The following is a 115,343-nucleotide window of genomic DNA, read 5'->3' as shown; positions in this document are numbered from 1 at the left end:
GCTCGCGGCGATCACATGGTCCCTCATCGGTCTCTGGCTGATGGCGCGGATGCTCGCTCGGGACCGCATCGCGGATCGCGTTGCGGCATTCACGGTGCTGGTCATGGGCCTCGGCAGCGGCCTGATCCATTACGCGGTGATCGCGCCCGCCCTGTCGCATGCCTATGGATTCGCCGCCGTGTGTTGGTGCCTGTTCGAGGCGCATCGTGCTTTTCGCGGGGACACGAATGCATGGCCCCGATTGGGACTGGCCTTCGCGCTGGTGGTGCTGGTGAGGCCAACGCTTGGGCTGGTGGCGCTCATGCTGCCGGTCATCGCCCTGGCATCCGACGGCCGCGTGCGGTCCAAGATCAAGCTCAAGTCCGTTGTGCTGGCCGCATTGGCAGGCTTCGGCCTCTTGCTCCTGCAACCCATGCTCTGGGAGCTGCAATGCGGCGCCTGGCTGGTTGATGGTTATGCCGGAGAAGGCTTCAATTGGAATAGCCCGCGTTTCTGGTCGGTGCTGTTCGGCGCGCGCAAGGGGCTCTTCTTCTATTGGCCCGCCTTGCTGCTGATGCTCCCCGCATGCGCATGGGCCTTGTACCGGAAACCGCTCATCGCTGCGCCCGTCGCCCTAGGCTTCACGGCCTTCGCTTTCGTGACCAGCGCCTGGTGGAATTGGTACTACGGACACAGCTTCGGCATGCGCGCATTGCTCGATGCGCTGCCCGTGGCGGGCGTGCTCATCGCCGTGTGGATGAATGCTCTCCCATCAGGAACGCGGAGCGCGATCATGCTGCTCGCCTCTCCGTTGACCGCGATGCAGCTCTTCCACGCTTGGCAATATGAGGCGGGCATCCTCCATCCGTTCAACATGGACAAGGAGAAGTACGCGCTGGTCTTCTTGCGAAGCGATGAGGGCTCACGCAACCGATTCGGCGATGCGAACGTGGCCGAGCTCTACGCGCCGCATGGCATGGATACGCTCGCCGTGACCTTGCTCTCGGCCGATTCCATCAACCATCTGAGCGGTGCTCGGCCTTACACCCCTGCGCTGCGGATCAGCGGCGATCGGCTCCCCGCTGGGCATGAGCTGTTCGCGAACGTTGAAGTGCACCGGAAGGCCGTCGACCACCTGGCCTCCGATTCCGTGCTCCTCGTGTTCACCTATGCCACGGAAGGTCAGCAACGCATGCATGTGACGTTCCCGATGAACGACATCCGCCGCATGGATGACAGGCATTGGCGCCATTGGCGCTACGCCTTCAACATGCCGAAGGCCGAACCCGGAGAAGAAGTCTCGATCTACCTCTGGCAACCGGGTCGTGGCCGCGTGCTCATCCGCGATATGCGCGTGATGGTGCGCGCCGTGCGAGCTCAGTAAGCCCGCACGTTCTTGCCCTCGCGGTAATTGATGAAGGCGCGATTCACCACGCGGTTGCCGCCGGGCGTAGGATAGTTGCCGGTGAAGTACCAATCGCCGTTGTGCTGCGGGCACGCGGCGTGCAGGCCCTCGATGCTCTGATACACCAAGCGCACTTCGGCGTTGATGCCCTCGGGCGTGAGCAGCTCCGAGATCTTGTCGCTGATCTGCTGCGCGGTGAACGGCTTGTAGATGTCCTGCACCACGTTCTGCTGCTCAGCCAGCGGGCGTCCTACCATCGCCAACGCACGGTCGTACACATCGTCGATGATGTTCTCCTGCTTGGTCTCCTGCAGCAGCGCGATGGCGGCGCGGAAGGCCACGAGGTCGCCGAGCTTGGCCATGTCGATGCCGTAGCAATCGGGGTAGCGGATCTGCGGGGCGCTGCTCACCACCACGATGCGCTTGGGGCCGAGGCGGTCGAGCATCTTGAGGATGCTCTGCTTGAGCGTGGTGCCGCGCACGATGCTGTCGTCGATCACCACGAGGCTGTCGATGCCCGGGCGCACGGTGCCGTAAGTGATGTCGTACACATGGGCCACCAGGTCGTCGCGGTCGTTGTCGTTGGTGATGAAGGTGCGGAGCTTGGCATCCTTGATCGCCACCTTCTCCAGCCGCGGGCGCAAAGCGAGGATCGCGTGCAGCGCATTGGCATCAGGCTGCGGGCCCAGTTCCAGGATGCGGCGCTCCTTCAGCGCATTGAGGCGGTCCTCCATCTCCTTCAGCATGCCGTAGCAGGCCACTTCGGCGGTGTTGGGGATGAAGCTGAACACCGTGTTCTCCAGGTCGTGGTCAACGGATTCGAGGATGGCCGGGCAAACGCTGCGGCCCAGGGCGATGCGCTCCTGATACACATCGCGATCGCTGCCCCGGCTGAAGTAGATGCGTTCGAAGCTGCACGCGCGCTTCTCCATCGGCTCGCGCACCAGCTGCTCGGCATAGCTGCCATCCTTCTTGATGATGAGGGCGTGGCCGGGCGTGAGCTCCTGGACCTCTTCGGTGCGCACGTTGAAGGCTGTCTGGATGGCGGGCCGTTCACTGGCCACCACCACCACTTCGTCATCGGCGTACCAGTAAGCTGGGCGGATGCCGCTGGGATCGCGCAGCACGAAGGCATCGCCGTGGCCCATCATGCCGGCCAGCGCATAGCCGCCGTCGAAGTCGATGGCGCTGTTCACCAGGATCTGCCGCACATCGAGCTTCTCGGCGATCACGTGCGTGATCTGTTTCTCGGAGTAGCCGAGCTGCCTGTGGATGGCCGCGATGCGCTCGTTCTCCGCATCGAGGTAGTGGCCGATCTTCTCCAGCACCGTCATGGTATCGGAGCGCTCCTTGGGGTGCTGCCCGATGGAGACGAGCAGGTCGAAGAGCTCATCGACATTGGTCATGTTGAAGTTGCCGGCCACGACCAGGTTGCGCGTCATCCAGTTGTTCAGGCGACGGCGCGGGTGGCAATTCTCCAGGCCCTGGTTCCCGAAGGTGGCATAGCGCAAATGCCCGAGCAGCACCTCACCGGCGAAGGGCATGGTCTGCTTCAGGCGCCCGGCATCGACTGCGGCGGAGGGGTCTTCGGCAAGGGCATCTGCATAGCCCTTGTCCACCTTGGCGAAGAGCCGTTGGATGGCCTGTTTGTCAGTGCTGCGCTCACGGTCGATGTAGTTGAGGCCGGGCGCGGGGTCGATCTTGATGCTGGCGATGCCGGCGCCATCCTGCCCGCGGTTGTGCTGCTTCTCCATGAGGAGATAGAGCCGCTTCAGCCCATAAAGCGCCGAACCGTGCTTGTCCTGGTAGAAACTGAGGGGCTTGCGGAGGCGGATGAGCGCGATCCCGCATTCGTGCTTGATGGCTTCACTCATGGGTGGCCCGCAGCGGGGCGGCCAAAGGTACCCAACCACCTCCTGGCCTGGTTCGTCAATGCAGCTTCCCGGCCAAGCAACTTCAGCGGGGCAAGGGCTGTCTTCCTCCCGTACTTTGGCGCTTAGCGTTCAGGACATTGCGCATTCCGCTCATCATATCGCTGCTGGCCCTTTCGGGCACCGTGCTGGGCGCCTCCCCCAAGGCAACCTTCACGGAGAACAAGGGCCAATGGCCGGAACAGGTGCTTTACCGCGCCTTGATCCCCGGTGGCGCCATGTTCGTGGAGCGCTCGGCGTTCACCTACGTGCTTTACGGTGAAAGTCCGCTGCGGCACCACGGCCATGCGCACGATGGCCACGATCACAGCAGCGAGGGCAAGGCGCACGCGTACCGGGTGCATTTCGAGGGAGGGGCGGCGCGAATGCACTACGGATCAGGAAGCCGATCCCACTATGAGAATTTCTTCATCGGTGCTGACGAGCGTGCATGGGGCACGGGCTGCGCGGTCTTCGAAGAGGTGTATCTGGATGATGTCTGGCCCGGCATCGCTCTCCGCATCAGCGGGAAGGATGGGGTCAAGTACGATTTCATCGTTGCACCAGGAGTTGATCCCAGCGCGATCAAGCTCCGCTACGAAGGACACAACGAGCTCATGATCGATCGAGGCCGGGTGCGCGTGAAGCTATCAACGGGCACGGTGACCGAGGGCGTTCCGGAGACATGGAAGGAGCAACTTTCGAGTGCCGATTGTGACGGGGGTAAATTGAAACTGACCTACGCTGCGCGTGAACCATACCCGTGCGCGTACCGCTTGGAAGGGGACCTGCTCACCTTCGAGGTGGAAGAGCCCAAAGGCGCGCGCCTCACGATCGACCCGCTGCTCACCTTCGGCAGCTATAGCGGCAGCACGGCGGACAATTTCGGTTTCACGGCCACCTACGACAATGATGGCCACCTCTACGGCGCGGGCATCGTGTTCAACACGGGCTATCCGCTCACGCTAGGCGTGCTGCAGGACTTCTTCGCGGGCGGCAACATCGATGTGGGCATCAGCAAGTGGAGCACCGATGGCAGTTCGCTGGAGTGGAGCACATACCTCGGCGGCAACGGCAGCGAGAGCCCGCACAGCCTGGTGGTGAACGATCAGGATGAACTCTATGTACTAGGTGCAACGGGATCAAGCGACTTCCCCACCACTGCCGGGGCATTCGATGCGAGCTTCAACCCAGGCGGCGGCTCGGTCACCTGGACGAACATCCTGGGTGGTTACGGCTTCACGCTGCCCAACGGATCGGATGCGTACATCGCTCACTTCAATGCCGCGGCGATCTCGCTCATCGGGAGCACCTACCTCGGTGGCAGCGGGCACGATGGGATCAACAACTCCACCGCGCTCACGCACAACTACGGCGACAACTTCCGGGGCGAGATCGCGCTGGACGCTGCGGGCAACCCCGTGGTGGCCACCAGCACCCGCAGCACCGATATGCCTACCAGTCCTGGCGCTCCGCAAGGAACCAATGGGGGCGGTCAGGACGCCTACCTCGCACGGCTCAACCCAACGCTCACCACGCTGACCATAGGCACCTACTTCGGCGGCTCGAGCGATGAGAACGGGCTGGGGGTGCAGTTCGACAGTGCCGGCCGCATCTTCTTGTCTGGCGGCACCACTAGCGACAACCTCCCCGTGGCCGGCACGCCCTTCGACAATACCCCCAACGGAGGCGCCGATGGATACGTGGCACGGTACGATCCCGGCGGCGCGATCCTCAGCAGCACCTACCTCGGCACCGCGGCATATGACCAATGCTACTTCGTGCAGCTGAACATCGCCGATGAAGTGTACGTGGTGGGCCAGACGCATGGCGCCTATCCGGTTACGCCGGGCAAGTACGCCAACGCGGGAAGCTCGCAATTCATCCATAAGCTCAACAACGCGCTGAGCGCCTCGCTGTGGAGCACGCGCGTGGGCAATGGCACGATCACGCAGGACCTCAGCCCCACAGCCTTCCTGGTGAGCGATTGCGGCCAGATCTACCTCAGCGGCTGGGCGGGCAGCACCAACGGCAACGCGGGGAATAGCGGCAGCACCACCACGGGATCACCGGTTACGGCCGATGCCTTCCAGAGCACCACCAGCGGAAGCGATGTGTACCTGATGGTGCTGCAGCCCGAAGCCACCGCTTTGGCCTACGCCACATTCTTCGGTGGTGGCAGCTCGGAGCATGTCGATGGCGGAACCTCTCGATTCGACAAGAACGGCACCGTGTACCAAGCCGTGTGCGCGGGCTGCGGCAGCAACGACGATTTCCCCACTACACCGGGCGCGTGGAGCCAGACCAACAACAGCTTCAACTGCAACCTGGGCGTCTTCAAGTTCGACCTCAGCCCAGCGCAGGCCATCATCGGCATCAACGGGCCGAACAGCATCTGCGCGGGCACGGCGGCGCAGTTCACCAACAACAGCATCGGCGGCACGGACTTCCTCTGGGACTTCGGCGATGGCAGCCCGACGAGCACCGCGCAGGCCCCATCGCACACCTATGGCACTGCAGGGGAATACACGGTGACCATGGTGCTCAGCGACAACAGCGGCTGCGCGCCTGGTGATACGGCGATGCTCACCATCACTATTCTCCCGTTGCCAGTGGCGGTGGCCGAACCCGTTGCACCCATTTGCCCAGGAGGCGATGCGCAACTCAATGCAAGCGGCGGCGATACGTACAGCTGGTCGCCGGCGACAGGGCTCAGCAGCACGTCGATCGCGAATCCGGTGGCGAGTCCGGGGATCACCACCAGCTACACCGTAACGGTGAGCAACGCGTGCGGGAGCGACACGGAACAGGTCACTGTAACGGTGATCGTACCCGCCTATACGCTCACGCCAGACACGAACATCTGCCTTGGCGCGAGCATCGTGCTGCAAGCCACGGGCGGTGGATCCTATGCGTGGCAGCCCGATCCCACGCTCAGCGCAACGGGCATCCCGAACCCCACGGCGCTGCCCGATACGGTCACCACGTATCACATCACCATCACCACGCCGCAGGGCTGCATCGTCACGGATTCGGTCACCGTCGGCGTGTATTTCGCGCCCCCTCAGCCGCAGCTGCAGGACACCACGATCTGCTTCGGCACCAGCGCCCAGCTGATCGCAACGCCCGCCGACAGCTACACGTGGGAGCCCGCCAACGGGATCAGCATCCTCGATCTGCAATCGCCGATCGTCTCGCCTACCGTTCCCACGCTCTACATCGTTCACTTGATGAACTCCTGCGGCTCGCTCACGGATAGCGCATTCGTGGACATCATCTATGTCACTGCTGATGCGTGGCCCGATACGCTGGTCTGCCCGGGCTACCCGGTGCCCTTGGGCGCAAGCGGTGGTGTGACCTATGCGTGGACGCCCGCGGCTGGACTGAGCAGCACGAGCATTGCCGATCCCATCGCCCTGCCCGATGCAAGCACGCTCTATCAGGTAGTGGCCTTCGATGCCGTAGGCTGCAGCGATACGGCCTTCGCCTTCGTGGAGCTGCGACCGTGGCCCGAGGTGCAGGCGGGGCCTGACATGCTGATCGAGTACGGCACCGTGGTGCAGCTCACCGCATCGGGCAATGGCGATTGGGTGTGGACCCCCACCACGGGCCTGAACGATCCAAGCAGCACGTCGCCATTCGTTCGGCCGGAAGAGAGCATCACCTATACCGTGACGCTCACCGATAGCGTGGGCTGCACCAAGACCGATCAGCTCACCATCATCGTCTCGGGAAGCCTTTACATCCCCAACACCTTCACGCCCGATGGCGATGGCTTCAACGATTTCTTCTTCGCGCTGGGCAAGGACATCGGGGAGATTGAACTGCTCGTCTTCGACCGCTGGGGCCTGCTCATCTGGAGCACGGACAAGCTCGGCGGCCGTTGGGACGGCACCTATCAGGGCACGCCGTCGCCCATCGACACCTATGTCTGGAAGGTGAAGGCCAAGGAACTCAGCGGCCGCAAGTACGATGCGGTCGGGCACGTGAACCTCCTGCGCTGATCACGTCGTGAACGCTGACCTGGGCAGCGCGAGCCAATCCAGCGCCGCGCCACTGAGCAGCATCTCCTTCGTGGCCCCATCATAGGGCATGCTCTTGATCAGTTCGCCTGGAACCAATTCGCCGAGCGGGAAAGGATAATCCGTGCCCATGGCCACCCGGTTCGCCCCGAAGAGATCGACCGCATGCCTCAGCACTGCGGGGTCATGCACCAGTGCGTCGATCCAGAAGCGGCCGAGATAGGCCCGTGGGTTCACGTTGTTGTCCACGGCGCAGAGGTCGGGGCGCATGAGGAAGCCGTGCTCGATGCGGCCGAGCGTGGCAGGGAAGGATCCGCCACCGTGCGCGAAGGCCACGCGCAGCTTCGGCAGTTTCTCGAAGAGCCCGCTGAAGATCATGCTCACGATGGCAGTAGTGGTCTCTACGGGCATGCCCACGAGCCAGGGCATCCAATACTTGTCCATGCGGTCGGCACCCATCATGTCCCATGGATGCACGAACACCGCCATGCCCAGTTCCTCGCACGCTTGGAACACCTGCAGCAGGCGCGGCTCACCTAGGTTCATGCCGTTGATATGCGTGCCAATCTGGATGCCCGCCAGGCCGATGCGCTTGCAGCGCTCGAGCTCCTGCACGGCTAGCTCGGGATCCTGCATGGGCACGGTGCCCAAGCCCACGAAGCGCATCGGCCATTGCTGCACGATGCCTGCGATGTGGTCGTTGAGGAACATCGACAGGTCGAGCGTGTCGTGCGGTTTGGCCCAGTAGCTGAACATCACCGGCACGGTGCTCAGCACCTGCACCTGCACTCGGCTCGCATCGCATTCGGTGATCCGCACGGAAGGGTCCCAGCAATTGGCCTGAACCTCGCGGAAGAACTTGTCATCCATCATCATGCGGGCGCAGCCCGGCTTGTGATGATCGAGGTGGATGAAGCCCCGATATCCGTAGCGCGCCCCGAAGTCCGGGATGTCCTCCGGAAGGATGTGCGTGTGGATGTCGATGGAGAAGAGCTCGGCCATGCGTGCGGGCCTACACGAAGCGTGGGTCGGCTTCCATCACGTGGCCGCATCTCTTGCAGGTGCGCAGGTCCGTGCTCGCGTAGAATTCCCGGAATCGTGGGAGGAAGTCCTTTTCGATGTTGTGCAGCACGAACCGGTACTCATGCAGGCGGTTGTTGCATTGCTCGCAGTACCACTGGAGGCCGTCGAGCATCTCGCGGTCGTCGCGCTTCACCTCGATCACCAGGCCCACGGTGTTCGGCCCGCGGCGCGGCTGGTGGGGAACATTGGCAGGCAGCAGGAACATCTCGCCTTGCTTGATCGGGATGGTCACCGCCTTGCCATCCTCTTGGATGCCCACTTCGATATCGCCTTCGAGCTGGTAGAAGAGCTCCTCCGTTTCGTTGTAGTGGTAGTCCTTGCGGGCATTGGGACCACCAACGATCATGACGATGTAATCACCTGCATCGGCATAGAGGTTCTTGTTTCCGACAGGCGGCTTCAGCAGGTCGCGGTTGTCGGCGATCCATTGCTGCAGATTGAATGGGCGGCGGATGGGCATGGCGTGCTCAATTGCCGCGAAAGGTAGTCCGGGCCCGCTTCAGTGGCGGCCCAGGCGAGGCCGGATGCCCAGGTCAGTGCTTCACCGACCGGCCCGCTTGGAGCAGCGCAGCGCCATTGGCGCGCATCATGTCAACGGTGTATTGCTGGTCCTGCACGAAAGCCAGCAATTGCCGGTTCCACTTCACCATGGCGAACGGGAAATCCAGCACATCGGTGTCTGCCCCTTCGTACTTGCCGGCCGGCAGCATGCTCATCTCCATCTCGATGGGCGCCAAGTGCTCGAGTTCCGTCGGCACCTTTCCGCGCGTGTCAACGAGCATGCGCTTAGGGAGGAAGCCCTCCTTCTGGAATACGATGGCGAACTCCTTCTGCAGTCCGAGGCCAAGGGCGAAGCGACCGCTCTTATCCGTCACCTGTGTTCCGACGATGTCATTGCCATCATAGACCACCACTTCGCAACCAGGCAGCTTCTTGTCGCCGTCCGAGATCCGGCCGGTGACCTCCAGAATGCGGGTATCGCTTTGCTGAGCCAGCGCCCATGTGCTCAGGAGCGTGGCCAGGAAGGTGAGTGCGTTGCGTTCCATGGGGGCCTTTTACCCCACTGGCAGCCGGGTGGTTACGGGCTCAACGCAGCGGGGCGGGCCCAATGGCCCGCCCCGTGCAGAATCGGATCAGATCGTTCAGCGCACCACCATGCGCAGCGTAACGGCCTGACCTGCGCCATTGACACGCACTGCGTAAGCCCCAGGCGCCAGTTGGCCTTTCAAATCGAATGGGATCGGCTGGCCTTGGGTCATGGTGACCTGATCGGCGTACACCACTCGGCCGCTGAGGTCCACTACACTTACCTGCGTGGCGCCATCGGCTGGGCCAACCAAGCTGAATTCGCCGGTGCCCGGGTTCGGGTAAAGGTTCCAAGCAGTTGCTGCCGCATCGGCCATGCCATCGCAGATGTCCACGTTCACAAGCACGTAGTTCGCGCTCAACGAGATGCAGGTCCCGGTTGAAGTGACATCCGTTGCGAGCAGGCCGGGCTCGGCGCCCACGAGGTCGCCGTTGTAGCTCACGCCCCACACGCGGTACAGGCCGAGCGGCGCGCTATTGAAATCGAGCGAGCCGCCCACGAGCACCGCCACGATCACGTCGTTGTCATCCGTGAGCACGAATGCATATTGCTCTCCGCTGGCGCTGCTAGTGATGAAGTCGACGACATCGGCCTCGGAGTCCTGGCAGACATCCAGGCTGAAGAAGCCGCCGCTGGTCTGCACCTGACCGCCATCGCAGACCACCGTTGGCGTTTCGCCGGTGAGGCAGATGAAGAACTGCCCGCCGTCACCGTCGGTGAAGTTGCTGTACACCTGCACCACATAATCGGTGAAGGGCGAGGTGGCAATGACAATGGGGTCGGTGGGATTCGTGTAGCATCCCAGCTCATTGCCGCCGCAGGCATCGAAGATGGCAATGGCCCAATCCTCCATGGTGCCGGGATCGAAGTTGAGGGTGACCTCCGTGTTCTGGTCCGCGTTGAACGTGTACCAGACATCGAAGAGGTAGCTGCCCCCTGCATCGCAGCTCGGCACGGCACCGTCCATGTCCGCGTAAGTATTGTCGCCGGCGGTGGCGTTGGCCGGGCAGTCGTCCACGGCATTGATCGCCAACGACGCGGAACTGACGCAATCGTCGTTCACTGGGCTGCAATCGTTCACGACCACTGGAGCGCCAGCCACATCGAGCGCTCCGCAGATGATGCCCCCGCCCTGCACCAGCAGCGCATTGACCTCAAAGCCGGTGGTGACGCCCAATTCAATCAGGCTCAGATCGATGGTGAGCGGGTCATAGACCACCGTGTGGATGGTATAGTTCCCGGGTTGCGCCACGCTGAAGACCGGGCTTCCATTGAGTCCAACGATCACCAAGCCAGCGCCCTCGGTGAGGACATAGCCCACCTCGTAGCCATCGGGCACGGTAGGCGCCACCGTGAACGTAGCGCTCACTTGGGCCTCGCCCATCATCAGGCAGACCGGGCTCGCGTCGATGGCCAGTTCACCTGCAGTGGCATCACACACGATGCAATTCTCCACCGTCATGGGAGCACCCGCAGCATCAAGGCTCGCGCAGATGCTGTTGTCCGTGATGTACTGGATCACATCGAAGCCGGTGGTGACGCCGAACTCAACGATGCCCAAATCCAAGGTGTTCGGATCGTACACCAAGGTGTGGATCGTGTAGTCGCCGACCTCCTCCACTTGGAAGAAGGGCGCAACATCCGCTTCCAGGATCACCAGGCCAGCACCTTGCGTGAGGACATACAAGGTCTCATAGCCGCTGGGCACCACTGCATCGCCGTTCGGCGTTGCCACGATGATCACGGATCCGCCGGCATCGAGGCAATAGGTGTCCTGATCAGCGGTGATGGTTCCTGCATTGGCAAGGCACGCGCAATCCTCCACAGTGATCGGCGCACCCGCAGCATCAAGGCTGGCGCAAATCGCATTGTCCAGGATGTATTGGAGCACATCGCCGCCGGTGGTGACGCCGAACTCAACGATGCCCAGGTCCAATGTGGCCGGGTCGTAGACCAAGGTGTGGATCGTGTAGTCGCCAGCTGTGTTCACCGTGAAGGTGGGGTCAGCACCGGCATCGAGGATCACGAGGTCACCACCTGTGGTGAGCACGTAAACCACGCTGTAGCCACTGGGCACAACCGCGTTGCCGTCAGGCGCAGCGGAAATGGTGGCTTCACCAGCTTCCAGGCAAACAGATTCATCATCGGCGGTGATGGTGCCTGCATCGGCTTCGCACTCAAGGCATTCGATCACGGCCACAGGAGCACCCGCTACATCGAGGCTGCCGCATACGGTTCCTCCGCCTTGAATGAGCTGGCTGAGGATCTCACCCGCTTGCGTGACACCTAGCACTACACCGCTCAGGTCGAGGGTATTCGGGTCGTAAACAAGCGTGTGGATGGTGTAATCGCCCAAGGCATCAACGAAGAAGGCCGGGGCAGCGCCGGTCTGCTCAATGACGAGGTCGGGCCCGGAGGTGAGCACATGCAGCACCTGATAGCCGACCGGCACGGCAGGCAGGGAATCGAAAGCAGCATCAATGAGCGTTGGGCCGTCCTCGAAGCAGACCTCGGGCCGGTTGGGAGAGAGGGTGCTGGCATCGGCATCGCAGGTCAGCGGTGCTGGGCCCTGCACGCAGATGGTGAAGGTGGAGGTCGTCGGCGCGGAGGCTTGGTAATGGAATACCCGAAGGAAGTAGGTGTTTCCGATGGTGAGCCCAGTGAAGTTCAAGCTCACGCCTACGCCAGTTGAGCCCTCGGCATAACAGATGATGGGCGCACCGTTGCAGCCCGTGGTGCCATCGCGGAGCTGCACCACCGGGTCGAATCCAGCGCTCACATCGACGTTCACCACATGCTCCGTGGCGGTGGCCACGAACGTGTACCAGACATCATCGTTCGGGTTTCCCAGGAAACCGGAGCAGGTCACCAGCCCAGCGATGCTCCCTGTGGCGTTCTCCGTGGTTCCCGCCACCGGGTTGCAGACGGGATTCGGGCTGAGCTCGATGGCATTGGCGCAATCGTCATTGGGCGGCGCCAAGCCATTGGTGATGCAGATGGTGAACGTGTGGGTGGCGGGTGCGATCGCTTCGAAATGGAACACGCGCAGGAAGTAGGTATTGCCGATCGTGAGGCCCGTGAGGCTCATCAATTCGGTCTGCCCCGCACCTGCCGCGTCCTGGCAGGTGATCGGCGATCCGTTGCAGCCGCCGCTTCCATCGCGCAGTTGCACCGCCGCATTGAACGAAGCGCTCGGCACCACGGTCACCGAGTGCTCCGTGGCGGTGGCCACGAAGGCGTACCACACATCGTCATTCGCATTGGCCAGATTGCCTGAGCAATCAACAAGTCCGGGTATGCTCTCCGTCGCGTTTTCCGTGGTGCCCGTCACGGGGTTGCAAACGGCTCCAGGGGTGAGCACGATGGCATCGGCGCAGGCATCATTGGGGAGGGCCAGGCCGGTGGTCACGCAGATGGTGAACGTGTGCGTGGCTGGTGCGATCGCTTCGAAATGGAAGACACGCAGGAAGTAGGTCACGCCCACCGTGAGGCCTGTGAGGCTCATGGCCTCATTGATCCCGGCGCCACCTGCATTCTGGCAGCTGATCGGCGCGCCATTGCAGCCCCCGCTTCCATCGCGCAGCTGGATCACTGGATTGAATGAGGCGCTCGGCGCCACGATCACCGTGTGGTCAATGCTGGTGGCCACGAAACTGTACCAGACATCGTCATTCGGGTTGGCCAGATTGCCCGTGCACGTCACCAGCCCGGTAATGCTTGCGGTGGCGTTCTCCGTTGTGCCAGCCACCGGATCGCACGAGGACGAAGGGAAGAGCTCGATGGCGCCGGCGCAGTTATCGTTGGGCGGCACGGTGCCCGTGGTGATGCAGATGGTGAAGGTGGTAGTGGCCGGAACCGTGGCCCCGTAGGAGAACACGCGCACCAGGTATTCAGTCCCCACCGTGAGGCCGGTGGCCTCCAGCACTTCGAGCCCGCCCGCGCTCACCACGTCCTGGCAATCGATGGGCGCACCGTTGCATGCGCCGCCCCGAAGCTGGATCACCGCATCGAAACTGGTACTGCCCTGCACCAGGATCAGATGGTCCGTAGCCGTTGCGGTGAAACGGTACCACACATCGTCATCCGGTGTGGCATTGAATCCATCGCAGAACGCGGGACCCGGTATGCTCTGGGTCGCATCGGTAACATCCCCTGCCACAGGGATGCAAGTGGCGTTGGGCGTGAGCTCAATCGCACCGGCGCAATCGTCGTTGGCAGGCTGCGCGAAGGCGGCCATTGGAGCAAGGCCCCAGACGGCGATGAGACTGAAGAGAAGATGTCTGATCATGGTAAACGATTTGGGTTCTGACAGTGGGCGTTGGCGGGGGCTGCCGCAGGTTCAGGACAAGGCATTTCCATGGTTCGTCGCCTGGTTCGACCGGCACGACCAGCGGAATCCCGCTGTTTGACCTGTAAGCCTCTGCATTGAGGGGCAAATATTCCAGTGCTCGCAGGCCGATTCGTCCGATCCATCGAATGATTTATCCACAACCGCGAGCCGCATTCACGAAAAAGAGCGGGGCGGCCGAATCGGCCGCCCCGCAAAACTCGATTCAGAAGGCTCAGCGGATCACGATGCGCTGCTCCTCACGGGCGTCGGTGGTCGACATCCGCACCAGATACGTGCCCTTGGCCAGAATACCGGCCAAGCTGATCGGCATGCTGGAGGACTTGGCCACCGTGCGCTGCTCCGCAAAGGCCACGCGGCCCAAGGCGTCCATCACCTCGATGAGCACGCTGCCGTGCAGGTTTCCGGTGCGCACGATCATGTTGCCATCGGTCGGGTTCGGGTACACGCCGAATTCCGCCTCGCTCAGGCCCGACGCCCCGGTGATGATGCCGATCATGTCCACCGTGTAATCCTCCACTTGGCCGTATGTGCTGGTGTCGCACGGTGTAGGGTTCGGGGTGTTCGGATAGTTGGCGCCCACATAGGTGTCGTGCAAGCGGACGCGCATGCGCGTTGGTCCAGCCGCAGCCGTGAGCGGCACGGTCACATTCCCATTGAAGGGGCCAATGCCCGGCGCGGAGCTGAAGATGATCTCACCGGCATCGAACACGGAGTTATGGTCCCAATCCACCCAAGCCAGCACCTGATCGGTGGCGAAACCGCCAGCGGTGGTGACGCTCAACGGGTAGGATTGGCCGGCCACCACGGAAGCGGCCGTGCCCAGCGTGAAATCCTCATAGCCTGCATTGCTCACGCTGTTGTTGTTGATCCCTGCGAAAGTCACGTTGCTGATCTTCTCGAACTGCAGCGAGTTCGCGCTGGCCTCGCAGTAATCGCTCGGCGGTGCGCAAGGTGCTGCTGCCACGTTGATGGTGTACGGCCCAACGGAACCGACATCGGTGAGCACGGGGTAGTAATAGGTGCCGGCAGGCACGTTCGTGTATTGGATGGTCACGTTATCGTTGCCGCAGCTCGTGGTCTCAAAGGAGGCTGCCTCCACGAAATCGGTGAATGGGCAGCCGATGAAGAGGTTGAGGAACGAGTTCTCGAAGGCCGGCGTGGTAGCGCAGTACGACAACGTGATATTGGCGCATTCCGTGGTCGTGAAGGAGTGCCATACGTTGCCGAAGCCGAGCTCTTCAGTATCGGTGGCCCCGGTGTTATCGCCGCTGAAATCAACGCTGCCCGGCACACTGAGGCCCACCGGGGTCACGGCCGTGCAGAGATCGTTGGGCGGGGTGCCACCGCCACCGCAAGCGGTTGTGATCACCTCGATGCTGTAAGCGCCAACCGGCGTGTTCACTGGATCAACGAGCACGGGGATGTAGTAGGTGCCAGCAGCGAGTTCCGCGAAGCTCAGCGTGCAGTTGTCAACAGAAACGGTTCCTGTGAGGATTCCGGTAAGGAAGTCAGGGCAACCCACGGACAGATTGACGAGGAAGTCGTCGAACTCGGACCCGGGCACGCAATAATTGATGTCCACGTTGGCGCATGCAGCGATGGTGAACGCCTCCCAGACGATCACGAACCCTGTGGTTCCGTCCTCCGTGGCTCCGGTGTTGTCACCGCTGAAGGTGTTGGAGCCAGGCACAGCGATGTTCGCGGCGACGGCGCCGGTGCAATCATCATTCGGAGGAGTGCCGCCACCGCCTCCCGCGATCACGCAGGTGGTGAAGCCGAAAACGGTCTGCGGAACATATGGCCAGTAGTACACGCGGTACAGGTAGGTCGTGCCCGGAGTGGTGGTGATCGTGAGCGTCTCGGTGCCGCCGCGCAGGGTTGCATCGATGCACCCCAAGGAGGTGAGCGCGATGCAGCTGCCGCTGAAGGCCTCAAGCACTGGATCCATGCCGGTGGTGGCATCGCCCGCTCCGGTCACTTCGATCGTGGTGCTCGCGGCCGTGGCGGTGAAGGTGTACCACACATCGTTCGCTGAGGTCGCCGTGAAGCCGCTGCAAGCGGCTGGCGCCAGTGATTGCGTGGCGTTCTCCGTGGTGCCGGGCGTGCTCACGCACGTGGCATTCACCCCGATTACAGAGGCATTGGTGCAGAGGTCATTCGGCGGGGCGCTTCCAGCGCCCACGCTGATCACACAGGTGGTATAGCCGAAGACGGTCTGGGGAACGTACGGCCAGTAATACACGCGATAGAAGTAGCTCGTGCCCGGCGTGGTGGTGATGGTGAGCGATTCCGTGCCGCCGCGCAACGTGGCATCGATGCAGCCCAAGGATGTGAGCGTTGCGCAGGTGCCGCTGAATGCTTCCAGCACGGGATCCATGCCAGTGGTGGCGTCACCGGCACCGGTCACTTCAATCGTGGTGCTTGCCGTGGTTGCCGTGAACGTGAACCATACATCATTCGCCGAGGTTGCCGTGAAGCCGCTGCATGCCGCTGGGGCAACCGACTGCGTGGCATTCTCCGTGGTGCCTGCAGTGGTCACGCAGATGGAATTCACTCCGATCAGGGCTGCGTTCGCGCAAAGGTCGTTGGACGGGGCGCCGCCGCCGCCAGCGGTGATGTTCAGCACATAGTCCTCGATCTCGCCGTAGCTCGCATCGCCGCAGGGAGTGTCGTTGAAGACATTGATGTAATCGGTGCCGTCGTGCGTGTCGTGCAAGCGGATGCGCATTCGCGTGGTGCCCAAGGTGGCGCCCAAGGGAATGGTGACATCACCCGAGTAGATATCAAGCGCTCCGATCGCGGAGATCAGCACCTGCTCTCCGGCATCGCCGAAATCGAAGTCCTGATTGTAATCGATCCAAGCCAGCACTTGGCTCTCGCTGAACCCGGTGGTGAGCGTGGTGGTGTTCACGTTCACGCTCAGGGTGTAGGTCATACCTGCGGTCACATTGCCCGCTGGCGTGGGGTACAAGGTGTAGGCCGGCGCGATGGGTGCCGCGTTGGCCGTGGCATTGTTGATGTTCGAGAAGGCGACGTTGACGATCCGCTCATCGAGATCGAAATCGATGGAGCCTGAGGCGCTCGCCGCGCAATAGCCGCCGCCGCGCGAAACGAGGCCATTGCTGTTATTGTGCTTCAGCTGTGCCTGCGGAGCTCGGCGCAGGGCGGCACCGGCGACGTTCGGCCGATCCGCCTTGGAGCGCGTATCCATGCGCGACTGCGCCGCAAGGCCGAGAGCTCCGGCCACGGCCAGGCCGCATCCGAGTGCCCGAAGGGTAAAGAAATTCATCATCGTGGTTTGGGTTTGAGGCAGCGAAGTGACGCACCAGCCTTCACGTTTCCAAACAGAATCTGGGCCTATTCATCAATGGCGCGCGATCCATCGCAGTTCACAGGAACATGTGAGTTTAGCAGCGCAGCCTTAACGGCAAAGGCTATTTGAGCCGTCTAGTTTCGCCCACGAAGCATGAAAACCACCCTTGCCCGTTACCCGGTGCTCACCTTCGTGGCACTCACGCTCGGCTTCCAATTCGCCGTGGTCGGCTTCGTTGATTGGCATCTTCCGGAGGGGGCCCGCATCCACGACGACCCGACTGCGCATAATGTGTTCCGTCTCAGGGCCTTCGGACCGCTGCTCTTCGCCATTCTGCTCACGGCATGGTTTGAGGGCAGCGCCGGGCTCCGCAACCTCTTCGGCGCCTTCTTCAAATGGCGCGTGGGGCCCCAATGGTATGCGCTGGCCTTCGGCTGGAAGTTCCTATTCACCTACTTGGGCGTGTTCGGGATCTGGCTGCTTGGCATCGACGGTTGGCCTGGGTGGGCCGCAGGAAATGGGCCGGGCGGCCTTATTCACAGCCTTGGTCTGTTGCTGAACAACATGCCGTTCATCGTCGGCATCGCCTTCGTGGAGGAGACGGCCTGGATGAAATTCTGCGTGACCCGCATGCAAGAGCGTTACAGCGCTTTCCGCTCTTGCCTGCTCGTGGGCATCTCTTGGGGGCTCTGGTACCTGCCGATGCTGCTGGTGGGCGAGGGCGTGCCCGACGGATACCCCTGGCCGGTATTCCTGCTGAGCATGGTGAGCCTCACGATCCTGCTGGGCTGGACCTACAACATGACGCACAGCGGCACCGTGCTCCTCATCATGCAGATCATCAGCAACTGCGCCTTTTTCATCATACCGGTGCTGCCCGATTGGCATGCGGGCAATGCCAACTTCGTGACGGGCTTCGTGGTGGTCAATTTCATCAGCGCCGTCACGATCACCTTGGTCTTCGGCTGGCGGGAATTGGGCACGCGGCCACGTGCGCGCTGGAGCGATGGATTGCCAAAGAAGAACAGCGCGGCGCCGTTGATCACGCACAAGGAGAAGGTCGCCGCTGAGGCTTGACGCGCATCATGCGCCGAGCACGAGCATCAGCGCCGCCATCGCGATCATCAGCGCGTCTTCCGCGATGGTCACCGTGCTCATAGGAAGATTGAAGACGGTGCCCAAGCACGCGCAGCGAATCCTCTGCTTGTTCAGCACCGCGCGCAAAACGCCCAGCAGGCTGAAGCCCATGACCCCGATGGTGGCCACATTCAGCCACCACGCATGGGCCACGAGCAGATAACCCGCGCCCAGTGCCGATTCGATGAAGGGGTACACTAGGCCATAGCCTTTCCATTTCATCGCCAGCAGGTCGTAGCCCGCGTAGCTATCGGCGAAGCCACGCACATCGAGCAGCTTGAAGAATGAGAAGGCGATGAAGAAGCCCGCCATGAAGTGCGCCATGAAGCGCATGGGGTCGATGGTTCCGTGGCTCCACGAGGTGATCGCAGAAACAAGCGTGATGAAGCTGATCACCAAGGCGAGCGGGTAGTAGGTGCGCAGGGCGAACGGCTCCATGTCGTTCGCTTCCTTTTCTCCGGCCTCCAAGACCACCTGGTACTTCGTTCCATGCAATGCACCGGAAGCATCTGCTTCGGACACAACGCGCCTCGACTTGATCACGGCCAGCCCCTGTGCATGATCAACACGCACCTCTTCCACTCCGGGAAGCTGCCGCAACAGATGGGCGACCTTCGCCGCGCAGCCTTCGCAGGTCATGCCGGCAACCCTCAGCTCGGTCTTCATGTGTCAACAGCGCAGCGGCCGGGTCGTCATGGACCCTCAGCCCTTATCCACCACCCTCGGCACCTTGAAGTAATCGCTGTCCTTCACCGGTGCGTTCATCAAGGCTTCCTTCTTCGTGATGGTCGTCTCGGCCAGGTCCTCGCGGAGCACATCGGCCTCATCGGTCATGAAGATCAGTGGCTCCACGCCGGTGGTATCCACTTCGTTGAGCTTCTCCACGAAGGTGAGCACCTTCTCCATGTCGGCGAGAATGGCTCTGCGCGCGGCCGGTTCGCTGTAATCCAAGCGTGCCAGTTCGGCAATGCGGTCCAGGGTGGCCTCGTCGATCTTCATGGCCGCGAAGTTCGTGCTTGCCGGGCATCGTCGTCCAAGAGCGGCCCCTCGATCACCTCGTAAACGCGTTTCCGCAACGCTGGCACGTCTGGATCGCTAAGGCCAATGGTTGACATTGGGGCATGGATCACCGTCCGGGCGATGCCAGGCCGCGCGCGCGAAAGCAGCTCGATCGGCTCACCGAAGAGCCTCCAATGGTCAATGAAGGTCACTGGCACGATGGGCACCTGCTTCTCGATCGCCAGCTTGAAGGCGCCATCCTTGAACGGTTTCATGCGCGGAGTGAAAGCCGGGATGGTCCCTTCGGGGAAAATGGCGATGCTGGTTCCTCGGTCGATGGCTTGCGCCGCCTTGCGGAAGGCTCTCGCCGCCTCGCCCCGGTCGTTCCGGTTCACCGCGATGTTCATGCCCTTGAAGAACATGTTGAAGAGCGGCCACTTCAACAGCTCGTACTTGCCGATGAACAGGAAGTAGCGCGGGATCACATTGTACATCTGGATGATGTCGATGTAGCTGCTGTGATTGCAGCAGATCACGTACGGTGGCTCGGGCAGGGGCGCTTTGCTCACGATGCGGGGCGGAACACCGCTGGCGCAGGCCAGGTAGCGGGCCCAGATGCGCTTGAGGCGGAAAGCCTTGTAGTAGCGCTGCGGGGTATAGAGCAGGATGCGGAACGGGACATAGAGCAGCACCAGCGAGCTGAAGAACACGAAGATGAACCAGCCCTTGTAGATCAGGCGCAACGGCAGGAAGAGCCACTTGGGCAAGGGACTGCGGCGGCTATCGCCATCGCGCACCTTGGGGCGCTCCGCTTGTATGGCCTTGTTCATGCTCGTCCCGCCGCAACGTTGGCGCTGAAGGGCCGCGAAGGTATCTGCCGCGCTCACCGGTAATTTCGCCGGCCATGCCCCGCATCCTCACCGGCATCCAGAGCACCGGTACGCCGCACCTCGGCAACGTGCTCGGCGCCATCGCCCCCGCCATCGCCGAGAGCCGCAAGCCCGGCAACGACAGCTTCCTCTTCATCGCCGATCTGCACGCGCTCACGCAGATCAAGGATGCCGCCCTGCTCCGCGGCAACACCCACAGCGTGGCGGCCGCTTGGCTCGCCGCCGGATTGGATACCCAGCGGACCGTGTTCTACCGCCAGAGCGACGTGCCCGAGGTGACCGAGCTCACGTGGTACCTCAGCTGCTTCTTCCCCTACTCGCGGCTCGCCCTCGCGCACAGTTTCAAGGACAAGGCCGACCGCTTGGAAGACGTGAACGGCGGGCTCTTCACCTACCCCATGCTCATGGCCGCCGATATCCTGCTCTACGACGCGGAAGTGGTTCCCGTGGGCAAGGACCAGAAGCAGCACCTCGAATTCACGCGCGATGTGGCCGAGCGCTTCAATCACCAGATGGGCGAGACGTTGGTGCTGCCCGAAGCGCGCATCGACGAGCAAGTGATGCTGGTGCCTGGCACCGATGGCGAGAAGATGAGCAAGAGCCGCAACAACCTCATCCGCCTCTTCGCGCCGGAGAAGGAGCTGAAGCAGGATGTGATGGGCATCGTCACCGACAGTGCGCCCCTCGAAGCGCCGAAGGATCCCGAAACGAATAATGTCTTCAAGCTCTTCAAGCTCGTGGCACCCGCCGATGCCGTGCAGGCCATGGCGGAGAAATTCCGGGCGGGCGGCTATGGCTACGGCCACGCGAAGAAGGAATTGCTGGCCGCGCTTCTCGACGGCTACCGCACCGAGCGCGACACCCACGCCCGCTTGATGGACGACAAGGGCGATTTGGACGCGCGCTTGAAGGAAGGCGCGGACAAGGCGCGGGCCGTGGCGAGCGCGGTGTTGAAGAGGGTGCGGGAGAAGTTGGGTTATTGACCCTTCTCCAGCTTTCCTTGATACTGCCGGTACAACTGCTTCTGGTGATCATCGAGCACGATGCGGCGGCCTTGGATGAAGGCCCAGCGCACATCGTTGCCGCGCATGTCGAGGGCATCGCCCTGCGAGACGATGAGCGTGGCGTCCTTGCCCAAGGCGAGGCTGCCGCAGCGCTGATCGAGGCCCAGGATGGCGGCGGCATCGAGCGTGATGGCGCGAAGGGCATCCTCCGATGAGAGTCCGTGCGCGCGTGCGGTCCCAGCGGTGAAAGGCAGGTTGCGTCCGCCGGCGTGCTCGTGGTCGCCGGTGTAGCCGAGGCAGAAGCGGATGCCGCGCTCCTTCAGCAAGGCGGGCAGTTTGTAGGGCATGTCGACGTCGTCCTCGGGCCGCATGGGCAGGCTGTGCGTTCGGCGGAGGACCACATCCACCTTGTTGTCGCGCAACAGATCGGCCACGCGCCAGGCATCGTAGCCGCCCACGATCACGGTACGCTGCACGCCCTCGGCCTTCGCGAATTGCACGGCCTCGGTGATCTCGCGCGCGGCGTCGGCGCGGACGAAGAGGGCCTTGCTGCCATCGAAGAGCCCTCGCATCGCTTCCATGCGCACGTCGATGATCGCGGGTGACTTCTCCGCCGCGTACGCCTTCACTCTGCGGAAGAATTGCCGAAGCTCCTCAAGCTTCTTGACGCGCTCGTCCTTCTTCTCGCTATCGGTCTCGCCCGGCTCGGCCCACCAGCCTTGCCGCTGATAGGCTGAAGGCCACGTCATGAAAACACCGTCATCGGCCTTCACGGTTGCCCCATCGTTATCCCAAGCGTCGAGCTGCACCACGCTGCTGGTGCCCGCGATGGTGAGCCCGCGCGGCGCCACTTGCGCCAGGAGCACTCCATTGGAACGGATGGTGGGCGTTACGCGCGAGTCGCTCTTGTAAGCGCTGATGCTGCGCAGCTCGGGTTCGTACTGGCCAACATCGCGCAGGTCAACGGTGGCTCGCGTCTGCTCCACCTCGATCAGGCCCAGAGGCGAATCGGGCACGATGAAGCCGGGATAGAGGTGTTGGCCCTTCGCGTTGATCACGGTGTCGTACTGCGCCTTCACGCCATAGTCGAAGCCCACGTAGTCGATGCGGCCGCCTCGGAAACCAACGGCACCCTCGTCGATCACCTTGCCATCACCCACGTGCACGGTGCCGCCGGTGATGAGGATCGATCTGGATTGCAGCGGCGCGGGCGTGGGGACCTGGGCATGCGCATGCAAGCCGCAGAGCAGCAGCATGGCCCAGAGCTGGGTGATTCGTTCAGTGCCCATCATGCTCGTCCATCAGGTATTCATCCTCGCCCAGATCCTCGCAGCACCAAAGACGCGGGCGCTCGCGGCCGGCCTTGCGCGTTGGCGCGCCATCAGCCTTTGCCTGCATCATGGCGCGCACCAGGCGGTCGCGCTCTGCGGCGATCCAGGCGCGCTGCTCACGGTCTTTCGCTTCATCGAAATAGCAGACGCCGTCCACATAGGTCTTGAGCGCCCGGGCATCGATGCTCAGCGGCTCGGCGCTCCAGAGCACGATGTCGGCGTCCTTGCCGGGCTCAATGCTGCCGATGCGGCGGTCGAGGCCCAGCATGCGCGCCGGGTTCAGCGTCACCATCTTCCATGCTTCTTCCGCACTCACGCCGCCGTACTTCACGGCTTTGGCGGCTTCCTGATTAAGACGTCGGCTCATCTCGGCATCGTCGCTGTTGATGCCCGTGTTCACGCCATGGCGGTGCAGTAGCGCGGCATTGTAGGGGATGGCGTCGTTCACTTCCTGCTTGTAGGCCCACCAATCGCTGAAGGTGCTGGCGCTTGCCCCGTGCGCCTTCATCGCCTGCGCCACCTTGTAGCCCTCGAGGATGTGCGTGAAGGTGTTCACGGTGAAGCCCATGCTGTCCGCAACGTGCATGAGCATGGCGATCTCGCTCTGCACATAGCTGTGGCAGCTGATGTCGCGCTCGCCGCGCAGGATCTCGGCCAAGGCTTCCATGCGCAGTTCGCGGCGCGGTGCGGCCCTGCCTGATCGCTCCTTCGGCTTCAGAGCATCCCAGCGTTCATGCTCAGCCCGGTACTCGCGCGCCTGGTGGAACGCATCGTATAGCGCTTGCTCAACCCCCATGCGCGTTTGCGGGAAGCGCGAGCTCGGCCCCCAATTGCTCTGCTTCACGTTCTCGCCCAACGCGAACTTGATGCGCGGCCGCGCGTCCTTCAGGAGCAGACTGTCAGCGCTGTGGCCCCAGCGCAGCTTGATCACCGCGCTCTGTCCGCCGATGACGTTGGCGCTGCCGTGGAGCTGCTGGATGGTGGTGACGCCCCCCGCGAGGTTCCGGTAGATGTTCACGTCATCGGGATTCACCACATCGCCGATGCGCACCTCGCTGGTGATGTGGTGCGAGCCCTCGTTCACGCCGCGCGAGATCGCGATGTGCGAGTGCTCATCGACGATGCCGCAGGTGAGGTGCTTGCCCGTGCCATCCACCTCCTGCACGGATGGCTTGGTCTTGCCGGGGAAGAGCGCGAACGGATCGAGCTTCTCCCCCACCGCTATCACCCGGCCTTCGTGGATCAGCACATCGGTATTGCGCAGGATGCCCTTCGCGGTGTTCGTCCACACCGTCGCGTTGCGGATGATGAAGGTCTCCGGCCTTGGCGCTTCTTTCCAGCCAAAGCCCACCAATGGATACGTGATCGCACCGACGGCCCTCGCGCCTTTCACTTCAAGGCTGTCCTTCAGGGACCGCTTGCCACCTGCGAGTTCGCCGCTAGCCGCCTTGCTCCCTTTTGCGGGATCCGCCTTCCGCACCGCGCTCCAAGCGAACCATGCGCCGCCCGGGCGCTGGCCTTGTCCATCCCATACGCCGCCGCCGCCATGCACCGTGCCATTGAGACGCGTGATCTCCTCGGGCTTGCCCTTCGGCGACCAGCTGATGCTCACCGAACCACCGTTGACCTCCAGCCGCGCCTTCACCTTCATGCTGTCGGGCTCATCGGGCTTGCGCACATGCGCCTCGTGCTTGCCTGGCTCTCCGCTCACCTCCAGGTGAAGGATCACATCAGCGAGGTTGAGGTCATAGGTGCCCGAAAGCTTCGGCTTGGCAGCATCATCAATCATGAAGCGCTTGCCATCCACCCAGGTCTCGTGGATGGTGTTCTTCTCATGCAGCAGGTGATCCGAAGTGATGATGAAGCTTGCGCGCATCCCAGGTCTCAGCGCTCCGTATCGCTGATCCAATCCGAACAGGCGCGCCGGTTCCGCGGTCAGCTTCTCGATGGCCTTGGCGCTGTCCAGCCCATTGGCGACCAGCTTGCGCAGGTCCTTCCACATATCCTTCAGCTCCTTGCGGCCATGCGTGGTAAGCGCGAAGGATATGCCCGCGCTATCGAGCAGATGGGCGTTGCGAATGGCGAGCTCCCAATGCTTCAGGCGCGCGTAGCTCACTTCCAGCGCATCGTAGGGATCCTCGACGTCGTAGGCTTCGGGCTGGGCGAAAGGGATGATGAGCGGCAGGCCTGCGGCTTTGATCTCCGGGAGCCGCGCGTACTCATCGCCAGCGCCCTTCACGATGGCCTTGAGCTGGAACTCACCGAGCAATCTGCTCCAGCGCAGCACATCATTGCGGTCGCTCGCCTCCGTGACGATGCGGCCCTTGAGCTGCGCGGCAAGCGCATCGAGCACGGCATCAGCCTCCTTCGATGCCGCCTGTTCATGCCAGCGCGCGTCGAGCACGGCCTGGCGCAGGAGGGCGATGCTGCCCATGAGCGAGCTGGGGTAATTCTCGGGCGAGCTGCCCTTGCGGAAACTGAAGTGCGCAGCGGCATCGGGTTGCGCGATGGACTTCGCCGGAGCTTCATCGTTGAGCAAGATGGCTGAAGACGTGCCCCGTGCGATGCCGTCCATGCGGTGCGCGATGACCAGCCCGTAGCCCTGTTCGCGGAGCTTGGCCGCCTTCTCCGGATCGGCCTTGAACAGTTCGTGCGCACGGGTGTCAGCGCGCAGAGCACCGTTCCAATGACGTGCGCCTTTGTTCTCGGCCTTGCGCTCCTCATTGGTGCTGGCCGCAAGCCCTAGTTCACTGTAAGGCTCGATCAGCGCAGGCCAGATGTGAAGTCCGCTCAGGTCTCGCACCACGGCATCCGCGGGGATGGTCACGCCGGTTCCTGCAGCCACCACTTCACCATCACGGATCAGCAAGGTGGCCTTGGCGATCACCGTGCGTGCATCGGTGTGCAGATCGGCGTTGGTGAAAGCGAAGACCTTGAGCGCGGCATCGCGCACGTGCGATGGCGGCGCGGAAGTCTGCGCATGGATGACAAGTGGTGCGCAGAAAAGCGCGGTGAGCAATAGGCGCATGTGAGGCGGACGAATGTAGAGGCTGTTGGGTGCGAGAAGGCACGATTCACCACTCGTCCCCGCATCCATGCGAAGAAGCTCTTCACTCGCGCATGCCGGTATGCTGCTCCAGCCACCCGAGAACGGCCTCATGCCACTGCTTCGAGTTCTGCGGCTTGAGCACCCAATGGTTCTCATCCGGGAAGCGCAGGTACTTCGACTCGATGCCCTTGCTCTGGCAGGCGGTGAAGGTGCCGATGCCCTGGGTGAGCGGCACGCGGAAGTCCTTGTCGCCGTGGATCACCAGCATGGGCGCGCGCCATTGCGCCACGTGCAGCATGGGGTTGAAGGCCTCGTAGTTCTCCGGCTTGGAGAACACGCTGCCGCCGTTCTCCCAATCGGTGAACCACAGCTCCTCGGTGCTGTAGCCCATGGAACGCGTGTCGAAGATGCCGCAATGCGAGACCAGGCACTTGAACGCATCGGGCCAATTCCCGGCGATCCAATTCATCATGAAGCCGCCATACGATGCGCCCAAGGCCGCTGCGCGCGCGCCGTCGAGGAAGGCGTACTTGCTCAACGCGAAGGCCCAGCCTTTCTGAAGGTCCTCCAAGGGACGATCGCCCCAATGCTGATTGATCGCATCGGTGAAGGCCTGGCCGTAGCCGGTGCTGCCGTGGAAATCGATCATCACCACCGCGTAGCCGGCGCCGGCGTAGGTCTGCGGGTTCCAGCGGTAGCTCCAGGCGTCGCCGAAGCTTCCTTGCGGCCCGCCATGGACCAGGAACGCAACCGGGTACTTCCGGCCTTCTTCGTAGTTGGCCGGCTTCAGCACATAGCCGTGCACCGTTTCGTTGTTCCATCCAGCGAAGCTGAATTGCTCGTGAGCGCCGAAGGATTTCTCCTTCAGGCCCGCGTTGAAGCTGGTGAGCGGCATGGCATCGGCATCGATGTAGGGCGCTTTGGGCTTGGCGGCGTAGAGCTGCGCAGGACCGCTGAGGCCGCTCTTAAGGAAGATGATGCCCTTGGGCGTTTCAGTGAAGGCATCGAGATGACCATCGGTGCTCAAGGGCAGCGCCTTGCCGCTCTTGATGTCGATGCGGAAGAGGCGGTGCTTGCCCAGGTCATCGGCGGTCACGAGCAGGCTGCCGCCATCACGGCTCCACTTCATTTCGGCCACGCTGCGGTCCCAAACGGAGGCAAGCGGCCTGGACTTTCCCGTGGCGATATCGTGCAATCGTATCTCGAAGCGGTCGGCTTCGTAGCCAGGGCGCTTCATGGCCTTATAGGCGAGGGTCTTGCCGTCGGGCGAGACCACGGGCGCCGCGTCCCACGCTGGGTTCTCAGCAGTAAGGTTCTGCGCCGCGCCACCGGAAACGGGCACGCTGTAGACGTCGAAGTTGGTGCTCCACGGCTCACGCTTGCCCGCGATGCGCATGCTGAAGTAGACCGTGCGGCCATCGGCGCTGAAGCAGAAATCCTCATTGCCGCCGAAGGGTTTGGAGGGCACATCGCCGTCGAGGCCATCGGTGAGGGCGACCGGAACCGATTCCGGCTTATTCAGGTCCACATAGAAGAGGTGGTTGCGCGTGCCATCCTTCCAAGTGTCCCAATGCCGAAGGAAGAGCTTGTCGTGCACCATCCCGCTGGCCTTCGCTGCTTCACGCGTTTCCCGGATCTTCTGTGAACAGGTGATCTCGAATCCCTTGCATTCCGGGAACACCGCCAAGGCCACGACCACGCCTTTGCCCGTTGGCGACACGCGATAGTCCTCCACGTCCAGCGGGAGCGTGGTCACTTGCACGGCATGGGTGCCGGTGGCATCGGCCCGCCAGACCTGATTGCTGCCGCTGCGCGCGCTGAGGAAGAAGAAGCCAGAGCCATCGGAGAGCCACTGCACGCCAGCGGCGCCGCCCTCACTCACGGGCAATTTCACTTCGGGCATCGCGGGATCAACGAGGTCCTTCATCCACAGCGTGCTCATGCCTTTGTTCTTCTCCATGTCCGTGGCGCGCACATTGAAGAGGGCCTTGGTGCCCGCCGGATCGACAGAAAGCCCGCTGAGGCGGTCGATCATCAGGAGATCGTTGTAGGTGAAGGCCTGCTGGGCATGGGCAACAATGGGTGCCAAGGCCAGTGCGATGAGGGCGATGCATTTCATGCTGTTGGTCTGATCGAAGGGCGAAGGTCGGCAACAGGGTTGAAGCCGCCGCCTACCTTCGGCGCATCGCCTCCGCATTCGGCTTCGGCGAGCACCGCATGTCGAAGAACATCTCGTCACTCTCTGGCCGCGACGGCAAGGAACTCGAGGATCCCCTCTGGGAGCGCCTTCAGCAAGCGGCTTCCAATACCGGCACGCCCGAGGACCGCGCCCTTACGCAGATCGCCGACGACTTCCTGATCGGCGAGGCCATCACCTACGGCACCAGCTCGTTCTACGACTTCCTGAAGAAGGAGAACCAGGGCAAGAAGGCCTACGTGTGCAACGGCAGCGCCTGCCTGGTGGCGGGCACGCAGGACAAGGTGCATCATGAACTCGCGAAGCGCTTCAAGCCGGAAGAGATCGGCCACATGTGCTGCCTGGGCCGCTGCCATAAGAACAGCGCGTTCAATGTGGGCGGGCTCAATTACAGCGGGGATGCGATCGACCGGTTGGCGGAAGTGGTTGATGCTGGGTTGAGGGTTGAGAGGTTGAAGATTGGCGGCGCATCCTCCTTTCCCAACATGGACGCCTACCACGTGGGCACAAGCATGGCCACGCCGATCCTCACGGCGCCCATGCCGCCGCTGCCTCAATTCTACGCCTTGTGGGAACAGGTGCTGAAGAGCGACTCAGTGGATGCGTTGAATGAGATCAAGACGGCCACGATCCGCGGGCGCGGCGGCGCCGGCTTCCCCATGGGCTTCAAGCTGGAGGCCTGCCGCAGCGCGCAGGACCTGACCGGCAACGGCACGCCGCGCAAGTACATCGTGTGCAACGCCGACGAGGGCGATCCCGCCGCGTACAGTGATCGTTATCTCCTCGAGCAGCGCCCGCACCGCGTGCTGCTGGGCATGATGATCGCCGGCTACTGCGTGGGCGCCGATACGGGCGTGCTGTACATCCGCGCCGAGTACCCCGAAGCGGTGGAGATCGTGAAGCAGGCCGTGCGCGACCTGGAGGCGAACGGCTGGATCGGCAATGACATCAAGGGCAGCGGCTTCAACTGGCGCTTCAAGGTGATCAAGGCCGCAGGCGCCTACGTGTGCGGCGAAGAGACGGCGCTGCTCAACAGCATCGAGGGCAAGCGCGGCGAGGTGCGCACGCGTCCACCGTATCCCGCGCAGCAAGGGCTCTTCAACCGACCCACCGTGGTGAACAACGTGGAGACGCTGGCCTGCGTGCCGTGGGTGATCGCGAACGGCGGCGCAGCCTTCGCCAAGCTGGGCAGTGAGAAGAGCAACGGCAGCAAGCTGGTCTGCCTCGACAGCGGCTTCAAGCGCCCCGGCATCTACGAGGTGGAGTGCGGAACCCCTCTTGCGAGAGTGACCGACGAGCTCGGCGGCGGCTTCGCGCGGCCCACGAAGGCGCTGCACATCGGCGGACCGCTCGGCGGCATCGTGCCCTTGCACAAGATCAACGCGCTCAGCATCGATTTCGAGAGCTTCCAGCGCGAGGGCTTCCTGCTGGGCCATGCCAGCATCCTGAGCATCCCGCAGGAATACCCGATGGTTGACTACCTGGAGCACCTCTTCGAGTTCACCGCGCTGGAGAGCTGCGGCAAGTGCTTCCCGTGCCGCATCGGCAGCACGCGCGGCAAGGAGCTGCTCGCAGGCGCGAAGGCCGGCCGCAAGATCGACCGCGCGCTCTTCAACGACCTCGTGGAGACCATGGAGATCGGATCGCTGTGCGCGCTGGGCGGCGGCTTGCCGCTGGGCGTGAAGAACGCGTTGCAGTATTTCCGCGCCGAGCTCGACGGTTACTTCGCGTAAGTTCGGCATTCCGCTTCAGCCCACGGCATGCGGCCATCGCCGCCGCCCTTTTGGCTGTCGAGCTCATGATCGCCTTCCAGGTGACCCAGCCCTTCATCCGCTTCCACCTCGGCGATGCGCTGGTGGTGATGCTGATGCACTTCACCTTGCGCGCGCTCTTCGTTTGGCCGGCGAAGCGTGCGGCTCTCTGCGCGCTGCTGCTCGCCTTTGCGGTTGAAGGCGCGCAAGCAGCCGGCCTCATTCACCTCCTTGGCCTCTCGGATTCCACTTGGGCGCGGCTTGTGATGGGTGACACCTTCCAGTGGGCGGACCTGCTGATGTACCTCCTTGGTTCCGGGCTGGCCTGGTGGATCGACGACCGTGCATCGCTCTCGGACGGCTCTGCCTCTTGACAGGGCGCCTGTGTTCCGCCGCGAGCGCATGCTGCGCTTGGGCTGACTTCGCGGAAACCACCTTCCGGAATAACAGGCGGTGGAAAACCCATCTGGGCGCAGCGAGCCGGCTCAATGCATCCGCCTAGCTTCGATTCACCAAACCCAACCACCATGAATACGAAAGTCGTACTGGCCGCGCTGGCCGCATCGGTGGCCGCTTTCCTGCTGGGATGGGGCATCTTCGGCATTGCCCTGCATAGCTACTCGGAGGCTGCCATGAACAAGTTCGAGGGCTTCATGAAGGCTGAAGAGGATTGGAGCTGGCTCGCGCTCATCGCCGCGAATGTGGCCTACGGCTGCATGATGGCCTTCATCATGTGGCGCATGGGCATCGCTTCGGCGAAGGCTGCGTTGCTGCCGGGGTTCATCATCGGGCTGCTGCTCACAGCCAACTTCGACCTGATGATGCACGCCATGAGCAACCTCTTCTATGAGCGCATGTTCATCGTGGTCGATGCCATGGCGGGCGCGTGCTGGCCGCACTGACCGCTGCAGTGGCCGGGCTGGTGCTCGGTAGCGGGGGCAAGGGCTGAACGGAGGCTCCTTCGGTGGATGCCGCGCGAGGCGATCCTCTTGGGCGGTGCTCCCGCGCGCCCGCCTACGCCTCCGCTTTCGACTCGAGCTTCACGCCCATGCCCATGGCGGCCTTCACGAACGCGATGAACAGCGGGTGCGGCTTGGCCACCGTGCTGCGGTACTCCGGATGGAACTGCACGCCGATGAACCAAGGGTGGTCCTTGATCTCGACGATCTCCACCAGTTTGCCCTGCGGGTTGATGCCTGATGCCACCATGCCCGCCTTCTCGTATGCTTTCAGGTAAGCATTGTTGAACTCGTAGCGGTGGCGGTGCCGTTCGCTGATGTCGCGCTTGCGATAGACCTGCTTCGCCAGGCTCTCGTCCTCCAGTTTGCAGGGGTAGGCGCCCAAGCGCATGGTGCCGCCCTTGTTCTCGACCTGCTTCTGCTCTTCCATCATCGCGATCACCGGGTGCGTGGTGTCCGCGTTCATCTCGGTGCTGTTGGCGTCGGCGTAACCCAGCACGTTGCGGCCGAACTCGATCACCGCGCACTGCATGCCCAGGCAGATGCCGAGGAAAGGCACCTTGTTCTCGCGCGCGTATTTGATCGCTTCGATCTTGCCCTCGATGCCGCGGTGACCGAAGCCCGGCGCGACGAGGATGCCCGCGAGACCGCCTAGATGCTTCGCCATGTTCTTGGCGGTGAGCTTCTCGCTGTGCACCCACTTGATATGCACCTTGATCTCATTGGCCGCGCCAGCGTGCTCCAGGGCTTCCTTGATGCTCTTGTAGGCATCCTTCAGCTCCACGTACTTGCCCACTAGGCCGATATGCACTTCGCCCTTCGGCTCTTTGTAGCGGCGAAGGAAGTCCTTCCAAGCATCCAGGTCGGCATCCGGGAAGGTGGTCACGCCGAGTTTCTTGAGCACCACTTCATCGAGCCGCTCCTGCTGCATCATCAGCGGCACATCGTAGATCGTCTCTGCGTCACGGCTCTCGATCACGGCCTCCGCATCCACGTTGCAGAAAAGGGCGATCTTCTCCTTCATGCCCTTCTGCATCGGGTGCTCCGTTCGGCACACGAGCACATCGGGCTGCACGCCCAGGCTGAGCAGCTCTTTCACGCTGTGCTGCGTGGGCTTGGTCTTCAGCTCGCCGGTGGTGCCCAGGTAGGGCAGGAGCGTCAGGTGAATGGTGAGGCAGTCCTTGCCCTTGGCCCATTTGAGCTGGCGAATGGATTCGATGTAGGGCAGGCTCTCGATGTCGCCCACGGTGCCGCCCACCTCAGTGATCACGAAATCGTAGATGCCCTTGCGGCCAAGTGCCTGGATGTGCGCCTTGATCTCGTCGGTGATGTGCGGGATCACCTGAACGGTCTTGCCCAGGTATTCGCCGCGCCGTTCCTTGCTGATGACGTTCTGGTAGATGCGGCCTGTGGTGACGTTGTTGGCCTTGCTCGTGGGCACATCGAGGAAGCGCTCGTAGTGGCCCAGGTCGAGGTCGGTCTCGGCGCCATCCTCCGTCACGAAGCATTCACCGTGCTCGTAAGGATTGAGCGTGCCCGGATCCACATTGATGTAGGGGTCGAGCTTCTGTATGGTGACCGTGAAGCCGCGCGCTTGCAGCAATTTGGCCAAGGAGGCAGAGATGATTCCTTTGCCAAGGCTGGAGGTGACCCCTCCGGTAACGAAAATGTATTTGGTGGAGCCCGTCATCGCCGATGGAAAGGGCCCTTGGACGGACCGCGATCACGGGGCGTAAAGGTAGGGCAAGCGGATTGATGGAGAAGCGCGGCCAGCCGCGCGAGCGGCTCAGAAGCGCACCGAAAGCCCGGTGCTGAACGTCCCTTTGGCGCCGTACCCCAGCTCGGCCACGAACCCCACCGCCTTGCCGAAGCGGATGCCCGCAGCGGTGACCTGATAGCTGAACAAAGTGGCATCGCCTAAGGGCAATTCCTCTGCCTCGATGCCGCGCGAAGCGAAGTGCTGGAAGGAGGCCCCGGCCATGACCCCGGAGTAGAGGTCCACCAAGTCGCACTTCGGCAGCCACTCGAACCTGCCACCGACCATGTAGGTATTGACCGAGTTCCAGTGACTGGTGATCACATCGTGTCCCTCCCTGAGCCATTGCTCCTGCTGCCAATGGCTGTAGTGCGCCGTCAACTGCATCCGATCGCAAAGCGCGAAGCCCCCTTCGAAGAAGAAGGAGGGCCAAGAGAACGAGTGGCCTTGCCGCGGCGCCGTCTGTTGCGGGGTGATGCCCGACCAATCCAGACGGTCGATTCGATGCATGCCGCCCCAGAGACCCACGCCTGCGTTCAGGAGGAACCGGTTCCGTGGGCTAGGCGCATGCGCCTCCTGCGCCGATGACGGCAGCGAGGCGAGCACGGCGAATGCGAGCATGATGCGCTTCATGGCCTGTAGTTTCCCCAAACCTAAGCGATAAGCTGAGGCATCCGAACCGGAACAGGTGAGAAGCGACAGGCCCCGGCTCTGTTCGAGCACGGGGCCTGCGGTCTGGCATTGGCACAAGCGGGCGCTCGCGCTCAGTAGCGGTATGCGTCGCTCTTGAACGGGCCGTTCTTCGGAACGCCGATGTACTTGGCCTGCTCGTCGGTGAGTTCCTCCAGCTCCACGCCGATCTTGGCGAGGTGCAGGCTAGCTACCATCTCATCAAGGTGCTTGGGAAGCACGTACACCTTGTTCTCGTAGTTCGCGTGGTTCTTCCATAGCTCGATCTGCGCCAGCGTCTGGTTCGTGAAGCTGTTGCTCATCACGAAGCTGGGGTGGCCCGTGGCGCAGCCCAGATTCACCAAGCGGCCCTCGGCGAGGATGATCACGTCCTTGCCGTCGATGGTGTATTTGTCCACCTGCGGCTTGATCTCGACCTTGGTGTTGCCATAGGCCTTGTTCAGCCAGGCCATGTCGATCTCGTTGTCGAAGTGGCCGATGTTGCACACGATGGCTTTGTCCTTCATATTGCGGAAGGCGGCCTCCGTGACGATGTTGAAGTTCCCCGTAGTGGTGATGATGATATCGGCCCGGTGCGCGTTGGGCACCAGCTTCTTCACTTCGAAGCCATCCATCGCGGCTTGCAGCGCGCAGATCGGGTCGATCTCGGTGACGATCACGCGAGCACCGGCGCCGCGCAGCGATGCGGCCGTGCCCTTGCCCACATCGCCGTAGCCGCACACGATGGCCACCTTGCCGGCCATCATGATGTCGGTGGCGCGACGGATGGCATCCACCGCGCTCTCCTTGCAGCCGTACTTGTTGTCGAACTTGCTCTTGGTGACGCTGTCGTTCACGTTGATCGCAGGCATCACCAGCGTTCCGTTCCGCTCGCGGTCCATCAGGCGCAGCACGCCGGTGGTGGTCTCTTCGCTCAGGCCGCGGATGCCGTTCACCAGTTCTGGGTACTTGTCGAAGACCATGTTGGTGAGGTCGCCGCCATCGTCGAGGATCATGTTCAAGGGCTGGCCTCCCTCGAATGCGAAGAGCGTTTGCTCGATGCACCAATCGAACTCCTCGTTGTTCATGCCCTTCCAAGCGTACACCGGGATGCCCGCCTTCGCGATGGCCGCAGCGGCGTGGTCCTGCGTGCTGAAGATGTTGCAGCTGCTCCAGCTCACCTCGGCGCCGAGCTCCTTCAAGGTCTCGATGAGCACCGCCGTCTGGATGGTCATGTGCAGGCAACCGGCAATGCGCGCGCCCTTCAGCGGCTTCTCCTTGCCGTGCTTGGCGCGCAGTGCCATGAGGCCGGGCATCTCCGCCTCGGCCAACTCGATTTCCTTGCGGCCCCATTCGGCAAGGGCCATGTCCTTCACTTTGTACTTCACTTGCTCGATGGTCTTGGTGCTCATTGTTCCGTTGACTAGGTGTATGCCGCTATGACGCTAGCGGCCCGCGAAAGTAGCCTCTTGGCGGGTAACAGCAGCTGAAGCGGTATGTTCGCATCGATGAGCAAGGTCCTGAACCGCATCGAGCAGGCCAGGCGCGAGGGGCAGAAGCTCTTGGCGGTGCTCATCGACCCTGATTTCGGAACGGACGAAGCCGCACTGGAGCGGATGGTCCAGAACGCGTGCATGGCCAAGGCCGACCTGCTATTCGTGGGCGGCAGCCTGCTAACCTCCTCTTCATTCGACCGATGCGTGGAACTGGTGAAGAAGTGGAGCAGCCAGCCCGTGGTGCTCTTCCCCGGCAGCCCCTCGCAGCTGAGCACGCACGCGGATGCGGTGCTTTTCCTTTCGCTGATCAGCGGCCGCAACGCCGAATTGCTCATCGGGCATCACGTCACCGCTGCACCCACGGTGAAGGCGCTCGGCATCGAAGCGATCCCGACGGGCTACATGCTCGTGGATGGCGGCCGCACCACCACCGCGCATTATGTCAGCCAGTCCTCTCCCATCCCGCACGACAAGCCGGGCATCGCTGCGGCTACCGCGCTTGCCGGCGAGCTGCTTGGGCTGCGCGCGATCTACCTCGACACCGGCAGCGGGGCGCCGAGGAGCGTTTCTCCCCAAATGGTTGCGGCTGTCCGCGATACGGTGAAGCTCCCCATCATCGTGGGCGGCGGCATCCGTGATGCGGAACAAGCGCGCGCCTTGTGCAAGGCGGGCGCCGATGTGCTCGTAGTGGGCACGGCCATCGAGCGCGACCCGGATATCGTCTTCGCGCTGAGCGAGGCCGTGCACGGGTGAGCCGCTACATTCACCGGCATGCGGAGCGTCGCGCTCGTCCTCCTTTGGCTGGTCGCCATCGCTGCGCACGGCCAAACGGATTCGTTGCTGCGCGTATGGAATGATGACGCCCAGCCCGATTCAGCACGGTTGAAGGCCGTGCAGATCCTCGCCTGGAGAGCGGTGTTCGAGCAGCCCGACAGCGGCATGGCCCTGGCGCGGAAGCAACTCGATTTCGCGCGCCGGGTTGAATCGCAGTCCGCGCAATTCGAAGCCAGCACCACCCTCGCCGTGGGCAGCAGCATGAAGAGCGATTACGAGTCGGCGCTCAACCACTTGCATGCGTGCCTCGCGCTATCCAAGGCGATGAAGGACCCCAAGCGCGAGGCCAACACGTACAGCAACCTGAGCAATGTGTACCGCAGCCTCGGCGACCTGCCGATGGCGCTCACGCAGCTGCAGAAGAGCCTCCGCATCGACACGGAGCTCCAGAACAAGGATGGATTGGCCGGCACCTACAACAACATGGGCACCATCCAGACCGAGCTGAACAACCACCGCGAAGCACTCGGCCACTACGAGCGGAGCGCTGCGCTGGCCGAGGAGCTCGATAGCGATCGCGGCCGCGCCCAAGCCGCCTTGAACCTGGGAAGCGCCTACTTGAACCTGGGCCGGCCCGATACGGCAGCGCTGCTCTTCGAGCGCGGGCTGGAGCTGTACAGAAGGATCGGGCGCAGGCTCGAGCAGGGCATGGCCTTCAACAACCTGGGGCGTGCCTATGGGCAGCTGGGCCGAGGCGCCGAGGCATTCGCGAGCCTCGATTCCGCTGAGCGGATACTCACCTCGCTGGGCAGTGCGCGCCAGCTGGTGCGCACCCATGTGAACCGCGGCAACCTGCTCATCGACCTGAAGCGGGCGCGCGAGGCCATCGCCGCCTGCCGCGCTGGAGAGGGCATCGCCGTGTCCGCCAACCTGCTCCAGCAACGCGTGGAATGCCTGCAATGCCTGCACCGCGCCCACGAGCTCGCCGGTGACTTCCGGAATGCATACGCCGCGCAATCCGCGTACATGAGCGTGAATGATTCCTTGCTGCGGCTCAACAACAGCAAGGAGGTCACGCGGCTCGAGGTCACGCGGGCCTTTCAGGAGCGCATGCTCGCCGATAGCCTGGACAATGTGCGAAGGCTGCATGAGCAGGAGCTGCATGCGCAAGAGCGGATCGCCAGCGAGAAGGAGCGCCGCAACCTCTTCCTCTACGCTGGCCTGGGCGTGCTCGCGCTCTCCGCAGGGCTGTGGAACCGACTTCGCTACACACGTCGCTCGCGAGCGGCCATACAGTTCGAGAAGGATCGCAGCGAGAACCTGCTGCTCAACATCCTGCCCGCTGCCGTCGCGGAGGAATTGAAGGACAAGGGCGAGGCGGAAGCGAGGCTCTTCGATCAGGTCACCGTGCTCTTCACCGATTTCAAGGGCTTCACCGCGCTCAGTGAGAAGGTCACGCCCAAGCAGCTCGTGAAGGACCTTCATGAGTGCTTCAGCGCCTTCGACCGCATCTGTGCCACGCACGGCATCGAGAAGATCAAGACCATCGGCGACGCGTACATGGCGGCCGGCGGCCTGCCCACGCCGAACGCCACGCATGCCCTGGATGCGATCCGCGCCGCCCTGGAGATGCGCGATTTCATCGCTGAGGGCAAGCAGCGGAAGATCGAAGCCGGCCTGCCTTACTTCGAGATACGCATCGGCATCCACAGCGGGCCCGTTGTGGCCGGCGTGGTGGGCGAGAAGAAATTCGCCTACGACATCTGGGGCGATACCGTGAACACCGCCTCACGCATGGAGAGCAGCGGCGAAGCAGGACGGGTGAACATCAGCGAGGCGACGCATGCGCTGGTCCACGAACGGGCCGGTGGCCTGTACCATTTCACCGCACGCGGAAAGGTGCAGGCCAAGGGCAAAGGCGAGATGGAGATGTACTTCGTGGAACCGGCGCGGAGCTGAATCCGCGCGGACGCTTACCGCGCCACCATCAGTCTTGTATTGAGCACGGCTCCAAAATGGTCATGCGCCTCAACCCCATACAGGCCAGGCGACAGGTCGGCTACATCGATGGCGACGCCTGATGCCGCAACCACCTCTTTCACGATGCGGCCTTGGACATCGCGCAAAGTCACGCGCACCGCTCCTGTGGACCTTGAGATGCGCAAGAACTCGGAGGCGGGGTTGGGCCATGCGAACAGCGGTTCCATGCTGGGCGCTGCCGCTCCAAGCGATAGCCCCGTGACAAGCCCGCCGCGCGAAGGGGCCGCATCGGTGCCGCCGATGAGATCGACAACCACAGCATCATCCGAGAACACGGCAAGTTGTCCATCACCCGAGGGGGCACTGCCTGCTTCAGCTAAGCGAAGCATGTAGCACGCATCCGGTTGCAGCTCCACCCACAGCTCCTCCAAACCATCCGTAGTGTAGGGCCCGCCCTGCGCCACCGCTTGCGCGTCGGAATCGGTGATGGACCAGAACAGCGAGTCGGGTGGCGTGCTCATGTTCACTACAACGTTCACGAGATAGGTGGTCGCCGATCCGGGAACGATGTCCATGGGCACCGTGAGGATATTGCCGTCCGTGTCCTCATCGGGCTCCCCGTTCACGCTGATGATGTGGAACTCCAGCTGATCACCGGGGTCCACGGGCACAGACGGCAGTGCGGGCTGGCGCACCTCGCCCTGCAGAGCCGGTACTGCAAGAATCCAATCGAAGCTGTTCACCATAAGGCCGTTCTTCCAGGTCTCGACCACGCAGGTGCCCATAGTGGCCGATCCGGCATTCTGGATCTTCAGCACGGGCAGGCCTTCACCTTCACATGCGTAGCGCAAGCCGGTGTAATCCAGGATCCTGGCGTCGTAGGTGGTTTGGGCAGCGCAATTGACTGCGAGGGCGCATGATATGAGGAAGAGTACCGGCTTCATTCCCGTGTAGCTTGTTGGCTAGTTGCTTGACATCCGCGGGGGTGAAGATCAGTCCCGGATGACCAATCGGCCACCAAGGGTCTCTTCGTCGGTACGTGCTGAAACGAGGTAGATGCCCGGTGCTGTGCCGGCAGGCAATTCCAGGATCACGTCCAAGGGCATCCCTTCTTCACGACCGAATCGATGATTGATCACGCCCCTGCCTGATAGGTCCACCACTTCGACATCCACCTGGAGCGAATGATCGGAAGAGGGCGGCAGAATCAGCCGCACTGTTCCACCATCATTCGGATTCGGGTAGAGCATCAAGCGTGGTTCCGTGAACCCAGAAGCCGCTGGGACCAGTTCAGCCCCGGTGCATGGCTCGATGGTGAGCTGGCAGGCATCACCCCAGGCCTCCCCATCGCGGCACCACGACGCCCCATTATCGAAGCTCGCCCGGACATCCACGTGATAGGCCACGCCGCATTCGAGTCCGACGGTATTCACCCAATACTTGCCCGTAGCGCTGGTCTTCACGATCTCGCCTGGTTCACCGGCAACCCGGAACCGGAACTGGTATCGATTGGCATTCACCCAATTGCAGTTCGGGTTCCGGCGCCTCACGGGGCGGGCATGCACCAGCACATTGCTGCCGATCGATCGGCTCTGCCCGCAGCTCAGGTACGGATTGCCCGGCAGGTCGAGCAATCGTGTGGCCGGGCATTGCGCAGCGGCATTGTCGATGCGGAAGCGGCAAGCCGCACCCCATGCCTGGTAGTCCCCGCCAATCCTTGCGCGTGCCTTCACGTTGTAGAGCACGCCTTCCTGGAGCTGGTTGCCGCTCCAGCCATTGACCAGGAAGTGGCAAGCGCGCGTAGCGCTAACGGGCATGCCGTTGCTGGTGGCGTGGCTTTGGAAGCGCTTGAAACTGTATCCGCCGTTGGGATCGAAGAACCAGATCTGGTAGCCACTGCCAGCGTCGTCGATGCCATACTGCGCGGTCACGCCAGCATTCGCATTGAGCACGACGTATTCAGCGCCGCATGGGGCTGTGCGCCAATCGAGCTTATCGCAACTGGTGAAGGTGGGGCGATCGTCCCCGAGCGGCAGGCAGAAGCCTTCGCCGCCTGCGATGGCGCTCATGCCGCCATCGCCGAATCCGTCCATGTTGTCAATGATGCGCCGCATCGAGCCATTGCCCTCACGAATGATGTAACCGCCGCCTGCGATGCCATCGCCGCCTGCGTCCATCACCCTCAATTGATAGCAGCCCACGGGCAGGCAGCATCCGTCAATCAACGTTTGCGCGCCGCCCGAAATGCCGCCTCCCGTGCAATGGATGGTGTTGCCGTCACCGGATCGGATCTCATACGAGGTCTCATTGGCCGCCGCATCGGTGCGCAGCTCCAGTTCCACCGGATACGGGCATGCTTGGAGCGCACCGGCGCGGAGGCCCTTTGCATAGGGCTCCTCGAGCCCCGCAGCCACGAGCAGCGTATTACCGCCGCGCTTCACCCGTACCACGGCATCGGGTGCAAGGCTCCTTGCCTGATCCTCTGCCTTGAAGGTGTAGCAACCGGACGGCAGATCGAGTTCCTCAGTCACAACCGTGTTGCTCTCACCATAGGGCCCACCCGTTGCCACCACTTGGTTCAAGTGATTCGACACGCTCCACGCGATGGCGCCTGGTTCATCGCCCAGCTCAACGAGCACTTCCATCTCACCGCCATTCGCGAGCGCCGGGGTATCGTTCAGGTCGACCGCAAGGATGTTGGCCAACGGATCCTCGTCGGGCACGCCATTCACGCTGATGATGTGGAACTCCAACTGGTCGCCGGGGTCCACCGGCACGGAAGGCAATGCAGGTTGGCGCACCTCACCTTGCAGCGCCGGCACGGCCAGGATCCAGTTGAAGGTGTTCACCATGAGACCGTTCTTCCACGTCTCTACGACACAGGTTCCCATGGTGGCCGATCCGGCATTCTGGATCTTGAGCACCGGCGTTCCGCTGCCTTCGCATGCGTAGCGCAAGCCGGTGTAATCCAAGATCTTGGCATCGTAGGTGGATTGCCCGGCGCAAGCGAGCGCTGTTATGCCAGCAAACAGGGGGAGCAATGGTCGGAGCATGGATTCAGGTTTTCGCCCCACATAGCTAATGGCCGATCACCGCGCCCGCAATAGAACTTTCGTTAGGGTCCGCTCAGAGCCGCACGCTCACCCCGCCCAGCACATTCAACGGTGCCTGCGGATAGAGCCCAACGAACTCCCGCCTTCGCCCATCGCTCACGTAGCTGTACACCCAGCCGTTGCTTTCGTACAGCTCGCTGAACAGGTTGCGCAGCGTCAGGTTGAAGTCGATGCCCTTCGTGCCTTTGGCCGACCAAGTCGCATTCAATCGCAGGTCGTTCACCAGGAAGGGGTCGAGCATGCGGTCCTGGCTCGCACTGAGGTCGAGGTATTGACGGCCGACATACTTCGTCGCCAAAGTGAGGTCCGCGTTCCCGCGCTTGCGCTTCCACCCGTGAATGGTCAATTCGCTGCTCGCCACGACGCTCGGTGAGAACGGGAGCTCGCTCTCGGCATAGGTGTACGCGGCCTGACCGCCATTGTCCCAATCATCAACGTACTCGATGAATTCGCGCACGCGATTCCGGCTGAACGCGGCATTCGCCCGCCAGGTGAGGCGATCGCCCATGCGGAGCGCGCCCATCATCTCGATGCCTGCCCGGTAGCTCCTCGCCACGTTGGTGCGCAAGGCGGCGCCCACGTCGTTCAATTCACCGGTGAGCACGAGCTGATCCGCGTAATCCATGAGGTAGCAGTTGATGCCCGTGCTCATGCGCCCGGTGCGCCGCTCGTAGCCCAGTTCGTAGTCAAAGAGGCGCTCGCTGCGCGGACGGCTGCTGGGGGTGGTCTCCTGCAGGTCCTCGCGATTGGGCTCCCGGTTGGCCACGGCGATTGAAGCATACGCGCGATCGTTGTTGCTCAAGCTCCAAGTGACGCCGGCCTTGGGATTGAAGAAGCTGAAAGCGATGGACTGCTGCTCTGGAACGAAGCCGGCGTTGAGCATCTCCATGCGGTGCGAAACGGTCCGGAACTGCAGATCGCCGTAGGCGTCGATGTTGTGCCGCACCGAATAGGTGAGCTTCGCGAAGGCGCTCAGGTCCGTCTTGCGCGCGTCGTTCTCGTAATAGCGATCGCCGATTTCGGTGCTCCCGGCGTAGCGCGCCCAGATCAGCTCTCCGAAATGCTCGCCCCTGTACTCACTGCAGCTGGCTCCGAGCACGAGCCGGTGCCTGCCCAGGCCGATGTCCGCATTGGCATTCGCGCCCAGCAGGGTGTTGTCGAGCCAGCGGCGGCGGATGATGTCGCTGGTGGACGTGGTGTCGCCATTGATCACCGCGGGCACTATGCCGTAGGTGGCCAGCTCATCGCCTTCCTTGAACTGCTCGAAATAGCCTGCCCCATCCACGCGGAAGATCGTGGCATTGAGCGCAGCGGTCGGTGATAGCCGTTGATCAAGGAGCAATTGGTAATGCGCCTGGTCGTAGTTGTCCACCTCGTTCTCGTACGTGTATGGGTTGAAGGTGCGGTTCGTGTCGATCACCTCTCGCGGCACGCCCGCCCAAGCCTGGTACGTGATCTCCTTCCCCCGGAAAGTGATGAACCGCAACGAGCGCTTCGCCCCCACCCAGGCGCCTTGCAGGAAGTAGCTCTTGAGATCGGCAATGGCGCGGTCCACATAGCCATCGGTGGTGATGGTTGAGAGCCGCGCATCGAGGCTGAACCGGCCATCGATCAATCCGGTCCCGGCGCTCACGCTATAGCGCTGCGTGCTGAAAGAGCCGCCGCCCAAGCTCAGCAGCGCCCACGGTCCACGCTTCACCGCCGTGGTTCGGATGTTCACGCTGGCGCCGAATGCAGCGGGGCCATTGGTGCTGCTGCCCACGCCGCGCTGCACCTCGATGTCCTCCATGCTGCTCGCGATGTCGGGCAGATTCACCAGGAAAGCGCCCTGGCTCTCGGCATCGTTGAAGGGCACGCCATTGAGGGTGATGTTGGTGCGCGTGCCATCGGTCCCGCGGATGCGCATGTAGGTGTAGCCGATGCCCGTGCCGCCATCACTGGTGGCCACCACGCCCGGCTGCTGCTCAAGCAGGAATGGAAGGTCGATCCCGGTGTTGATGCGATCGATCTGCTCACGCGAAACCACGCTCTTGGCGAAAGGAGCGCGATCGCCGGCACGCAGGGCTGTGACCTCAGCCGCCCCGAGGAATACTGCTGCCCGAGCCATCTTCAGGGTCACGGATTCGGTGCCCGCGATGAGCATCGTGTCAATCGGGACATACCCGAGATGCTGCGCGCGCAAACGGAGCTCGCCTTCACCGACCCCCTTGATGGAGAAGCGGCCGTTCCGGTCGGTGGCGGCACCGAAGCGCCCATCGGCACCCGCCACCACGCTCACATCCGCCAGCGGAAGGCCGGCTTCATCGACGATCGTGCCCGAGAGGCGCGCCTGCGCGAGCATTGCCGGGGAGAGGATCAGGAACGTGCCGACCGTGATGAGCTGCTTCATGAGCTTCCGTGTTGAAGGCTTGCACGGAAGCGCCCACGTGTTGGGCCTGATCCCTTGGCAGCATTACCTGCCCAGGTTCATCGGGTCTGATCTCAGCTTCCACCAGCGGCGGAGCACCCCGTTGCAAGACGTTGCGAATCTAATGCGCTCCTGCGGCGGGGCCCGGAAAAAGAACGAGCCCCGACGGATGCCGGGGCTCGTGAAACCCGATGACCGATGCTCAGTGCTCCTCTTCGTCGTGGTCGAGCGGCGTGATCTGGCTCACCCAATCCTCCGGTTTGCCGGGCTTGCTGTAATCGTAAGGCCAGCGGTGCACCGTTGGGATCGGGCCGGGCCAATTGCCATGGATGTGCTCAACCGGCGTTGTCCATTCCAGCGTATTGCTCCTCCACGGGTTCTGCACCGCCTTGGGCCCGCGGAACACGCTGTAGAAGAAGTTGTAGGTGAAGATCACCTGGCCCAGCGCCCCGATTATGGCGAACAGGGTGACGATCACATTCAGATCGATCACGGTATCGAACATGGGGAACTCCGTGTAATCGTAATAGCGGCGCGGAGCACCGGCAAGGCCGATGAAGTGCATCGGGAAGAAGACCCCGAAGGCGCACACCAGCGTGATCCAGAAGTGGGCGTAGCCCAGCTTCGTGTTCATCATCTTGCCGTACATCTTCGGGAACCAGTGGTAGATGCCGGCGAACATGCCGAAGATGGCGCTCATGCCCATCACGATGTGGAAGTGCGCGACCACGAAGTAGGTGTCGTGCACGGCGATGTCGAGGGCGCTATCGGCGAGGATGATCCCGGTGAGGCCGCCAGCGATGAAGGTGGCCACCAAGCCGATGCTGAAGAGCATGCCCGGCGTGAAGATGATGTTGCCGCGCCAGAGCGTGGTGATGTAATTGAACACCTTCACCGCGCTGGGTATGGCGATCAGCAATGTGGTGGCCACGAAAACGCTTCCGAGGAAGGGGTTCATGCCGGTCACGAACATGTGGTGGCCCCAAACGATGAAGCTGAGGAAGCCGATCGCGAGGATGGAGCCGATCATGGCCCGGTAGCCGAAGATGGGCTTGCGTGCATTGGTGGAGATGATCTCCGAGGTGATGCCCAGCGCGGGCAGCAGCACGATGTACACCTCCGGGTGGCCCAGGAACCAGAACAGGTGCTGGAAGAGGATGGGGCTGCCACCGGTCTGTTCCAGCGCTTCGCCGGCCAGGTGGATATCGCTGAGGTAGAAGCTGGTGCCCAGGCTGCGATCGAGCAGCAGCAGCAGCGCGGCGCTGAGCAGCACGGGGAAGCTGAGCACGCCGAGCACGGCGGTGAGGAAGATGGCCCACATCGTCAATGGCAGGCGGGTCATCTTCATGCCCTTCGTGCGCAGGTTCAGGATGGTGACCACATAGTTGAGGCCGCCCATCAGCGAACTTGCGATGAAGAGCGTCATGCTCACCAGCCAGAGCGTCATGCCGGTCCCGGAACCCGGAATGGCCTTGGGCAAAGCGCTAAGCGGCGGATAGATCGTCCAACCTGCGCTGGCGGGACCTCCTTCCACGAACAAGGAAGAGAGCATCACCACGCTGCTGAGGAAGAAGAACCAATAGCTCAGCATATTGATGAACCCGCTGGCCATGTCGCGCGCGCCCACCTGCAAGGGGATGAGCAGGTTGGCGAACGTGCCGCTCAATCCGCCCGTCAGCACGAAGAACACCATGATCGTGCCGTGGATCGTGACCAGCGCCAAGTACATGTTGCTGTCGAGCACGCCACCAGGTGCCCACTTGTCGCCCAGGAAGAAGTTGGTGAACGCGAAGCCCTCGTTGGGCCATGCCAGCTGCAGGCGGAAGATCAGGCTCATAATCACGGCCACCCAGGCCATGAAGATGGCAGTGACCAGGAACTGCTTCCCGATCATCTTGTGATCTTGCGAGAACACCCATTTGGAGATGAAGCTCTCCTCGTGGTGGTGATGCGCGTGGCCGGCATCGTGCCCGGCGTGTGCGGCATGCGCGGTTGCGCCCATGGTCGTTGGTGCTTACAGGTTCATTGTCCGGAAGGCAGCGCGGCCACGGCCATGCTATCCTTCGCGGCGGTCATGCTCGAATCAACTGGAGCCGGTTCGGCCGCCGGCTCGGCTCCTTCAAAAGGCTTCTTGTTCGCCTCCGCCAGCCACGCATCGAACTCGGCTGGCGTGGTGACGATGAGCGGCATCTGCATGTTGTAGTGGCTGGCGCCGCAGATCTTATTGCAAAGCAGCAGGAAGTCGAAGGTGTATTCCCCTTTGCCCTCTGCTTGCCGTTGCGCATTGATTTCCGCCACTTGGCGCATCACCTCGGGAACGGTGCGCATGCTGTCGGTTGTGATCGTGGGCACCACCTTCATGCTCGTGGTCATGCCAGGAACCGCATTCATCTGGATCCGCAGGTGCGGGATGAAGGCGCTGTGGATGATGTCACGGCTACGGATGAGGATCTGGGCCTCTTTGCGCACCGGCAGGTAGAAATCCTTGGTCACCACGTCGTCGGCGCCGTGCAGGTAAGTGCTGGCAGCGCCATTGGCCTTGATGTCCTGTTGCATCACCATGCGCAGGTTCACGATGCGCGCGGCCATGCGGTCGAGGTAGGCGATTCGGTGCTCCAGTTCCTCAACCTTGGAGTCGGGCAGCAGGCCTTCCAAGGCTGCCTTGGCATCGGCTTTCTCCTGCGCGATCTCGGCCATGCGCTTCTCGATGGCGTTCGCCGTGACGATCCCGAGCGGATTATCGCCGTTGATCAGGCGGTAATCGGTTGCCCCGAGCATGCCATCCTTGCCGGGATAGCGGGCCGTCCAATCGAACTGCTTGGCGTACAGCTCCACTTGAACGGCTTCGGGGCTGGCCGGGCCGGTGATCTGCTGCCAGGTGGTGAGGCCGTAGATGATGATGACGAAGAGCACCAATGCAGGCACCACGGTCCAAAGCAGCTCGAGCTTGTTGTTATGCGGCTGCCAGAAGGCGCGGCGGTCCTTGCTGTAGGTGTATTTGCCGGCATAGTAGAAGAGAAGGATGTTGGTGACGAAGAACACCGGCACCAGGATCCACCAGTTGAAGTCGAGCAGCGCGTCGGTATCGGCACCTTGGGTGCTCGCGGCCACGGGCAGCATCTTATCCCCGTAAGCAACCACCAGCCAGATGAAGAACCCGAAGTAGGCGATCGGGAACAGCCACATGAGCGTGGCGTTCATCCGATTGTCGGCGTCCGAGATTTCCTCTTCGCGCTTTCCGCGCAGCTTGGAGGTGAGCTCATACACGCGTGCCAGCTGGGCCACCGCGAGGATGCCCAGGACCACGACGATCAGGATCAGGAGCTTGGTCATTGTCCGCTATGCTTCAACCCGGCAGGCAGGCGTTGTGTTCACGAGGGTCAGATGCTATGATGTACGCTCTCCTCCAGGTAGGGGTGATTCACGGGTGTGAGCGGGGCCTTGGCCAAGGTGCCGAGCACCACGCGGATGAAGGCGCCGAGGAAGAGCACGAAGAGGCCAGCATCGAGCATGCCGATGCCGTGGAAGTCGTGGCCGTTGGCGCCCGGCATCACCATCATGTTCACATCGAGCCAATGCCCGATGAAGATCACGGTGCCCACGCCGATGAGGAATCGCGGGTTGCGCTTGGCATCACGGCTCATCAGCAGCGCCATGGGAACGGCGAAGTTGATGAAGAAGATGGTCCAGAGCAGGCCGGGGTGATGGTCGATGCGGTCCTGGAAATAGGTCACTTCCTCCGGGATGTTGGCATACCAGATCAGCATGAACTGGGAGAAGTAGAGGTAGGTCCAGAGGAAGCTGATGGCGAACACCCACTTGCCCATGTCGTGGATGTGGCTGTTGTTCACCTGCGGCAAGTAACCCTTGCGCTTCAGGTAGAGCACGAGTATCACGCCGGTGATCATGGCGCTCACCCACATGCCGCTGAACACGTACCAGCCGTAGAGGGTGCTGAACCAGTGCGCATCGATGCTCATGAGCCAGTCCCATGCGAGGGTGCTGCTGAACACGGCGAAGAACACCAGGAAGAGGGCGCCGCGGCGGTAGGTGAGCAGATGCGTGCGCACGAGGCTCTCGCCGGTGAGACCGTCCATCTCAAGGCTCTTCTTGCGGAACCAGCGCGCGGCGATGATGAAGGTGGCCAGGTAAACCAGCGATCGCACCCAGAAGAAAGGCTGGTTCAGGAAGACGCTCTTGCCATCCATGATGGCGTCGTAGTTAGGTCCGTCCTTCACATAGAGGCTGGCATCCATCCAATGGTAGATGTGGTGCAGGCCGAAAGTGCCAGCAGCAAGCACGATGATCATCACGATAGCACCCACGGGGACCCAGCCCATGATGGCCTCATACACGCGCTTCACCAAAACGCTCCAGGCGGTCTCGGTGGCGTTCTGGAGCGCGTAGAAGAACAGAGCGCCCAAGCCGATGCCCAGGAAGAAGAAGCCATTGACGAGCAGGGCGCTCCAAGTGCGCTGGTGATGGTCGCTATGGTCGCCGATCACGCCTGCGATGGTGGCGATCGCGCCCAAGCCGATCAACGCCATGCTCAGCGTGCTCGCCCGTTTGCTGATGGTGAAGTTCATCGCGTTTCCGTTCTGCTGGTTCACATCGCGGCCGGGGCCTCCGGCTCACGGGTCATTTTACCGCCGTTCTGCAGGTACTGCACGTAGTGCGTCACGTGCCAGCGCTCCTCCTTGGTGAGCTGCGAGGCGTGCGAGCCCATGGCCACGTTCTTGCCCCAGTGCAGGCTGTGGAAGATCTTGCCTTCGGGCAGGTCCTTCAGAGGGCCGTTGTAAGCGCCCGGCGGCGGGTACTTGCCATTGTTCACCACGGGACCATCGCCCTGCCCTGTTGCGCCGTGGCAATGCATGCAGAACTTCTCATAGATCGCCTTGCCGTTATCCACGGTGGCTTGCGTCATCGCGATCGGGCTCTTCAACTGCGCCCCGGCCGCCTCATAGCCCTCGGGAGTGTTCGGGAAGGGGTAAGGGGCGTTAAGCATGGCCTTGCCTGCATCATCGTTGAAGGCGATGGTGCCGGGCACGGGCTTGCGCGCAGTGACGCGATCGCGCTGGGCACGGGCCTTCTCCTCGGTGTGGTAGTAAGGATCCTGGCCGTAGTCCACGTAGGCTTCGATGGCCGGGCTGCGGTACATGTCGGGCATGTACTCCACGCCGGGGCTGTTGGGGTCGCTCTTGCCGCACGCCGCCAGTAGGGCGATCACGGAAAGCGCGGCAAAGGTCTTGGCAGTGCGCATGGTGCTCAGCATTGGCGCTCGTTGATCTCGGTCACAGGGCTCTGGCGCAGCAGCTCGGCGATCGCTTCGGAACTGTGGCCGTGGTTATCGGCGGTGCGCACCTCGATGATGAACTTGTCGTCCGTGCTGCGCGGGTCGGGATTCCGTGCAGGCATCCCGGGCAGGGTCTTGTTGCGGATCAGGTAGGTGATGGCCATGCCATGCGCGGCGCAGAGCACGGTGAACTCGAAGGTGACCGGGATGAAGGCCGGCACGTTCTGGTAGTAGTGGAAGCTGGGCTTGCCGCCTATGTTCATCGGCCAGTCGAAGATGTTGAAGTACCAGATGCCCAGCACGGCCAGCGCGGTTCCGGTGATCCCGAACATGAAGCTCACGATGCCCAGCCGCGTTCGCGTGATGCCGATGATCGGGTCGATGCCATGGACCGGGAAGGGGGAGAAAACGTCCTTCACCTTCACGCCAGCGGACACGAGCTTGCGCGCGCCGTCCTTGAGCTGCTCGGGATCGTCGTAAACGGCGTAGATGACCTTGTTCGCCATGGCGCTCAATGGTGGTGGTGTTTAGAGGCTTCCTGCTTGTAGCTCTCGCCGCTCACTTTCAGGATGCTCTTCACCTCGTTCAGCGCCAGCACCGGGAAATAGCGGGCGAAGAGCAGGTAGAGCGTGAAGAAGATGCCGATGGTGCCCAGGAACACGCCCACGTCCACCCAGGTGGGGTAGAACATGGTCCATGCGCTGGGCATGTAGTCACGGTGCAGCGAGGTGACGATGATCACGAAGCGTTCGAACCACATGCCGATGTTCACGATGATGCTCATGAAGAAGGTGAAGGCCAGGTTGGTGCGCAGCTTCTTGAACCAGAACACCTGCGGGCTGATCACGTTGCAGGCCATCATGGCCCAGTAGGCCCACCAGTATTTACCGGTAGCACGGTTGATGAAGGCGTAGCTCTCATACTCCACACCGCTGTACCAGCTGATGAACAGCTCGGTGATGTACGCCACACCCACGATGGAACCTGTGACGATGATCACGATGTTCATGTACTCCACGTGCTTCACGGTGATGTAGTTCTCCAGCTTCATCACCTTGCGCATCACCAGCAGCAGGGTCTGCACCATGGCGAAGCCGCTGAACACCGCACCGCTCACGAAGTACGGCGGGAAGATGGTGGTGTGCCAGCCGGGGATCACCGAGGTGGCGAAGTCGAAGCTCACCACGGAGTGTACCGAGAACACGAGCGGCGTGGCGATGCCCGCGAGCACCAGGCTCACCTCCTCGAAACGCGTCCAGGCCTTGGCGTTGCCTGTCCAGCCGAAACTGAGTATGCCATAGACCTTCTTCATCATCGGCTTCGTCACCTTGTCGCGGATGGTGGCGAAGTCGGGGATGAGGCCGATGTACCAGAACACGAGGGATACGCTGAAGTAGGTGCTGATCGCGAACACGTCCCACAGCAGCGGGCTGTTGAAGTTCACCCAGAGGCTGCCGAACTGGTTGGGCAGCGGGAGCACCCAATACGCCATCCAGATCCGGCCCATGTGGATGCCGGGGAAGGTGGCCGCCATGATCACGGCGAAGATGGTCATGGCCTCTGCGCTGCGGTTGATGGCCATGCGCCACTTCTGGCGGAAGAGCAGCAGCACCGCGCTGATGAGCGTGCCGGCATGGCCGATGCCCACCCACCAAACGAAGTTGGTGATGTCCCAGGCCCAGTCCACGGTCTTGTTCAGGCCCCAAGTGCCGATGCCCTTGCTGATCAAGTACAGGATGCAGCCCGTGCCGTAGGCGGCGACCAGGCTGGCAATGGTCATCAGGATGTACCAGCCGCGCGGGGCCTTGTTCTCGATCGGCCTGACGATATCCTCGGTGATATCGTGGTAGGTCTTATGACCGAGGATGAGCGGTTCGCGGATCGCTGCTTCTGCGTGCATGGGTCCTGGTCGTTTCGCTTAGGCGTGATGTGCGGCTTAGTCCGTGTTGCGCACCTTCACGAGGTAGTTCACATTGGGCTTCACGCCGATCTCCTCGAGCATGTGGTAGCTCCGGTCGCCATCGGCCAAGCCGCGCGCCTTGCTGCCCTTATCGTTGAGGTCGCCGAAGACGATGGCGCCGGTGCCGCAGGCCGCGCTGCAGGCGGTCTCGATGTCGCCATCCTTCACCGGTCGGCCTTCCTTCTTCGCCTTGAGCTTGCCGGCCTGAATGCTCTGCACGCACATGCTGCACTTCTCGATCACGCCGCGCGCGCGCACGGTCACATCAGGGTTCAGCACCATGCGGCCGAGGTCATCCCAAGCCGGGTTGGTCTCGGCGAACTTGTCGGTGACGTAATTGAACCAGTTGAAGCGCCGCACTTTGTAAGGGCAGTTGTTCGCGCAGTAGCGCGTGCCGATGCAGCGGTTGTAGGCCATCTGGTTGAGGCCCTCGTTGCTGTGCGTGGTGGCGGCCACCGGGCAGACCGTCTCGCAAGGAGCATGGTTGCAGTGCTGGCACATCACCGGCATGAAGAAGACCGACGGGCTGGCCGACGGCTCTTCCATCTTGGTGTACAGGCCGATCTTGCCTTCACCGGCCGCGCGTCCTTCGGCCCACTTGGTCTCGCTGCTGAAGTAGCGGTCGATGCGCAGCCAGTGCATCTCCCGGCTGCGGCGCACCTCATCCTTGCCCACCACCGGGATGTTGTTCTCACTGTTGCACGCTGTGACGCAAGCACCGCAGCCGATACAGGTGTTCAGGTCGATGCTCAAACCCCAACGGTGGCCAACGCCCTCCACCGGGTGCTCGGCCCAGAGGTCGAACTCGGCGACCGGCTTGCGGTCGCGGGCGTCGATCACGCCATCCTTGTTCACGTCATCGTGCACGGGAAGCGTGTGCGGCTCATTGTAGGCGTTCCTGTCGCCCGCCTTGTACACCGCGAGGGAGGTCTCCTTCACGATGCTGTGGCGGTCCATGTGCGTGAGGTGAGTCTGCGTGATGGCCATCGGGTAGGTCTCGCCCGTGGCGCTCACGCTCACATTCACGGCATCGTAGCTCACCGCGCCGTTCCTCAGGCTGGTGAAGGGATAGGCATTCTGCCCCACGGGCTTGCGCTCGCCGTTGTGATCGGTGACCACGGCGGCTTTGCCCACTCGCTCGCCGTTAGCGCCACGGCCATAACCGAGGGCGATCGCAATTGTGCCTTCCCGCTGGCCGGGGCTCGGCACCACGGGCAGCTTCAATTCGACTTCGCCAACCTTCACGTTCACAACCCCGGCCGGGCTCTGCTCGCCCAAGTAATCGGGCAGGCCGAGCTTGCGCACATCGGCGAAGCTCATGCACACATAATTGTCCCAGGTGATCTTGGTGAGCGGATCTGGCATCTCCTGCAGCCAAGGGTTGTTGGCGTGCTGGCCATCGCCGATGGCTTCGGTGGTGTAGAGGCTCAACTCCCACTCCCCAGCGCCATTGGCTGCTTGCTTGGCGGCAGCGCCTGCGGCCGCCACATCACCCGCGAAGGCAGCGCCGGCGGCGGGCAAGGGCTCAGAGGTCAGCACACCATCATGCAGGCTCTGGTTCCAAACCGTTGCGAAGTCTCCGCCACCGTGTGCGGCGAGGTTCTGCTCCCAGGTCTGCTTGATGAAATCGGGCCACTTCATATCGCTACCGCTCCATTTGAGCAGGCTTCCCTGCCAGGCGCGCGTGTCGAAAAGGCGGCTGATCACCGGCTGTTGCAATGCGTACTGGCCGGTCTTGGGCATGTGGTCGCCCCAGCTCTCGAGGAAGTGATTGTCAGGGCAGACCCATTGGCACAGGCTGGCGGTCTCATCGGCATAGCGCGCGCAGCTCACGCTGAGCCCCACCTTCTCCAGACCGTTCTTGAACTCAGCGGCATTCGGAAGGCTGTAGGCCGGATTCACGCCAACCATGATCAGCGCGCCCACGGTGCCTGCATTCATGTCCTTCACCAGCTGCGCCACTGCGGCATCGTCGCCTTGGAAGAACCAGGTGTGGTTGTCCAGGTCGATGGTGCTGCCGTAGTTGCCGAGCATGCTGTTGATGCTGTTCACGAGCATCTGCGTGCCCTCGTCGTTGCTGCCGCAGACCACAAGGCTCTTGCCGCGTGAATTCCAGAGCGCATCGGCAGCATGGTTCAGTTCGGCGTTGTCCAAGCCGCCGCCCACCGTGGCGGCGCCGCTCTTGCGGGCGATGGCATCGTGCAGGGCGATCACCGCCAAGGGGATCTCACTCGGCTTCACAGCCACACGGGCATCGGCGTTGGCTCCGCTGATGCTCATGCGGGACTCCACCTGCCAATGCTTGTTCATCGCGCCATCCGGATTGCGGCGGGTGGCATATTGCCAGGCGTACTCGGTGGTGCTGCCCCAACTGCTGAGGAAGTCAGCGTCCACGCTCACCACCACATCAGCCTTGGTGAAGTCATAGCCCGGGAATACCCGCTTGCCGAAGCTCTTCAGGTTCGCGTTGGTCAGGCCGCTGTAGCTGATGGTATCATGCTGGATGTGGGTGAACAAGCCGCTCGTGAACACGGTTTGTCCATCCGCACTGCTCGCGAGCGAGCCGCCGAGCTTCGTTTGCAGGCCCAGGATCGCCGCTTTCGCGCTCGGACTGATCACCGTGCTGGAAAGCAGCACGATGCGCTTGCCCGCGGCCGTGACATCGGCCAAGCCTTTGGTGATGGCACCGTCGGCTTCAGCCCACTTCACGCCGGTGAGCTTGCCCTCGACCCGCCTGCGCGGGCCTTTCAGCCGCTCGCCGTCATAGAGCGAGAGCACGGAGCTGTTGATGCGCGCATTCACCACGCCCTTGTCGAGCGCCGGGTTGCGGTTGATGCCGAAGCGCGGGTTGCCCTTGATGTGGATCGGGCGCCCTTCGCGGGTCTTCACAAGGATGCTGGCGAAATCCTGACCGTCGTAGAAGGTGCTCGCGTACCAGTTCGCGACGCCGGGGGTGATCTCCTCGGGCTTGCTCACGTACGGGATGCTCTTCACCACCGGGGTCTCGCAAGCGGCCAGCGTGGCGGCGCCCACGGAGAAGCCCAGGAACTTGAGGAAATCGCGGCGGTTGGTGCTGGCCCCATTGAGATTGCTGTCGCCCAGCACTTGGTCAATGGCCAAGGGCTGCGCGAATTCACCCTCGCGGGCCTTGATCGCCTCAGGGTCCTGACGCAGGTCGGCCGCGTCCATCCAGTACTGCTTCGTGCTCGACATCGTGCGCGCGGTTCTTAGTAGTGGCACTTGGCGCATTCCCAGCCGCCAAGCTCCTTCACGGTGATCTTGCCGTCCTCCAGGTACTTCTTCAACTCCTCGTGGCCCAGCTTGGCGTCGTTGTTCAAGCGCGCCATCACTTCATCGTAGTAGCCGTTGCCCGCCATCTTCACCTCGGTCTTGTTGTGGCAGTCGATGCACCAGCCCATGGTGAGCGGGCTCCATTGCTCGGCCACGTCCATCTGCTCATCGATCGGCCCGTGGCAGGTCTGGCATTCGATCTTGCCAACGGCCACGTGCTGGGCGTGATTGAAGTAGGCGTGGTCAGGCAGGTTGTGCACCTTCACCCAGCGCACCGGCTCTTCCTTGCCGGTGTATGCGCCCTTCTCAGGGTCCCAGCCTGCATGCTTGTAGATCTTCTGGATCTCCTTGGTGCCCGCTTCGGTGCGACCAGCATTCACCGCTTTGTGGCAGTTCATGCACACATTGGTGCTGGGGATGCCGGCGTGCTTGCTCTTCTCAGCGCTGCTGTGGCAGTACTGGCAGTTGATCGCGAGGTTGCCCTTATCGGCCTTGCCCGCGTGCAGGGTGTGGTTGAAGAGGATGGGCTGCTCGGGCTTGTAATGCGGGACTTCATCGCCGCCGTAAACACCGATCACCCAAGCTGCATCCCAGAGCTGCAGGATCACCCACACGGTGAGGAACAAGCCGACGAAGCTCATGAAGACCTTGTGCTCCCAGGCCCATGCGCGGAAGCGCTGCATGCGGGTGGATTCCGGCAGCGGACCCTTGCCTTCAGCCTCGCTCACGGCATTGGCGAGGCTGCGCTTCACGCCACTGAGCGAAAGGCCCACCACCAAGAAGAGCAGGGCCAGCACCAAGAGCCAGAGCCAGTTGTTCGAGCCCTGATCCGTGGGAGCCGCATCCGTGGCGACAACGACATCCTTCTTCGGAGGAGCGTAGTTCTCAACGAAGTAGAAAACGGCGTCAATCTCCTCGTTCGTGAGGGACACCGGAGTCATGACCACCGGCTTGTATTCCTCCCAGATGGCCACGGCCATCTCGTTGCCGGTCTTCAGGTAGGCCTGGCTGTTCTTCACCCAAGCATAGAGGTCGCCCTTGCCTTCCCATTTGGCCTTCGCGCCTTTCAGCGCGGGACCGGTCATCTTGGTGTCCACCTTGTGGCAGCTGGCGCAATTGCCCTTGAAGAGCTTCTCCCCTGCTGCGTACTGCGCGGCATCGGCCGGTTGCGCGTGAGCAGCGGTTAGGCTAAGGGACAGGAAGAGTGCGAGCGTGGAGCGGATGGACCCTTTGGAACGTCGTGAAAGACAGGCTGGAAGCGGCATTCCGTGCAGGTTAGAAGGGGAGGGATCCCTTAAGACGGCGGCAAAAATAACCGGGGACCAATACGGCGAAAGGAGCCGGATCAACCTTGCCATGCCTGCGTCATTATTTAGAGAGAGTCTAAACAAGCAAGAGGTTGGTGAAGCCGCGCCGGTCGCGGACAATTGGCGAAGCAGGGGCATACTTTTGGCCACCGAAGAATCCGTGAATCCGGTTCATTTCATCCTCTCTGCGCTCCTGTTGCCATCGCTGGCGCTTGCACAGGAGACTTCGACGCGGTACTTCGAGCCGCACAGGTCGGTTGCGGATACCCCGGTCGCATCCACCGGATCCCTAGGGCGCCTTTCAGTGCAAGCCGACCCGAAGGTGGAACGCTTGATGGAGCGCTTCACTTCGATGAAGCATGCTCAGTCCGGTTTTCGGGTCCAGGTCTTCCTCGGTGAGCGCAAGCTGGCAGAAGACGCCAAAAGGGCTTTCCTGCTGAAGAACCCCGAATCACCGGCTTACCTGAGCTGGTTCGCGCCGAATTGGCGCCTTCGGGTGGGCGATTGCCGAACGCGCTTGGAGGCCGAGCGTTTGCTGCGCGACCTGAAGCCTCTTTACCCCGGCAGCTACATCGTGCCGGACGATATCGAGATGCCGCGCTGATCGGGTTCGGTTGAACGGGTCGCCTGCAAGAATGAGCTGCCCAAGAATGGTCGGCGACCTCTTGATCAAGGAATCAACCGGCACCCTGCCAGCCCTCAACCTGTCGTTGCGGCGATCGACGACCATCCCGCGACGGGCAACAACTACAGCTTGAATGCCTTCTTCACCGCGCCAAGGGCATTCAGCTCCTCCCACGGGAAGAGCTTCACTTTCACGGTGGTTCTCTGGTTCGCGTTGCTAAAGGTCTTGGTCACCACCTTGCTTTCGCGGCCCATGTGCCCATAGCTGGCGGTCTCGCTGTAGATGGGCGTGCGCAGCGCGAAACGTTGTTCGATGAAGTAAGGGCGCATGTCGAACTCCTTCAATCCGCTGATGGTCCTGGCGATCTGCCCGTCGCTCATCTTCACCTTGCTGGTGCCGTAGGTATTCACGTAGAAGCCGACGGGCCTGGCAACACCGATGGCATAGGCCACCTGCACGAGCACTTCATCGCACACGCCCGCAGCCACCAGGTGCTTAGCCACGTGTCGTGCGGCATACGCAGCGCTGCGATCCACCTTGCTGGGGTCCTTGCCGCTGAAGGCACCGCCCCCGTGTGCGCCCTTGCCGCCGTATGTGTCCACGATGATCTTGCGGCCGGTGAGGCCGGTATCGCCGTGCGGGCCGCCGATCACGAACTTGCCCGTAGGATTGATGTGGTACTTGATGTCCTTGCCGAAGAGGGCCTGCACGCGCTTGGGCAGCTGCTTCACCACGCGGGGCACCAGGATGTTGATCATGTCATCCTTGATCTTCGCGAGCATCCTGGCGTCCTTGTCGAAGTCGTCGTGCTGGGTGCTCACCACGATGGCGTCAATGCGCATCGGCTTGCCATCGTCAGCGTACTCGATGGTCACCTGGCTCTTCGCATCGGGGCGGAGGTAGGGCATCGTGCTGTTCTTCTCACGGCGGATCACGGCGAGCTCGCGCAGGAGCATGTGGCTGATCTCGAGCGGCAGAGGCATGTAGTTGTCGGTGTCGCGGCAGGCATAGCCGAACATCATGCCCTGATCACCGGCGCCCTGCTCCTCGGGCTTCTTGCGCTCAACGCCCATGTTGATGTCGGGGCTCTGCTCGTGAATGGCGCTGAGCACGCCGCAGCTGTGCGCTTCGAACATGTACTCGCTCTTGGTGTAGCCGATGCGTTCGATCACATCGCGGGCGATCTGCTGCACATCGAGGTAGGCCTTGCTCTTCACCTCGCCGGCGAGCACCACCTGGCCGGTGGTCACCAAGGTCTCGCACGCCACCTTGCTGCTGGGGTCGAAGGCGAGGAAGTGGTCGATGAGGGCATCGCTGATCTGATCGGCCACTTTATCGGGATGGCCTTCGCTGACGGACTCGGAAGTGAAGAGGTATGGCATCGGGGCTCGTGCTGTTTTGCGGGGCGCAAAGGAAACGTTTGCCGCCCAATGGATCAACAGATCACCTGCCCGTGAGCTCCTTGAACACTTCCTCCAGCCCGCGCTCGCTCTTCTGCAAGCCCAGCACCTTCAGCCCCTGCTTGACGGCGAACTCGAAGACAGCCGGCCGCACATCGGTTCCGGCATCGTGCGCGATGAGCCAGGTGTGGCCCTCCTTGCGCTTGGCATGGCGCACGCCGATCAGGCCCAACAGTTGATCCGCGGCGGGCGATCGGTCGAACTCCACTTCGATCACTTCTTGCTCATGACGCCGGGACCGCAAGCTGCTGGCCTTGTCATCCGCGACGATCCGGCCCTTGTCGATGATGATCACGCGGTCGCAGATGGCCTCGACTTCCTGCATGATGTGCGTGCTGAGCATCACCGTCTTCTCACGGCCGAGGTCCTTGATCAGCGCGCGGATGTCCACGAGCTGGTTGGGGTCGAGGCCGCTGGTGGGCTCGTCGAGGATGAGCACCTCGGGATCATGGATCAGCGCTTGCGCAAGCCCCACGCGCTGGCGGTAGCCCTTGCTCAACTGGCCCACGCGCTTGTGCTGCTCGGGGCCGAGGCCCACGCGGTCGATCAGGTCGTTCACCAACGAAGCGCGGTGCTTCAACCCATGCACGCCGGCCACGAAGTCGAGGTGCTCGCGCACGTACAGGTCGAGGTACAGGGGATTGTGCTCGGGCAGGTAGCCCACGCGGCGGCGCACCTCCATGCTCTTGGCGCGTGTGTCGAAGCCGCAGACCTCGGCCTCACCATCCGAAGGCGGGATGAAGCAGGTGAGGATCTTCATCATGGTGCTCTTCCCGGCGCCATTCGGTCCGAGGAAGCCCACCACTTCGCCTTTGCCGATGGAGAAGCTCACGCCGGCAAGCGCTTCCTGCTTCCCGTAGCGCTTGAAGACTTGGCGCACCGCGATGGACATGCGGCGAAAGTAGCTGGCTGCCTGGCGTGGGCCGTCACCATTCCCTGGTCGCGATCATCTCTTCCACGTCCGCATCGAAGCCGTACGCCTTGGCAATGGCATCGAATTCTGCGCCAAGCGCCTCGCGCGCGCCGGTTTCCAACTCGCTTCCACTGGCCTCGAACTCTTCCTGGAGCTCATTCAGCTGCATGGTGGCCTGCTGCGTTATGGCATACAAGCCCTCTAGGTCCTTGGGCTGCTCAGCCTCGATCCGATGACACATGTCAATCAGGATCTTCTTGCAGGCGTCGACGAGATGCGTTGGGTAGTATTCGTCGGCGTACATGTCGGCGAGAAGCGCACGGTCCCGAAGCGCCGGATTGGTCAAGCTCGATTGCTCCATTTCAGAGTTGGTTGAACAACTAATAGCGAGAATGGCTGTGAGCACCGCACTTCCTATGAAGGCCGCGGGACCCATGCCCTCACTCCTTCGTCACCGTCGCCGCCAAGTACTCCCGGTTCAGCCGCGCGATGTGCTCCAGGCTGATCCCCTTCGGGCATTCCACCTCGCAGGCGCCTGTGTTGCTGCAGTTGCCAAAGCCCTCCTTGTCCATCTGCTCCACCATGGCCAGGGCGCGGCGCTTCGCCTCGGGGCGGCCTTGCGGCAAGAGCGCGAGCTGCGAGACTTTCGCCGCGGTGAAGAGCATCGCCGAGCCGTTCGGGCAGGTGGCCACGCACGCACCGCAACCGATGCAGGTGGCGGCATCGAAGGCCTTGTCGGCATCGTCCTTCGGGATCGGCACCGCGTTGCCATCGACAAGGTTCCCGCTGGTGTTCACGCTGACGAATCCGCCAGCCGCTTGGATGCGATCGAAGGCGCTGCGGTTCGTCGCCAGGTCCTTGATCACGGGGAAGGCCGCGCTGCGCCATGGCTCCACGTAGCTGGCGTCACCATCCTTGAACTTGCGCATGTGCAGCTGGCAGGTGGTGATGCCGCGTCCCGGGCCGTGCGCTTCACCGTTGATGAAGAGGCTGCACATGCCGCAGATGCCTTCCCTGCAATCGTGGTCGAAGGCGATGGGGTCCTCGCCCTTGCGCACGAGATCGTCGTTGAGGACATCGAGCATCTCGAGGAACGACATGTCCTCGGAGACGTCGCTCACGGGGTAGTCGACAATCTTGCCTTTGTCGTTCGCGCCGTTCTGGCGCCAGATCTTCAGTGTCAGCTTCATGTTTCCCATCACTTGTAGCTGCGTTGCGTCAGTTTCACCTCTTCAAAAGCCAATGCCTCCTTGTGCAGGTTGGCCTTGCCCGGATCACCGGTCCATTCCCACGCGGCCACGTAGGCGTAATTGGCATCATCGCGCTTGGCCTCCCCCTGTTGGGGACCTTCGGTCTCCGCATACTCCTCGCGGAAATGGCCGCCGCAGCTCTCGTTGCGGTTCAGTGCATCCACGCACATCAATTCGCCTAGCTCGAGGAAATCGGCAACACGACCTGCCTTCTCCAATTCCTGATTGAACTCGTTCGCTTTGCCCGGCACGCGCACATCGCGGTAGAACTCATCGCGGATCCCGCGGATCTCCGCGATCGCTTCCTGCAAGCCCTGCGCGTTGCGCGCCATGCCGCATTTGTCCCACATCACCTTGCCCAAGCGGCGGTGGAACTCATCCACCGGCTTGCTGCCCTTGTTGTTAATGAAGTGATTGATTCGGTCCGTGACCTCCTTCTCGGCCGCATCGAACTCCGGGTGCTTGGTGTCGATGGGCCCGGTGCGGATGTCATCGGCGAGGTAATCGCCAACGGTGTAAGGGATCACGAAGTAGCCATCGGCGAGGCCTTGCATCAGCGCTGATGCGCCGAGGCGATTCGCGCCATGGTCGCTGAAGTTCGCTTCACCGAGCGCGAACAGGCCCGGCACCGTCGTCTGCAGGTTGTAGTCCACCCACAAGCCGCCCATGGTGTAGTGCACCGCCGGGTAGATCTTCATCGCGTGGTCGTATGGGTTCTCCCCGACGATGTTCTCGTACATGTCGAAGAGGTTCCCGTACTTCTCGCTCACGACCGCGCGGCCCAATTCGGTGATCTTCTCCTTGCTCGGGCTCTCGATCTTCAGGATGTTCGCCTGCTGCTTGCCGTAGCGCTCGATGGCCGCGCTGAAGTCCAGGTAGACGGCCTCACCGGTCTTGTTCACGCCGTAGCCCGCATCGCAGCGCTCCTTCGCGGCCCGGCTGGCGACGTCGCGCGGCACCAGGTTCCCGAAAGCCGGGTAGCGGCGCTCCAGGTAGTAATCGCGATCGGCCTCGGGGATGTCGCTGCCTTTCTTCCTGCCCTCGCGGATCGCCTTCGCGTCCTCGAGTTTCGCGGGCACCCAGATGCGGCCATCGTTGCGGAGCGACTCGGACATCAGCGTGAGCTTGCTCTGGTGCGTGCCGCTCACCGGGATGCAGGTCGGGTGGATCTGCGTGTAGCACGGATTGCCGAAGAAGGCGCCGCGCTTGTGCGCTTTCCACGCGGCGGTGACGTTGCTGCCCATGGCGTTCGTGCTCAGGAAGAACACGTTGCCGTAGCCGCCGGTGCACAGCAGCACGGCGTGCGCTCCGTGCCGTTCGATCTCACCGGTGATGAGGTTGCGGGCGATGATGCCACGCGCCTTGCCATCAACGATCACGACATCGAGCATCTCGTGCCGATCGAACATCTGCACAGCGCCCTTGCCCACCTGGCGCATCAGCGCGCTGTAGGCGCCGAGCAGAAGCTGCTGGCCGGTCTGCCCGCGGGCGTAGAAGGTCCGGCTCACCTGCACGCCGCCGAAGGAGCGGTTGTCCAAGAGTCCGCCGTAATCACGGGCGAAGGGCACGCCTTGCGCCACGCATTGGTCGATGATGTTCGCGCTCACCTCCGCCAACCGATACACATTGGCCTCACGGGCACGGTAGTCGCCGCCCTTCACGGTGTCATAGAACAGGCGGTAGGTGCTGTCGCCGTCGTTCTGGTAATTCTTGGCGGCATTGATCCCGCCCTGCGCGGCGATGCTGTGCGCGCGACGGGCGCTGTCCTGGAAGCAGAAGGCCTTCACGTTGTAGCCCATCTCTGCGAGGGACGCTGCGGCGGCGCCACCAGCGAGTCCGGTTCCCACCACGATCACATCGATGCGGCGCTTGTTGGCCGGCGCCACGATGCGCATGTGGCCCTTATGATAGGTCCACTTCTTGTCGATGGGGCCGGGAGGGATCTTGCTGTCTAATGCCATGTTCAGCGGTAGGTTGGGGGTTGCAGGTTGGCAATGGTCGCCGGTTGGGGCCAACCCCCGACTTCATCAACGTTCAACCTGGAACCGACGAGTGCCATGTGCGAAGGGCGCTAGCGATTAACGAACATCCAAACTGGTATCAGCGCGAAGAGGATCGGGACCACCACGCCGAAGAACACGCCCACGTTCTTTATCACGGGCGTGTAGCGCGGATGGTTGAGGCCAAGGCTCTGGAAGCTGCTCTGGAAGCCGTGGAGCAGGTGGAAAGCGAGCACCGCCATGGACACCACGTAGAGCGCGACGTACCACAACTCGGAGAAAGCTGCCGCGACCACGGCGTAGAGGTCCTTGTTGCCATCGGCATCGAGGCCAAGGGCGCCCCAGTGCATCTCGTACCAGAAGCCCTTCATGTGGATGACCAGGAAGACAAGGATCAGTGTGCCCAGCAGGGCCATGTTGCTGCTGGCCCAGCTGCGGTTAGAACCGGCGTTCTCCTTCGCGTAACGCACCGGGCGCGCCTTTCGGTTCTGGATCGCGAGCAGGATGCCGTCGAAGGCGTGGAAGAGGATGCTGAAATAGAGCAGGTAGCTCACGGCCTTCACCACCGGGAAGGTGGTCATGAACTTGGCGTAGGCGTTGAACTTCAACTGGCCCTCCGGGCTCATGTCCAACAACTGGAGGTTGCCCGCGAGGTGTGCGATCAGGAAAACGGAAAGGAAAAGGCCCGTGAGGGCCATCCAGTACTTCTTCGCGAGTGAGGAACCAAGGATCGCTGATCGTGCCATGATGCTCTAGCAACAACGAACGGGGTGGAAGCGTTCGCGGCGGCGAATGTAGAAGCCTGCGCCGAACGGGTTCCTGCCAATCGGCAGGAGTTCTCAGTCATTCCGGTGGATCCAGCCATCCTCGCGGATGGTGATCAGGGCCTCAGGCGCATCAGCCTGGGTCAATTCAATCACCTCCTTCACGGCCCGCCCCTGCTCATCGGGCACTGGTCCGCCCTCTCCTTCCTGCTTGATGGCGATCAACCGGCCATCGATGAAGCGGCCCGTGCGATCAACGCGGACGCGCGCAATGGGCGCCACGCCATTGTGGCCGCTGAGGTTGAAGCGCGCGTAGGTGGCGAAGTTGCCGAGGCTGTATGCGATGAAACGGTCCTTGTAGAGGTCGATCGCGCGGGTGATGTGCGGGCCATGGCCGAAGACGATGTCCGCACCGGCATCGATCACGGCACGAGCGAAGGCATGTGGATCGCCGCGGTTCTCGCCGAGGAACTCCTCGTTCATCTTCATGATGTGCCGGTGGCCCTTGCCCTCGGCGCCGCCATGGAAGGAGACGATCACGATGTCGCTCACGCTGTCGAGCCCGGCCACGATCGCCTTGGCGCCTTCGATGTCGCGGAAGTCAGCCGTGCCGGAGTTGGGCGCGAAGGCGCAGAAGCCGTAGCGCACGCTATCGAGCGAGAACACCACGCTCGGGCGCGAGAGCAGGCCAGCGTTGTGCAGCCCCAACGAATCGAGCACGCGCCTCGTGGCCATCCGGCCCGGCTCACCGAAATCGCCGACGTGGTTGTTGGCCACGCTGAGCACATCGAAGCCGGCATCCTTCAAGTAAACGGCATAGCGCTCTGGTGACCGGAACACATAGCAGCTTGCCGGGTCCTTGCACTGCTTGGGATGACCGGGTCCATCGAGGAGCACGCCTTCGAGGTTCCCGAAGGTGAGGTGCGCATCACGCAGGATCGAATCCACTGGTGAGAGCAGGTCCTGTCCGTCGTTGGGCGGCAGGTAGCCGGCATCCGGATAGTTGGTGCCGAGCATGATGTCGCCCACGCCGATGACCACGATCGTGTCGTTGCGCAGGGTGTCGGGCGGCACGCTATCATGCGCGAGCACAATGGACGATTCCGCTTGGATCGACGAGGCATCAAGGGGCGGCTCGATCGGTTTGCGCGGCCTTGCGATGCGACCGGCCTTCATGAAGCGCTTGGTGTAATAGTCAACAGCGGCGAGCGTGTCGTAGCGGATGCCGCGATGGCAGCTGTGCAGCATGCAGATGTCGCCCTTCTCGGTCACGCTGGCCACCATGGCCACATGGCCCACGCGGTCCTTGCGCGCGTCGCGGCCCTTGAAGAAGAGCAGATCGCCGGGGGCGACTTCCGCTCGATCGATGGTCGGCACCGTGGCCGCCATACCGGCCGAAGAACGCGGCAGCGCCATGCCATGCCGGCCGTACAGATGGCAGACGAAGCCGCTGCAATCGAGCACGCCGGCGTCCTTGGCCTTGTACCGGTATGGCTTGCCCAGGTAGTTCTCGCCAAGGGCGACGATCGAATCGGCCATGGAAGCCGGCATCGGCCCCGGTGGCTGTGCGCGCAGGGTCAATGGCACTGCGGCCATGCAGAGCTGAGCGATGCGGGCCGCGCTGATCATGCGGCGAAGCTACCCTCGCGGGAACGACCTCAAGGGGGCTCCGTGACCAGCGCAACGTGTTTTCACACCTCGCTCAAAGGCCAGCGTTCAGCAATCTGCCGCTGTCGATGAGCTTATGCAGGGATGGCCGCTCCAGCGTGTTGCGGATGGCCTCCACATGGTTCATGTTGTGGCAATCGCTGCCAAGCAATTCGTAGGCGCCCGCATCGATCAGGCGCTCCGCGATCTCCTTCGCCGGACGGCCATAAGCCCCCGCGAGCGCCACGAGGTTCAACTGGAAGAGCACGCCGCGGTCCTTCAGACTCTCATACTTGGGGAAGTCGTTGTGCCAATAGGCGTAGCGCTCCGGATGCGCGAGCACGGGCCTGTAACCCTGTGTCTGCATCTGGAAGATGAGCGAGAGCAGCACCTGCGGCTCGCTGATGAAGGGCAGCTCGAAGAGCAGGAGCTTATCGCCGAAGGTGAGCACCTCGCCCTCCATCACCTTGCGCTCCAGGTCGTGGTCGAGGTAGTACTCGGCAGCTGCATCCACCTCGATCTCCAATCCCTGCCGCTTCACCTCCACGCGCAGCTTCTGCAGCCCGCCGAGGATGATCTCCGGCGAGTTCTTGTACCCATCGGCCATGCTGTGGGGCGTGGTGATCACCTTGCGGTAGCCGAGCCCGTGCATGGCATGCAGCAGCTCCATGCTCTGCTCCAGGTTCTGCGCGCCGTCGTCGATGCCCGGGATGAAGTGCGAATGCACATCGCAGCGGAGCACGGAGAGGTCCGCTGGGCCGAGCGCGGGCTCCTTCTTGCCGAATAGACCGCTGAATAGCCCCATCAGTGCTGCGCGTAGTGCGCCGCGTAATACTGCTGGTAGGCGCCGCTGGTGACATGATCGAGCCACTCGGTGTTGGCCAGGTACCAATCCACGGTGCGCTCCAGGCCCGCTTCGAAGGTGATGCTCGGCCTCCAGCCCAGCTCGCGTTCGATCTTGCCGGCGTCGATCGCGTAGCGCAGGTCATGCCCGGCACGATCGGTGACGTAGGTGATGAGCTTGGCGCTCTCCCCTTCGGAACGACCAAGCTTCTTGTCCATGATCGAGCAGAGCAGATGCACCAGGTCGATGTTCTTCCATTCGTTGTGCCCGCCGATGTTGTACGTCTCACCGTTCCTGCCCGTGTGGAAGATGGCGTCGATGGCGCTCGCATGATCCTCCACCCAGAGCCAATCGCGCACGTTCTCGCCCTTGCCGTAGACCGGCAGCGGCTTGCTGTTGCGGATGTTGTTGATCATGAGCGGAATCAGCTTCTCCGGGAAGTGGTGGCTGCCGTAATTGTTGCTGCAGTTGCTCACCACGAAGGGCAGCCTGTACGTGTTGCCGTACGCGCGCACGAAATGGTCGCTGGCAGCCTTGCTCGCGCTGTAAGGACTCTGCGGATCGTAGGGCGTGGTCTCCAGGAAGAGGCTGTCGTCGTGCAATGAGCCGTAGACCTCATCGGTGCTCACGTGATAGAAACGCTTGCCTTCCATGTCGCCCTTCCACGCCTCCTTCGCCGCATTGAGCAGGGTCACCGTGCCGAACACGTTGGTGCGCACGAAAGCCAGCGGATCGGTGATGCTGCGGTCCACATGGCTCTCGGCGGCGAGGTGGATGATGCCATCGATCCTGTGCTCCTTGATCACCCTGGCCACCGCATCCGCATCGCAGATGTCCGCTTTCACGAAGGTGTAGTTCGGAGCATGCTCGATGTCGCGAAGGTTCTCCAGGTTGCCCGCATAGGTGAGCGCATCGAGGTTGACGATGCGGTACTGCGGATACTTGTTCACGAAGCGGCGCACCACATGGCTGCCGATGAATCCGGCGCCGCCGGTGATGAGGATGTTGCGTTGCATGTGGAAAGATTAAGCCGCAGAGGCGGAGAGGCGCAGGGGATTCGGCCCAGGATCGATCTGAATCCGGTTCATGTTGACTTCTCTGCGTCTTTGCGACTCTGCGGCCATTCACTCACAGGCTCCAGTAGTTCAGGTCCTTGATCTTCTTACGGAATACGCCCTTCAGGTCCACCAGCACGCCTTTCGGCTTCAGCATGCCTTTGAACCAAGCCTCGTCCTTGCTGGCGTACTCGCTGTGGTTCACGGCCACGATGATGGCATCGTAGGGGCCTTTCATCTCAGGCGCCAGTTCGTAGCCGTACTCGTGCTTCACCTCGGCGGCATCGGCATGCGGGTCGGTCACGTCCACCGCGCAGCTGAAGCTCTTGAGCTCCTTCACCACGTCGGCCACCTTGCTGTTGCGGATGTCCGTGACATTCTCCTTGAAGGTGGCGCCCATCACCAGGATGCGCGCATCGGCGGGGTTCGTGCCGGCAGCGATCACCTTCTTCACGGTCTGCTTGGCCACGTAGCCGCCCATGCTGTCGTTCACGAAGCGGCCGCTGTCGATGATCTGCGCGTGGTAGCCCAGCTCCTTCGCCTTGTACACGAGATAGTACGGATCGACGCCGATGCAGTGGCCGCCCACGAGGCCCGGCTGGAAGCGGAGGAAGTTCCACTTGGTGCCGGCCGCCTCGAGCACATCGTAGGTATTGATGCCCATGCGGTTGAAGATGATCGAGAGCTCGTTGGTGAGGGCGATGTTCACGTCGCGCTGCGTGTTCTCGATGATCTTGCTCGCTTCGGCCACCTTGATGCTGCTGGCGCGGTGCACGCCGGCCTTCACCACCAGCTCATACACCTGGGCGATGATCTCGGCGCTCTCCGGGTCGCAGCCGCTGCTCACCTTCACGATGGTCTCGAGCGTGTGCTCCTTGTCGCCGGGGTTGATGCGCTCGGGCGAGTAGCCCACCTTGAAGTCGTCCACGAACTTCAGGTTGCTCAAGCGCTCGAGCAGGGGCACGCAATCCTCTTCGGTGCAGCCAGGGTAAACGGTGCTCTCGTACACCACGTAGTCGCCTTTCTTCAGCACCTGGCCCACGGTACGCGTGGCGCCCAGCAGCGGGCCGAGGTCGGGGATGTTCTGCTGATCGATCGGCGTGGGCACGGCCACGATGAAGAACTCCACATCCTTCAGGTCGCTGATGTCCGCGGAGAAGTGGATGTCGCAGCCCATGAAGTCCTCCGGCGGCAATTCATTGCTCGGGTCCTCGCCCCGGCGCATCATGTCCACGCGCTTCTGGTTGATGTCGAAGCCCACCACCTTGATGCGGCGCGCGAAGGCCAGGGCGATGGGGAGGCCTACGTAGCCCAGGCCGATCACGGCGAGCTTGGCTTCCTTCTTCAGCAGTCGGTCATACAGGTTGTTCATCCCTTTTCTCGTAGATGCGTTCGATGATCTCCACCACCTTGAGGCCCTCGAGGGCATTGGTGGTGAGCGTTGTCCTTCCTTTCAGCGTATCCACCACGTTCTCGATGATGAAGCCGTGGTTGTTGGCGCTGCCCTTGTAAGCGCCGTAGTCGTTGGCGGGATTCGTCGGGGCCAGCTCGGGCATAGCGTAATCGGCGATGTGGCAGTGCTCCACCTGATCCATGTACTGACCGCCGATCTTCACGCTGCCCTTGGAGCCGATGATGGTCATGCTGCTCTCCAGGTTCTTGTCCCACACCGCCGTGCTGTAGTTGATGCAGCCCATGCCGCCGTTTCGCAGGCGGAAGCTCACGATGCCGGTGTCCTCGAAGGCGGTGAGGCCCTGGTGCGCGAAATCGGCGAAGCGGCCCTCGATGTCGGTGATGTCGCCGAAGAGCCAGTAGAGGATGTCGACGAAGTGGCTGAACTGCGTGAAGAGCGTGCCGCCATCGAGATCGGCGGATCCCTTCCAGGTGCCCGGCTTGTAATAGCGTGCATCGCGGTTCCAGTAGCAGTTCACCTGCACCAGGTGGATGTCGCCCAGCAGGCCTTGGTCCACCACGCCCTTGATCCATTGGCTCGGCGGCGAGTAGCGGTTCTGCATCACGCCGAACACGGTGCGATGCATGCGCAGCGCGGTATGGATCACCGCCTCCCCGCTCGCCTTCGTCAGTGCCATGGGCTTCTCGCACACCACGTGCTTGCGCGCCTCCAGGGCCTTGATGCTCTGCGACGCATGCAGTCCATTGGGCGTGCAGATGTTCACCACCTCGATGCCCGGCACAGCTGCAAGCATGGCGTCCATCTCATTGAAGAAAGGGGCATCGAGGGCCTCGATGCCGAGCTCAGTCCTGGGCCGGGTGTCGCACAGCGCCACCAGCTCGCACTCCGGGTGCCGCTGGATCATCTCCGCGTGCCGCTTGCCGATGTGGCCGCAGCCCACCACGGCGAACCTGATCTTCTGTTCCAAGGGCGTGGGCATGGCTCAAGCGATGCGTGTCACGCGCCCGTTCTTCAGTTCGTAGCGCTGACCGCTCTCCGGGCATACGGCCTCGCTGCCCTCACCGAATTTCAGCTTGTGCCCGAACTCGCTCATCCAACCGGTCTGTCGAGCGGGATTGCCCACCACCAGCGCGTAGTCCGGAACCTCCCTCGTCACCACCGCGCCTGCGCCGATGAAGGCGTAGCGGCCGATGTCGTGCCCGCAGACGATGGTGGCATTGGCCCCGATGGAAGCGCCCTTCTTCACAAGCGTGCGAAGGTATTGGTCCCTCCGGGCCACGGCGCTGCGCGGATTGATGACGTTGGTGAACACGCACGAAGGGCCGAGGAAGACATCGTCCTCGCACTCCACGCCCGTGTAGATGCTCACGTTGTTCTGCACCTTCACGTTGTTGCCCAGCTTCACCTGCGGGCTCACCACGACGTTCTGGCCGATGTTGCAGCGCTCACCGATCACGCAGCCTGGCATGAGGTGCGAGAAGTGCCAGATGCGCGTGCCCTCTCCGATGGAGCAGCCCTCGTCGACGATGGCGGTGGGGTGGGCGGTGTAGGGCATGGCGAAGGGGCCGCGAATGTACCGAAGGGAGTGGGACGACAGCGGCTAGACAGCCGAGGCTGGCCATACACGTCTATTCGCTAGTTTCACAAACCCATGAAGGCAAATCTCATTTCTCTGGTCGCCGCATTCGCGGTTAGCTCGGGTGCATCGGCGCAGCAGTGGCTGGCGCCGGGAGCGTGTTGGGACTTGGTTGGTGAGCACATTGGACAAACGCTTTACCGGTATCGCTACGTTGGCGACACGGTCCTTGGCGGATATGAGGCCCAAGCGGTACACTATACACTGCAGGATATCACGTTGCAAGGGCCTGTATCGCCGGTGTTCATGCAGTTCTATCGTATGGAAGGCTCGGCCGTAATGTCCATCTGTGGTGGCCTGTTTTGCCCGCCCGATGCAGTCTGGGATACGCTTCTTTGGTTGGGTTCGCCCGGTGATCGGTGGATGGGGGATGATGTTGATCCCGTTTGCTATCCGCTTGGCGTGATAGAGATCCAGGATACGGGCCACGTGATCATCCAAGGGCTATCGTTACGAACGTGGGACATTGCGTACCTCGATGAGAATGGTGTTCCAATTCCTGAATCAGCGCTACCGAATTTCGGAGACTCGCTCGGGATCATCGAGCGCGTGAGGTGGAACCTGTCTCCGCCGCCTCAACCCTGTGAAGGCCCTATAATTGACTACTTCTGGTTCACGCGCACCCACTACTCGGATGTGGACATCAGCCTACCGGAGGGAAGTACCTGCGATATCATCACGAGCGCTTCCGAGCGATCGGACTTCCAGCTATTCGCTGTTGTACCAAACCCTTGCACCGATCACTTCATTCTCAACAACACCACGCCCATCACAATCGCAGTTCGCGATGCGCTTGGGAGAATCCTTCAATCCGAACTACGGCTGGATCCGCGCGAGCCGGTAAGCACGGAGGAATGGCCGAGCGGGACCTATTTCGTGAGCGTCACCGGCCCACATGGCTCGCATCATGTCCTCCGCTGGGTGAAGCAGTAGCCCTACTTCCTCACATACCCCTCGAAGCTGAAGTGCTCCTTCTCGTTGAGCTCTTCCTTCGTCAGTGACTTGAAGTAGTCGTAGGTGATCTTCAGGCCTTCTGCGCGGGCCACTTTCGGCTCCCAGCCGAGCAGCTTGCGCGCCAGCGTGATGTCCGGCTGGCGCTGCATGGGGTCATCCTGCGGCAGCGGCTTGTACACCACTTTCTGCGTGGTGCCGGTGAGCTTGATGATCTCCTCGGCGAACTGCGCGATGGTGATCTCGCTGGGATTGCCCACGTTCACCGGACCGGCGTAATCGCTCAGAAGAAGCCGATAGATGCCTTCGACCAGGTCCTCGACGTAGCAGAAGCTGCGCGTCTGCGAGCCATCGCCGAACACGGTGAGGTCCTCGCCGCGCAGGGCCTGTCCGATGAAGGCGGGCAGCACGCGACCGTCGTTGAGGCGCATGCGCGGACCATAGGTGTTGAAGATGCGCACGATGCGCGTCTCCAGCCCGTGGTAGGTGTGGTAGGCCATGGTGATGGCCTCCTGGAAGCGCTTCGCTTCGTCGTACACGCCGCGCGGGCCGATGGGATTCACGTGGCCCCAGTAGCTCTCCGTTTGCGGATGCACCTGCGGATCGCCGTACACCTCACTGGTGCTGGCCACGAGGATGCGCGCGCCCTTCGCCTTCGCCAAGCCAAGCAGGTTGTGCGTGCCCAATGAACCCACCTTCAGGGTCTGGATGGGGATCTTCAGGTAATCGATCGGCGAGGCCGGTGAAGCGAAGTGCAAAATGTACTTCAGCTCGCCGGGCACGTGCACGAACTTGGAGACGTCGTGGTTGTAGAACTCGAATTGCTCCAGCTTGAAGAGGTGCTCGATGTTCTTGAGCCGCCCGGTGATGAGGTTGTCCATGCCGATGACATGGTAGCCCTCCTTGATGAAGCGATCGCAGAGGTGCGAGCCGAGGAAGCCAGCAGCACCGGTGATGAGGACTCTTTCTCGTGGCATGATCGGGTGATTAGATGATCAGTGAATCAGAAAATGGATTCGCACTCTTCCGCTGATCATCTGATTGCCTGACCATCTGATCTTCTTGATCGGCGTTCAGGCATTCGCCTTCACCGGCACGTTCACAGGCTGGCGACCCACGATCACGTACTGGAATCCGAGCTTCTCCATCTCGTCCAAGTCGTAAAGGTTGCGGCCATCGAAGATCACCTTCTCCTTGAGCAGCTCACCCAGGCGCTTGAAATCCGGCGTGCGGAAGAGCGCCCATTCGGTGGCGATGATCAGCGCGTCGGCGCCCTTCAGCGCTTCGTACTCATCCTTCGCGAAGCTCATCTTATCGCCCTTCAGCTTCTTCACGTTGGCCATGGCCTCGGGGTCGAAGGCGGTGACGGTGGCTCCCGCGGCAACGAGCTCATCGATCACATACAGTGCCGGTGCTTCGCGGATGTCGTCGGTATCGGGCTTGAAGGCGAGGCCCCAGAGGGCGAAGTGCTTGCCGGTGAGGTCGCCGAAGTGCTTCTTGATCTTGGGGATGATCGAGGTCTTCTGGTCCTCGTTCACTTCCATCACGGCCTTGATGATCTGGAACTCGTATCCGGCGTCGTTGCCGCTCTTCGCGAGGGCCTGCACATCCTTGGGGAAGCAGCTGCCTCCGTATCCGATTCCGGGGAAGAGGAAGCGCTTGCCGATCCGGCTGTCCGTGCCGATGCCGATGCGCACCTTGTCCACGTCGGCGCCTACGCGCTCGCAGAAGTTCGCGATCTCGTTCATGAACGTGATCTTGGTGGCGAGGAAGGCGTTGGCGGCGTACTTGGTGAGCTCGGCGCTGCGCTCGTCCATGAATATGATGGGGTTGCCCTGGCGCACGAAGGGCTTGTAGAGGTCCTCCATCACCTTCTGTGCGCGGGGGCTGCTGGTGCCCACCACCACGCGGTCGGGCTTCAGGAAATCATCGACGGCGAATCCTTCGCGCAGGAACTCCGGATTGCTCACCACATCGAACAGGTCCTCCTTGGCGTGCTTGGCCAGCGCGGCATGCACTTTCTCCGAAGTGCCCACGGGCACGGTGCTCTTGTCCACGATCACCTTGTAGTCGGCGATGATCTTCCCCAGGTCATCGGCCACGCCCAGAACATACTTCAGGTCGGCACTGCCGTCTTCGCCGGGCGGCGTCGGTAATGCGAGGAAGATGATCTGCGCGTCCTTGATCGCGCTGGCCAGGTCGGTGGTGAAGTGCAGGCGGCCCTGGCGGATGTTGCGCTCGAAGAGCACATCGAGGTGCGGCTCGTAGATGGGCACTTTGCCTTCTTTCATCATCTGCACCTTGCTGGCGTCGATGTCCACGCAGATCACGTGGTTGCCGGTCTCGGCGAAGCAGGTTCCTGTGACGAGGCCTACGTATCCTGTTCCTACTACTGCGATGTTCATTCCGTCCTTGGAGGTTGATGGTTGAAGGTTTGGCGGTTGGGGGTTGCAGGCAGGCGAACTGCTGACTGCCCCTGCCTACTGCCTACTTCCATTCTGAAAGAAAGCCTTAACGGCTGAGGTGATGTGCGCCAGCTGCTGCTCGTCGAGCTCCGTGCTCATGGGCAGTGAGAGCACTTCATGGGTGATGGATTCGGTCACGGGCAATGATCCTTCCGCGAAGCGGGCGGTCTTGTACGCGTTCTGCAGGTGGCAGGGTACGGGGTAATAGATCATGGCGGGCACGCCGTGCTTCTCGAGGTGCTCTTTCAGCGCGTCCCGCTTGCCACCGGACACCTTCAGCGTATATTGGTGGAACACATGTGAACTGCGCTTGCTCCGCTCCGGGATGCTGAGTCCAGGGATGCCCGAGAACGCGGCATCGTAAGCGGAGGCAGCGCGGTTGCGCGCCGCTGCATACGCATCAAGCCGACGCAGCTTGATCCGAAGGATGGCGGCCTGCATGCTGTCCAATCGGCTGTTCACGCCCACCACCTCGTGGTAGTAGCGCACGTCGCTTCCGTGATTGCACACGCGGCGGACCTTCTTCGCCAGCTCGTCGTCGTTGGTGAAGATGGCCCCGCCATCGCCGTAGCAGCCCAGGTTCTTGCTCGGGAAGAAGCTGGTGGTGCCGATATGGCCGATGGTACCGGCCCTCCTCTTCGATCCGTCGCTGAAGGCGTAGTCGCTGCCGATCGCCTGGCAGTTGTCCTCGATCACGGAAAGGCCGTGCTCCTTGGCGATGGCCATGATCGGCTCCATGTCGGCGCTTTGCCCGAAGAGGTGCACGGGCACGATGGCCTTCGTCCTCGGCGTGATCTTGCGCTTGATGTCTTCTGGGTCGATGTTGAAGGTGCCGGGCTGCACATCGGCGAACACGGGCGTGAGGCCCAGGAGGCCGATCACCTCTACCGTGGCCACGAAGGTGAACGAAGCGGTGATCACTTCATCGCCGGGCTTCAGGCCCAGCGCCATCATGGCGATCTGCAGCGCATCGGTGCCGTTGGCGCAGCCGACCACGTGCTTGGCGCCGAGGAAGGCCGAAAGCTCCCTCTCAAGGTCCTTCACCTCAGGGCCGTTGATGAAGGCGGCCGTCTCCATCACGCGCAGCACTGCGGCATCCACCTCCCCTTTGATGGCGTGGTACTGGCTCACCAGATCCACCATCTGGATCGGCTTCATCGGGGTCTTGGTCTGCATGCGTGCCGGGTTCGGTGAAAGCGGCGCCGAAGATAGAGCGCGACCGTTGCGAGCAACGCCGCGCGAACAAGCGCCCGCCCCGGTCCGCGCTACTTTCGCCGCACGCTACCCGGCGCCTCCCGACGCATGCGCATCCTCCTGCTCCAATTGGTACTCCTGCACGCCGCAGCTCGCGCTCAGGAGCTGAAGAGCATCCACCAAGCGGCCATCCCCTTGGTCAGCGTGCAAGTGGGCTATGCGCACCAATGGCCAGGCGGCGACCTGGCCTTGCGCTTCCGCGATAACAGCAATCTGGGACTTGCCGTTTGGCGCAAGGGCGAATCGAATTGGCTGATCGGGGTCGAAGGCAGTTTCCTCTTCGGCAACAAGGTGGTCGAGCCGGGCATACTGGGCAATGTGATCAACAGTGCCGGGCAAGTGGTTGACCAGGATGGCATCATGGCCGATGTGTTCCTGCTGCAGCGCGGCTGGACGGTCTTCGGTGTTGCCGGAAAGCTCCTGCCGGTGATCGGTCCCAACCCCAATAGCGGCCTGGTGCTGAAAGCAGGCGTCGGCTACATGCGCCATAAGGTGCGGGTGCAGACGCAGAAGAACGTTGTGCCGCAGCTCGAGGACGACTATCTCGAAGGCTATGACCGCCTCACCGCCGGGCCCGCCGCGCTGGGCTACCTGGGCTACCAGCACTTCGGCAAGCGGCGCTTCGTGAACTACCACATCGGTGCGGAGGTCATGGCCGGGTTCACGCAGCCGCTGCGCGCTTTCAACTTCGACACGGAGCAGGCCGACAGTGGAGATCGCTTCGACCTGCTCACCGGGATCCGCGCCGGACTGAGCCTGCCCATTTACCGCAAGCCCGACGAGAAGTTCCGCTATTGAATGGCCACCCTCCTCCATCTGGGCGTTGGGCTCTATCATCTCCTGATCCGCGCAGCGGCGCTCTTCTCGCCGAAGGCAAAGGCTTGGGTCAATGGCCGGAAAGGCATTTGGGATCGCCTTTCAGCGAAACGCGATGCGCTTCAAGGTTGCATCTGGATGCACTGCGCGAGCGTGGGTGAATTCGAGCAAGGGCTGCCGGTGCTCGAGGCCCTGAGGCGCGATCGGCCCAAAGCTCCGGTTCTGATCACCTTCTTCAGCCCAAGCGGCCACCAAGCGCGTAAGAGCCTTTCATGGGCCACGCATGTCGAGTATCTCCCAGCGGATGGACGACGGAACGCGGAACGATTCGTTCAGCTGGTGCGGCCGAGCCTTGTGCTCTGGGTGAAGTACGAGTTCTGGCCGAGCTGGCTCATGGGCCTTCGATCGAAGTCCATTCCAATATTCTTGATCTCAGGGATCTTCAGGCAAGAGCAGGCCTTCTTCCGCTGGTACGGCTCAGCGCACCGGTCAATGCTGCGCTGTTTCACCCGCCTCTTCGTGCAGGATGAGAGGTCGAGGGCCCTGCTCCATCGGATCGGGGTCGACGACGTCACCGTAAGCGGTGATACAAGGTTCGACCGCGTGGATGAGATCGCACGAGAAGGCGCGCGCTTGCCGATCGGACAAGCCTTCCACCGCGCCATGGATGCGCCTGTGCTGATCGCAGGCAGCACCTGGCCTGCGGATGAGGCCGTGATCGCGGATGCGCTGCGCGGCATGCCCAATGCCCCGCGATTGATGATTGCCCCGCATGAGCCATCGGCTGCTGCCTTGCGCAGCATCGAGCAGCGCTTGCCGCGCCCCGTGGTGCGCTGGAGCGAACTGGAGGCGGTGCTGAACGGCGCCTCGGCGGAGCGATCGCAGGCCGTGCCGCCGGATGAGGACCCGCTCTTCGCGCGCACCCTGCTCGTCGACCGGATGGGCATGCTTGCGCGCTTGTACCAGCACGCCGACATCGCCTATGTGGGAGGCGGGTTCAGCGATGGCATACACAGCATCCTCGAAGCGGCGGCCTGGGGCAAACCGGTGGTCTTCGGGCCGCGCCACACCAAGTTCGCCGAGGCTGCGGGCCTGATCGAAGCGGGCGGCGGCTTCGAGGTGATCAACGCGGAGCAGCTGCGCGCAGTGCTCACGCGGCTGCTGGCGGACCGTTCAGCGCGCGATGCAGCGGCGGCCGCGGCGCTCGGTTATGTGCGCGACCGCGTGGGCGCCACAGGGCGCATCATGAGCGGCATCGGTGCGGCCTGATCACTTCTTCACATCCTTCGAGAGATCGATGCGCACTGGCAGGTAGCGCGCAACGCCCATGGCATCGGCGCCGAAGGCCAGGTACTGGTCCTTACCGCTCCGCACCAAGTCCCAGCCGCCGATGAAGTCGCGGGCGACATCGCCCCGGAGCACCACTTTCGTACGGAAGCCTCCCTTGTCGTCGAAGAAGGCATAGACCGAATTGGGCTTGCCGGGATCCTTCGGGCTGATTCGTTCCTTGAGCTTGCGCTGCTCGGCCAACTCGTCGCTGTCAATCAGGAAAAGGTACAGCTGCTTATCGAACACCGTGGCCAGCAGCTTTCCGGTGACCGCGCTTCCGGTGATGGCCCAGCGCCGGTAAAGCGTGCTCCATTGCTGGTTCCAATCCTTATCGAGGCTGCGGGCCAGCACGGGGCCATGGTAGTAGGTGCGGCGCGCCCGGCGCGTCTCGCCATCGATGCGTGAGACCGTGAAGCCCACCTCATTCACGATGTACCAGCCGCCATCGCCGCGCTCGAGCAGGTCAACCACGTCGGTGACCCAGTCGAGGCGCTTCTCCGACTTCTTCTTCTTCCCTTCCTCATCATCATCGTCCTCCGCCACCTCGCTCGCTTCGTTGCGCTCGGAGATCTCCTCGTCGCTGAGGGGCTCGCCGGTGAAGGGCAGCCAGCGCGCAGGCAGGCTGCCGGTGCTATCAGGCTCCATGGTGGCGATGAAGTTGCCTTCGAGCTTTCCGCTGCCTTCGCCATTGGTGGCGTAGATGCCCGCCCAAACGATGCCCTTGCCGAAATCGCGCAGGATGCCGCCGGTGGGCTGGGAGCCATCGGGCAGCCCAACCGGCATCGGGGCGATGTCACCCGCATCGAACCGATAGAGCACGGTCTCATAGGTGAATGCTCCGCCACCATACGGTCGGCCCTTCGCGCGGAAGCGCAGGAGCGCATAACCCACGCCTTTCGAATCGATCGCGGCATCGAGAAGCTCCGTGCGCTCGGCCCGGGCATCGATGCGGAGCACATGCTGCCAAACCGCATTCATCTGCCGGTCAACGGCAGTAAGGAGCCGAAACGCGCCGCCATCCGGATCCACCATGTGGGGCCCGCAGATCACCAGGTGGCTCGAGTCATGCGCGGCGAAGGCGCGAAAGCGGTCCCGGGTCAGGGTCCCGGGCTTCACCACGGTTGTGTTGAACACCTTGGCTTGCACGGGAAAGGAGCAGATGGGGTCGAACGAAGGCGGCGGCTTGGTGAGGTGCGGATCGAGGTACTGGTAAAAGAGGGAGACGTCCTCGTCGCGGCGGTTGCGAGCGATCATCACCGGCTTGCCGTTGTACCACACGAGGTCGTCAAGGAAGAGCTGCTCCTGGCCCATCCGTTTCATGGCAGGCTCCATGCTGCGCTCGTGGATGAGCTTCTCGTAATCGTACACATCGATTCGGGGACCTTTCTTGACATGGCTCCGCGCGTCGAACTCCGGGCTCCGCATCACCATCACCGCTGTCGGGCTGCTGCGGAATACCGATTGCGGCATCATCACGGCATCGGATTTCTGCTCCGGGGCGAGGCGCACGCGCACCTTCACTTTGTCCTCGGGCTTGGTCTGGGCAAGGGCTGCGGCAGGCAGCATCAGCAAGGCCATCAGCAGGCCGGTCAAGGATCGATTCATCACCAGGTCTTTTGCGTGGGGCGTGAAAGTAGGGCGCCGCCTTCGGCCAGCACCGTGCCAAGGGTCAGCGCAGCTTGGGATTGCCGGTATGCCGATGCGCATCCCGCGCGGCCTTCTGGGCCATGCGGCGCTCCCATGCCGCCTGAAGATCGGTGCCCGTCTGGTTCGCGAGGCAGAGCACCACGAAAAGCACATCGGCCAGCTCCTCACCAAGGTCCCTGGCCCTATCGCTCTCCTTCTCGCTTTGCTCCCCAAAGCGACGGGCCATGATGCGGGCCACCTCCCCCACCTCCTCCGTGAGCATGGCCATATTGGTGAGCGGGTCGAAATAGCGCACGCCGTGGGCCGCGATCCACGCATCCACCTCATCCGCAAGGCGTCTTACAGGGGGCTTGCTCCTTAAATCAGAAACCCTAGCTTCGCTTTCCATGATCGGCCGATTTTTCAACAAAGGTGTGTGGCTTGCCGTGAATCAGGCGCTGCGTGTCCTTGCTGTCGGGCTATTGCTGCTCGGGGTCAACGAGCACGCCGTCGCGCAAGACCTTGTGCAAGCAGCGGTTGACGGATTGCAGGATGGCGAGCACGCGCGCTCGGCAAGCCAGCTCATTCAGCAGCAACCCGAGGTGCTCATGGCGCGCTTCGATGTCCGCACGCGCAACATGATGCTCCATGTGACGGAAAGCGCCTCAATCACCCGGAATCAGATCAACGCGTTGCTCGCGCCATTGGGTTTGCAGGTCCGCTGCTACAGCCGCGGCGCAGCGCGTGATACCCCGTTCCGGCATGTGAATGCAGAAGAATGCGGCGATCCATTGCCGCTTGACCGATGATGAGCAAGCGCCATAGCCAGCTCCTTGCACCAGGCATATTCCCCGGCATGCGGGCGATGATGCTGATTGGGGCCCTGTTCGGCGCTTCTGCGGGCTGGTCACAGTGCACCAACCTAACCGCCTTCGGCACAGTAACGGCTCCAACGAACAGCACGGCGCTCACTATCAGCACCTGCACCTTCCAGTCCGAGTACAATACGGTCAGCGGAATCGTGGCGGGCGCGACCTATACGGTGACCAGTTCGTGCGGGGGCTACATCACGATCCGTCGTGGCACCTATAACGGGGCGTTGGTGGCCAACGGCAACTCGCCGGTGAGCTTCACCGCACCTGTGGCCGGGACCTACTACTTGCATTTCAACACCAATGCGGCTTGCGGCACAGCTTCGATCTGTTGCACCACCACCATCACCTGCACCTCCTGCGGGGCTGGCGGAGGAGGATGCCTGAACACGGTTGCCTTCGGTGCGGCAGCAGCGCCTACCAACAATACGCCGCTCACGATCAACACCTGCACCTACCAGAGCGAGTACAACACGATCACGGGCATAGCGGCCGGGGCCACATATACCATCACGAATTCGTGCGGCGGCTACATCACTGTCAGGCAGGGCTCCTACAACGGCCCGGTGGTGTCCCAAGGCACCTCATCGCTCACTTTCACTGCCACGGTTGCCGGCACCTATTATATCCACTACAACACCAGCGCGGCATGTGGCACTGCATCCATTTGCTGCACCACAAGCATCACCTGCACCTCGTGCACCGGTGCTCCTCCGCCCGGCACCTGCACGGCAGTGAACATCCCGAGCCTTCCCGTCACAGGGCAACCGGTGATCTGCCATCCCTCGAACCTGATCACCGCAGCGAACGTCACCAGCCTCTGCGGCACGGGCAGCACATTGTACTTAGGCGGCAATGAGGCGCTCTACACGGTAACGCCGACGACCACCGGGAGCTATGTGATCAATTACACCGGGCAGTCGTGGAGCTCGATCTGGGTCTTCAGCGGGAACTGCCCGGCCGCTGGAGGCCTTTGCCAAGGATCGGTGAGCGGAGTCGGGGCCAGTCAATCGCTCTCACTCACATTGACCGCAGGTGTGCAGTACTGGATCCTCTTCGACACTTGGCCTTCGCCGCCGAGTCCCTGCCCCGGCACCTTCAGCATCACCACTTCCAATGTCCCCCCCCCAGCCGTGGCGAGCGATTGCAACCAAGCGGTGAACATCTGCACGAACATCAATTTCCAGATTGACCCGAATGGCTTTGGCAGCACGAATGAGATTCCAGCCTTGGGCTCCCTAGGCAACCCGGACTTTCTGGTGGACGGCGCACTCAGCCCTTGGGGCACTGACCATTGGGGCTGCCTACGGGCCGGCGAACTGAACAGTACCTGGATGGTGATCAACGTGCTCACGGGCGGCTCGCTCACCTTCACATTCGGTGGCTTGGGCACGCAATCCGGCTTCTACGATTGGATCATGTACCCATACGGCTTGGGCACATGCGCACAGGTGGCAGGGAATCTGGTCCCTCCGGTCCGCTGCAATTGGAATGGTGTGTCCTACGGCGGAACCGGCCTTGCGGCTCCACCCCCAGCTGGTGGCGACCCGACGAACTACGAGCCGCCGCTGAACGTGGCTTCACAGACGCAATGGCTGATCTGCTTCAGCAACTGGAGCTCGGTGACCACGGCAGTGCCCTTGCAGTTCGGCGGCACCGCGGTGGTCAGCTGCACCACGCTTCCGGTGGAATTGCTGCTCTTCGATGCGCAAGCGCAGGCCACCGCCGTGGCGCTCGAATGGGTGACAGCGAGTGAATCGAACTCCTCGCGCTTCATCGTGGAGCGCACAAGCGACGGCGAAGCTTGGAGCGAGCTGTCGACCATGCCCGCCGCTGGCATGTCGAACAGCCCGCGCGTGTACAAGACGGAGGACCGGGCGCCGATCATGGGCATTGCGTACTACCGACTCCGCATGCTTGACCTCGATGGCAGCGAGGTCCTTTCCCAGGTGCGCTCCGTGCGCTTCGTCCCTAGCGCCCGAGCAGTGCCGAATCCGGCGACTGGGCCTTTCACGGTAAACGGGGTGGGTGCTGACCAACGCGTGCAGCTCTTCGATGCCATGGGGCGCGAGGTGCCCATTTCCATGGTCCGCGGGGATCACGATCGGGCCACGGTCGACCCGCTCGGTGCGCCCCCTGGCGTGTACCAGCTCCGGATCGCCGGAGATCACGCCACCACGATCCGCGTGGCGCTTGAGCGCTGAGCGCTATTCCTTCAACTTGCTATCGATGATGATGGTCACCGGCCCATCGTTCACCAGGCCCACTTCCATCATCGCGCCGAATTCCCCGCTCTGAACGCGACGGCCCAGCATCTCGGCGAAGCGCTGCTTCGCGCGCAGGTACAACGGCATGGACTCCTCCGGCCGCGCCGCTCGGATGTAACTGGGCCGATTGCCTTTGGCCGTGCTGGCGTGCAGGGTGAATTGGCTCACCATGAGCAATTCGCCATGCGCCTGGGCGATGTCGAGGTTCATCACGCCATGGGTATCGGGGAACACGCGCATGCGGATGATCTTGCCGCAGAGCCATTCGAGGTCGGCTTCCGAATCGCCGGTCTCGATGCCGAGCAGCACGAGCAATCCTGAGGCGATACGAGCGTGCTCGCGCCCGTCGATGCGCACGCTGGCGCTGCTCACGCGTTGGATCACAGCGCGCATATCAGTAGCCGTTCTTCTCGAACCAGGCTTTCACCCGGGCATGTTTCTCGGCGTCGGTGCCCTTGCCCTGGATGGCGTCTCGCCAGGTGCCGTACATGGGATTAGGCAGCAGGATGAAGTACTGCGAGAGGCTGTCGTGCAGGTCCTTCAACTGGTCCAATCCGTTGTTCACGCTGCGGTCCTTGAAGCGCTCATCGAAATCGCGCAGCTGATCGCCCACGAGCAGCAGCACCTGGTGCGATGCCTTCACGCGTGCGCGGCGCTCAGTCTTGTCACTCGTTCCCTCCATGAGCAGCAAGTGCTTCTCATCGGCATCCGGGAAGCCAAGGTCCTGCAGGTTCTTCAACGTGCTGGCCTTCTCGCGGATGTCGCGGTTGGTGATGTAGAAGACCTCGCATCCGGCAGACTTGGCGTATTGCAAGAAGCCAAGTGCTCCGGGGCTCGCCTTCGCGGAGGCCTTGTCCGTCCACTCGCGCCATGCGGATTGATCGAAGGTCCGGTCATGCTTGATCGCGCTTACCTGGTACGGACTGTTGTCGAGCACGGTCTCATCGATATCAACGATGACAGCCAACGGGCGCCGGTCCCATTCCATGCTGTCCACCATCTGCTTATCCGCGTCGATGGCCGCGAGGCTCGACTCCAATTTCCAAGTCGCGTGATCATAGCCCTGCACGTACAGCCAATGCGCCTCCGCGGAGGCATGCTGCCAGATCACCGCATCGGTTCCCTGCTGTGCGAGCAAGGACTCGTGATTCGTCGATGCGCCTATCGGCTTCCGGCCGGAGCAGGAAATCAGCGCCGTGAATGGAACAGCTGCTGAAAGCAGGAGCCACGGGTTCAAGTGCGCATTCATGGCGATCGTTGTTCAATCCAAGCGGTACGTGCTCTCGTCATCCACGCCTTCGAGCATGTCAAGGTAACTGCGGTAGCGGCTCGGCGCGATGGTTCCTTCTTCGACCGCTTTGCGCACGGCGCAGCCCGGCTCCTCCTTGTGCTTGCAGTCGTTGAAGCGGCAATCGCCCTTGCGCTTGAACATCTCGGGGAACTGGTCCCCGATGTGGTGCTCCTCCAGATCAACGAGGCCGAAGCCCTTGATGCCCGGTGTATCGATGACGTAGGAGGCCGCATGACCCCCGAGATGCAGCTCGTGCATCTCCGCGAAAGTGGTGGTATGCACGCCCTTGCCGCTTGCCTCGCTCACCTCGAGGGTGAAGAGGTCGAGCGCGGGGTCGATGGCGTTAATCAAGGTGCTCTTGCCCACGCCGCTGTGACCGCTGATGAGCGTGACCTTGCCGGCGAGCAGCTCCTTCAATTCATCGATGCCCGTGCCCTCGATGGCCGAGGTGATGATGGTGCGGTAGCCGGCGCCTTCGTAAACCTCTTGGTACTCTGCGAGCAGGTCGAGCTCCTCTTCGGCCTGAAGGTCGTCAACCTTGTTGAATGCGATGACCGTGGGCACCTGGTAGGTCTCCGCTGTGACGAGGAACCGATCGATGAAGCCGAAGCTGGTGCGCGGCCTGGCAATCGCGACCATGAGCAGCGCCAGGTCGAGGTTGGCGGCGATCACATGCTTGTGGTGGCTCAGGTTCACGCTGCGGCGCACGAGGTAGTTGCGGCGGTCGTGCAGGTCGGTGATGGTGCCGGGGTGCTCGGCCTCGCGCGAAGGCTCAAAGGTGATGCGGTCGCCGACAGCAAGCGGGTTGGTGCTGTTCCACCCTTTGATGCGCAGCTGACCGCGTGCCACGCACGCATGGCGACTGCCGTCGTCCGCGCGGACGAGGTAGCGGCTGCCGGTGCTGCGGAGGACCAATCCAAAAGGCATCGTGCAAAGAAAGGCCGGGGCAAGGGGCGGCGGTAGCTTCGAGGCTGGCCCACCTTTGGGCCGCTCCATGACCACGCGCTCGCTGCTGCTCCTGCTGCTCATCGCTTCGCACAGCGCGCAGGGGCAGCTGCTCGACAGCATCGGCCATTTCCTGCAGGAACCGCCCAGGTTCGTGGCACGGCTCGATGTGCGCGGCGGCTTCATCAGCAACCGCAGCGTGCGGTTCGTCGGGGTGAAGGCCGGCATCGATCATGGCAAGCGATTTCAGTACGGCCTGGGCTACTCCTTGCTCTTTCCCTCGGAGGCGCGCGATGCGCAAGTGGGAAACCGCACGGTAAGCGGGTTCCTGCGCATGGGTTATGCGGCTCCCTATGTGGACTACGCCTTCTATCAGCGCGGCCATTGGGAAGCGCGCATACCCGTGCAGCTCGGCTTCGGCGCCGGCTCGCTGAGCTACCGCGATGCCGAGGGGAGGCGCCGCACCATCGGACGCACAGGGCTCATCCTGTACGAGCCGGCCATGACCGTGCAGTACCGCTTCCTCCGCTACTTCGCGCTGGGCGCGGGCTGGGGCTTCCGCCTGGTGATCCAGACCGGCGATGACCTGGGCGAAAAGCTCACCGCACCGGTGTACCTCTTCGGCCTGCGCGTGTTCCTTGGAGACATGTGGCGCGATGTGCGCGGCGCGCAGGAATAAGCGCGACTACCTTCGCCGCCACCATGGCCGAGGGCTTCGACCTGCGCAGTGAGCAGCGCTCCGCTTCCGACAAGGAGCTGGAGCAAGTGCTGCGTCCGCGGCGCTTCGAGGAGTTCGCCGGGCAGAAGGCCGTGACCGACAACCTGAAGGTCTTCGTGCAGGCGGCCAAGCAGCGCGGAGAAGCGTTGGACCATGTGCTGCTGCATGGTCCGCCCGGCTTGGGCAAGACCACGCTCGCCAACATCATCGCACAGGAGATGGGCGTGGGCATCCGCATCACCAGCGGACCGGTGCTCGACAAGCCCGCCGACCTCGCCGGGCTGCTCACCAACCTGGAGCCGCACGATGTGCTCTTCATCGACGAGATCCACCGGCTCACGCCCGTGATCGAGGAGTACCTGTACAGCGCCATGGAGGACTACCGCATCGACCTGGTGATCGATGCAGGGCCGAACGCGCGCACGGTGCAGATAGCGCTGAACCCCTTCACGCTCGTGGGCGCCACCACGCGCAGCGGCCTGCTCACCGCGCCGCTGCGGGCGCGCTTCGGCATCAATAGCCGCCTCGATTATTACGACAGCGCCACGCTCAAAGGGATCATCAAACGAAGCGCGGGCCTGCTCCATGTTCCCATCGTGGATGATGCGGCCGAAGAAATCTCCAGGCGCAGCCGCGGCACGCCGCGCATCGCCAATGCCTTGCTGCGCCGCGTGCGCGATTTCGCGCAGATCCAGAGCGACGGCACCATCGAGCTGCCCATCGCGCAGCACGCGCTCAAAGCACTGAACGTGGATGCGCACGGCCTCGATGAGATGGACAACCGCATCCTCGGCGCGATCATCGACAAGTTCAGCGGTGGCCCGGTGGGCCTGAATACGGTGGCCACGGCCGTGGGCGAAGAGGCCGGCACCATCGAGGAAGTGTACGAGCCCTTCTTGATCATGGAGGGCTACCTGCAGCGCACACCGCGGGGCAGACAGGCCACCGAGCGCGCGTACCGCCACTTGGGCCGCGTGCCCAGCACCAAGCCGGGGAGCTTGTTCGAATAGAGGGGCATCGCCGCGCACTTCACTCCTTGTGGGCATTGCCGGCCCGCTCAAGCGCGGTCACCTTTGGCTCAACAAATACCGGAAGCCATGCGCCGCTCATTCAACCTCACCGCCGCTCTGGTTGCATTCTCATTCCTGATGGTTCAAGCGCCGGCACTCGCCGGGACCGGGCGTGAGAAACCCGTGGAAGTGGTCTTCACCGGCTGGCTCCGGGCAGAGGACCGCAATGTGAATGACCTCGTTCTCGTGGTGGAGACGGTCGAGAGCTGCCTCTACGCGGAGGTACTGCCCAGCGGGCGCTTCATCGTGACCGTTCCTGTGGGTTCGCAAGTGAAGCTCGCCTTCATCAAGCCAGGCCATCTCACGAAGGAAATCGAGCTCGATACCCGTCATAGCATGTCCAATCGCAAAGCGGCCCGCGCCAACCGCAACGTGAAGTTCGATGTGGTTCTGGAAGCCGAGAGCAAGCGGCCCGGCAGGAATTACGATGGCCCCGTCGGCACTCTGGGTTTCCATAAAGGAACGGGCACCACCAAGGTGCGGCATACCTTGAACGTGGTGGCCGCAGATCACGTGAGCAAGGCTCGTTGAAGGAAAGACCATTATCCGGCCCGGCTACTTTCGCCGGGCCATGGCCACCGCTACCCCTCAGCAGAACCCCGTGGCCACGAAGAGGAGCGAAGAGCTCCTCTTCGTATTTGCCGTGGTGATTTCCATGGCGGCACTTGTGTTCCGCAGGCCGGACGCGTTCAGCATGCCCTGGTTCTACGGCGAGGAAGGGCGCGACTTCTTCGCGGATGCATTCAACACGGGATGGGCTTCGCTCTTCAACACGGCTAACGGGTACTTCCATCTGTATCCGAGGCTCATCGCCAACCTGGGCGCAGGGCTCGGCGTGCCGGTGGAGCGCATGCCGTGGGTGAACCTCATCGCCGCGCTGCTCATCTACTTCGCCGTTTGGCGAACCGCTTGGAAGCGCATCCCGGGCTCGCTCGCAGCACGCTTCTTCGCCGTGGCAGCGATCACGCTGGTTCCGCTCGGCAATGAGATCTGGATGAACCAGACCAATCTGCAATGGCCGCTCTCCCTGCTGATCGTGCTCTGCCTGTGCGGAAGAAGACCTCGGCCAACGCGCGTGAGCACGGTCGTGGAACTCGTGGTGCTCTGCTTCGCATGCTTCACGGGACCCTATGCGCTGGTACTTGCGCCCTTGGCCGCCTGGAGCGCATGGGCGCGTTGGCGGGAGCGCAACGAGAAAGGCCATGAAGCGCTCGCGGCACCGGCAATGGTGCTCGCAGCGGCGGTGATCGTCTCGCTATCGCTCAATAGCCATGGAAGCGTGCAGCGCACGGATGGCGTGCTCAATCCTCTCAATCCGGGCTTCGTGCAAGCCGCGTTCTTCCAGCTCTGGTTCGCTGTGATTGGCAAAGGCATTCACACGGCGTCCTTCGGAGCGCAATGCGCAGGGCTCGCCGTCGGGATTGCCTCGCTGATCGCGTTGTGGCGCAGGGCATCCGGACCAAGCGCGTTCACCCGGATGGCGCTCTTCGCGGCTGGTCTTCAGTTCACAGCGGTGCTGGTGAGCTACCGGGGCCAGCCAGAGTTCCTTTCGCCGTATTACGCCGGCATCCGGAATTTCTACTTGCCAACCGTGCTGATCGCGTGGGCCGCGCTTTCCGCATTCGGAATGAAGGGCATGCGCTCTGCAGCCTTGGCAGCAACGCTCATGCTGTGGTGGTGCGCACAGACCGCCTTCTTCGTCGGGCCGCAGCGCTATCGGGAAACGCCGATTCCCGTTGACCTCACGCCACTCGACCGCGGCGAGGCCGTTGAAGTGCCGATCGATCCGCAGGGCTGGACCATGCGGTTGGAATCGCGTCCATGAAGCGGGCGCTATTTGAACGCCGCGATGCCCGTGACTTCCTGCCCGGTGATGAGCAAATGGATGTCGTGCGTGCCCTCGTAGGTCACCACGCTCTCCAGGTTCATCATGTGGCGCATGATGGGATACTCATTGGTGATGCCCATGCCGCCGAGGATCTGCCGCGCTTCGCGGGCCACGGTGAGCGCCAGGTGCACGTTGTTCCGCTTGGCCATGCTGATCTGCGCCGTGGTGGCGCGGCCTTCATTGCGCAGCACGCCCAAGCGCCATGTGAGCAGCTGCGCCTTGGTGATCTCGGTGATCATCTCGGCCAACTTCTTCTGCGTGAGCTGGAAGCCACCGATGGGCTTGCCGAACTGGATGCGCTGCCTGCTGTAGCGCAGGGCCGTGTCATAGCACTCCATGGCCACGCCTAGCGTGCCCCAAGCGATGCCGTAGCGCGCGCTGTCCAGGCAGCCGAGCGGGGCACCGAGACCGCTCTTGTGGGGCAGCAAGTTGGCCTTGGGCACCTTCACATTGTCGAAGACCAGTTCACCAGTCGGGCTGGCGCGGAGCGAGAGCTTTCCGTGGGTGGTTGGCGTGGTGAAGCCCTCCATGCCGCGCTCCACGAGCAAGCCATGGATCCGGCCTTCAGTGTTCTCGGCCTTCGCCCACACCACGGCCACATCGGCCAGGGGGCTATTGCTGATCCACATCTTGGCGCCGTTGAGCAGGTAATGGTCGCCCTTGTCCTGGAACACGGTGACCATGCCACCTGGATTGCTGCCGTGATCGGGCTCGGTGAGCCCGAAACAGCCGATCTTCTTGCCTTGGGCCATCTGCGGCAACCACTTCTTCTTCTGCTCCTCGCTGCCGTACTTCCAGATCGGGTACATGACCAGTGAGCCCTGCACGCTGCAGAGGCTGCGCAAGCCGCTATCGCAGCGCTCGATCTCCTGCATGATGAGCCCATAGCTGATCTGATCGAGGCCCATGCCGCCGTAATCGGCAGGCACCATGGGGCCGAATGCACCGATCTCAGCGAGGCCAGGGATGATGTCCGCACTGAAGCTGGCATGCTCGAAGCGCTCCTCGATGATCGGCTTCAAATGCTTGCTCACATGCTTGCGCGCGGTGTCGCGGATCAGCTTGTGCTCCTCGGTCAGCAGCTCATCAACAAGGTAGTGGTCGTGGCTCTGGAACAGATCTGTAGCGGATTTCGGTTGTGCGGTGGTGGTGCTCATGGCGATGCTGTGCGGGCCGCGAAAGTAGGCAGCGACCCGGCGGCGGTGCCCCGGATACCTTTGGCGCCGATGCAAGGCGAAGCGCGCTTCTTCGATCCGCTCACGGCCATGTGGGCCAGCGGCGTGTTCCTGAGCTGCCTCTTGGTGCTGGCCACGGTGAACATCGGTTCGCCGCGCAAATGGCGGGTGCTGCGGCAAGCCGCATTCAGGGCGCGCCTGGGCCAGCAGACCCTGCGTGAGGAGGTGGACACGAGCGACCGTAACGTGCTCGGGCTGCTGGCGGTAGCGGTGGCCGCCATCGCCATGCTGCTTTGGCAGGCCGCCATGGTCTTCCATGGGCAAGCCCCCGCGTATTGGGTGATATTCCTCGCTGTGGCCGCTGCACTCCTGGCCCAGGCACTGCTTCTTCAGCTGGTCGCATGGATCGCCAGGACGGATACCGGGATAACCGAGTACATCTACACCGGCGCATTGCTGCATGCGGCCTTGGGCATCGTGGCGCTCCCTATAACGATGGTGGCCGCTTACCGGCCCGAGACGCGCGATTGGCTGATCGCCATCGGCCTTGGCCTCCTGGGCATCGGCCTTCTCTACCGATGGTTGCGAGGGGCGCTGATCGGGCTAGGCGAGGGGGTGCCGGTGCGCTATATTCTGCTCTACATTTGCGCCGCTGAAATCGGACCCTTGGCGCTCGCGCTTGACGCCCTCCTGAACAGCCCTGCCCAACTCTCCTAAGCTGCCTGGCCTTGAAGATCAAACGGATCCTCGTTTCGCAGCCCGCGCCCACGGACGAGAAGTCCCCCTACCATGAGCTCTCGCGCAAGCTCAACCTGAAGATCGATTTCCGGCCATTCATCAAGATCGAGCCGGTGGCCGGGCAGGACTTCCGCCAGGAGCGCATCAACATCCTCGACCATTCGGCCATCGTGCTAACGAGCCGGAACGCGGTGGACCATTTCTTCCGCATGTGCAAGGAGCTGCGGATCACCGTGCCTGAATCGATGAAGTACTTCTGCGTGAGCGAGAGCGTGGCTTACTACGTTCAGAAGTACATCGTTTACCGCAAGCGCAAGGTCTTCATCGGCAAGCAGAGCTTCAGTGACCTCGTTGATGTGATCAAGAAGCACAAGGACGAGAAGTACCTGGTGCCCTGCAGCGACATCCAGAAAGCGGAGATCCCAGAGCTGCTCGACCGGGTTGGCGTGAAATACACGAACTCGGTGTTCTACCGGACCGTGGCGAGCGACCTCAGCGACATCAAGGAGCTCGACTACGACATGCTCGTGTTCTTCAGCCCGGGCGGCATCGAGAGCCTGAAGAAGAACTTCCCGAAATTCAAGCAGAACGGCGTGTTCATCGCTGCCTTCGGGCCCACCACTGCAAAAGCGGTGGTGGACAACGGCTTCCGCCTTGACCTGCAAGCCCCTTTGCCGGAAGCGCCAAGCATGACCGGCGCCATGGAGCTCTTCATCAAGCGCGAGGCGAAGAAGAAGTAGGAGCGGTCCGTCACCTTGCGCACCGCTCGCGTATCCGATCGCCATCCATGGCAGAGCAGCGGCATACCTTCCCTAAGAGCGAGCGCTTATGCGGTCGCCTGCGCATGAAGGAACTGGTCACCACGGGCAAGTCCGTGAATGAGGCCCCCATACGGCTGGTGGGCAAGCGCATGGAGCTCCCCACCCTCGCTCCAGCCCAGGTGGCCTTCGCTGTTCCCAGCCGCAATCTGAAGCGCGCGGTGGACCGCAACCGCATGAAGCGCCTGATGCGCGAAGCCTACCGCATGCACAAGCACAGCCACCTCAAGGCGCTCGCCGCGCGCGAGCAGCAGTGCGCATGGCTCTTCATCTTCCAGGGCCGGGCGCCCATCACCTTTTCCGAGACGCGGCTCAGACTAACGCGCGCGCTAGACCGTTGGATGGACCAGCATGGTGTCTAAAGCGCTCGCCCTGCCGTTGATCGCCTTGGTTCGCATCTACCAGGGCGCAGTGTCGCCTTTGCTCCCCGGAGCATGCCGTTACACCCCGAGCTGTTCGGAGTACGGATTGCTCGCCCTGCGCCGCCATGGCGCCTTCCGCGGTGGCTGGCTCACCCTCAAGCGCTTCTTATCTTGTCACCCATGGGGCGGTCATGGACACGACCCCGTTCCCGAATCACACGAGAGACATGAACACGCGTAGCACTTCGCGCGCGCCGCGCTGGCGCACCTGGACCGCCGCTTCAGCCATCGGCCTGGCCGGCGCATTCACCATCGCCGCTGGCGACAACTACTTCGAGATCGGCAAGAACCTCGAGGTGTTCACCGACCTGTACAAGGAGCTGAACATCTATTACGTGGACGACACGCAGCCCGGCAAGCTGATGAAGACCGGGATCGATGCGATGCTCAGCTCGCTCGACCCGTACACCCAGTACATCCCCGAGAGCGACATCGAGGACTACCGCTTCCAGACCACGGGGCAGTACGGCGGGATCGGCGCCTTGATCAAGCGCAAGGGCGACCTGGTGGTGGTGAGCGAGCCCTATGAGAACTACCCGGCCATGAAGGCGGGCATCTGGGCCGGCGATGAGATCATCGAAGTGGACGGCCGCAAGGTGACCGGCATGAACACCGACGAGGTGAGCAAGCTCCTCAAAGGCCAGAGCGGCACCACGGTGAAGCTGATCATGCAGCGCAACGGCAATGCCAGCGCGCACACCCTTACGCGCGAGGAGATCAAGATCCCCGATGTGCCCTACAAAGGCATCGTGGACCAAGCGAACCATGTAGGCTACATCAAGCTCAACGCCTTCACCCAGACCGCCAGCGCCGATGTGCGCGCGGCATTGAAGGAAGTGAAGGAGCAGGGCGCCACGCGGCTCATCCTAGACCTGCGCGGCAACGGTGGCGGCCTGCTGCGCGAAGCGGTGAGCATCGTGAACCTCTTCGTGCCGAAGAACCAGCTGGTGGTGGAGACCCGCGGCCGCATCAGCGAATGGGACAAGACCTACAAGACCTTGAGCGATCCCGTTGACAGCGAGATCCCGCTGGTGGTGCTCGTTGATGGCCAGAGCGCCAGCGCCAGCGAGATCGTGAGCGGTGCCTTGCAGGACCTCGACCGCGCGGTGATCATCGGCGACCGCACTTACGGCAAAGGGCTGGTGCAGCAGACCAAGGACCTGATCTACAACAGCAAGCTCAAGGTGACCGTGGCCAAGTACTACATCCCCAGTGGCCGCTGCATCCAGAAACTGGACTACGCGCACCGCGACAGCACGGGCAAAGCGACCGAGGTGAAGGTGGTGGAGAGCGCCGCCTTCAAGACCCTCAACGGCCGTAAGGTCGAAGAGGGCCGCGGCATCATGCCCGACCTGGAAGTGATGGAACCTGAACTGGCCAAGGTGGTCGGGGGCTTGTTCGAGGCCGACCTTTTCTTCGACTTCGCCACCAAGCACCGGTTGGAGCATCCCGAGATCGGGCCTGCTGAGGAGTTCACCATCACCGATGCGCTGTACAGGTCCTTCATGGACTTCGTCAAGGACAAGCCATTCGATTACGACTCGGAGAGCATGGAAGCCCTCACCGAGCTGACAGAGAAAGTGAAGAAGGAGCGCTATTTCGATCATGCGCAGGACGAGCTCGAAGCGCTGCGCAAAGAGCTCGCGCCAGACCGGACCGAGGACCTTGCCCGCTTCCGCGCCGACATCGAGGAAGTGCTGCGCAACGAGATCGTGGCGCGGTACCATTTCCAGACGGGCAGGGCCAAAGCCGCCATGGGCACCGATCCGTACGTGAAGAAGGCCATCGACCTTTTCGCCTCAGGAGGCGTGGCGCCCATCCTCGCCGGCACCAAGAACTAGCCGCTGGCCGCGATGGCGCATAACGGCCTGCGCATCGCATTCCGGCGCACGCATGCGGCCGCATTGGCCCTGTGCGCCATATTCCTTCCTTGGAGCACGGCCTTCCTGAGCATGGCGCAGATGCTGCTCGCCGCGAACTGGTTAGCGAGCGGCTTCGTGCATGGTGACTGGAGGCAGCGATGGCGATCGATGACCAGCGCACCCGCGCTGGCCTTCATGTCCTTCTTCCTCTTGCACCTTGCTGGCCTCTTGTGGACGGATGACCTCGGTTGGGGGCTCGACCTCTGCCGGATCCTGGCACCGGTGCTCGTGCTCGGCGCGATCCTCAGCGGCAGTGACCGGTTGAGCAGAGCTGAATTCCTCGTTGTCCTTCGCTTGGGCGCCTGGAGCGCGATCCTGTGCGGCGTGTTCGGGCTGCTGTTCAGCGGTGCGCGCGCCGAGGATTACCGCGGCCTCTCCATGTTCATCAGCCACATTCGCCTAGCGCTGCTGCTCTGCATGGCCGTTGCGGTCCTGCTCTGGCGCCTGCCGAAATCCGCCTGGCAGATCGCAGCCCATGTGCTGGGAACCTTGGTCGCCATTTACCTGCTTGCCCGGCTGGGCAGCATCCAGGGCTTCGTGATCCTGGCTCTCATGGGCCTGATGGCTGCATGGAAGCTCACCGCGGCACGGCCGGCTGCCGTGCGCTGGATGATCCGTGCCGTGCTCCTTGCAACGGCCATCGCGCCCATGTCCTTGGTCCGAACGGCTTGGCACGCGCGCTCCGTTCCTGATGCCGCGGCATTGGAGGCGCGAAGCGCAGGCGGCGAGCTGTACAGCCACGACACCCTGAGCACGCAGACCGAGAACGGGACGCACGTGTGGACCTATGTGGCCTGGGGAGAGCTGGATCGGGCTTGGCGGATGCGCAGCAAGCACGGGCTCTACAGCCAGGATGGCTTGGGCCATCCGCTGCTCTCGACCGTGGCGCGTTACCTCTCCTCGAAAGGCCTTCGCAAGGACAGCCTCGGCGTGATGGCGCTCACCGACGAGGATGTGCTGGCGATCGAGCAAGGCGTGCCGAGCGCGCATCATCGGCAAGGATCGCTGAGCGCCCGCGTGGATGAGGTGCTGTTCGAACTGGATCAGTACCGCTCCACCGGCCAGGCCGGTGGCCATTCCGTGGCCATGCGCATCGAATTCCTGCGCGCAGGCTGGGCCATCGCGCGCGCGAATTGGCTCATCGGCGTGGGCACCGGTGATACTCCCGGAGCCTTCGCCATGCACTACGACCGTACGCGCAGCAGGCTCGCGCCGCAATGGCGCCTGCGCGCGCACAACCAATACCTCACCTTGTGGATCTCCTTCGGCATCCTTGGCCTCGCATGGTCGCTCTTCACGTGGTGCTGGCCCGCTTGGAGGATGGGCGCCTGGCGCGACCCGCTGTTCATCGCCTGGGCGATAGCCTTCGGCGTATCGTGCCTCACCGACGATACCATCGAGACCCAGGCCGGGGCCACCTTCTTCGCGCTCTTCTATGCGCTGCTCGTTTTCGCAGCGCCACGCGATGAGCTCATCGCTCCAGCGCCCGAAGCACCATCTCAGGCGTGATGGCGCCGATGTGCGCGAGCGCCTCACCGGCGGGGTCCGCATCGGGCGCCACCAGGGCATATGCATCGGCGCCGATCGGCCCCCACCTGCCCGGATGGATCGGACGCTTCGGCGAATAGAGCCCGATCGCGCGGATGCCGCACGCGGCGGCGATGTGCAGCGGTCCTGTGCTCGCAGCAACCAGCGCATCGCACGCGCCGACCAAGGCGATGAGCTGGTCGAGCCGCAGCTTGCCGCCTGCATCGATCACATGCGGCCCCGTACCCGAGAGCATCGGCCTGTAGCGCTCCGCCTCGGCTGCGGTGCCCGTGATGATCACCCGGTTGCGCGAGGCGTCGAGCCTGGCGATGAGCGCGGTGAAGCGATCGAGGCCCCATTCCACCGCGCTGCCCTGCGAGAGCGGATGCAGGATCACGTGCCGAAAGCCAGGGCGGAGCAGCCCTCGCACGATCTCATCTGGAGGAGGCGGCGTGAATCCGGCGAGTGAAGCAAGCCGCTGAAGGCTGGGCGTTTCTTCCAGGCCGAGCGGCGCGAGCAGCTTGAGGTTCAGTTGCGCTTCGTGCAGGTCGCTGCGCTTGCGACTGAAGGAGACCCGCTCGTTGCAGGTGAGCCAGTGCCACCACCGGTGGCTGGTGCCGATGCGCATGGGGATATCAGCGTGCCTGGCCCATGCAGCGACATCGCGCCGCGGGAACACGTGCAGGATGGAGTCCGCTCCGAGCTTGCGCAACCGGATCACGGCAGCATGGTCACCGACATCATGCAGCTCCTCCAATGCGATGGCCTGATCGATATGCGCGCAGCAGGCCAGCACGGGCAAGGTGTAACGCCTTCCGATGAATGTGATGCGCGTGCCCGGCATGCGCTCCTTGATCAATCCGGCCATGGGCAGGGTGAGCATCACATCACCGATGCTGTCCGTGCGGCTGATGATGATGTGCTCAGGCTTGCGCATCCCTCACCTGCAATTGACGCAGCTTGCTGTACTTCAACCTGACCGCGCGCGCGCTGAGCCAAGCGATCCTCCAACCGGCCCAGCCATCGACGAAGCCGAGCAGCAGCAGGTAGCCCTGCACGAACTTGAATGCCGGCGCCAGCCAGAGTCTCCATAGCGGCGCGTGCTTGCCGCGCGCATGCAACGCCCGCGCATGGAGCGTGCTGTACCGCTCGATGCGCTCCAAATGGTCCTGCACGCTATGGTAACTGTAATGGAGCAGGTCCCCGTGCAGCTCCGTGACCGTGCAGCCCAGCGGGAGCACGAGCTCTTCGTGCACATGGTCCCCCTGCCACACCGTGCCCTCCTTCGGGAACAGGCGCACCTTGGCATCGGGGTACCAGCCGCCGTGACGCACCCAATGGCCGCAGTAATTCGTGAGGCGCTTCACCCGGAAGGCTCCCGAGAGACCCTCGCGCTTGCGCCGAAGCAGGTCTTCGCGCAGCGCTTCGCTGAGCGCCTCATCGGCATCAAGGGAGAGGATGTGATCGTGCTGCGCGAGGCCGTTGGCGAAGTTCTTCTGATCGCTGTATCCGGTCCAGGGCCGAACATGCACCCGCGCACCGTGGCTGCCAGCGATCTCCCGCGTTGCATCGGTGCTCTCCGCATCCACGACGATCACCTCATCGGCGATGCCGTGCAGGGAACGGAGGCAGCGATCGATGTTGCGCTCTTCGTTGCGCGTGATGATGACCGCTGAGATGGGCACGGCGGAAAGCTAAGCCGGGGCGCCGGAGCCATGCTCCAACGCCCCGGCAGCGAATCGGCAAGGATCAATACAGATGCTCCACGATGATGCGTCCGGTGCGCACGGCTTCCCCATCGCGCACGATGCGGTAGCCGTAAAGGCCATTGGCCAGGAAAGCAGTCGTGATCGTCGCACGGCCGTTCTCGATCCGCTTGGCGAGCACCTGGCGGCCCGTGGCATCGATCAGCTCGAAGCTGAGACGGCCCTGGGCGAGATCGCCGGTCACATCCACGAAGACGTCGCGATCGGCAGGTTGCGGGAAGACGCGCACGCCCCCGCTCTGCTGCTCCTCGACACCCTGCGGCAGTTCAACGGTGACCTGCACGCGGTCGCTCTCGCAGGCCACATAAGGAAGGCTCACCTCCCAATCGTAGAAGAAGTAGTAATACGCGGTGGCGTTGCCGCCCGTGGCGCTGCTGCCCGTCATGCTGCCGTATGCGCCCAAAGCGTAAGGATAGGCCTGCGCGCTGCCCACGCCATCACGCCAGAGGCCCACCGTGTTCCCGGTCAGCCGCAGTCCGTAATTGCCAGGACCAGGCACCACGAAGTTCAGGTTCACCCGGCTCTCGCCATTCGGGACGCTGAAGGTCCCCTGCTGGATCACGTTCGCGGTCGCATCGACGAGAGCGAAGGTGCGATTGCCTGCAGCATTCGCGTAGACCTTCACGCTGCGGATGCTGAAGACCTGATTGGCCGTGAAGAGCTGGTAATTGTTGCTGTTGGTATGGTACTGTCCGCTGGTGGTGTTGTTCGTCTTCGCGCCATAGCTGCTCACCACGCCATTGGTGTTGGCCGCGGAGCACCAGTAGCTGGTGGTTGCGTTCAGGAAGGGGGTTTCCCAGCTGTTGCCGCTGCCCACGGCATTGCCTCCGGCGGGGGCATCGTACCAAGTGATGTTGCTGCCGGTGGCGTTCAGCGTGGCGGTTCCGGGACCGGGCAGCTGCACATCGCTCGATGCAGGTGCTGCGGGTTCATCCAGCACAGTGACCTCCACAGGCGCCGAGGTGAGGGTGCCGCAGCCGTTGTCGAAGGTGACGGTGTACGTGCCGCTCACGGTGGGGGTAATGCTCGCAGAGGTCTGCCCGGAGCTCCAGGAAATGTCGTTCGCGATGCTGCTGGTGAGCGTGAAGGGCGATCCCGCGCAGAAGGTGGTGAACCCGCTGGGGGTGATCGCGGGCGCGGTGCTCGGCGGGCCTTGCAGCACGGTGGTCTGCGAGAAGCCGCTGAACTCGCCGCTGCACTCGGCCTCCACTTGGAATTCGTAGGCCAGGCAGGGATCGAGTCCGCTCACGGTCACGGTGGCTTCATCCACGTTGCTGATCACGGTCCAATCGGTGGTGCCCACCGCGCGATAGCGCACGGTGAAGAGGCTGGCGCTGCTCACCCAGGTGTAGGTGCCGTCCGAGCCTTGGCGCGTGGCCTGACCGCCGAATGGCGCGGGGCAGGAGCTGCATTCGTTCATGATCAGCTGCAGGCTGTTGCCCGCGCTGATGCGCCCGCCGGTTACCGTGTTGCCCGGGAGATTGCCCACCTGCTCCACGCCCGCGAAGAGCTTGGTGCGGATGTACAGGGCGCCTTGCACGGGATCGGCGTTCACCAGGCCCATGAAGCTGGGGCAGGGCGCGCTGTACATCAGGCCGATGACGCCTGCGGTGAGCGGCGTGGCGAAGCTGGTGCCGCTGGTGTTGCCGTAACCGCCGCCGATGCTGGTGGTGCGCACGCTGGAACCTGGAGCGCCCACATCGATGGTGGTGAGGCCCCACGCGCTGAAGGTGCGCGTGTCATTCACGTCCGTGGCCGTGACGCTGATCATGTAATCGCTGCCGCAGGCCGTTGGCAGATCGCCCACCACGTCCACGTTCACGGCGTTGTTGGCGGTGGCGCCGCAGTTCAGGATGCCCGCCGTGCCGAGCGTATCGAACATGGCGCACCACATCGGCGAGTTGGAAGGCTGTCCGCCATCGATGCCCCAGCTGGCGCTGGTGGCCACCACGAAGGCGCCGCGATCGCCGTTGCTGCTGGCATAGAGCCGGCGCATGCGCAAGGGGTAGGTGTAGGCCGCCACCACAGCGCTCTCGCTCGTGCCCCCGTAGTTCACGGGCATCATCTTCACGTTCCAATTGGCGCCCACCACGCCGAGGCTGTTGTTGCCCACGGCGCCCACCATGCCCGCGCACTGGGTGCCGTGGCTGCCGCTGTACACGTTGTCGTTGTTGTTCGGCGTGTTCCAGCCGCGGCGGTCATCGACGTACTGATTGCCGTCGTCGTCGATGCCGTTGCCAGGGACCTCATCGTAGTTGAGCCACGCGTTGGCAGCGAGGTCCGGGTGGGTGAGGTCGGCGTTCTCGATGATGCAGACCACGATGGTATCGCCCGTGGCCGTGACACCTCCTGTGGTGATGTCCCACGCCGCTTCGCTGTCGATGTTCTGGTGGTGCCATACCTGATCGTACTGGGCGTCGTTCGGCACATTGCGCTCCTTCACCACGTGGTTGTTCTGGGCGAGCAGGATGCCGGGGTGCTCCTTCACGGCGCGCAGCATGGTCCACTGGGTCTGCAGCGCGGGATCGAAGCGCAGGAGCCAAGCGCGCATCTCTGGGCTCACCTCCTCGACCACCTTCATGCCGGTGGGCTGATCGTCAAGGGTCGAGAGGTCACGGGCAATGGCGTAAGGGTCGGCGCCGGGCTGGGTCATCACCAGCAGGTCGCCGGGGATGTACTCGGTATCATTGAGCTGCGCGCTGGCTGAGCCGATGAGAAGGGAGGCCGAAAGGCAAAGGGTCAGGGAACGGTTCATGGTCTGGGGCTGGTTCAGGACAAACTTAGGGGGCCGATGGTTCACGCTGGGGTGGCCGGGACAGAGTATGGCACCCGCCTGACGGATGTGCTTGGAAGGCCGATGGGTTCCTCAGGCCTTCCCTTCCGAAGGCTTGCGGTCCATGCGGCTGAGCATGCCCTGCACGATGGACACGATGAGGCTGAAGCCCAAGGCCCACCAGAAGCGTGGCGCATCGATCTCGAAGCCGGGCACGAGGTTATCGGCGAGCATGACCAACCCGGCATTGATCACCAAGAGGAAAAGGCCCAGGCTGAGCAAGGTGATGGGCAGGGTGAAGAGGATGAGGATCGGCTTGAGGAACGCGTTGAGCAGGGCCAGCACGGCGGCGGTGAGGATGGCCGTGAGCAGGCCATTGGTGGTTTCCATGTCGCCGAGGGCGACCCCGCGCAGGAGCAGGTCGGCCACGAGCACCGCAATGGTGCCGATGAGGATGCGGAGCAGGACATTCATGGGTGAAAAATAGGAAAGGGCCTCTCGGCCCCTTCCCATGGACCCGGCTGCGGCTCACTCTTTCACCAACTTCACCGTCGCCGCGCGGCCGCCGTGCCCGATCACCATGAAGTAGCTGCCGCTGGATTGGTCGCTCAGGTCGAGCGTGCGCTCGTAACGCCCTTTGAATCCCACGATGCGCTCCTGGTAAACGCGCTCGCCCTTGGCGTCGTGAACATCAACGGTGAGGTCGCCGCGCTCGGGCATGTCGAACTGCACGCGGAAGAAGCCATTGCTCGGATTCGGGAAGGCGCGCAATTCCTCCAACGGAAGTTCCTTGTCAACCGCCACGCCCTTCTTGCGCAGCACGGCCTTCTCCTCCTCGCTCAGCTTCCGGGCCTCCACGCGCACGCGCACTTCGCGGCGGATGTCCTTACCCAGCTCACGGCGCAATTCATCCATCTCGCGGCGCAGCTGATCCATCTCACGGCGCAGCTCATCGCGCGAGCGTTCATCGGTGCCGTTCCACTGGAAGCCTTGCATGCCATCATTTCCCTTGAAGTAGGCGCGCATCTCACGCTCGCCGAGCGCGCCCGTGTGTTCCTGCGCTTGTCCGTCGCGCTGTGCGGTGACGGTGACCTGATCGCCGGGCTTCATCGCGCGGATGCGCTCGGCCAAGGCATCGAAGTCGGCCACGGCCTCGCCGTTGATCGCCGTGATGCGGTCGCCGGCCTTCAAGCCCATCTTCTCCGCGGCGCTGCCCTCTTCCACACTGCCGATCACGACGCCGTCCTGCTCGTCCTCCTCATCGCCGGGCGTTACGCCAAGGAAGGCGCGCTTCTCGCTGCTCCATGAGCCCATCTCGCCCAGCTTGCCCAGCTCGCTGAGCTCCTGCAACTCACCGAGCTTCTCCAATTCCTTCAACGATTCGCCATCGAATCGGAAGGCATACGACTCGGACTTCCGCTCGGCCAGCTTCGCGCTCCCCTTCATGGCCTTGCCGGCACGGAGCCACTCCACCTTCACCTCGTCACCGGGCTCGTGCGAGCGCACCAGCTCCACAAGGCTTTCCGGACCATCCACGGTCTGGTCGTCCAATTCAACGATGATGTCGCCCTCTTTCAAACCCAGTTCCGCGGCAGGGGTCCCCTCCACCACTTCGATCACCACGGCTCCTTGCTTCACCGCTGACTTGCCCTTCTTGTCCTCGTCGTTCAGGTTGCGCGTGCTCACGCCCAAGTACGCCGAGGGCTCACCGATGAAGGCCATGGGCGCGTCGGGCGGCATGGGTGCGAGCGGTGCCATGGGCGCCATGCGCATGAACATATCGGCGTCCTCGCCATCGCCGAAGCCGCGGATATCGATCGTGATGTCGCCCTCGCCGTCCCCGAGTTTCATATGATTGAGCACGCCGAGTTCACGCAGGGCCTCTTGCATCTGCGCATCGTCGTTGGCGTCGAACTCCTTGGTCACGCGCTTGGTCTCGCCGTTCTCGGTGGTCACCACTTCGATGCGCAACTTGCGGTCGGGCACCGGCACCTGAGGCTCTTGCTGCAAGCCGATCACGGAGGCCAGCGGAAGGAAGAGGAAGGTCTTGAACATGGCGTTTCGGTTTGAAGTGCCGCCAAGCTATCCGCGCTCCGAGCCGAATTGTTCCGCCGGAACTTGAAAGAACGTTAAGCGGCGGGGCGGATGGTTGACACCGGGGCCAACGGATCACTCCCCGGTGAAGCGGTCCATGTCGCGGCGGTCGCGTTTCGTGGGCCGGCCCTCCCCTGCTGGTCGGTTCTGCGCTTTCACCAGGCGGGCCAACTCCAGCTTCTCCAAGTCCTCGAATGCGGTGCGCTCAGCCATCAGGCCTGGAACCAGCTTGGCGCCAACCCGCGATGCGGGCAATGCCAGGATCTCCCAACTCCGCCAGATCGGGGGCTCGCGCAGGGCGATGCGGTCGCCGGGCTTCACCTCCACGGAAGGCTTCACCACGCGGCCATTCACCTGCACCTGCTCGCGGCGCACGGCGTCGGTGGCGAGGCTGCGCGTCTTGAAGAGGCGCACGCACCAGAGGAATTTGTCGATGCGCACGGGGCGTGAAGTAAGGGCCGCTTTTCTCCACGATCCCCCCTCCTTTTCCACATTCCCTTTCCGGCCCCGATGGCGGGGTAGCTTCGCGGCCCGGATACCATCCGGACATGCCCAAAGATTCCAGCATCAAATCGGTCCTCCTGATCGGGAGCGGTCCGATCGTCATCGGTCAAGCCTGCGAGTTTGACTATTCCGGCTCCCAGGCCAGCCGCTCCCTCCGCAACGAAGGCATCGAGGTCACGCTGATCAACAGCAACCCCGCCACCATCATGACCGACCCGGTCACGGCCGACAACGTGTACCTGAAGCCGCTGACCACGCAGAGCATCGAGGAGATCCTGCAGAAGCACAAGATCGACGCCGTGCTGCCCACCATGGGCGGACAGACCGCGCTCAACCTCGCCATCGAATGCGAGAAGCTCGGCATCTGGCAGCAGTACGGCGTGCGCATGATCGGGGTGGACACCAAGGCCATCGACATCACCGAGAACCGCGAGCAGTTCCGCCTGCTGATGGAGCGCATCGGCGTGCCCATGGCGCCCAGCAAGACCGTCACCAGCTTCCTCGAAGGAAAGAAGGTGGCGCAGGAGTTCGGCTTCCCACTGGTGATCCGCGCGAGCTACACGCTCGGTGGTGCGGGCGCCAGCTTCGTGAAGGACCCCGCCGAGTTCGACAAGCTGCTCAAGCACGGCCTGCAGATCAGCCCCATCCACGAGGTGATGATCGACAAGGCGCTGCTCGGCTGGAAGGAGTACGAACTGGAGCTGCTGCGCGACAAGGACGACAACGTCACCATCATCTGCTCCATCGAGAACTTCGATCCGATGGGCATCCACACCGGCGACAGCATCACCGTGGCGCCGGCTATGACCCTCAGCGATCGCACCTACCAGCGCATGCGCACCGAGGCCATCAAGATGATGCGTGCCATCGGCGACTTCGCCGGCGGCTGCAACGTGCAGTTCGCCGTGAGCCCCGATGAGAAGGAGGAGATCTATGCCATCGAGATCAATCCGCGTGTGAGCCGCAGCAGCGCGCTCGCCAGCAAGGCCACCGGCTACCCCATCGCCAAGATCGCCAGCAAGCTCGCCATCGGTTACCGCCTGGATGAACTGGAGAACCCCATCACCGGCACCAGCGCCTTCTTTGAGCCCACGCTCGATTACGTGATCGTGAAAGTGCCGCGCTGGAACTTCGACAAGTTCGAAGGGGCCGACCGTCGCCTGGGTGTGCAGATGAAGAGCGTCGGCGAAACGATGGGCATCGGCCGCAGTTTCCAGGAAGCGCTGCAGAAGGCCTGTCAGAGCTTGGAGATCAAGCGCAACGGCCTGGGCGCCGACGGCAAGGAGACGCGCGATGCCGCCGTGCTGCTGGAAAGTCTTGCCAACCCGAGCTGGAGCCGCCTCTTCCACGTGTACGACGCGATCAAGCTGGGCATTCCCTTCAGCAAGATCCACGAGCTCACGCGCATCGACATCTGGTTCCTGAAGCAGATCGAGGACATGATCCTCACCGAGAAGGAAGTGGAGAAGTACACGCTCGACACCATCCCGCGCGATCTGCTCTTCGAAGCGAAACAGAAGGGCTATGCGGACAGACAGGTCGCACACCTGCTCGGCTGCCTGGAGAGCCAGGTGTACAAGAAGCGCAACGAGCTCGGCATCAAGCGCGTGTACAAGCTGGTGGACACCTGCGCCGGCGAGTTCCCCGCGAAGACGCCGTACTACTACAGCACCTTCGAGGAGGAGAACGAGAGCGTGCGCAGCGACAGGAAGAAGATCGTGGTGCTCGGCAGCGGCCCCAACCGCATCGGCCAGGGCATCGAGTTCGACTACAGCTGCGTGCACGGCGTGCTCGCGGCTAAGGAGCTCGGCTACGAGACCATCATGATCAACTGCAACCCGGAGACGGTGAGCACCGACTTCGACACGGCCGACAAGCTCTACTTCGAGCCCGTGTTCTGGGAGCACATCTACGACATCATCCAGCACGAGCAGCCCGAGGGCGTCATCGTGCAGCTCGGCGGGCAGACCGCGTTGAAGCTCGCCGAGAAGCTGGAGAAGTACGGCATCAAGATCATCGGCACCAGCTACGCCGCGCTGGACATGGCCGAGGACCGCGAGCGCTTCAGCTCACTGCTGCGCGACCTCAACATCCCGTACCCGCGCTTCGGTGCGGTGAACAACGCCGAGGAGGCCGTGAAGCTGAGCCGCGAGCTCGGTTTCCCGCTGCTGGTGCGCCCCAGCTACGTGCTCGGCGGCCAGAAGATGAAGATCGTGATCAACGAGGAGGAGCTCGTGGACCAGGTGCTCGACATCCTGCGCCTGATGCCCGACAACAAGATCCTCATCGACCACTTCCTCGATGGCGCCATCGAAGCGGAGAGCGATTCCATCTGCGACGGCGAGATGGTGCGCATCATCGGCATCATGGAGCACATCGAGCCCGCCGGTATCCACAGCGGCGACAGCAATGCGGTGTTACCTCCTTTTGACCTCAGCGAGAAAGTGATCCAGCAGATCCGCGAGCACACACACAAGATCGCGCTGGCCCTGCACACCGTGGGCCTGGTGAACATCCAGTTCGCCATCAAGGACGAGGTGGTGTACGTGATCGAGGCCAACCCCCGCGCCAGCCGCACCGTGCCGTTCATCGCCAAGGCCTACGGCGAACCCTACGTGAACTGGGCAACGAAAGTCATGCTCGGCGCCAAGCTGAAGGACTTCCAGTTCAAGCCGCGGCTGGATGGCTACGCGATCAAGGTGCCGGTGTTCTCCTTCGACAAGTTCCCCAACGTGGACAAAAGCCTGGGGCCTGAGATGAAGAGCACCGGCGAGGCGATCTACTTCATCAAAGATCTCAAAGACCCCTTCTTCCGTCAGGTTTACGGTGAACGCTCCATGTACCTCAGTCGGTGATGGAGCGGCCTGATTTGATTGCACGGGCCGAACATGATGGCCTAGCTTTCGAGATTGTCTCTGACAACCCGGATCTGGGTTACTATTTCTTCGTGTACGAAGGAGAGAAGTGTACTCATGACTATGTGCTGGACACAGTTGCACAGTGCAAAGAGTTTGGAGAAGAGCGCTTCAATGTGCCCGTGAATGCCTGGAAAGAGTCTAGATGAAGTGAAGAGCACGGGGGAGGCGATCTACTTCATCAAGGACCTGAAGGACCCGTTCTTCAGACAGGTGAATGGGGAGCGGAGTATGTACTTGAGCAGGTAGGCTGCTGCTCGCTCAGGTGGACACAGGTGGACACGGAGGCGGCGGACCCTGCTCCGTGTCCACTTGTGTCCACCCTTAGGCTATTGCTCCGGGGGCTCTTGGCCCTTGCCACGTGCTTGTGAGCGGGCCTTGTGCAGCCGCTCACTGAAGCCGCCGCCCTCCTTGAACTCGCGGGCCAATGTGACCAGTTGCCGGTCCAGCAAGCCGATGGCCACCATGCAATAAGCGTGTCCGATGTTGCCCGCGATCTCGGCCACGCTACGTCCCGGGGCTCGCTTGTGCACCTGCGCACCCCAATGCGCCACTTCATCCGCTGTCTTGAAGCGCGCATCGATCAGCTCCTGACGGATGGGATCTGCAGTGGGCCAAAGCGCGAGCTTCTTCTGCCGAAGGAAGGCAGCATAGTCCTTCTTCAGTTCGACAAGGCTGGCACGTGCCACGTTGGTCAGGTTCATCTCCAGTTTCTTGGAGGTAGCACTGAACACACTGCCTTCTGCGATGTTGCGCGAACCGCTGCGCGCGGCCTGATCCATCTGGTCACGGGTGCGGCTGCCGGGTTCGACATACCGTTGCGTGAAGCGAACCGTGATGTCGTACAGCAGCTCGGCTACCTGGTAGCTCAGCAGCTTCTCGAAGCCGCCATGCTTGCGGAAGATGTTACTGTCGCCGGTGCGGTCGGGCATGATATCAAAGTAAACGGAACCGAACAGATAACCGCAGGGTGTCCGCCCAAACCTGTAGGCCGCCGCAGGGTGTCCTCTCGAACCTCCGCCGGGTCTGTCGCGCATTGGGCGACGACCCTGCGGCGCCTGCGCGCGGTCTTTGGCATCGCCGCTCTACTTTCGGCGAAGCATGCACACAACACGCCTCTTCACGTTCTGCGTTATCGCCGCGCACCATCTCTCCGTTCTTGCACAGGAACCCACCATCGTGTGGCAGCGCACGCTGGGCGGATCCGGAACGGACAACATCCTCTCCATCGCCGCCGTATCCGACGGCGGTTGTGCGGTAGTGGGTTTCTCCTACTCATCCGATGGTGATTGCACGGGCAACCACAACCCCGACTACTCCGATGTCTTCGTGGCGAAACTGGATGCCACCGGCGGCGTGGAATGGACACGCATGTTGGGTAGCAGCTTCGAGGATTTGGGATATTCCATTTCGGCCACGAGCGATGGGGGCTATATCGTTGGCGCCTTCGCGGGTGCCGAGGACGGCGACGTGAGCGGAACCCATGACAGCCAGGACAACTGGTTGGTGAAGCTGGAAAGCGATGGTGATATCGCCTGGCAGCTGCCGCTCGGGGGCACCGGCTTCGACGGAGCCACATACGCGCAAGAGGCCGCTGATGGCAGCGTCATGGTCGCCGGGACCACGGGCTCGAACGATGGCGATGTGTCCGGGTACAATGGCGGCTTCGACATCTGGGTGGCGAAGCTCGATGGCACGGGTACCATCGAATGGCAGGATTGCTTCGGCGGAACGGGGAGCGACCAGGTCTTCGCGATGGCCACGGCCACCGATGGCAGCGTGATCGCCGCCGGCTACACCACCTCCGACGATGGTGATGTGAGCGGCATCCACGGCAACAGCGATGCATGGGTGATCAAGGTGGATGCGAGCGGCGTGCTCGCCTGGCAACGCTGTTTAGGCGGCAGCGGAACGGACAACGCCAACGGTGTGCTGCTCACCGCGGACGGGGGATGCTTGATCAGTTGTTACACCGATTCCAACGATGGCGATGTAAGCGGCAACCACGGCAGTTATGATATGTGGGTGGTGAAACTGGATGCGGATGGCGCGATCGATTGGCAGCGAAGCTTGGGTGGCACCACCAGCGATGGCGGCTATTCGGCCGTGCAGGATGACGATGGGGGTTACACTATCGCCGGCTTCGCGACCTCAACGGACGGCGATGTGACCGAGCTTGCTGGCGCCGGTGATGTCTGGCTGGTGCATTTGGATGCTGCAGGCACCTTGGAGTGGGAGACCACTTACGGCGGCACGGGCGAGGACGGTGCCTCCGCCCTGGTGCCGAAGCCCGGCGGAGGCTACTTCCTGGCCGCCATCTCCGCATCGGACGACGGCGATGTATCCGGCGGGCACGGCGGCGAGGACGGTTGGGTGCTGAGCCTGACCGCGAGCACCCTGGGCGTGGCGCCCTCACAGGAGGAAGGAGGCACGGACCTGTGGTTCGATGAGGCCGCGCGCGTCATCGTCGTTTCGGGCGCGGAACCTGCGAGCACCTTCACGCTCACCGATGCGCAGGGACGCATCGTGATCAACGAGCGCATCGTGGGGCCGACCGACCGTATCGCTGTGGATGCGCTTGCGGCGGGTGCTTACCTCGCCAGCGTGCAGGCCAATGGTGCGGTGACTTCGCAACGTGTCGTCCTGCGGTAGAACACCGTGGGGTGTCCGAACCAAGCGCGGGCTAGGCCGCTGCATGGTGCCGAACCGCCGACAGGTCTGCCGCGCTCCCGGCCATGAGCCGGGATGGCGACGACCCTGCGGCTCGGACTTGCCTGCCGAAGGCAGGGCCGTGATCTCCGCCCGCGTCACGCCGGAGGCCGGGCGATCGCCGATCGCTTGATCCGGCCATCCGGCGTCTCACCAATGACAACCGAGTGTGGGCATTGGTGAGACTCCGGTTCGCGCCTGCCTACCGCAGGCAGGCTCGCAAAGCCTCGCTTGACCGGCGTGACGTCCGTCGTAGGATATGATCCTCGTCCAAGTCTTACCACCGCAGGGTGTCCCAGCCCCTGGTTGATTCTGCCCATGCCTGGTGCGACCGGGCCCGACTATCCCGGCATATTGCCCGCGACCCAATCCTTCATGAGCTTGATCTCGGCCTCGGTGAGCGGCGCCTTCTTGTTCTTGAAGGGCATGAAGCTCACGTGGTCCTGCGGGAGCTGCACGCGGCGCAGGATGTCCTTGGCGTTGTCTCGCACCGCCTCGTAGGTGTGCAGCGGCAATTTCCTGCCGGTCTCGGGGAAGTGGCACGGCGTGCACTTCTCCTGCAGGATGGGCTGGATGTCCTTCGCATAAGACACCGCAGGCACAGCAGCGGTCGCCCTGTCCGTCGACGCAGCCTTCTTCGAGCTGCTGCAGAATTGCAGGGTGATGGACAGCACGAGCAGCAAGGGGGTGCCGAGCCACCCTGGAACGATGGAGCTCTTCATGGCCATGCGGTGATCGGTTCGGGATGCCTGATGCAATGGGCGGTCGCGAACCGGCGCTCAGACCAGCTTGATGGGCTTCTTGTCCGAGGGATCGAGCGCGGCTGCCTTCACATCCACCTCCGCTTCCACGAAGTACTCGGACTTCTCCGCGTTGGCGAAAGCGCCCAGCTTGCCGATGGTGCCCAGCGCGCCGCCCTTCTCCTTCAATTCGTCGTTGTCCGACTTCAGGATCTTGAACGGCACCGTGAACGAAAGCTCCTTCGTCTCGCCGGTCTTCAGCATGAACCCGCCGGCCAGGCTCACCTCTCCCAGCGTATAGGTCTTCTCCTTCTTGTCGTCGCCACGGCCAGTGGTGTACACCTCGATCACCTTCACTTTCCCGCTTGCCACTTCCTGGTCGCTCTTGGTGGTGAGCACGACCTTGCCGGAGACGGCGCCATCCGCCTTCGCGACCTGTCCGGGGCATTGCAGATCCACTTTCACGCCGCCGATGCCGAGCTTGTTCTTGATGTTGCTGAAGAATCCCATGGTTGCTGGTGTTTGGTGTTTGGTAATGCTAGAGGTGCGGTGGGTCAGGGTTTGGCAGCGCCAGCCTTTTCCTCATTCGATGGCTTGGCATGCTCATCCATGATGATCTGGTAGTTGTTGATGATGGCTCCTACCAGGAGGTTGAGCAGCAGGAACACGGAGAGCACGAACCAGACGACATGGTACGAGGTCACTGCGAGCGGCGATGCTTCGATGAGGCCCATGGCGCTGGCCTTGCCCAAGTGGTAGCGCAAATCGGTCCAGGCATCACCGGTGAGCACGCGGAACAGGGTGAAGGAGGTCTCGTTCAGGTCCGCGTACGGATCTAGTCCTGACACCTCGGCACGATAGACCTCGAGCTTCGCGAGCATGTCCGGGCTCGCCGTTGCGGGGTCGCGCAGCTTGAAGAGCGTGACGCCGATGATGGCGAAGAGGTACATGAAGATCAGGAAGAAGAGCGCGTTGTAGCTCAGCGTGCTGAACGAGCGCGCGAGCACCGAGATGATGAGCTTGATCTCGCGCGCCGTGCGCAACAGGCGCAGCACGCGGAACACGCGGAGCACGCGCAGCGCGGTGACCATGGTGGCATCGGAGAACCACGACTCGGGCACGAAGCTCACGGCCACGATGAAGGTGTCGAAGATGTTCCACGCATCCGAGAAGAACGCTTTCACGCTCTCGCGTGCCAGCCAGCGAATGACGATCTCGAAGAGGAAGATGTAGAGCGCGGTGTGCTGGATGGCGTGGATGATCGGCGTGGTGCCGTAGGTCTCAACACCGATGAGCACGCAATTGATGACAATGACCGCGATGATGAAGTACTCGAACCACTTCGCTTGATTGAGCTTGATCGCGAATGAGCGCATGGGTACGTGCTGCGTTGGGCGGCGCCGAAACTAATCCGGGCCCTCAGATTCGCAAGCCGCCGCGGACCGGTTCCTGCCGTTGCCTGATGAATTAAGACCTCCCCAGGGTGTCCCCTAAACCTCCGCCCGCGTCACGCCGGAGGCCGGGCGATCGCAGATCGCTTGTTCCGGCCATCCCGCGTCTCACCAATGACAACCGAGTGTGGGCATTGGTGAGACTCCGGTTCGCGCTCGCAAAGCCTCGCTCGACCGGAGTGACGTCCGTCGTGGGATATGACCCTCGTCCAAGTCAGATCTCCGCCGGGTCTGTCCGCTGCTCGGGCCTTTAGCCGGGATTGATCGGACGACCCTGCTGCTCGGAGCGGTGATCTCCGCCCGCGTCACGCCGGAGGCTGGGCGATTGCAGATCGCTTGTTCCGGCCATCCCGCGTCTCACCAATGACAACCGAGTGCGGGCATTGGTGAGACTCCGGTTCGCGCTCGCATAGCCTCGCTTGACCGGAGTGACGTCCGTCGTGGGATATGACCCTCGTCCAAGTCAGATCTCCGCCGGGTCTGTCGCGCTCCCGGCCTCGAGCCGGGAGCGCGAGGACCCTGCGGCGCGGAGTCGTCATCAGCCTCTTCCGCTCGCTTGCTAGAACCCACCGTGCTCCACGGTGTACAGGCTGCACATGTTCCCTCGAAGCTTCATGATCATCGCTTTATTCTGCGCAACGGAACGGCACGCATCGGCTCAGTCCGTTGCCTTGGACTCCACGCGGTGGCTGGGTCGCGAGTTCCGCTACTGGGTAGGTGATCCCATGATGCACGGCCCCAACGGGGAGTGCATCGCTGGCTATACGGATGAGGAACGCCTTCTGGTGTTCTTCCCCGATCACCGCTGCCAGGAGGTCATCTTCGTGGATCGTGGTTCGGGCTTGCTGCGGAACTTGCAGCCCGGCAACTGCGAGTCGCTGAAGGGAGATACCGCGGCGGTGCTCACAGGCACCTGGTCGTGGGCGAACGACACCATGCGCGTGACCGTGGAGCGCACGGCCCAATATCCGAAGGAGCTGGTGGACGAGCGGTACTGGCAACGCCGATGGACCGAGCCGCTGCATATGATGAAGCCTCCCACGCGCATCTGCCACACGCGTCGTGAGCGATCGTTCTCCTTCGAGGGTGAACGCTTGTGCGAAGCGGAGCGGTGTTGGAATTAGGCCGTCGCAAGGTGTCCTCCTCAACCTCCGCCGGGTCTGGTAGGTGACGTTTATGTTTGTATGCGATCACCATACCATGGAAATGACCGATGAAGAGATGATGGCCGCCTTGGGGCGCGCGTCGGTGCACTTCCATGTGTACCTCGCCGACCCGAAGACCGGCACGGAAGTGGGGCGTGCCCAGGTGAGCGTGGGCCAGAGCTACACCAACACCATCGCGTGGAACGCCAACGGCAAGAGCGGCGATTCGTCGCGCGGCATCAAGGACCTGGTGGTGGGCATGCAGAAGCTGATGGCTGCATTGAAGAAGGCGAAGGTGGTGCCGATGGACAAGTACGTAGTGGACATCTACGGCCGACCCAAGGAACTGACCAAGGCCCAGTGCCAGAAGATCGTGCTGGAGCTGTGGCGCAGGCATGGACCTTCGGCAGGCTGAGGTGCAGGTCCCGGCAGTACGTTCAACGCAGTGAACGCAGATCAGAGCATGGAATGAGCGTAGTCGGTGAAGCATTCATCCAGGCATACGGGATGCCGGACCCGAGCGTACCCTGCCGCCTCCGGTTCACACGACCGTGGGACCAGGAGCTCATGAACACGCTGCTCGCGGAGTTCGGCAGCGGCCATTACCGCGATGGCTTCTTCTCCCTGCTGGGCGAGGACCTTGTGAGCGCTGATGCCTTGCTGGAGTCATGGCGTTTCATCCTTCCGGACGAGGTGCCGCGCCTGGTGGTGGGCCGGAACGCCTATGGTGTGCTGCTGGTGATCGAGGACCTGGAGAAGGACGGCTCGCGAAGCCAGCTCTGCGTACTGGACCCGATCCGCGTGTCCTATCACCGCGACGAGAATTGGCGGTTGTTGAACGGGTTGGTCACCTGGCTGCCCACGCACTACCCGAATTTCATGAACGACGCCATCTATCGTGCGCATCGTGCGGAGGGGGGTGAGCGCTTGAGGGCGAACGAGATCCTGGCGATCAAGGCTCCGACCTCATTGGGCGGCGCGTTCGCACCGGACAATTTCCAGGTGGAGGACATGTTCACCTACTTCGCGCAAACGGCGGTGATCTACCAGGAAGCGCTGCGCACGCAACGCGGGCAGGTGCTCTGAGCTGGCAGATCGGTTCAGGCACTTCCGCCGTTCCTTATCCTCCTTCAGACTTTCCCCAGCCAGCCATCCTGGAACTCGAGCTCCAGTCCACGTTCAAGGATGGCGGTGAGACCTTGGGCCCTGGTAGGGGTGAGGTAGTGCTGGGCGTCCTGCAGCAGATACCGGCAGCCTTGCCCTGGCACATGTTCAAGCACCAGTTGGGCACTTCCTGAAGCGCCACAGAAGATGAGCAGCTCCGCACCATCCCGGAATCGCGGATCACCGTCCAACGCGTTCCAGTAGTAGATGCCCCGTTCGAAGCGGTCATCGGGTGCAAAGCCTTCCGGTGGGGCACCGGCGCGGACCGCGTCGGCAGGTACATGACCCCAGGATCGCCAACCGTGCTGCATGGTCACCCATGCGTCAGGTGACCCCATACGATCGAAGGCGATGACATGGAGCCGCCCGGTCCGCGTATTGTCGACATAAGCGTACAGGCCATTGCAGCGTTGATACAGTTCCTGCACATCGCCCGGCACCCAGGACAAGGAGTCTGGCCAGGTGTCCAGGGGATCACCGACGAGCACGCGTTGTTGGGTAGCACCGGGATCGTTGGCGATCCGATGGAGGTGCTCGAGGATGCGTTCGATAAGGACGCTCATGGTCGCGCTTCGGGTGCGAAGATGGGCAGGTCCGACCTATCGAGCACTGGGTCATATATCCGTGCCGCCGCCCACCTTTGCTCATCCACCACCAAGCGACGCGTTCCAACCTCCGGCTCCCACACACCGAAGAACACGGGCATGCTTCTCCGGGTGAACCCCGGATCTTCGCCCGCTTTCCTTCCGTCGGCTTGTTCGCCAGGTTGTCGAGTGCGACCTTGATGTATCTTCATCCGGTGCGCCTCCCGTCCTTCATCATCGCAGCATTCATCTGCTTCGCCGCAAGCGCCCAAAAGTCCTTGGTGGAGTTGCCGATGACCATGCGCAGCAGGCTCCTCTTCATCGAGGTGTACCTGAACGATGACCCGGCGCCCATGCATGTGCTCTTCGATTCGGGTGCGGGCGTGACGGTGGTGGACGATCGGGTGGCACGGGAACGCGGGCTGGTACTGACGGACTCGCTCGCCATCGGCACATCGGGGAGGCCCGTGAAGGCGGCACGCAGTCCGAACAACAGCCTGCGCCTGGGCGAACGATTCGTGCTGGACAGCGTGGAGCTTTTCCTGATGGACCTTGGGCATCTGAGTGCGCACTACAACGTCCCGATCGATGCGATCCTGGGTGTCGACCTGCTGAGTCGCGCCGTGGTGTGCACGGACCTGGATGCGTTGCGCATGCGCGTACACGACCCGAAGACCTATGTGCACAGCGGCAGCAGCGCAGCCATCACCGCGACCGAACTCGACTCGGGTACCTACGGCTTTCTGATGCAGGTGTTGCCTGGTGGGCGGAAGGATACCGTCGAGGTGATGGTGAAGTTGGACACCGGGGCGGACAACCACCTCACGTTCTACAACCACGCGGTGGTGGCGCATGGGCTGATGCGTCCCGGCAAGCGGTACAGGGGCGCGTCGGGTTTCGGCGCAGAGCCCACCATCACACACAACCGCCATGGCAAGCTGGCCCGTGCACGTGTACAAGGGCGTAGCTGGCGTAAGGTGCCCGTGGTGTACCAGGTGGATCCGGTGAATGCAGCTTCACGGCAGGCTTGCGACGGCCTCATCGGCCAGGGGCTGCTGAACGAGTTCAACATCACCTACCACTTGCCGGCGGGCCTCGTGTACCTGGAGCCGAGGCGGTGAAGCAAAGCCGGCCTTCGGCCAATTCACGCTCCTTGAGCCTCCACCCTCCGTCAAATCTGTCTCGCTTTCCAGTCGTTGGCCCGGGACACGGCGTTCTATCCAGGGCTCATCCGGACAACTTGTTCGATCAGTGCTGATCGATGAAGTCGTTGAAGGCCTGTATCGCGATCGGACTGTTGAACAGGGCTTGATGCCCGAGCCCTGGCAATTCAAGGAAGCTGCGCTCCTGGCAATCAGCGCATGCTTCGAGCTGGCTCCGGAAGGTGGGCCAGGAGTACATCTGGATGGGCGAGTCGCTCAGGCCCTGCACGAAGAGGATGTCGGACAGATGCGCACCGGTGAAATTGAGCAACGAGCGCTCCATGTAGGCATCGGGATCCGCCTGCGTGGAGCCATAGGCCTGATACAGGAGGCCGCAAACCTGCCCGGGAGGCAGCTGGCCGCTTTCCTCCAGCTCGCAGCGGTACACCAGGTTCAGCGGTCCGGGCGCATTGGCGATCACGGCATCAACCGCGTGCATCGTATTCAGCCGCGTCACGATGTAGCCACCCTGCGAATGGCCGGCGAGGAAGATCTTGTTCAACGTGATGCCCAGCTCCTGCTCCGCATGGTCGCGCAGCCAGAGGAGGGCCGCTTCCGCATGCTGGATGTTGTCGCCGAAGAGCAGGCCTTCTTCGGGGTAGGCCACGCTCACCAGCAGCATGTCCTCACGGTCCAGGATGGCCGCGAAGGCGTCGAGCGTGTTCTGCGCGGCATCGAGGATCAGGCTGTCGTAGGCCACCGTGCCATGGAAGAGCAGCAGCGCATCGAGCGTATCATTCACGGGTTTGTCGATGATCGCCTCCACGCTCACGCTGTCGGTGCCGACGGTGCGCGTAATGGTGTATGCGCCGGTGCCGGCCGATCCGCCGCCATCATCCGGGGTGGATTCCGGAGCTTCCTCCTTTCGGCATCCGGATATCAGCGCGACAGCGAAGACCGCGATGAGGCATCGACGCGGGAAGAAGGAATGGGCGGACATGGCCACGAAGTTCGCGTTCGTGAGGATTGGGTGGGTGAGACGCACAAGGAACACTCAGGTTCATTCCTGGAACTCGCATGGAGGGAGGCGACCAAGGGATCGGGCTTGCATCGGCACCAGGTGCTTCAACTGCACCACTGCAAGGTGCCTGGCGAACCTCCGCCTCCGGCACCCCGCGGCCCGATGGCCTCACCCCCGGATCATCACCATCATCTTCCCGCGCCTCCTGCCCGTCTTGATCAGGAGCTCCTCCTTGCCCTTGCCGCGACGAAGGATGGCCCGTGCGGTATTCGGCGGGATCCGTCCCTCGTTGTGCGCGATCAATTCCAGCTTGTTATAGCCGAAGCCCAGGTCGAGCCGCAGCTTCATGGGCTCGTGGCTCAAGCAGTGCGCAACGAGCACTGGGAGGTCGTTGAGCAGCACGCTGATCGTATCGCCGTCCACTTCGGCATCGTCCCATAGCGTGAGCGTGATGCGCTGCCGCTTGGCGGTGAGCTTCGGCAGGGTGTCCATGGCGATCTCCTCCAACGAAGGGGCCGCGGGTGCCGGCGGCGGAACCCGCTTCCGGACACCCAGGTGATAGCGGATCACCAGCGCGAGGTTGTCATCGCTCGCCTGCGTGCTGGCCCAGTTGCCATGGAATGAACTGGTGCTGGTCCATGCCGGCGCAGGGTCGAAATGGGTCATGTATCGGAGAGCGAGTTCGAAACGGTCCTTGCCGCTGGACGTGAAGCGGCCTATTTCCGGTGCGATGTAGGGGCGTACATCGCGCAGCGCCACGGTTCGTGTGCTGACGCCGTCCTTCACCGTGTTCCGCTCATCGGCCCGTTGGAAGGTGGCGCCGAAGCCTACGCCGAAGGACCATTGCGAGGGTTCGTTCCGTTTAGGCAGGGTGTGCCACGCCAGCCTGACCTCAGCGTTCTTGGTACTGTGGTACACGCTGCTGGACACGGAGTCCAGTGCCATCATGTAGCCGTTCACACCCCAACCGCCGCCCACACCGAAGCGCAGGCGGTCGCGGTACGTGAAGGAGCTGCCGCCTTCCAGCCGGAAGCCCAGCCATGGATAGCAGAAGGTGCGCAACGCGCTCGTCTTGTCGGAGACCTTGGCCGCCTGCAGGGTGATGTGCAGGCCGCCGAAGAAGCGCGTCTCGATGTCGCGGCCCAGCGCCACGGGTTCGTTGTTCATGTACTTGCCGGCACCGGCGAGCGCACCGATGGCACCCGTGACGAGGCCGCCACCATTGCCACCGCCGCCTTTGATCACGCTCGTGCCGCCCGTGATCGATTGCGCCGCCGCAGCCGAGGTCAGCCCGACGAGCGCAAGCAGGAGAACGGAACGCATGCAAGGAGACATCGCACGAATATCGGGCCGGGTCATGGACCCGCTGGATTGGGCAACAAGAAGAGCCTGGGCCATGAGGCCGTTCGGTATCGGAGTGGAACGGTCTGCGAATCAACCCGGCATCCTGCCCTCCACCCAATCCTTCAAGAGCTTGATCTCGGCCTCGGTGAGCGGCGCCTTCTTGCTCTTGAAGGGCATGAAGCCCATGTGGTCCTGCGGAAGCTGCACGCGGCGCAGGATGTCCTTGGCGTTTTCGCGCACGGCCTCGTAGGTATCCAGCATGATCTTCTTGCCGGTCTCGGGGAAATGGCACGGCGTGCACTTCTCCAGCATGATGGGCTTGATGTCCTTCGCGTAGGACACCGAGGTTGCCGCAGCGGTCGCGCCATCCGGTGTCGCCGCTTTCTTGGAGCTGCCGCAGAACTGCATGGTGACGGAGAGCAGCAGAAGCAAGGGGATGCTGATCCGGCCCGGGATGGTGGTGCCCTTCATGGCGATGCGATGAATGATACGAGACGCCCAATGTAGCAGGCGGTTCTTCAAGAGCGAGCCCCATGAGGGCGCATGGCCGGATCGCGCCGCCCGGCACAGCGCCCATCGCCTTCTGATCCGCTCGATCCTTGATCCGCTAGTGCCGAAGGGCCGAAGCACCTCCTTCGCCCGGCAGAACACGAGCGGTCGCTCATGGCCCGGAATCGGCCGTGCGGGGCAGTGCCAAAAACCTCCCCGGATTCAGGCCGACCGTGGCGCGCGAAGGATGGGGAACCGATTCAGCATCGCGATGCCAGCACCTTGGTCCACGCAGCAAGCAGGCTGGGCTTCCCTGACAGGCTCTTCCTTTTAACTTTCCCGCCGTCAGATTAGAACATCAAAAAGAACAAAGCCGATGAATAGCATGCGATCGATCGCGCTGGGACTGGCCATGAGCCTCTTGTTTGGCTGCGGCGGGGGTCCCGCCTTCAAGGACAAGGTGAATGAGGATGCGTACAAGCGCGTCGAGATGGGCCAGACCTATGAGCAGGTCGTCTTCCAGATGGGAGGATTGGAAGGGCGCAAACTCACAGACGAACTGCACATCTGGGACAACGGCGACATCGAGACCACGACCTATTCCGTGACCGTGAGCTTCGAAGGCGGCAAAGCCGTGCGCAAGACCGCCACAACGCTGAATGAGAAGGGCGAGAAGCTGAAGGAAGAGCGCTATCCGGACATCTAGTCCGCCGGCCTGCGTGCCCCGCTGGGATTGACAGCGGGTCATGAGCAGGCGCATGCTTCTTCCGCAGTCTGACGGGCCGCGCTTGATCAGAGAAAGCTCGTACACCTGCTCACTGCAGCCGCTGCGCTCCTCCAGATCCCTTGTGAGCGAGGTGCGCTATCGGCATCCATGATCAGGCATCACGGACCCCAACCGATGACGCTTCTACCTTGCCTTCATGTCCACCACCTGCTCCGTCTTCTGCGGCCTCAGCCTCGATGGCTTCATCGCCCGTCCCGACGGTGCGCTCGATTTCCTCGAAGGCGATGGCACTGCCGAGTTGGGCGACCACGGCTACGAGGCTTTCGTGTCCGGCATCGATGCCATCGTGATGGGACGCCGCACCTTCGAGGTGGTGCTTGGATTCGGGCAGTGGCCCTACACGAAAAAGGTCTTCGTGCTCAGCAGCGGTGCGGTGGACCTTGCTCGCGTTAAGGAACGCGGTGCCGATGCGGAGCTGCTGAACGCGACGCCGGAAGAGGTCGTTCGGCAGTTGGCCGCGCGCGGCTACGAGCACCTGTACATCGATGGTGGCGGCACCG

The 115,343-nt window shown here is 62.7% G+C and carries 95 protein-coding genes and 1 riboswitch (2 of these 96 running past the window's edge); of the genes, 34 read left to right on the top strand and 61 right to left on the bottom strand.

All coding sequences use genetic code 11. From position 1 onward, the window contains the following. Window positions 1-1,363, top strand: the 3' portion of a protein-coding gene (locus tag IPK70_15665; GenBank protein ID MBK8228598.1) for a hypothetical protein. Its footprint begins 356 nt before the window's first position; only the last 1,363 of its 1,719 coding nucleotides appear in the window; its start codon lies beyond the left edge, outside the window; the stop codon is at window positions 1,361-1,363. Here the strand turns inward: IPK70_15665 and IPK70_15660 are convergent. Next, window positions 1,357-3,258 carry a class II glutamine amidotransferase gene (locus IPK70_15660; protein MBK8228597.1) on the bottom strand — a complete coding sequence of 634 codons (1,902 nt, stop codon included), beginning with the start codon at window positions 3,256-3,258 and terminating at the stop codon, window positions 1,357-1,359. The two genes, IPK70_15665 and IPK70_15660, sit on opposite strands and share 7 nt — an antisense overlap. Before the next feature lie 137 nt (window positions 3,259-3,395). On the opposite strand from IPK70_15660, the gene IPK70_15655 reads away from it, so the two are divergent. Next, window positions 3,396-7,298, top strand: a complete 3,903-nt coding sequence (locus tag IPK70_15655) for a gliding motility-associated C-terminal domain-containing protein (protein MBK8228596.1) — start codon at window positions 3,396-3,398, stop codon at window positions 7,296-7,298. Here the strand turns inward: IPK70_15655 and IPK70_15650 are convergent, their stop codons facing one another. The 5 genes from IPK70_15650 to IPK70_15630 all read right to left on the bottom strand — a co-directional run bounded on the left by IPK70_15650 (window position 7,299) and on the right by IPK70_15630 (window position 17,129). After that, window positions 7,299-8,318, bottom strand: coding sequence for an amidohydrolase (locus IPK70_15650; GenBank protein ID MBK8228595.1), 1,020 nt, complete (start codon window positions 8,316-8,318; stop codon window positions 7,299-7,301). 10 nt (window positions 8,319-8,328) lie between these two features. Then, window positions 8,329-8,859: a 3-hydroxyanthranilate 3,4-dioxygenase gene (locus IPK70_15645; protein ID MBK8228594.1), complete on the bottom strand. Its 531-nt coding sequence runs from the start codon at window positions 8,857-8,859 to the stop codon at window positions 8,329-8,331. Window positions 8,860-8,932: 73 nt separating this feature from the next. Continuing rightward, complete coding sequence (locus IPK70_15640; GenBank protein ID MBK8228593.1) at window positions 8,933-9,445, bottom strand: hypothetical protein; 513 nt, start codon at window positions 9,443-9,445, stop codon at window positions 8,933-8,935. A gap of 96 nt (window positions 9,446-9,541) precedes the next feature. Next, window positions 9,542-13,774 (bottom strand): T9SS type A sorting domain-containing protein, encoded by a 4,233-nt coding sequence (locus tag IPK70_15635; protein MBK8228592.1) that lies wholly within the window; start codon window positions 13,772-13,774, stop codon window positions 9,542-9,544. Between the two features lie 274 nt (window positions 13,775-14,048). After that, window positions 14,049-17,129 carry a T9SS type A sorting domain-containing protein gene (locus tag IPK70_15630; GenBank protein ID MBK8228591.1) on the bottom strand — a complete coding sequence of 1,027 codons (3,081 nt, stop codon included), beginning with the start codon at window positions 17,127-17,129 and terminating at the stop codon, window positions 14,049-14,051. A gap of 174 nt (window positions 17,130-17,303) precedes the next feature. Between IPK70_15630 and IPK70_15625 the strand changes: the two genes are divergently transcribed. Further along, window positions 17,304-18,227: a hypothetical protein gene (locus tag IPK70_15625; GenBank protein MBK8228590.1), complete on the top strand. Its 924-nt coding sequence runs from the start codon at window positions 17,304-17,306 to the stop codon at window positions 18,225-18,227. 6 nt (window positions 18,228-18,233) lie between these two features. Here IPK70_15625 and IPK70_15620 read toward each other — a convergent pair whose 3' ends face one another. From IPK70_15620 to IPK70_15610, 3 genes are read right to left on the bottom strand one after another with little or no spacing between them, the layout of a single operon-like run. Then, a complete protein-coding gene (locus tag IPK70_15620) occupies window positions 18,234-18,953 on the bottom strand; it encodes a cation transporter (protein MBK8228589.1) in 720 nt (239 codons plus the stop codon). 36 nt (window positions 18,954-18,989) lie between these two features. Beyond that, window positions 18,990-19,286: an Asp-tRNA(Asn)/Glu-tRNA(Gln) amidotransferase subunit GatC gene (gatC, locus tag IPK70_15615; GenBank protein ID MBK8228588.1), complete on the bottom strand. Its 297-nt coding sequence runs from the start codon at window positions 19,284-19,286 to the stop codon at window positions 18,990-18,992. After that, window positions 19,283-20,116, bottom strand: coding sequence for a 1-acyl-sn-glycerol-3-phosphate acyltransferase (locus tag IPK70_15610; protein MBK8228587.1), 834 nt, complete (start codon window positions 20,114-20,116; stop codon window positions 19,283-19,285). Before IPK70_15610 ends, gatC begins: the two co-directional genes overlap by 4 nt. 74 nt (window positions 20,117-20,190) lie before the next feature. Between IPK70_15610 and trpS the strand changes: the two genes are divergently transcribed. Continuing rightward, window positions 20,191-21,159, top strand: coding sequence for a tryptophan--tRNA ligase (gene trpS, locus IPK70_15605; protein MBK8228586.1), 969 nt, complete (start codon window positions 20,191-20,193; stop codon window positions 21,157-21,159). Here trpS and IPK70_15600 read toward each other — a convergent pair. The 3 genes from IPK70_15600 to IPK70_15590 all read right to left on the bottom strand — a co-directional run bounded on the left by IPK70_15600 (window position 21,153) and on the right by IPK70_15590 (window position 27,679). Beyond that, window positions 21,153-22,436 carry an amidohydrolase family protein gene (locus IPK70_15600; protein ID MBK8228585.1) on the bottom strand — a complete coding sequence of 428 codons (1,284 nt, stop codon included), beginning with the start codon at window positions 22,434-22,436 and terminating at the stop codon, window positions 21,153-21,155. The two genes, trpS and IPK70_15600, sit on opposite strands and share 7 nt — an antisense overlap. Window positions 22,437-22,458: 22 nt before the next feature. Further along, entirely contained in the window at window positions 22,459-25,539 is a 3,081-nt protein-coding gene (locus IPK70_15595; protein MBK8228584.1) for an amidohydrolase family protein, read from the bottom strand. Between the two features lie 82 nt (window positions 25,540-25,621). Further along, window positions 25,622-27,679, bottom strand: coding sequence for a S9 family peptidase (locus IPK70_15590; GenBank protein MBK8228583.1), 2,058 nt, complete (start codon window positions 27,677-27,679; stop codon window positions 25,622-25,624). Window positions 27,680-27,777: 98 nt separating this feature from the next. Between IPK70_15590 and IPK70_15585 the strand changes: the two genes are divergently transcribed. The 3 genes from IPK70_15585 to IPK70_15575 all read left to right on the top strand — a co-directional run bounded on the left by IPK70_15585 (window position 27,778) and on the right by IPK70_15575 (window position 30,410). Beyond that, window positions 27,778-29,490 carry a formate dehydrogenase gene (locus tag IPK70_15585; protein MBK8228582.1) on the top strand — a complete coding sequence of 571 codons (1,713 nt, stop codon included), beginning with the start codon at window positions 27,778-27,780 and terminating at the stop codon, window positions 29,488-29,490. A gap of 65 nt (window positions 29,491-29,555) precedes the next feature. Further along, window positions 29,556-29,882 carry a DUF2809 domain-containing protein gene (locus IPK70_15580; protein ID MBK8228581.1) on the top strand — a complete coding sequence of 109 codons (327 nt, stop codon included), beginning with the start codon at window positions 29,556-29,558 and terminating at the stop codon, window positions 29,880-29,882. 153 nt (window positions 29,883-30,035) lie between these two features. After that, window positions 30,036-30,410, top strand: coding sequence for a hypothetical protein (locus IPK70_15575; GenBank protein ID MBK8228580.1), 375 nt, complete (start codon window positions 30,036-30,038; stop codon window positions 30,408-30,410). A gap of 112 nt (window positions 30,411-30,522) precedes the next feature. Here IPK70_15575 and IPK70_15570 read toward each other — a convergent pair whose 3' ends face one another. The 3 genes from IPK70_15570 to IPK70_15560 form a co-directional block, all read right to left on the bottom strand. After that, on the bottom strand, window positions 30,523-32,157 hold the full coding sequence (locus tag IPK70_15570; GenBank protein ID MBK8228579.1) for a CTP synthase: 1,635 nt from the start codon (window positions 32,155-32,157) through the stop codon (window positions 30,523-30,525). A 96-nt stretch (window positions 32,158-32,253) separates the two neighbouring features. Then, a complete protein-coding gene (locus IPK70_15565) occupies window positions 32,254-32,856 on the bottom strand; it encodes a hypothetical protein (protein MBK8228578.1) in 603 nt (200 codons plus the stop codon). A gap of 131 nt (window positions 32,857-32,987) precedes the next feature. Beyond that, window positions 32,988-34,304, bottom strand: coding sequence for an adenosylhomocysteinase (locus IPK70_15560; protein MBK8228577.1), 1,317 nt, complete (start codon window positions 34,302-34,304; stop codon window positions 32,988-32,990). 96 nt (window positions 34,305-34,400) lie between these two features. On the opposite strand from IPK70_15560, the gene IPK70_15555 reads away from it, so the two are divergent. Continuing rightward, a complete protein-coding gene (locus IPK70_15555; GenBank protein MBK8228576.1) occupies window positions 34,401-35,141 on the top strand; it encodes a geranylgeranylglyceryl/heptaprenylglyceryl phosphate synthase in 741 nt (246 codons plus the stop codon). Window positions 35,142-35,159: 18 nt separating this feature from the next. Then, window positions 35,160-37,121, top strand: a complete 1,962-nt coding sequence (locus tag IPK70_15550; protein ID MBK8228575.1) for a tetratricopeptide repeat protein — start codon at window positions 35,160-35,162, stop codon at window positions 37,119-37,121. A gap of 14 nt (window positions 37,122-37,135) precedes the next feature. Here the strand turns inward: IPK70_15550 and IPK70_15545 are convergent, their stop codons facing one another. The 11 genes from IPK70_15545 to IPK70_15495 form a co-directional block, all read right to left on the bottom strand. After that, window positions 37,136-38,086, bottom strand: a complete 951-nt coding sequence (locus IPK70_15545) for a T9SS type A sorting domain-containing protein (GenBank protein ID MBK8228574.1) — start codon at window positions 38,084-38,086, stop codon at window positions 37,136-37,138. 48 nt (window positions 38,087-38,134) lie between these two features. Then, on the bottom strand, window positions 38,135-40,195 hold the full coding sequence (locus IPK70_15540; protein MBK8228573.1) for a T9SS type A sorting domain-containing protein: 2,061 nt from the start codon (window positions 40,193-40,195) through the stop codon (window positions 38,135-38,137). Window positions 40,196-40,268: 73 nt separating this feature from the next. Continuing rightward, complete coding sequence (locus IPK70_15535) at window positions 40,269-42,644, bottom strand: TonB-dependent receptor (protein ID MBK8228572.1); 2,376 nt, start codon at window positions 42,642-42,644, stop codon at window positions 40,269-40,271. 33 nt (window positions 42,645-42,677) lie between these two features. After that, window positions 42,678-42,775, bottom strand: a riboswitch (TPP riboswitch). An 89-nt stretch (window positions 42,776-42,864) separates the two neighbouring features. Further along, window positions 42,865-44,664, bottom strand: coding sequence for a cbb3-type cytochrome c oxidase subunit I (locus IPK70_15530; protein ID MBK8228571.1), 1,800 nt, complete (start codon window positions 44,662-44,664; stop codon window positions 42,865-42,867). A 20-nt stretch (window positions 44,665-44,684) separates the two neighbouring features. Continuing rightward, the gene (locus IPK70_15525; GenBank protein MBK8228570.1) at window positions 44,685-45,995 is read right to left on the bottom strand and encodes a cytochrome c oxidase subunit II; all 1,311 of its coding nucleotides are present in this window, start codon (window positions 45,993-45,995) and stop codon (window positions 44,685-44,687) included. 47 nt (window positions 45,996-46,042) lie between these two features. Further along, the gene (locus tag IPK70_15520; GenBank protein ID MBK8228569.1) at window positions 46,043-47,200 is read right to left on the bottom strand and encodes a quinol:cytochrome C oxidoreductase; all 1,158 of its coding nucleotides are present in this window, start codon (window positions 47,198-47,200) and stop codon (window positions 46,043-46,045) included. 68 nt (window positions 47,201-47,268) lie between these two features. Next, window positions 47,269-47,922: a cytochrome c gene (locus IPK70_15515; protein MBK8228568.1), complete on the bottom strand. Its 654-nt coding sequence runs from the start codon at window positions 47,920-47,922 to the stop codon at window positions 47,269-47,271. A gap of 5 nt (window positions 47,923-47,927) precedes the next feature. Then, window positions 47,928-48,461, bottom strand: a complete 534-nt coding sequence (locus tag IPK70_15510) for a DUF3341 domain-containing protein (protein ID MBK8228567.1) — start codon at window positions 48,459-48,461, stop codon at window positions 47,928-47,930. Between the two features lie 5 nt (window positions 48,462-48,466). After that, window positions 48,467-49,855 (bottom strand): polysulfide reductase NrfD, encoded by a 1,389-nt coding sequence (gene nrfD / locus IPK70_15505; GenBank protein MBK8228566.1) that lies wholly within the window; start codon window positions 49,853-49,855, stop codon window positions 48,467-48,469. Between the two features lie 36 nt (window positions 49,856-49,891). Continuing rightward, the gene (locus tag IPK70_15500; protein MBK8228565.1) at window positions 49,892-53,128 is read right to left on the bottom strand and encodes a TAT-variant-translocated molybdopterin oxidoreductase; all 3,237 of its coding nucleotides are present in this window, start codon (window positions 53,126-53,128) and stop codon (window positions 49,892-49,894) included. A gap of 14 nt (window positions 53,129-53,142) precedes the next feature. Next, window positions 53,143-54,471 (bottom strand): c-type cytochrome, encoded by a 1,329-nt coding sequence (locus tag IPK70_15495; protein ID MBK8228564.1) that lies wholly within the window; start codon window positions 54,469-54,471, stop codon window positions 53,143-53,145. Between the two features lie 346 nt (window positions 54,472-54,817). On the opposite strand from IPK70_15495, the gene IPK70_15490 reads away from it, so the two are divergent. After that, a complete protein-coding gene (locus IPK70_15490; protein MBK8228563.1) occupies window positions 54,818-55,117 on the top strand; it encodes an SPOR domain-containing protein in 300 nt (99 codons plus the stop codon). Between the two features lie 143 nt (window positions 55,118-55,260). Here IPK70_15490 and IPK70_15485 read toward each other — a convergent pair whose 3' ends face one another. From IPK70_15485 to IPK70_15430, 12 genes are all read right to left on the bottom strand, one after another. Continuing rightward, window positions 55,261-56,520 (bottom strand): methionine adenosyltransferase, encoded by a 1,260-nt coding sequence (locus IPK70_15485; GenBank protein ID MBK8228562.1) that lies wholly within the window; start codon window positions 56,518-56,520, stop codon window positions 55,261-55,263. A gap of 61 nt (window positions 56,521-56,581) precedes the next feature. Beyond that, a complete protein-coding gene (gene gldA / locus IPK70_15480) occupies window positions 56,582-57,490 on the bottom strand; it encodes a gliding motility-associated ABC transporter ATP-binding subunit GldA (GenBank protein ID MBK8228561.1) in 909 nt (302 codons plus the stop codon). Between the two features lie 34 nt (window positions 57,491-57,524). Further along, window positions 57,525-57,872 (bottom strand): hypothetical protein, encoded by a 348-nt coding sequence (locus tag IPK70_15475; protein MBK8228560.1) that lies wholly within the window; start codon window positions 57,870-57,872, stop codon window positions 57,525-57,527. Window positions 57,873-57,951: 79 nt separating this feature from the next. After that, a complete protein-coding gene (locus tag IPK70_15470; protein ID MBK8228559.1) occupies window positions 57,952-58,701 on the bottom strand; it encodes a succinate dehydrogenase/fumarate reductase iron-sulfur subunit in 750 nt (249 codons plus the stop codon). An 8-nt stretch (window positions 58,702-58,709) separates the two neighbouring features. Then, the gene (locus IPK70_15465; protein MBK8228558.1) at window positions 58,710-60,722 is read right to left on the bottom strand and encodes a fumarate reductase/succinate dehydrogenase flavoprotein subunit; all 2,013 of its coding nucleotides are present in this window, start codon (window positions 60,720-60,722) and stop codon (window positions 58,710-58,712) included. 110 nt (window positions 60,723-60,832) lie between these two features. After that, complete coding sequence (locus IPK70_15460) at window positions 60,833-61,507, bottom strand: succinate dehydrogenase cytochrome b subunit (protein MBK8228557.1); 675 nt, start codon at window positions 61,505-61,507, stop codon at window positions 60,833-60,835. Between the two features lie 93 nt (window positions 61,508-61,600). Then, a complete protein-coding gene (locus tag IPK70_15455; protein ID MBK8228556.1) occupies window positions 61,601-63,154 on the bottom strand; it encodes a CapA family protein in 1,554 nt (517 codons plus the stop codon). Window positions 63,155-63,227: 73 nt separating this feature from the next. After that, window positions 63,228-63,977, bottom strand: a complete 750-nt coding sequence (locus IPK70_15450) for a capsular biosynthesis protein (protein ID MBK8228555.1) — start codon at window positions 63,975-63,977, stop codon at window positions 63,228-63,230. Then, entirely contained in the window at window positions 63,977-65,032 is a 1,056-nt protein-coding gene (gene rfbB / locus IPK70_15445; protein MBK8228554.1) for a dTDP-glucose 4,6-dehydratase, read from the bottom strand. Before rfbB ends, IPK70_15450 begins: the two co-directional genes overlap by 1 nt. Window positions 65,033-65,144: 112 nt before the next feature. Next, window positions 65,145-66,443: a nucleotide sugar dehydrogenase gene (locus IPK70_15440; protein MBK8228553.1), complete on the bottom strand. Its 1,299-nt coding sequence runs from the start codon at window positions 66,441-66,443 to the stop codon at window positions 65,145-65,147. Continuing rightward, window positions 66,427-67,464 (bottom strand): Gfo/Idh/MocA family oxidoreductase, encoded by a 1,038-nt coding sequence (locus tag IPK70_15435; protein ID MBK8228552.1) that lies wholly within the window; start codon window positions 67,462-67,464, stop codon window positions 66,427-66,429. The genes IPK70_15440 and IPK70_15435 overlap by 17 nt, the downstream gene beginning before the upstream one ends. Window positions 67,465-67,467: 3 nt before the next feature. Continuing rightward, the gene (locus IPK70_15430) at window positions 67,468-68,040 is read right to left on the bottom strand and encodes an N-acetyltransferase (protein MBK8228551.1); all 573 of its coding nucleotides are present in this window, start codon (window positions 68,038-68,040) and stop codon (window positions 67,468-67,470) included. A gap of 96 nt (window positions 68,041-68,136) precedes the next feature. Between IPK70_15430 and IPK70_15425 the strand changes: the two genes are divergently transcribed. Next, on the top strand, window positions 68,137-69,054 hold the full coding sequence (locus IPK70_15425) for a T9SS type A sorting domain-containing protein (GenBank protein ID MBK8228550.1): 918 nt from the start codon (window positions 68,137-68,139) through the stop codon (window positions 69,052-69,054). Window positions 69,055-69,056: 2 nt separating this feature from the next. Here IPK70_15425 and IPK70_15420 read toward each other — a convergent pair whose 3' ends face one another. The 3 genes from IPK70_15420 to IPK70_15410 form a co-directional block, all read right to left on the bottom strand. Next, entirely contained in the window at window positions 69,057-70,049 is a 993-nt protein-coding gene (locus tag IPK70_15420; GenBank protein MBK8228549.1) for an SDR family oxidoreductase, read from the bottom strand. A gap of 96 nt (window positions 70,050-70,145) precedes the next feature. Next, window positions 70,146-71,477 (bottom strand): UDP-glucose/GDP-mannose dehydrogenase family protein, encoded by a 1,332-nt coding sequence (locus IPK70_15415; GenBank protein MBK8228548.1) that lies wholly within the window; start codon window positions 71,475-71,477, stop codon window positions 70,146-70,148. Window positions 71,478-71,552: 75 nt separating this feature from the next. Then, entirely contained in the window at window positions 71,553-72,695 is a 1,143-nt protein-coding gene (locus tag IPK70_15410; GenBank protein MBK8228547.1) for a DegT/DnrJ/EryC1/StrS family aminotransferase, read from the bottom strand. Window positions 72,696-72,839: 144 nt separating this feature from the next. Here IPK70_15410 and IPK70_15405 point away from each other — a divergent pair, with 144 nt between their 5' ends. Both IPK70_15405 and IPK70_15400 read left to right on the top strand, forming a co-directional pair. After that, the gene (locus IPK70_15405; GenBank protein ID MBK8228546.1) at window positions 72,840-73,589 is read left to right on the top strand and encodes a hypothetical protein; all 750 of its coding nucleotides are present in this window, start codon (window positions 72,840-72,842) and stop codon (window positions 73,587-73,589) included. Next, window positions 73,590-74,876 carry a 3-deoxy-D-manno-octulosonic acid transferase gene (locus IPK70_15400; protein ID MBK8228545.1) on the top strand — a complete coding sequence of 429 codons (1,287 nt, stop codon included), beginning with the start codon at window positions 73,590-73,592 and terminating at the stop codon, window positions 74,874-74,876. Here IPK70_15400 and IPK70_15395 read toward each other — a convergent pair whose 3' ends face one another. Continuing rightward, the gene (locus tag IPK70_15395) at window positions 74,877-76,541 is read right to left on the bottom strand and encodes a hypothetical protein (protein MBK8228544.1); all 1,665 of its coding nucleotides are present in this window, start codon (window positions 76,539-76,541) and stop codon (window positions 74,877-74,879) included. It abuts the gene before it with no gap. A gap of 64 nt (window positions 76,542-76,605) precedes the next feature. Next, a complete protein-coding gene (locus tag IPK70_15390) occupies window positions 76,606-76,971 on the bottom strand; it encodes a nucleotide pyrophosphohydrolase (protein ID MBK8228543.1) in 366 nt (121 codons plus the stop codon). Between IPK70_15390 and IPK70_15385 the strand changes: the two genes are divergently transcribed. Then, window positions 76,970-77,371: a hypothetical protein gene (locus tag IPK70_15385; protein ID MBK8228542.1), complete on the top strand. Its 402-nt coding sequence runs from the start codon at window positions 76,970-76,972 to the stop codon at window positions 77,369-77,371. The two genes, IPK70_15390 and IPK70_15385, sit on opposite strands and share 2 nt — an antisense overlap. Beyond that, complete coding sequence (locus IPK70_15380; protein ID MBK8228541.1) at window positions 77,368-79,638, top strand: T9SS type A sorting domain-containing protein; 2,271 nt, start codon at window positions 77,368-77,370, stop codon at window positions 79,636-79,638. Before IPK70_15385 ends, IPK70_15380 begins: the two co-directional genes overlap by 4 nt. A gap of 3 nt (window positions 79,639-79,641) precedes the next feature. On the opposite strand, the gene IPK70_15375 is transcribed toward IPK70_15380, so the two are convergent. From IPK70_15375 to rsgA, 3 genes are read right to left on the bottom strand one after another with little or no spacing between them, the layout of a single operon-like run. Continuing rightward, complete coding sequence (locus tag IPK70_15375; protein MBK8228540.1) at window positions 79,642-80,094, bottom strand: D-tyrosyl-tRNA(Tyr) deacylase; 453 nt, start codon at window positions 80,092-80,094, stop codon at window positions 79,642-79,644. 1 nt (window position 80,095) lies between these two features. Next, window positions 80,096-80,950: a 5'-nucleotidase, lipoprotein e(P4) family gene (locus IPK70_15370; GenBank protein ID MBK8228539.1), complete on the bottom strand. Its 855-nt coding sequence runs from the start codon at window positions 80,948-80,950 to the stop codon at window positions 80,096-80,098. A 12-nt stretch (window positions 80,951-80,962) separates the two neighbouring features. Then, a complete protein-coding gene (gene rsgA / locus IPK70_15365; GenBank protein ID MBK8228538.1) occupies window positions 80,963-81,919 on the bottom strand; it encodes a ribosome small subunit-dependent GTPase A in 957 nt (318 codons plus the stop codon). 67 nt (window positions 81,920-81,986) lie between these two features. Between rsgA and IPK70_15360 the strand changes: the two genes are divergently transcribed. From IPK70_15360 to IPK70_15345, 4 genes are all read left to right on the top strand, one after another. Beyond that, a complete protein-coding gene (locus IPK70_15360) occupies window positions 81,987-82,616 on the top strand; it encodes a hypothetical protein (GenBank protein ID MBK8228537.1) in 630 nt (209 codons plus the stop codon). A gap of 23 nt (window positions 82,617-82,639) precedes the next feature. Next, complete coding sequence (gene ruvB, locus IPK70_15355) at window positions 82,640-83,665, top strand: Holliday junction branch migration DNA helicase RuvB (protein MBK8228536.1); 1,026 nt, start codon at window positions 82,640-82,642, stop codon at window positions 83,663-83,665. 87 nt (window positions 83,666-83,752) lie between these two features. After that, complete coding sequence (locus tag IPK70_15350; GenBank protein MBK8228535.1) at window positions 83,753-84,256, top strand: hypothetical protein; 504 nt, start codon at window positions 83,753-83,755, stop codon at window positions 84,254-84,256. A 40-nt stretch (window positions 84,257-84,296) separates the two neighbouring features. Further along, window positions 84,297-85,550, top strand: coding sequence for a hypothetical protein (locus IPK70_15345; GenBank protein ID MBK8228534.1), 1,254 nt, complete (start codon window positions 84,297-84,299; stop codon window positions 85,548-85,550). 8 nt (window positions 85,551-85,558) lie between these two features. Here the strand turns inward: IPK70_15345 and IPK70_15340 are convergent, their stop codons facing one another. Further along, window positions 85,559-86,770 carry an acyl-CoA dehydrogenase family protein gene (locus IPK70_15340; GenBank protein MBK8228533.1) on the bottom strand — a complete coding sequence of 404 codons (1,212 nt, stop codon included), beginning with the start codon at window positions 86,768-86,770 and terminating at the stop codon, window positions 85,559-85,561. A 69-nt stretch (window positions 86,771-86,839) separates the two neighbouring features. Here IPK70_15340 and IPK70_15335 point away from each other — a divergent pair, with 69 nt between their 5' ends. From IPK70_15335 to IPK70_15310, 6 genes are read left to right on the top strand one after another with little or no spacing between them, the layout of a single operon-like run. Then, entirely contained in the window at window positions 86,840-87,505 is a 666-nt protein-coding gene (locus IPK70_15335; GenBank protein MBK8228532.1) for a DUF4271 domain-containing protein, read from the top strand. Between the two features lie 11 nt (window positions 87,506-87,516). Beyond that, entirely contained in the window at window positions 87,517-88,266 is a 750-nt protein-coding gene (locus tag IPK70_15330) for a uroporphyrinogen-III synthase (protein MBK8228531.1), read from the top strand. A gap of 47 nt (window positions 88,267-88,313) precedes the next feature. Beyond that, window positions 88,314-88,706: a ribonuclease P protein component gene (locus IPK70_15325; protein ID MBK8228530.1), complete on the top strand. Its 393-nt coding sequence runs from the start codon at window positions 88,314-88,316 to the stop codon at window positions 88,704-88,706. Beyond that, the gene (gene yidD / locus IPK70_15320) at window positions 88,696-88,947 is read left to right on the top strand and encodes a membrane protein insertion efficiency factor YidD (protein ID MBK8228529.1); all 252 of its coding nucleotides are present in this window, start codon (window positions 88,696-88,698) and stop codon (window positions 88,945-88,947) included. Before IPK70_15325 ends, yidD begins: the two co-directional genes overlap by 11 nt. Continuing rightward, window positions 88,934-90,607, top strand: coding sequence for a S41 family peptidase (locus IPK70_15315; GenBank protein MBK8228528.1), 1,674 nt, complete (start codon window positions 88,934-88,936; stop codon window positions 90,605-90,607). The genes yidD and IPK70_15315 overlap by 14 nt, the downstream gene beginning before the upstream one ends. Window positions 90,608-90,619: 12 nt before the next feature. After that, complete coding sequence (locus IPK70_15310; protein ID MBK8228527.1) at window positions 90,620-92,197, top strand: O-antigen ligase family protein; 1,578 nt, start codon at window positions 90,620-90,622, stop codon at window positions 92,195-92,197. Here the strand turns inward: IPK70_15310 and IPK70_15305 are convergent. The 6 genes from IPK70_15305 to IPK70_15280 form a co-directional block, all read right to left on the bottom strand. Further along, entirely contained in the window at window positions 92,160-93,152 is a 993-nt protein-coding gene (locus IPK70_15305; GenBank protein ID MBK8228526.1) for a glycosyltransferase family 9 protein, read from the bottom strand. The genes IPK70_15310 and IPK70_15305 overlap by 38 nt on opposite strands. Further along, window positions 93,139-93,900, bottom strand: a complete 762-nt coding sequence (locus tag IPK70_15300; protein MBK8228525.1) for a glycosyltransferase family 2 protein — start codon at window positions 93,898-93,900, stop codon at window positions 93,139-93,141. Before IPK70_15300 ends, IPK70_15305 begins: the two co-directional genes overlap by 14 nt. Before the next feature lie 64 nt (window positions 93,901-93,964). After that, window positions 93,965-96,736, bottom strand: a complete 2,772-nt coding sequence (locus IPK70_15295) for a S8 family serine peptidase (protein MBK8228524.1) — start codon at window positions 96,734-96,736, stop codon at window positions 93,965-93,967. A 111-nt stretch (window positions 96,737-96,847) separates the two neighbouring features. Continuing rightward, a complete protein-coding gene (locus tag IPK70_15290) occupies window positions 96,848-97,228 on the bottom strand; it encodes a phage holin family protein (protein MBK8228523.1) in 381 nt (126 codons plus the stop codon). 54 nt (window positions 97,229-97,282) lie between these two features. After that, window positions 97,283-98,809: a PDZ domain-containing protein gene (locus tag IPK70_15285; protein MBK8228522.1), complete on the bottom strand. Its 1,527-nt coding sequence runs from the start codon at window positions 98,807-98,809 to the stop codon at window positions 97,283-97,285. 114 nt (window positions 98,810-98,923) lie between these two features. Continuing rightward, complete coding sequence (locus tag IPK70_15280; protein MBK8228521.1) at window positions 98,924-99,289, bottom strand: RNA-binding S4 domain-containing protein; 366 nt, start codon at window positions 99,287-99,289, stop codon at window positions 98,924-98,926. Window positions 99,290-99,396: 107 nt separating this feature from the next. On the opposite strand from IPK70_15280, the gene carB reads away from it, so the two are divergent. Both carB and IPK70_15270 read left to right on the top strand, forming a co-directional pair. Next, a complete protein-coding gene (gene carB / locus IPK70_15275; GenBank protein ID MBK8228520.1) occupies window positions 99,397-102,207 on the top strand; it encodes a carbamoyl-phosphate synthase large subunit in 2,811 nt (936 codons plus the stop codon). Continuing rightward, window positions 102,207-102,416: a hypothetical protein gene (locus IPK70_15270; GenBank protein ID MBK8228519.1), complete on the top strand. Its 210-nt coding sequence runs from the start codon at window positions 102,207-102,209 to the stop codon at window positions 102,414-102,416. Before carB ends, IPK70_15270 begins: the two co-directional genes overlap by 1 nt. 180 nt (window positions 102,417-102,596) lie before the next feature. On the opposite strand, the gene IPK70_15265 is transcribed toward IPK70_15270, so the two are convergent. Next, window positions 102,597-103,199, bottom strand: coding sequence for a four helix bundle protein (locus IPK70_15265; GenBank protein MBK8228518.1), 603 nt, complete (start codon window positions 103,197-103,199; stop codon window positions 102,597-102,599). Window positions 103,200-103,368: 169 nt separating this feature from the next. On the opposite strand from IPK70_15265, the gene IPK70_15260 reads away from it, so the two are divergent. Then, complete coding sequence (locus IPK70_15260; protein ID MBK8228517.1) at window positions 103,369-104,919, top strand: T9SS type A sorting domain-containing protein; 1,551 nt, start codon at window positions 103,369-103,371, stop codon at window positions 104,917-104,919. A gap of 398 nt (window positions 104,920-105,317) precedes the next feature. Here the strand turns inward: IPK70_15260 and IPK70_15255 are convergent, their stop codons facing one another. Genes IPK70_15255 through IPK70_15245 form a run of 3 tightly spaced genes read right to left on the bottom strand, consistent with a single transcriptional unit; the run spans window position 105,318 to window position 107,092 of the window. Further along, on the bottom strand, window positions 105,318-105,698 hold the full coding sequence (locus IPK70_15255; GenBank protein ID MBK8228516.1) for a hypothetical protein: 381 nt from the start codon (window positions 105,696-105,698) through the stop codon (window positions 105,318-105,320). Between the two features lie 57 nt (window positions 105,699-105,755). Further along, window positions 105,756-106,226, bottom strand: coding sequence for a sporulation protein (locus tag IPK70_15250; protein MBK8228515.1), 471 nt, complete (start codon window positions 106,224-106,226; stop codon window positions 105,756-105,758). A gap of 44 nt (window positions 106,227-106,270) precedes the next feature. After that, window positions 106,271-107,092: an ion transporter gene (locus tag IPK70_15245; protein ID MBK8228514.1), complete on the bottom strand. Its 822-nt coding sequence runs from the start codon at window positions 107,090-107,092 to the stop codon at window positions 106,271-106,273. A 689-nt stretch (window positions 107,093-107,781) separates the two neighbouring features. Between IPK70_15245 and IPK70_15240 the strand changes: the two genes are divergently transcribed. From IPK70_15240 to IPK70_15230, 3 genes are all read left to right on the top strand, one after another. Then, window positions 107,782-108,291: a hypothetical protein gene (locus IPK70_15240; protein ID MBK8228513.1), complete on the top strand. Its 510-nt coding sequence runs from the start codon at window positions 107,782-107,784 to the stop codon at window positions 108,289-108,291. A gap of 76 nt (window positions 108,292-108,367) precedes the next feature. Further along, a complete protein-coding gene (locus IPK70_15235; GenBank protein MBK8228512.1) occupies window positions 108,368-108,727 on the top strand; it encodes a hypothetical protein in 360 nt (119 codons plus the stop codon). 152 nt (window positions 108,728-108,879) lie between these two features. Further along, entirely contained in the window at window positions 108,880-109,398 is a 519-nt protein-coding gene (locus IPK70_15230; GenBank protein ID MBK8228511.1) for a hypothetical protein, read from the top strand. Between the two features lie 44 nt (window positions 109,399-109,442). Here the strand turns inward: IPK70_15230 and IPK70_15225 are convergent, their stop codons facing one another. After that, complete coding sequence (locus tag IPK70_15225; GenBank protein ID MBK8228510.1) at window positions 109,443-110,039, bottom strand: hypothetical protein; 597 nt, start codon at window positions 110,037-110,039, stop codon at window positions 109,443-109,445. A 236-nt stretch (window positions 110,040-110,275) separates the two neighbouring features. Here IPK70_15225 and IPK70_15220 point away from each other — a divergent pair, with 236 nt between their 5' ends. After that, complete coding sequence (locus IPK70_15220) at window positions 110,276-111,181, top strand: clan AA aspartic protease (protein ID MBK8228509.1); 906 nt, start codon at window positions 110,276-110,278, stop codon at window positions 111,179-111,181. A 127-nt stretch (window positions 111,182-111,308) separates the two neighbouring features. On the opposite strand, the gene IPK70_15215 is transcribed toward IPK70_15220, so the two are convergent. The 3 genes from IPK70_15215 to IPK70_15205 form a co-directional block, all read right to left on the bottom strand. After that, on the bottom strand, window positions 111,309-112,202 hold the full coding sequence (locus IPK70_15215) for an alpha/beta hydrolase fold domain-containing protein (GenBank protein ID MBK8228508.1): 894 nt from the start codon (window positions 112,200-112,202) through the stop codon (window positions 111,309-111,311). A gap of 189 nt (window positions 112,203-112,391) precedes the next feature. Continuing rightward, the gene (locus IPK70_15210; GenBank protein ID MBK8228507.1) at window positions 112,392-113,546 is read right to left on the bottom strand and encodes a hypothetical protein; all 1,155 of its coding nucleotides are present in this window, start codon (window positions 113,544-113,546) and stop codon (window positions 112,392-112,394) included. Between the two features lie 111 nt (window positions 113,547-113,657). Further along, on the bottom strand, window positions 113,658-114,038 hold the full coding sequence (locus tag IPK70_15205; GenBank protein MBK8228506.1) for a hypothetical protein: 381 nt from the start codon (window positions 114,036-114,038) through the stop codon (window positions 113,658-113,660). Between the two features lie 403 nt (window positions 114,039-114,441). Between IPK70_15205 and IPK70_15200 the strand changes: the two genes are divergently transcribed. Together IPK70_15200 and IPK70_15195 are read left to right on the top strand one after the other, a co-directional pair. Then, complete coding sequence (locus tag IPK70_15200) at window positions 114,442-114,762, top strand: hypothetical protein (protein ID MBK8228505.1); 321 nt, start codon at window positions 114,442-114,444, stop codon at window positions 114,760-114,762. A 217-nt stretch (window positions 114,763-114,979) separates the two neighbouring features. Beyond that, window positions 114,980-115,343, top strand: the 5' portion of a protein-coding gene (locus tag IPK70_15195; GenBank protein MBK8228504.1) for a dihydrofolate reductase. The gene runs 176 nt beyond the window's last position; only the first 364 of its 540 coding nucleotides appear in the window; its start codon is at window positions 114,980-114,982; its stop codon lies beyond the right edge, outside the window.

The organism is Flavobacteriales bacterium (assembly GCA_016712535.1).
Taxonomy (GTDB): domain Bacteria; phylum Bacteroidota; class Bacteroidia; order Flavobacteriales_F; family PHOS-HE28; genus PHOS-HE28.
This window is presented reverse-complemented; position numbering and strand designations above follow the sequence as displayed.

Coding starts and splice junctions, on each gene's coding strand:
- IPK70_15660 (MBK8228597.1), bottom strand. CDS start 3,258: ATGAGTGAAGCCATCAAGCACGAATGCGGGATCGCGCTCATCCGCCTC.
- IPK70_15650 (MBK8228595.1), bottom strand. CDS start 8,318: ATGGCCGAGCTCTTCTCCATCGACATCCACACGCACATCCTTCCGGAG.
- IPK70_15645 (MBK8228594.1), bottom strand. CDS start 8,859: ATGCCCATCCGCCGCCCATTCAATCTGCAGCAATGGATCGCCGACAAC.
- IPK70_15640 (MBK8228593.1), bottom strand. CDS start 9,445: ATGGAACGCAACGCACTCACCTTCCTGGCCACGCTCCTGAGCACATGG.
- IPK70_15635 (MBK8228592.1), bottom strand. CDS start 13,774: ATGATCAGACATCTTCTCTTCAGTCTCATCGCCGTCTGGGGCCTTGCT.
- IPK70_15630 (MBK8228591.1), bottom strand. CDS start 17,129: ATGATGAATTTCTTTACCCTTCGGGCACTCGGATGCGGCCTGGCCGTG.
- IPK70_15625 (MBK8228590.1), top strand. CDS start 17,304: ATGAAAACCACCCTTGCCCGTTACCCGGTGCTCACCTTCGTGGCACTC.
- IPK70_15620 (MBK8228589.1), bottom strand. CDS start 18,953: ATGAAGACCGAGCTGAGGGTTGCCGGCATGACCTGCGAAGGCTGCGCG.
- gatC (MBK8228588.1), bottom strand. CDS start 19,286: ATGAAGATCGACGAGGCCACCCTGGACCGCATTGCCGAACTGGCACGC.
- IPK70_15610 (MBK8228587.1), bottom strand. CDS start 20,116: ATGAACAAGGCCATACAAGCGGAGCGCCCCAAGGTGCGCGATGGCGAT.
- trpS (MBK8228586.1), top strand. CDS start 20,191: ATGCCCCGCATCCTCACCGGCATCCAGAGCACCGGTACGCCGCACCTC.
- IPK70_15600 (MBK8228585.1), bottom strand. CDS start 22,436: ATGCTGCTGCTCTGCGGCTTGCATGCGCATGCCCAGGTCCCCACGCCC.
- IPK70_15595 (MBK8228584.1), bottom strand. CDS start 25,539: ATGCGCCTATTGCTCACCGCGCTTTTCTGCGCACCACTTGTCATCCAT.
- IPK70_15590 (MBK8228583.1), bottom strand. CDS start 27,679: ATGAAATGCATCGCCCTCATCGCACTGGCCTTGGCACCCATTGTTGCC.
- IPK70_15585 (MBK8228582.1), top strand. CDS start 27,778: ATGTCGAAGAACATCTCGTCACTCTCTGGCCGCGACGGCAAGGAACTC.
- IPK70_15580 (MBK8228581.1), top strand. CDS start 29,556: ATGATCGCCTTCCAGGTGACCCAGCCCTTCATCCGCTTCCACCTCGGC.
- IPK70_15575 (MBK8228580.1), top strand. CDS start 30,036: ATGAATACGAAAGTCGTACTGGCCGCGCTGGCCGCATCGGTGGCCGCT.
- IPK70_15570 (MBK8228579.1), bottom strand. CDS start 32,157: ATGACGGGCTCCACCAAATACATTTTCGTTACCGGAGGGGTCACCTCC.
- IPK70_15565 (MBK8228578.1), bottom strand. CDS start 32,856: ATGAAGCGCATCATGCTCGCATTCGCCGTGCTCGCCTCGCTGCCGTCA.
- IPK70_15560 (MBK8228577.1), bottom strand. CDS start 34,304: ATGAGCACCAAGACCATCGAGCAAGTGAAGTACAAAGTGAAGGACATG.
- IPK70_15555 (MBK8228576.1), top strand. CDS start 34,401: ATGAGCAAGGTCCTGAACCGCATCGAGCAGGCCAGGCGCGAGGGGCAG.
- IPK70_15550 (MBK8228575.1), top strand. CDS start 35,160: ATGCGGAGCGTCGCGCTCGTCCTCCTTTGGCTGGTCGCCATCGCTGCG.
- IPK70_15545 (MBK8228574.1), bottom strand. CDS start 38,086: ATGAAGCCGGTACTCTTCCTCATATCATGCGCCCTCGCAGTCAATTGC.
- IPK70_15540 (MBK8228573.1), bottom strand. CDS start 40,195: ATGCTCCGACCATTGCTCCCCCTGTTTGCTGGCATAACAGCGCTCGCT.
- IPK70_15535 (MBK8228572.1), bottom strand. CDS start 42,644: ATGAAGCAGCTCATCACGGTCGGCACGTTCCTGATCCTCTCCCCGGCA.
- IPK70_15530 (MBK8228571.1), bottom strand. CDS start 44,664: ATGGGCGCAACCGCGCATGCCGCACACGCCGGGCACGATGCCGGCCAC.
- IPK70_15525 (MBK8228570.1), bottom strand. CDS start 45,995: ATGACCAAGCTCCTGATCCTGATCGTCGTGGTCCTGGGCATCCTCGCG.
- IPK70_15515 (MBK8228568.1), bottom strand. CDS start 47,922: ATGCGCACTGCCAAGACCTTTGCCGCGCTTTCCGTGATCGCCCTACTG.
- IPK70_15510 (MBK8228567.1), bottom strand. CDS start 48,461: ATGGCGAACAAGGTCATCTACGCCGTTTACGACGATCCCGAGCAGCTC.
- nrfD (MBK8228566.1), bottom strand. CDS start 49,855: ATGCACGCAGAAGCAGCGATCCGCGAACCGCTCATCCTCGGTCATAAG.
- IPK70_15500 (MBK8228565.1), bottom strand. CDS start 53,128: ATGTCGAGCACGAAGCAGTACTGGATGGACGCGGCCGACCTGCGTCAG.
- IPK70_15495 (MBK8228564.1), bottom strand. CDS start 54,471: ATGCCGCTTCCAGCCTGTCTTTCACGACGTTCCAAAGGGTCCATCCGC.
- IPK70_15485 (MBK8228562.1), bottom strand. CDS start 56,520: ATGCCATACCTCTTCACTTCCGAGTCCGTCAGCGAAGGCCATCCCGAT.
- gldA (MBK8228561.1), bottom strand. CDS start 57,490: ATGTCCATCGCGGTGCGCCAAGTCTTCAAGCGCTACGGGAAGCAGGAA.
- IPK70_15475 (MBK8228560.1), bottom strand. CDS start 57,872: ATGGAGCAATCGAGCTTGACCAATCCGGCGCTTCGGGACCGTGCGCTT.
- IPK70_15470 (MBK8228559.1), bottom strand. CDS start 58,701: ATGAAGCTGACACTGAAGATCTGGCGCCAGAACGGCGCGAACGACAAA.
- IPK70_15465 (MBK8228558.1), bottom strand. CDS start 60,722: ATGGCATTAGACAGCAAGATCCCTCCCGGCCCCATCGACAAGAAGTGG.
- IPK70_15460 (MBK8228557.1), bottom strand. CDS start 61,507: ATGGCACGATCAGCGATCCTTGGTTCCTCACTCGCGAAGAAGTACTGG.
- IPK70_15455 (MBK8228556.1), bottom strand. CDS start 63,154: ATGATCAGCGCGGCCCGCATCGCTCAGCTCTGCATGGCCGCAGTGCCA.
- IPK70_15450 (MBK8228555.1), bottom strand. CDS start 63,977: ATGGGGCTATTCAGCGGTCTATTCGGCAAGAAGGAGCCCGCGCTCGGC.
- rfbB (MBK8228554.1), bottom strand. CDS start 65,032: ATGCAACGCAACATCCTCATCACCGGCGGCGCCGGATTCATCGGCAGC.
- IPK70_15440 (MBK8228553.1), bottom strand. CDS start 66,443: ATGAACAACCTGTATGACCGACTGCTGAAGAAGGAAGCCAAGCTCGCC.
- IPK70_15435 (MBK8228552.1), bottom strand. CDS start 67,464: ATGCCCACGCCCTTGGAACAGAAGATCAGGTTCGCCGTGGTGGGCTGC.
- IPK70_15430 (MBK8228551.1), bottom strand. CDS start 68,040: ATGCCCTACACCGCCCACCCCACCGCCATCGTCGACGAGGGCTGCTCC.
- IPK70_15425 (MBK8228550.1), top strand. CDS start 68,137: ATGAAGGCAAATCTCATTTCTCTGGTCGCCGCATTCGCGGTTAGCTCG.
- IPK70_15420 (MBK8228549.1), bottom strand. CDS start 70,049: ATGCCACGAGAAAGAGTCCTCATCACCGGTGCTGCTGGCTTCCTCGGC.
- IPK70_15415 (MBK8228548.1), bottom strand. CDS start 71,477: ATGAACATCGCAGTAGTAGGAACAGGATACGTAGGCCTCGTCACAGGA.
- IPK70_15410 (MBK8228547.1), bottom strand. CDS start 72,695: ATGAAGCCGATCCAGATGGTGGATCTGGTGAGCCAGTACCACGCCATC.
- IPK70_15405 (MBK8228546.1), top strand. CDS start 72,840: ATGCGCATCCTCCTGCTCCAATTGGTACTCCTGCACGCCGCAGCTCGC.
- IPK70_15400 (MBK8228545.1), top strand. CDS start 73,590: ATGGCCACCCTCCTCCATCTGGGCGTTGGGCTCTATCATCTCCTGATC.
- IPK70_15395 (MBK8228544.1), bottom strand. CDS start 76,541: ATGAATCGATCCTTGACCGGCCTGCTGATGGCCTTGCTGATGCTGCCT.
- IPK70_15385 (MBK8228542.1), top strand. CDS start 76,970: ATGATCGGCCGATTTTTCAACAAAGGTGTGTGGCTTGCCGTGAATCAG.
- IPK70_15390 (MBK8228543.1), bottom strand. CDS start 76,971: ATGGAAAGCGAAGCTAGGGTTTCTGATTTAAGGAGCAAGCCCCCTGTA.
- IPK70_15380 (MBK8228541.1), top strand. CDS start 77,368: ATGATGAGCAAGCGCCATAGCCAGCTCCTTGCACCAGGCATATTCCCC.
- IPK70_15375 (MBK8228540.1), bottom strand. CDS start 80,094: ATGCGCGCTGTGATCCAACGCGTGAGCAGCGCCAGCGTGCGCATCGAC.
- IPK70_15370 (MBK8228539.1), bottom strand. CDS start 80,950: ATGAATGCGCACTTGAACCCGTGGCTCCTGCTTTCAGCAGCTGTTCCA.
- rsgA (MBK8228538.1), bottom strand. CDS start 81,919: ATGCCTTTTGGATTGGTCCTCCGCAGCACCGGCAGCCGCTACCTCGTC.
- IPK70_15360 (MBK8228537.1), top strand. CDS start 81,987: ATGACCACGCGCTCGCTGCTGCTCCTGCTGCTCATCGCTTCGCACAGC.
- ruvB (MBK8228536.1), top strand. CDS start 82,640: ATGGCCGAGGGCTTCGACCTGCGCAGTGAGCAGCGCTCCGCTTCCGAC.
- IPK70_15350 (MBK8228535.1), top strand. CDS start 83,753: ATGCGCCGCTCATTCAACCTCACCGCCGCTCTGGTTGCATTCTCATTC.
- IPK70_15345 (MBK8228534.1), top strand. CDS start 84,297: ATGGCCACCGCTACCCCTCAGCAGAACCCCGTGGCCACGAAGAGGAGC.
- IPK70_15340 (MBK8228533.1), bottom strand. CDS start 86,770: ATGAGCACCACCACCGCACAACCGAAATCCGCTACAGATCTGTTCCAG.
- IPK70_15335 (MBK8228532.1), top strand. CDS start 86,840: ATGCAAGGCGAAGCGCGCTTCTTCGATCCGCTCACGGCCATGTGGGCC.
- IPK70_15325 (MBK8228530.1), top strand. CDS start 88,314: ATGGCAGAGCAGCGGCATACCTTCCCTAAGAGCGAGCGCTTATGCGGT.
- yidD (MBK8228529.1), top strand. CDS start 88,696: ATGGTGTCTAAAGCGCTCGCCCTGCCGTTGATCGCCTTGGTTCGCATC.
- IPK70_15315 (MBK8228528.1), top strand. CDS start 88,934: ATGAACACGCGTAGCACTTCGCGCGCGCCGCGCTGGCGCACCTGGACC.
- IPK70_15310 (MBK8228527.1), top strand. CDS start 90,620: ATGGCGCATAACGGCCTGCGCATCGCATTCCGGCGCACGCATGCGGCC.
- IPK70_15305 (MBK8228526.1), bottom strand. CDS start 93,152: ATGCGCAAGCCTGAGCACATCATCATCAGCCGCACGGACAGCATCGGT.
- IPK70_15295 (MBK8228524.1), bottom strand. CDS start 96,736: ATGAACCGTTCCCTGACCCTTTGCCTTTCGGCCTCCCTTCTCATCGGC.
- IPK70_15290 (MBK8228523.1), bottom strand. CDS start 97,228: ATGAATGTCCTGCTCCGCATCCTCATCGGCACCATTGCGGTGCTCGTG.
- IPK70_15285 (MBK8228522.1), bottom strand. CDS start 98,809: ATGTTCAAGACCTTCCTCTTCCTTCCGCTGGCCTCCGTGATCGGCTTG.
- carB (MBK8228520.1), top strand. CDS start 99,397: ATGCCCAAAGATTCCAGCATCAAATCGGTCCTCCTGATCGGGAGCGGT.
- IPK70_15270 (MBK8228519.1), top strand. CDS start 102,207: ATGGAGCGGCCTGATTTGATTGCACGGGCCGAACATGATGGCCTAGCT.
- IPK70_15265 (MBK8228518.1), bottom strand. CDS start 103,199: ATGCCCGACCGCACCGGCGACAGTAACATCTTCCGCAAGCATGGCGGC.
- IPK70_15260 (MBK8228517.1), top strand. CDS start 103,369: ATGCACACAACACGCCTCTTCACGTTCTGCGTTATCGCCGCGCACCAT.
- IPK70_15255 (MBK8228516.1), bottom strand. CDS start 105,698: ATGAAGAGCTCCATCGTTCCAGGGTGGCTCGGCACCCCCTTGCTGCTC.
- IPK70_15250 (MBK8228515.1), bottom strand. CDS start 106,226: ATGGGATTCTTCAGCAACATCAAGAACAAGCTCGGCATCGGCGGCGTG.
- IPK70_15245 (MBK8228514.1), bottom strand. CDS start 107,092: ATGCGCTCATTCGCGATCAAGCTCAATCAAGCGAAGTGGTTCGAGTAC.
- IPK70_15240 (MBK8228513.1), top strand. CDS start 107,782: ATGATCATCGCTTTATTCTGCGCAACGGAACGGCACGCATCGGCTCAG.
- IPK70_15235 (MBK8228512.1), top strand. CDS start 108,368: ATGGAAATGACCGATGAAGAGATGATGGCCGCCTTGGGGCGCGCGTCG.
- IPK70_15230 (MBK8228511.1), top strand. CDS start 108,880: ATGAACACGCTGCTCGCGGAGTTCGGCAGCGGCCATTACCGCGATGGC.
- IPK70_15225 (MBK8228510.1), bottom strand. CDS start 110,039: ATGAGCGTCCTTATCGAACGCATCCTCGAGCACCTCCATCGGATCGCC.
- IPK70_15215 (MBK8228508.1), bottom strand. CDS start 112,202: ATGTCCGCCCATTCCTTCTTCCCGCGTCGATGCCTCATCGCGGTCTTC.
- IPK70_15210 (MBK8228507.1), bottom strand. CDS start 113,546: ATGCGTTCCGTTCTCCTGCTTGCGCTCGTCGGGCTGACCTCGGCTGCG.
- IPK70_15205 (MBK8228506.1), bottom strand. CDS start 114,038: ATGAAGGGCACCACCATCCCGGGCCGGATCAGCATCCCCTTGCTTCTG.
- IPK70_15200 (MBK8228505.1), top strand. CDS start 114,442: ATGCGATCGATCGCGCTGGGACTGGCCATGAGCCTCTTGTTTGGCTGC.